Below are 115343 nucleotides of genomic sequence, written 5' to 3'. Positions count from 1 at the left end.
CACGCTCTCCCCGCTGTGGCCGGGGTAGGCGTTGCGGCGCATCCGGACCTGGCTGGAGACGATCGCCTGGGCGGCCGCGGACCAGGCCACGACCGCGTTGCAGTCGGCGAAGGTCGTCGGAGTCACCGGCAGCACGACGGGCGTTCCATGCGTCTTCACGACGACGGTCCCGGTGCCCTGGAACTGCATCACGAAGAGGGCGCCTCCGGGGATGCCGTGCCCCTCGATCCTGCGCACTTCGCGCTGGAGGCTCTCGTCGAAGGCGAGGACGTTCTCCGCGGAGACGCAGATCGCGTCGCCCTGGAGCTCGATGGGGTGCAGATAGGTGGCCTCCTCCGCGAGGAAGACCTGGCCGCGGCCGGTGCAGCGCATCAGCTGCAACTCCTGGCCGGTGGCGTTGCCCACGACGCGGCCGGCGAAACCGGCGCCCTTGTAGCTGAACTCGACCTTGCCCTGGTAGAGCACCATGCTGCCCTGCCGGGCGAGCACGGGCTGATCGCCGCCGGCGCCGAGATCGACGCGGATCAGCTTCTTGTTCTGGAGCGTCCAGCGCTGCCCGGTGGGTGCTTCGCGGTACTTCTCCAGCGCGGCGGCCACACCGGGCGCTCCGGCCTGCTGCGGGATGCCCTGAGGCGCGCCGTACGGGGAGGGAGCGGCGGGCGGCTGGGCGTAGCCGGGCGGCGAGGACGGCGTCTGGGGCTGCTCGCCGTAACCGGGCGGCAGGCTCGCGCCACCGGGGCCCGGCACCTGCCCGTACTGGGGTGGCTGCTGCCCGTACGGTGCGGGGGCCGGCGGCGGCACCGTGCCCGGTGGTGTGCTCAGCGGCGCGATGATGGTCGGCGCCGCGTGCACGGGAGGCGCGGCCGGGGCGGGAGCCGGCGGAGGTGTGGGACTCTGCGGCGGCGCGAAGTGCTGCGGGGCGGGGGCCGGCGCGGGTGCGGCGGGCCCGGACGGGGCTCCGAAGGCGGGCGGCGCGGCGGCCTGTGCGGGCGGCGCGAAACCGGGTGCCTCGGCCGACTGCGGCTGCGCGGTGGGTTCCTCCTCCGCGACCTCACCGCCGAAGTTCTTCAGCAGCGCGTCCAGGCCACCGTCGAAGCCCTGTCCGACGGCCGCGAAGCGCCACACGTCCTTCAGGTAGAAGTCGCCCAGCATCACCGCGCGCTCGGTGGAGAACTCGCCACCGTGGAACGAGTACCGGGCGACCTCCTCACCACCGGCGACGATGCGGATGTACCCGGGCGCCACCTGCGACATCTGGCCCGGACCGTCGAGGGTCGCGGTGAAGGAGAGCCTGTGGACGGTGGCGGGGATCTTGTCGAGCGTGACGCGGAAGGACTCCGAGTCACCGGCCTGGGCGCCGAGCAGCTGGACGGACTCCTCGGGCGTCTTGGGCTGGTTGAAGAAGACGAAGTACCGGTCGTCGGACAACCGCTCCTCGGCGTCGAGGCCGAAGCAACTGATGTCGAAGGTCAGTCCGGGGCCGGTGATCTGCACGCCGACGTACAGATCGGTGCCCGCGGTGAGGTCGCTGATCTTGGCCTTGTGGCCGCGTTGGAATTCCCTGGCCATGCGTAACGACCGTCCCCCATCCCGATGGTGATTGCGTCGCGTCAGGCTAACTGCAAACGCCGGGGCCGGATGAGGTCGGTACAGCCCTGGTACAGAACCGGATCAGGGGCCGTCACTCACCGCGCGCGGGCGGCAGATGCGGCAGGCGGTCCGCCGCGACCACCCCTTCGAGGTAGCCGCGCGCACGCTCGGTGCGCGGGTACGCCTCCAGAAGCCGCCAGAAACGGGGGCCGTGGCCGGGAACCAGCAAATGCGCGAGCTCGTGGACGAGCACGTAGTCGACGACGTACTCGGGCATGCCCTGCAACCGGTGCGAAAGGCGGATGCTGCCTTCCGTGGGGGTGCAGGAGCCCCATCGGGTGTTCTGATTGGTGACCCAGCGCACCGACGCGGGGCGGGCCTTGCCGTCGAGGTACTGCTCCGAGAGCCGCTCGGCGCGCTCGGCCAGCTCCGCGTCGCCGAGGACCCGCTTGCTCTCCTGCGCCGCGAGCTTGTCGAGCATCACGGTCACCCAGCGCTGTTCCTCGGCCTCCGACATGCGGGCCGGGATGAGCACCACGGTGCGGTCACCCTCGCGGTAGGCGGAGACCGTCCTGCGGCGCCGGGCACTTCTGCGCACCTCTACCGCGCTCACCCCCGGACCGCCTGGCGGCGGGCTGGTCGTGCTGCGCTGTGTATTCGTGGCACGGTGCAGAGGGTCGGCGGGCACGCCCCGACGTTACCCGTTGAGCAGGGTGGAAGTCCCGCCTCCAGGACTGTTCGGTGTGCTCCCACGCCCCCTCCCGCTTGACTTGTACGACTATCGCCCACTGCCTGTGGACAACCTTCGGCACGCTTTCGGCCAAGCGGGCATGCTGGCCATCGGTCGACGCGATCGGCGCGGCTGACGCAGCCGACGCGGGTGGCGTCGCCGGGGCACAGACAGCACTGCCGACACAGCCGGTACAGGTAGCGCACAAGACACCTATGGCACAGCTCGGGGGAACAGCCATGCATCCGATCCTGAAGCCCGCACTGCGGCGCGGCTGGCACGACCTCAACACGGTGCAGTTCGGCCTGACGCCGGCGCACGCCGTGGTGCTCGGCCCGGTCGACACGGCCACGGGCAGCTTCCTCACCCTGCTCGACGGGACGCGCGGGCTTCCGCTGCTGCGCGAGGAAGCCCACCGGATGGACTTGCCCGACGGGCATGTCGACGCGCTTCTGGAGCGGCTGACCGAAGCGGGACTGCTCGACGACGCCACGGGCGGCGGCCCGGCCGCGGACGCGCTTCGCAAACAGACGCGGGTGATGGACCGGCTCCGCCCCGACCACGCCGCCCTGACGGTGACCACACCCGGACCTGCCGAGGCGATGCGGAGACTGGCGGCCCGGCACAGCATGCGGGTGCAGGTCAGAGGCGCCGGACGGGTCGGCGCGGTCGTGGCCTCGGTCCTCGCCGCCGCGGGCGTGGGCCATGTCGACGTACGGGACGGCGGTTGTGTCGAGCCGTGGGACGTGGCGCCGGGCGGCCACACGGTCGAGGCGGTGGGCGAGCGCCGCGACGTGTCGGCGCGACAGTTGGTGCGCGCCGCCGCGCCGTCCCGGCCTCCGCGCCCGGACCGGCGCAGGACGCAGGACGGCCCGGCCGACGGGGAGCAGAGGGAACCCGCGCTCTCCCTCGTGATCATCGCCCCACGTGACGGGCTCGCGATCCACTCCCCCGATCCGTCCGCAGCCGAGGACCTGGTCGCGGCGGGCATCCCCCATCTGTACGCGGGCGTGGCCGAAGCCACAGGGATCGTGGGCCCGCTGGTCCTGCCCGGCGGCACCGGCTGCGCGCACTGCCTGCTCCTGGGGCGCGTGGAGCGCGATCCGACGTGGCCGCGACTGCTCGCACAGTGGCGCTCGGGGCACGCGGCCCGCCAGATCCAGGCATGTGACCTGGGCCTGGCCACCGCGGTCGCGGGTCTCGTCGCGGCCCATGCGCTGGCCTTCCTGGACGGGGAGTTGCCGTCGACGACAGGAGCACGCTGGGAGACGGCGGCTCCGGGCCTCGACTGGCACGCCCGGCCGGTCTGGCCACATCCGCAGTGCCCGTGCGGTGCGGGTGAGGGAGGTAACGGGCAGGAGGCCCCCGCGGAGGTGGAGCCGCACGACACAATGGCGGGGTAAGCAATGGCTGACGGCGTCATGACGCCTGGGCACGCGCGGCACGGCTGTCCGGCACTTGGAGGGGTGTATGTCTGATCTTCCCCGGAAGGCGGTTACCCGTACCGCCAAGCTGGCCGCACTACCAATCGGCTTCGCCGGTCGCGCGACCTGGGGCATCGGCAAGCGCATCGGTGGTAAGTCCGCCGAGATCGTCGGGCGCGAGCTGCAGCAGCGCACGGCCGACCAGTTGTTCAAGGTCCTCGGCGAGCTGAAGGGCGGGGCGATGAAGTTCGGGCAGGCGATGTCCGTCTTCGAGTCCGCCCTGCCGGAGGAGGTCGCCGGCCCGTACCGAGCCGCCCTGACGAAACTCCAGGAGGCCGCGCCCCCGATGCCGACGCGCACCGTGCACGCGGTCCTCGAGGAGCGCCTCGGCACGCAGTGGCAGGAGCTGTTCCAGGAGTTCGAGGAGAAGCCGTCGGCCGCGGCGTCGATAGGCCAGGTGCACCGCGCCGTGTGGCACGACGGGCGCGAGGTCGCCGTGAAGGTCCAGTACCCGGGCGCCGGTGAGGCGCTCCTCTCCGACCTCGGCCAACTGAGCCGCTTCGCCCGCCTGTTGGGGCCGCTCATCCCGGGCATGGACATCAAGCCACTGATCGCCGAGTTGCGTGACCGGGTGACCGAGGAGCTGGACTACGCGCTTGAGGCGCAGGCTCAGTGCGCCCACGCAGAGGAGTTCGACGACGACCCCGACGTAGTGATCCCGAACGTGGTGCACCAGCGCGAGCAGGTCCTGGTGACGGAGTGGATCGACGGCACACCCCTCGCCGAGATCATCAGCGGCGGAAGCCAGGAACAGCGGGACCGCGCGGGCCAGTTGCTGGCGCGCTTCCTGTTCTCGGGCCCGGCGCGCACCGGCCTGTTGCACGCGGATCCGCACCCGGGCAACTTCCGGCTGCTCCCCGACGGCGAGGGCAGCTGGCGCCTGGGCGTCCTGGACTTCGGCACCGTGGACCGGCTGCCGGGCGGACTGCCCACCCCGATCGGCGACTCCCTGCGGATGACGCTCGACGGCGATGCGACCGCGGTCTACGAGCTGCTGCGCGCGGAGGGCTTCATCAAGGAGTCGATCGAGCTCGAACCGGAGGCGGTACTCGACTACTTGCTGCCGATCATCGAGCCCGCCCAGGCCGACGAGTTCACGTTCACCCGCGCCTGGATGCGCAACCAGGCGGCGCGGATCGCCGATCTCCGCTCCCCCGCCCACCAGTTGGGCAAGCAGCTCAACCTGCCTCCCTCGTACCTTCTGATTCACCGGGTGACGCTCAGCACGATCGGGGTGCTGTGCCAGCTCGGCGCCACGGTGCGGCTGCGGGACGAACTGGAGGCGTGGGTACCCGGGTTCGTCACCGACGCGGAAGAGGAGCCCGACCGGGAATCGGCCGCGGAAGCCTGATCACCACCACTCGGAGTCGAGCCGGCCCTCGATGGCCCTGAGGTGCTCCCGGGCACAGGCCTCGCAGAAGTACCGGCGGACGCCGCCCTCCACGGAGTACGTCCAGGTCAGCGGAGTCCCCCGAGCGATCGCGCCGCACCGGGCGCAGACGACGTCCTGCCGGCCGGTGTACTGGTCGGCGTGCTGATCGGCCTGGTGCGCGGAGTCCCCGCCAGAAAGAGACATCTCGCGACGATAACCCCATGGACCGATGATCGTCAGGCGCAACGCACGGCGGGGGCCGGTCTCTTCCGGACCGGCCCCCGCGGGAGCAGCCGCTCGCTGTCGCGGCTCAGGTCGACGCGGGCGCCGATGGACTGTTACTGCATGACGGCCATGGCGAGCGCACGCCGGGCACGCAGCGAGGCGCGCTCGGCGCGCCGCTGCATCCGGCGGGCGACCACCAGGCGCATGGCCTGGCGCTCGGCATGGGCGTCTCGCAGCTGCTCGTGCATATGCGCACGTGCCAGGGCTTCTGGGATGAGTTGCATCTGACGGGTCCTGTTCTGACGCGAGTCGTTCGCATCGGACATGGGGAAGTCTGGGATCGCGGAGCCGGCGGGCTCGCTCGTGGACGGCTTCATCGGGGCCTGCTTCTTGGGGTCGTGCGTCAGGGGGCGGTCGATCGTTCCTCGGATGTTCATGCCGCAACCGGGTGCTTGCGCGGGCGGCCACGCGGCCGCTTCCGGGCGACGACAACGCCCTGGACGAACAGCTCGCCACCCCAGACGCCCCAGGGCTCACGCCGCTCCATGGCGCCGGCGAGGCAGGCCTCCATCAGCGGGCAGGTACGGCAGAGGGACTTGGCGTACTCGACGTCCGCCGGCGACTCCGCGAAGAAGACCTCGGGGTCGTAGGCACGGCAGGGGACGGGTACGCCGAGGTTCTCGATGGCGTCGTCGAGCGCGGTGAGCGCAGTCAGCGGGTTCAAGGTGGGGTCCTCCGTGGGCACGGGCGGGGGAAGAGGGTCCGAAGGCGGTACGGACGGGGCGTGCGCTTCGAGTTGCACGGTGTTGTCTTCCTCGTCTGGTCGTTCCGGCCGGTGGGCCGGGTGTCGGTGGTGCCGGGTTCTTTCGTCCCCGAGGCCCCTTCGTTCTGGTCCCTCGGAAGATCGCTGAGTCTTCCGGGAAAACAGAAGGGCCGCGGATCCCGGGTGGGGTTCCGCGGCCCTGAAGGCGCCGGCCTGATCGTCGATCAGGCTGGATCACTCCAGGGTTCGAGCCCACGGAAGGCCCACATCGTGTGATGCTGCGTCGTCTGCTTCCGGAATCCGGCACCGGCCGCGGCTGCGGCATAGGTCTGAGCCTGTGCCGTCGCTACTGCTTCCGGTGCCTTGGTCGGTCGCTCATTGCCCTCGCGAATGGGAAGACCCGCGAGAGACAGGACGGACTCCGGACGCATGGCGCTGACGCCAGACAGACCGGTGCCCAGGTTCGAGAAGCCGAGCAGGCAGGAAGCGACGACCGAGTGATCGGTCGTTTTGACGGTGCTGCGGGAGCTGGTGGTGATGCTGATCACTGGAATCGCCTCCTCTCGGCGTCTTGGGGACCGGCGCGAACCGGTCCGACGACTTGTAAGTACAGCACGGAACCAGGGCCTTCGAGAAGGCCGCTGCTTTCGTGCTTAAGAACCTATGGGGATTGCTGGGGCATGCGCAAACTATTTTTGCGACGAGTTCGCATCAGCCTTCCCCGTCAGCCTCATCGGGCTCCTCACCCAGCATCTGACCTGCGCAAATAGCCAGCACATCGGATCCGTGGGCGCGAAACTTCCGCACACCGACGCCCGGGATACGGGACAGCTCGCCCTCGTCCTCCGGTGCTGCCTCGGCGATCGCGATCAAGGTCTTGTCGGTGAAGACGCAGAACGGTGGCTGGCCGAGGCCGGCCGCCGTACGGGCGCGCCACTCGATGAGCCGCTCGTACAGCCCCTCGTCCATGTCGGAAGGACAGTCCTCGCAGCGCATCAGCTTCATCTCGACCGCCTCGAGTGTGCGCCCGCACATGCGGCAGCGCGCCACCTTTCTGGCGCCTCTGCGACGGGCCACGCTCAGCGGCGCGGCGGCGTCCGGCCGTGTTCCGTGCTCGACGCCGCCGCGGCCCGGGACCGCGCTCCGCCCGGCCGAGCCGGTGGAGCCCGGTCGCAGGCCGTCGAGGAAACGGCTCGGTCTGCGGTTGGGGCGCCCGCCGGGCGAGCGGGACAGCGCCCAGGACAGACCCAGGTGGTAGCGGGCTCGGGTCACGCCGACGTACAGCAGCCGGCGCTCCTCCTCGATCTGCTCGTCGGTCTTGGCGTACGTGATCGGCATCATGCCCTCGGCGAGACCGACCAGGAAGACGACGTCCCATTCGAGGCCCTTCGCCGCGTGCAGCGAGGCGAGCGTGACGCCTTCCACGGTCGGGGCATGCTGCGCGTTCGTCCGCGCGTCCAGCTCGGCCACGAAGTCGGACAGGGTGGCCGCGGGCTCGGCCCGCGCGCAGTCCTCGGCCAGCCGGGCGAGGGCCGCGAGGGATTCCCAGCGGTCCCGGACGGCGCCCGAGCCCGCGGGGGGTTCTGTCGTCCAACCCTCGCCGGACAGGACCGCCCTGACCTGGGAGGGCAGATCGACGGCCTCGTCGAGCTCCGCGTCGTTCTTCCCGAAGCGGGCTGCCGCGCGCAGCGAACGGCTTGCCTTGCGCACCTCGTCACGCTCGAAGAACCGCTCCGCCCCGCGCAGCTGGTAGGGGACTCCGGCATCGGCCAGTGCCTGTTCGTAGATGCCCGACTGGCTGTTCGTCCGGAACAGGATCGCGATCTCGCCCGCGGAGATGCCGGAGGCGATCAGCTCGTGGATGCGCCGTGCCGTTCCCTCGGCCTCGGCGGGCTCGTCGACGTACTCGGCGTAGACCGGCTCGGGTCCGGCCTCCCGCTGCGAGATCAGCTCCAGACGGTGCTCGGCGGCCCGGCCCCTGGCTCTGGCGAGGACCCCGTTGGCGAGGTGGACGACCTGCGGCGACGAGCGGTAGTCACGGACGAGTTTGACGACGGTGGCCCCGGGGTGGCGGGTGCGGAAGTTGAGCAGGTGGTCGGGGGTGGCCCCGGTGAAGGAGTAGATCGTCTGGCTGGCGTCGCCGACGACGCAGAGGTTGTCGCGGTCGCCGAGCCACAGGTCGAGCAGTCGCTGCTGGAGGGGGCTGACGTCCTGGTACTCGTCGACGACGAAGTGCTGGTACTGGGCCCTGATCTGGTCGGCGATGTCGTGCCGGTCCTGGAGGATGCCGACGGTCAGCAGCAGGACGTCCTCGAAGTCGATGACGGAGCGGTCCCGCTTCAGCGCCTCGTAGTGGGCGTAGATCTGGGCGATCTCGGCCGGGTGCCGGACGGTTTCCCGCCCGGACTTGTGCGCTGCGGCCACGTAGTCCGAAGGGACGGTCTGGGTGACCTTGGACCACTCGATCTCCGCGGTCACGTCCCGCAGCTCACCGCGGTCGAGGCGCAGTCGGCAGGCAGTCGCGGCGTCGGAGACGAGCTGGATCTTGCGGTCGACGAGCCGGGGCAGCTCACCGCCGACTGCTTTCGGCCAGAAGAACTGGAGCTGACGCAGGGCCGCCGAGTGGAAGGTACGGGCCTGGACGCCGCCCGCGCCGAGCTGTCGGAGCCGGCCGCGCATCTCGCCCGCGGCGCGGTTGGTGAAGGTGACGGCGAGCACGCTGGCGGGCTGGAGGATCCCGGCGCGGACGCCGTACGCGATGCGGTGGGTGAGCGCGCGCGTCTTGCCCGTGCCCGCGCCCGCGAGCACGCACACCGGACCGTGCAGGGCCGTCGCCACGGCGCGCTGCTCGGGGTCGAGCCCGTCGAGTACCGCGTCGGCCGATTCCGGGACCTGCGGGAACAGGGTGGAGTGCGTTGCTGCTGTCACCCCGCCATGCTGCCAGGTCGGCGGGGGCTGGTGCGTCGCGTTGTCCACAGGCGACCTGTGTTAGTCGTACCGGCCGCGGCCGACGTGCGGGAATGGGCGCCGCGCCCCATACGTTCGACTCATTGCGAACACGCATCCCCAGCCACGAAGGAGCGCGAGGAACATGCCGGGCACTGTGACGATGTACAGCACCACCTGGTGCGGCTACTGCCAGCGACTGAAGAAGCAGATGGCGCGCGAGGGCATCGAGTACACCGAGATCAACATCGAGCAGGACCCGGCTTCCGCGGCGTTCGTCGAGAAGGCGAACGGCGGGAACCAGACGGTCCCGACCGTTCTCTTCGACGACGGCTCGACGCTCACCAACCCCTCGTTGGCGCAGGTCAAGCAGAAGATCGGCGTCTGAGCGCGTTTCTCACAGCGCGTCGTTGGGCTTCGGCAGGGGCTTGCCGTACCAGAGCTCGATCAAGCGGGCCGCAATCGAGATCCCGTAGGGAGGCATGACCTCCCCGGTCTCGAAGGCGGCCCGCAGGTCTTCGCGGGAGAACCAGCGCGCCTCGTGGATCTCGTCCCCGTCGACGTTGATCTCCGTCGAGGTGGCGTGCGCCATGAAGCCGAGCATCAGGCTGGAGGGGAAGGGCCAGGGCTGGCTGGCGACGTACTCGACCTCGCCGACCAGAACGCCCGCCTCCTCGAAGACCTCGCGGCGCACCGACTGCTCGATGGACTCACCGGGCTCCACGAAGCCCGCGAGCGTCGAGAAGCGGCCTTCCGGCCAGTGCACCTGGCGGCCCAGCAGGATGCGGTCCTGCTCGTCCATGACAGCCATGATCACTGCCGGGTCGGTGCGCGGGTAGTGCTCGGCGCCACAGGCCTGGCAGCGTCGGATGTGGCCCGCGGCGGCGATGACGGTGCGCTCGCCGCAGCGGGAGCAGAAGCGGTGCAGTCGCTGCCAGTTCTCCAGGGCGACGGCGTGCACCATGAGGCCGGCGTCCCGCTGCGAGAGCAGGAGACCCGCCTCGCGCAGCCCGGCGGGGCGCGCGGACTGGTCCATGCGCCCGGGGAGCGTGTCCTTCTGGAGGGCGAAGTAGCTCACGCCTTCCTCGTCCGTGCCCAGGAAGTAGCGGTGGGCCTCGGTGAGGGGCGCTTCGAAGGACGGCGTCATGACCAGTTCCGTCGCGCCGTCCGGTGTCTCGTCGATGAGCACCTGGCCGCCGGAGACCACGAAGACGCGGGTCGTGGGGTGGCTCCACGCGGCGGCGAGCCATGCCTCGTCGAGGCGATGGTGCGCGGCACGGTCGATTCCGCTCGGCGCGGCGAGCGAGAGCGGCCGGTTGGCGGCGTGGTCGGCGGTGCGGTCGGTCCAGGTGGTCACAGGTGCTTCCAACTCCCCCGGTGGAAAGGGTGGTTCGACGGGCGGTTCAGCAGGATGTACGGCGGGAGGGGGCGGGACTTGTTCACTGTGCGTCCGTCCAGTTCTCCGCGAGGTCGCCCCACAGGTAGGCGGTGGTTTCGACGCCCTTCATGAGGAGGTCGAGCTCGACCTTCTCGTTCGGGGCGTGCCAGCCGTCGGAGGGGACGGAGATGCCCAGGAAGAGCACAGGTGCCTCCAGGACGTCCTGGAGGTCGGCGGCCGGTCCCGAGCCGCCTTCGCGCGTGAAGCGGATCTTCTGCTCGAAGGCGCGGCCCATCGCGCGCACGACGGACTGGAGCGCCGGGTGGTCGAGCGGCGTGAGGCACGGCCGGGTGGCGGCGCCGAAGGTGATCGTATGGCTGATCCCCGCGGGCAGCTGCTCCGCGACCCAGGCGGTGACGGCCTTCTCGATGTGGTCGGGGTCCTGCCCGGCGACCAGCCGGAAGGACAGTTTGAGTCGCGCGGAGGACGGCACGATCGTCTTGCCGCCCGGGCCCTGGTATCCGCCACCGATGCCGTTGACCTCGGCGGTGGACCGGGCCCAGATGCGCTCCAGAGTGCTGTGTCCCGCCTCTCCGTACGTGGCGTGGGACTTGGCCGTGCGCAGCCACTGCGCCTCGTCGAAGGGCAACTCCGCGAAGAGTGCGCGCTCCCGGTCCGTGAGTTCGATGATGCCGTCGTAGAAGCCGGGCACAGCCACGCGCGCGTGCTCGTCGTGCAAGGCGGCGACGAGGCGGGCGGCGGCGGTCGCCGGGTTCGGGACGGCGCCGCCGAACGAGCCGGAGTGAATGTCCTGATCGGGTCCGCGCAGCTCGATCTCGCAGTCGGCGAGGCCGCGCATCCCCGTGCACACGGTGGGGGTCTCCTCGGACCACATGCCGGTGTCGGAGACGATCACGGCGTCCGCGGCGAGGCGCTGCTTCCGGTCCTCCACGAGCGCGCGGAAGTGCGGTGAGCCCGACTCCTCCTCGCCTTCGATCAACAGCTTGAGGTTGACGGCGGGGGCGGTGCGTCCTGTCACGGCGAGGTGGGCGCGCACTCCGAGTGTGTGGAAGAACACCTGCCCCTTGTCGTCGGCCGCTCCGCGCGCGTGGAGCCGGTTTCCGATGACGACGGGCTCGAAGGGCTCGGTGTCCCAGCCGTCCTCGCGGGCGGCGGGCTGTACGTCGTGGTGTCCGTAGACGAGGACCGTGGGGGCCTGCGGGTCGCCGGAGGGCCACTCCGCGAAGACGGCGGGAGCGCCGGGCGTCTGCCACACCTCGGTGGTGGGGAAGCCGGTCGCGGCCAGCTGTGCGGCGAGCCAGTCGGCGCTGCGCCGCACGTCGGGCGCGTGGGCGGGCTGGGCGGACACGGAGGGGATCCGCAGCCACGCGGTGAGGTCGTCGAGGAACGCCGCACGGTGGTCCTCGATGTACGCGCGGACGGTGCTGACGGCGCTGTCAACGGGCTTGCTCATGCTCACGAGCCTAGTCCCCCACCGGAGCGTGCTCGTCCGGCGGCTCCTCCGCGGAGTCGCCCGGGACCTGCGGCTCCTCGGTGAGGAGCCTCTCCAGCTCGGCACGGCCGGGCAGCCGCCGCGGGCGGACCGTCTCCCCGCTGCGTACGTACACGAAGGCGGCGCTCACCGCCTCCGGGGGGACGCCCTGCTGCTCGGCCCAGGCGAGCCGGTAGACGGCGAGCTGGAGCGGGTCGCCGCTCTGCTGGTGGCCGGTCTTCCAGTCGACGATCTCGTACGCCACCTCGTCGCCGTCCCCCATTTTGTAGACGGCGTCGATGCGACCGCGCACGACGCGGCCCGCGACGGCCAGCTGGAAGGGCAGCTCGATCCTGTAGGGGGTGCGGTGCGCGTACGGGGTGCGCTCGAAGGCTTCCTTGAGCGCCTCCAGGTCCTGCTCGTCGGCGATCTCCGCGTCGCTGCCCGGCAGCTCCTCCGGGTCGATCATGGGCAATCGCAGTTCTTCGAAGCGGGATTCGACCCAGGCGTGGAAGCGGGTGCCCCGGCGCGCCGCAGGCTGGGGCGGGCGTGGCATGGGGCGGGCCAGCTCCTGGGCGAGGCCGTCGGGGTCGGCGGCCAGGCGCAGTACCTGGGACGCGGTCAGCGAGTGCGGCACGGGCACGTCGCGCACCCCGGCGCGGGCGCGCAGCAGCTCGCCGGTGAGGGCGTCGAGGTCGCGGTCCCAGGAGTCGATGGTGCGGGCCTCCTCCGCGGTGAGCACCGTCTCGGGGGCGGGCGCGGGGTGCGGGACGGCGGGCGCCGTCTGCGTGCCCTGCGGCTCCGGCACGCGCGCGTGGGACAGCGGCTCGGGCTCCGGCGCGGGGTGCGGCAGCGCGGGGCGCTCGGTGGGCAGGTCCTCCCAGTCACCCGGGAGGTCGCTCCCGAACTCCTCGTCCTCGACGGCACCGTGATCCGGAAGGGCCTCGTACGCCCCGTACGGCTCGTCGGGAAGGTCGTCGTCGGGCGGGGGCGGCCAGTCGGGGTCCTCGAAAGGCTGCTCACGATGGGCGGCGGGGTGGGTCTGCGTGTGCGCGCGGGCCTCCGCGGGATGCGCGGCGCGCTCCAGGTGGGCGAGGACCGTGTCGGCAGCCGCGCGGCGGCGGGCCATGGACGTCTCGTCGAGCGGCAGGGGCCAGGCGTGCTCGGCCGCAGCCTCCTGAAGGGCCGGGTTCTCCTCGTCCTCCGCCGGCTCGTCCGCCCAGACCTCGATCTCGCCGTGGCCGGCAGCGCAGTGCTCGTACAGCGCCTGAAGGAAGTCGGACGGTCCGCGTCGCTTCTTCTGGGAAGGGCCCCACCAATGGCCGGAGCCCAGCAGCAGCGTGCGGGGGCGGGTGAACGTGACGTAGCCCAGACGCAGTTCCTCGGTGTGCTGGTGGTCCTTCATGTCGGCGTGGAAGGCCTTCATGCTCTTGGCGTCCCACGCCTCGATGTCGGGCAGGATCGCGGCGTCGCCGCGCAGCTCGTGCGGCAGGGCCTTGCCCTGGGCCGTCCACTTCTCGCGTCCCTGGGCGCTCGGGAACGTGCCGTTGACGAGTCCGGGCACGGCGACGACGTCCCACTCGAGGCCCTTGGACTTGTGGGCGGTGAGCACCTTCACGGTGTTCTCGCCGCCCGGGAGCGCGTTGTCGAGGCCCTTCTCGTACTGGGCCGCGGTGCGCAGGAAGCCGAGGAAGGCGAGCAGGGACGCGGAACTCTCGTTGGCCGCGAAGGAGGCGGCTATGTCGAGGAAGTTGGAGAGCGTCTCGCGGCGCCGGGCCGCCAGCGCATGCGGGGACGCGGAGAGTTCGACCTCCAGCCCGGTGACGGCCAGCACACGGTGCAGGACGTCCATGAGCGGGTCGGACAGTGAGCGGCGCAGGTCGCGCAGTTCGGCGGCGAGCCGGGCGAAACGCACGCGCGCGTCCGGCGAGAAGGGCAGCCCGTCGTCGTCCCCGTCGGCCTCCGCCGAGGTCTCCAGGAAGGTGTCGAGCGCGTCCGCGAGCGATATCACCTCGGCCGGGTCGACGCCTTCGACGGCCTCGGCCAGGCGGCGGTCCGGGTCGTCCTCGTCGCCGCCGCGCGCGTGGGCGACCAGGAGGCGGGCCCGGCGTCCCAGAAGGGCGAGGTCACGCGCGCCGATACGCCACCTGGGGCCGGTCAGCAGCCGCACCAGAGAGGCATTGGCCCCGGGGTCCTGGAGCACCTCGCAGACAGCGACGAGGTCGGCGACCTCGGGAAGGTGCAGCAGCCCTGACAGGCCGACCACTTCGACCGGGATGTCGCGGGCGACGAGGGCCCCCTGGATCTCGGCGAAGTCGGTCGCGGTGCGGCACAGGACGGCGATCTCGCCGGGCGCCTTCCCCGTGGCGACGAGGTGACCGATGGAGTCCGCGAGCCAGTCGATCTCCTCGCTGTGGGTCTTCAGAAGGGCACATCGCACGATGCCGTCCCGCTCGGCTCCCGGGGCGGGCCGCAGGGCCTCCACGCCCGCGTGCATCGCGCGCAGCGGCTCCGCCATCCCGTTGGCCAGGTCGAGGAGGCGGCCGCCACTGCGCCGGTTCTCGCTGAGCGCGAAGCGGGTGGCCGGGCGGCCGTCTGCGTACGCGAAGTGGCGCGGGAAGTCGTCGAGGTTGGCGACCGATGCGCCGCGCCATCCGTAGATCGCCTGGCAGGGGTCGCCCACGGCCGTCACGGCGTGCCCGGTCTCTCCGCCGAACAGGCCCGCCAGCAGGATCCGCTGGGCCACCGAGGTGTCCTGGTACTCGTCGAGCAGGACGACGCGGAACTCGTCCCGCAGGATCTCGCCGACCTCGGGCCGGGTGTCGGCCAGCGTGGCCGACAGGGCGATCTGGTCGCCGAAGTCCAGGACGTCGCGGGCCCGCTTGGCCTCCCTGTAGCGGCCCACGAGTTCCGTGAGCTCCAGTCGGGCGGCGGCGGCTTCGGGGACCTTGCGCAGATCCGCGTTGCTGAGCTTGACGCCTTCGAGGGAGCGCTGCAGGTCACGGTCGTACGCGCGCAGTCGCGCCGGTGGTACGAGGTGCTCGGCCAGCTCCGCGTCGAGGGCGAGCAGATCGCTGACCAGGTCGGCGAAGGAGCGGGTGAGGGCGGGGTACGGGCCGGGCGCCTCGCGCAGCACGCGCGCGGCGAGCTGGAAGCGGGTGGCGTCGGCGAGCAGCCGCGTCGTGGGTTCGAGACCGATGCGCAGCCCGTGGTCGGTCAGGAGCCGGCCGGCGAAGGCGTGGTACGTGGAGATCACGGGCTCGCCGGGCGGATTGTCCGGGTCGATGCTGTCGGGGTCGGTGACGCCCGCTCTGACGAGAGCCTTGCGGACGCGCTCGGCCAGCTCACCCGCGGCCTTGTTGGTGAACGTGAGGCCGAGGACCTGCTCGGGCGCGACCTGCCCGGTGCCCACGAGCCAGACCACGCGTGCGGCCATCACCGTCGTCTTGCCGGAACCGGCTCCGGCCACGATCACCTGCGGGGCGGGCGGCGCGATGATGCAGGCCGTCTGCTCCGGGGTGAACGGGATGCCCAGCAGCTCCTTGAGCTGCTCGGGGTCGGTGAGGCGTGTGGTCACCTCACCGAGGCTAACCGGCACCACTGACAGCGCCGGCCCGTTCCGGCTCGGCGGAGGCGCACGTCACTCCACGACGTGGTGCCCCTCGGGTCGCGCGCTGCACGAGGCGCGGAAGGCGCAGTGCGTGCAGTGCTGGCCCGTGGTCGGTGCGAAGCGCTCGTCGAGGACCTTGCCCGCGGCCGTGGCGAGGAGGTCGCCGACCCACTCCCCTTCGAGGGGTTCCTGCGCCTGCACCTTGGGGAAGGTCTCGCCGCCGTCCTTCTTGGGGGCTCCTTGGCGCAGCTGGACCAGCTCGGCGCCGCCCGGGTGGGGCCGTGCGCCGTCGAAGGGCTCGTCCACGGCGCCCTCGCGCACGGCCAGCTGATAGACAGCGAGCTGCGGGTGGCGGGCCACGTCGGCCGCGCTGGGAGCCTGCTTGCCGGTCTTGAAGTCGACCACATAGGCGCGGCCTTCGGTGTCGCGCTCGACGCGGTCCATGGAGCCGCGGATGCGGACTTCGTAGGAGCCTGCTTCGAGGGTCACGTCGAAGGCGTGCTCGCTGGCGACGGGGGTGCGGCCGGTGCGGTCCGTGACGTGCCACTGAAGGAAGCGTTCGAGCGCCACGCGCGCGTGCTCCTTCTCCTGCGCCGACTTCCAGGGCGCGTCGAAGGCGAGGGCGTCCCACACGGAGTCGAGACGCTCCATGAGGACGGCGAGATCGGCCGGGGTGCGCCCGGACGCGACCTCGTCGGCCAGGACGTGCACGACGTTGCCGAACCCCTGGGCCGCGGTGGCGGGGGCGTCGGCCTTCACCTCACGGCCCAGGAACCATTGCAGCGCACATGTGTTGGCGAGCTGGTCGAGGGCGCTTCCCGAGAGCACGACGGGCTTGTCGCGGTCCCGCAGCGGGATCTTGCTCTCCGTGGTCTCGTACATGCCCCACCAGCGGTAGGGGTGGGCGGACGGTACGAGCGGCCTGCCGTCGTCGTCGCCGAGTGCGGCGAGGCGGGCCAGGCGCCGGGCCGCGGCCTCTCGCAGGGCGTCGGAGACACGGGGGTCGACCGTGGTGGCCCGCAGCTCCGCTACGAGAGCCGCCACGGCCAGCGGACGACGCGGCCGGCCGGTGATGTCCTTGGGCTCGATGCCGAGTTCGGTGAGGAACCGCGACGGCTGGTCGCCGTCGTCCGCCGGAGCCTTCACCGCGGTGACGACGAGCCGCTCCCGCGCGCGCGTGGCGGCCACGTAGAACAGGCGTCGCTCCTCGGCCAGCAGCGCGCCGGGGGTGAGCGGCTCGGCGAGGCCGTCGCGTCCGATGCGGTCGGCTTCCAGGAGGGAGCCCCGGCGGCGGAGATCCGGCCACAAGCCTTCCTGCACACCGGCGACGACGACCACGCGCCACTCCAGGCCCTTGGAGCGGTGCGCGGTCATCAGACGCACGGCGTCGGGGCGTACGGCCCGCCCGGCGAGGGTGTCGGCGGCGATGTCCTGTGCTTCCAGTTCCTCGAGGAAGTTGCGGGCACCGCGGCCTCCGGTGCGCTCCTCCGCGCGGGAGGCGATGGCGAACAGGGCGCACACCGCGTCCAGGTCACGGTCCGCGTTGCGGCCTGCCGCGCCACCGCGCCGGGCGGCGCGCTCCAGGCGCTGCGGCCACGGGGTGCCGTTCCACAGCTCCCAGAGGGCTTCCTCCGCGGTGCCTCCGTCGGCGAGCTTCTGACGGGTGGTCGCCAGGAGGGCGCCGAGACGCTGTGCACCGCGCGCGTAGGCGGGATCGTGCAGGGCGAGACGCTCGGGCTCGGCGAGGGCGCGGGCGAGCAGTTCGTCGGAGGGCGGGGGCAGATGGTTGCCCGCGGTGCGCTCCTCCTCGCGCAGGGCGCGTCCGAGGCGGCGCAGGTCGGCGGCGTCCATGCCGGCCAGTGGTGAGGTCAGAAGGGTGAGAGCCGTCTCCGTGTCGAAGCGGGACGCGGCCTCGGTGTTGTCGTCCGCGTCCCCCTCCACGGGGCTCTGCGCCACCGCTTTCAGGGCGGTGAGCAGCGGCGCGACGGCGGGCTCGTGGCGCAGGGGCAGGTCGTCGCCGTCGATGTCCAGGGGGACGCCTGCCGCCGTGAGCGCGCGGCGCACCGCCGGGATGCTGCGGGCGCCCGCACGCAGCAGGACGGCCATGTCGCTCCATGGGACCCCGTCCTCCAGGTGGGCCCGGCGCAGGATGTCCGCGACGTTGTCGAGCTCGGCGCCGGACGTCGGGTACGTGTAGACCTCGGCCCGGCCTCCGTCACGGGTGGGCGTGAGCGCGCGGTGGGCCCGTACCTTCTCGGCGGGCAGGCGGGTGAGGGGCATCCGCTGGGTGACACGGCGCGTGGCTTCCAGGAGGTCGCTTCCGGAGCGCCGCGACGTGGTGAGGACCTCGACCGGCGCGGGCGTGCCGCCCGCGCGCGGGAAGTCGTGCGGGAAGTCCAGGATGCCGTTCACATCGGCGCCGCGGAACGTGTAGATCGACTGGTCCGGGTCGCCGAACGCGACCAGGGTGCGGCCGCCGCCCGCCAGCGCGTGCAACAGCCGGACCTGCGCCGGGTCGGTGTCCTGGTACTCGTCGACGAACACGGCGTCGTACTGCGCGGCGAGCTGGTCGGCGATCTCCTGACGGTGGGCGAGGAGCACGGCACGGTGCACCAGTTCCGCGTAGTCGAGCACGCCCTGCATGTCGAGGACGTCCAGGTACTCGGCGAGGAACGTGGCGGCCGCGCGCCAGTCGGGGCGCCCGATGCGGCGGGCGAAGGCATCCAGGGCGGCAGGGCCCAGGCCCAGCTCGCGGCTGCGGGCGAGGACCGCGCGCACCTCGTCGGCGAAGCCCCTCGTGGTGAGGCAGGCACGCAGCTCGTCGGGCCAGCGCACATGCGCGAGCCCGGCCTGTTCCAGGTCGATCTGGCCGGCGAGCAGCTCGCGTACGGCGACGTCCTGCTCGGGGCCCGACAGAAGGCGGAGGGGCTCCACGAAGAGTTCCGCGTCCTGGTGCGCGCGGACCAGCGCGTAACAGTACGAGTGGAAAGTCGTCGCCTGCGGGGTGCGCGCGGCTCCTATGCGCAGCGCCATGCGGTCACGCAGTTCGACGGCGGCCTTGCGGCTGAAGGTGAGCACAAGGATGCGCTCGGGTGCGGTGCCCTTGGCGATGCGTGCCGCCACCGCTTCCACCAGGGTCGTCGTCTTGCCCGTCCCCGGGCCGGCCAGGACGAGCAGCGGGCCGTGGGTGTGGTCAACCACCGCGCGCTGGGCTGCGTCCAGACGAGGAGGGGCCGCGGGAACCGCCGGGGTGCGCACCAGCCGATACGCACCCGGGATCGCCTGTCGAACCTGGTGGTGCGACAGGGGCCGGGTGGACGAAGAGGAGCTCACGTGGATCGCTGGTCCTGGTGGGTGTGCAGGTGAGGGAGGTGCCGTCCGCGTGCAGCGGCGGCCAGGGGGGTGAAGGAGGTGTCTGTCATCGACGGTGCCGACGACGCTACGCCGTCGAGTGTGGCGGAAGCCGAGCTTCCGGCGCCTCCCTCACGTCCCTCCCGGCCCAGGTGTGCCCAGTCTCACGACCGGGCACAGCCGTGGCGAACCGCCCCGAGCACGCCTTTTCCCTCGTACGGATCACCAGTGCCTCACCCGCGCGCGGGATGGCCGAAGCTGTCAATTGTGAGCTTCCGTACACGCCCGGCCGTCCCATCGCGCCCGCTTCATGTCCAGGCGCGGCAGGTGGCCCTCGGAGGCGCGGGAGGCGTCGCGCAGCGGCGTGCTCTCCTCCCTGTAGTGAGCCAGCGCACTCAGCTCGTGCCCCGGGAGCAGCGATCCGTCCGCCCGCACCACGCGCCACCACGGCACGGCGCCCCCGTAGAGGGACATCACACGTCCCACTTGGCGCGGCCCGCCCGTCTCCAGCCACTCGGCGACGTCCCCGTAGGTCAGGACCCGACCGGCCGGGATCAGCTCGGCGACCTCGAGGACGCGCTCGGCGTACTCCGGCAGTTCACCTGCCCGCTCACTCTCCTCGCTCATCCGGCCCATCCTGCCGCACGGCACCGACAACACCGCGAGACCGGCGAGAATGCGCCTGCCGACAACTTCGCGTTCCTCGAATGCACCCTGATACCCCCCTATGGCGATGGGACATGCCACCATCGTGCGGGCGGTGACTGGTGATACGAGATCAAGAAGAGACGACGGAGCAGCAGAGCGTGCACCCCGACAAGGCGGAGGGCACCTCTGTGACACCGGCGCGCCCTGAGAAAGCGGCCGGGCAGGCCGCCGAGACGAAGCACGAGCAGCCTCTGCACGATCCCGACTGTGTCGACGCGGACATGCACGCGGAGCGCGTCGAGGGTGACGAACCGTTGCTCCCCGCGCGCGTGCACCGCCCCTCCGACCTGATGCGCCTGCTCGTCGGCGTGCTCGCGATCGCCGTCCTGCTGGCCATCGCCGCGTTCGCGCACGCCACGACCTCGGGCTTCGCCCAGGACATCAACAAGGGCACCGGGCAGGCTCCTGACCTGCTGACCAAGTTCGCGGGTCTCGCCTCCAGCATCGCCATCCTGCTCGTACCGGTCGCGTTCGCCATCGAGCGGCTCATCAAGCGCGACGGACTGCGGATCGCCGACGGCGTGCTCGCGGCGGTCCTCGCACATGGGGTGACGCTCGCGACCGATCTCTGGGTCGCCAAGGCCGCGCCGCAGTCCATCCAGGACGCGCTCACCAAGGTGTCGCCCGGCGACATCCACGCGCTCACCGACCCGGTGCACGGCTACCTGGCGCCCGTCATCGCCTACATGACAGCTGTCGGTATGTCCCGGCGACCACGATGGCGCGTCGTGCTGTGGGTGGTGCTGCTGCTCGACGCGTTCGCGATGCTGGTCACCGGTTACACCACACCGTTCTCGATCATCCTGACGATCCTCATCGGATGGACCGTCGCCTACGGGACGCTCTACGCGGTCGGCTCGCCCAATGTGCGGCCCACAGGGCAGACGCTCCTCGCCGGCCTGCGGCACGTCGGTTTCCACCCCGTCAGCGCCTCCCGGGAAGAGGCCCATGAGGGCGCCACGGAGAACGGTGACAGAGGGCGGCGCTACTTCGTCACCCTGGAGGACGGTCCACCGCTGGACGTCACCGTCGTCGACCGTGAACAACAGGCACAAGGTTTCTTCTACCGCGTATGGCGACGTCTGACGCTGCGCGGCATCACCCAGCGCCGTAGCCTCCAGTCGCTGCGCCAGGCCCTGGAGCAGGAGGCCCTGCTCGCCTACGCGGCGATCTCCGCCGGGGCGAACGCGCCGAAGCTGATCGCCACCTCCGAGCTGGGCCCCGACGCCGTGATCCTCGTGTACGAGCACCTCGGCGGCCGGACCCTGGACTCACTGCCCGACGGAGAGATCACCGACGGGCTGCTGCGCGACACCTGGCACCAGGTACAGGCACTGCAGTCCCGGAGGATCGCGCACCGGCGGCTGGCCGGCGACGCCCTTCTGGTGGATCGTTCCGGCACGGTGATCCTCACGGATCTGCGCGGCGGCGAGATCGCCGCGAGCGACCTGGTCCTGCGCATGGACATCGCCCAGATGCTCACCACGCTGGGCCTGCGGGTCGGCGCCGAGCGGGCAGTGGCCTCCGCCGTCGGTGTCCTCGGCCCCGACGCCGTCGCGGACTGTCTGCCGCTGCTCCAGCCCATCGCGCTCACCCGCTCCACCAGGGCGACGCTGCGCAAGCTCGGACGTGAGCGTGCCCAGCGCGAGCGCGAGGCCGTCCTGGAGGCTTCCAGCAAGGCCAAGCAGGCGCGGCTGGAAGAGATCGCCGAGGTCGACAGCGACGGCAAGAAGTCCGTACGCGCCGAGAAGAAGTCCGAGAAGGCCGAGCGGCAGGCCGAGAAGCGCGCCCTGGACGTGGCCCTGGAGGAGGCGCGCGAGGAGGACCTGCTCACCCAGATCCGCCACCAGGTGCTCCGCATCCGCCCCCAGGCACCCGTCGAACCGGCCCGCCTGGAGCGCATCCGGCCCCGCACACTGATCAGTTTCATCGCGGGAGCGATCGGCGCCTACTTCCTGTTGTCGCAGCTCACCCACATCGACTTCGCCGCGATCGTCGGCGAGGCCGAGTGGGGCTGGGTCGGCCTCGCGGTGCTGTTCTCCGCACTCAGCTACGTAGCCGCGGCGATGAGCCTGCTGGGCTTCGTACCCGAGCGTGTGCCCTTCACGCGGACCGTCTCCGCACAGGTCGCCGGGTCGTTCGTGAAGATCGTGGCCCCGGCGGCGGTCGGCGGCGTGGCGCTCAACACCCGTTTCCTGCAGCGCGCGGGCGTCCGCCCCGGGCTCGCGGTCGCCAGTGTCGGTGCCTCGCAGTTGTTCGGCATGGGCAGCCACATCCTGTTGCTGCTGACGTTCGGTTACCTGACAGGGACCGAGAAAACGCCCTCCTTGTCGCCGTCCCGCACCGTCATCGCCGGTCTGCTGACCGTCGCCGTGCTCGTCCTTGTCATGACGTCGATCCCCTTCCTGCGGAAGTTCGTCGTCACGCGCGTGCGGTCACTGTTCGCCGGTGTCGTACCGCGCATGCTCGATGTGCTCCAGCGCCCCCGGAAGCTGCTCACCGGCATCGGCGGCATGTTGCTGCTGACGGCCTGCTTCGTGATGTGCCTGGACGCCTCGATCCGAGCTTTCGGCGACAACACGACGAGCCTGAGTCTGGCCAGCGTCGCCGTGGTCTTCCTGGCCGGTAACGCGCTGGGGTCCGCCGCGCCGACCCCCGGTGGAGTGGGCGCCGTCGAGGCGACACTGACAGTGGGCCTGATCGCGGTCGGCCTGCCCAAGGAAGTAGCCGCTCCGGCAGTGCTGCTGTACCGCCTGCTCACCTTGTGGCTGCCCGTGCTGCCCGGTTGGCTGTTCTTCAACCACCTCACGCGCAAGGGCGCCCTGTAGGCACCGCGGCCCGCCGCTGCTGGACAAGGCCGCCTGAACCGACCTCACCCGCACAGCCCGCACCCCGAGCGCCCCGCACGAGGCCGCCGCAGGATGGACGCATGCCCACCCCGCCCCGGTCCCGCGCCGCAGCCCTGGCCGTCACCGCCGTTCTGCTGTTCACCTCGCTCACGGCCTGCGGCGCGTCCAAGGACAGCGTGGATCTGCCCTCCCAGACGCTGAACTGGAAGGACTGCCCCGCACCGGCGGAATCGGAGGGCGGCGGTGACGCGCCGTCCCCGCTGCCCGGGGGCGCCGCATGGCAGTGCGCCACCATGAAGGCGCCCCTCGACTGGTCCGACGCCAAGGGTCGGACGATCGACCTGGCGCTGATCCGCGCGAAGGCGAGCGGTGACAAGGACCGGCGCATCGGCTCGCTCGTTTTCAACTTCGGCGGCCCGGGCGGCTCGGGCGTCACCAGCCTGCCCGCGTTCGGCGCCGACTACGCGCGCCTGCGCACCCGCTACGACCTCGTCAGCTTCGATCCGCGCGGAGTGGGCCGCAGCGCCGGCGTCCGGTGCGAGGACGACGAGCAGCTCGACGAATACTTCCAACAGGACTCGACACCCGACGACGCGGCAGAACAGAAGAAGCTCACCTCCGCCGTCAAGTCGTTCAACGGCGCCTGCGAGGAGAACTCCGGCAAGACACTCCCCCATGTCCGCACCACCGACGCCGCCCGCGACATGGACCTGATGCGCCACGTCCTGGGCGACGACAAGCTGCACTACTTCGGCATCTCCTACGGCACCGAACTCGGCGGTGTCTACGCTCACTTGTTCCCCAAGAAGGTGGGTCGTGCCGTGTTCGACGGTGTGGTCGACCCCACGCAGAACCCGGAGCAGAGCTCACTCGGCCAGGCCGAAGGGTTCCAGCTCGCCCTCGACAACTACGCGAAGGACTGCACCTCCAAAGCCGAGGGCTGTCCGGTCGGCGACACTCCGCAGGACGTCAAGGACAAGATCGCCAAGCTGCTCGACGAGCTCGACGAGAAGCCGATCCCGGGCGTCTTCCCGCGCGACCTCACACAGACGGCCGCGACCAACGGGATCGCCCAGTCCCTGTACTCACAGGACTTCTGGCAGTACCTCACCGAGGGTCTCCAGCAGGCGTACGACGGCGACGGCAAGGTCCTCATGCTGCTGTCCGACTCGATGAACGGGCGCAACGAGGACGGCAGGTACAGCAACACCCAGGCCGCCAACATCGCCATCAACTGCGCCGACGCCAAGCCGCGTTACTCGGCGAGGGACATCGAGGCGAAGCTGCCGGAGTTCCGTGCCGCGTCCCCCTTGTTCGGCGACTACCTGGCCTGGGGCATGCTCGGCTGCACCGGCTGGGCCGTCGACGGCGCCGCGGACCATCCGGACGTCAGCGCTCCCGGCGCCCCGCCGATCCTCGTCGTCGGCAACACCGGCGACCCCGCGACCCCGTACGAGGGCGCGCGGAAGATGGTGGGCGCGCTGGGCGACGGCGTCGGTGTCGAGCTGACGTACAAGGGGCAGGGGCACGGCGCGTACGACAGCGACAGCACGTGTGTGCAGAACGCTGTGAACAGCTACCTTCTCGACGGACGGACCCCGAAAGAGGGAACGGTTTGTTCGTGATCTCGGAGTTGTCCACAGGCCGGAACGGATATCGGCACCTCCTCCTACGATGGCCTGACTGTCTCCCGAACGGGGGCGGTTGAGGGGGAGGTGCCATGGCACCGAAGGCTTCGCGTGCTCGCTCAGGCGCACGCACACGTGCGGGAACAGGGGTCCGCACACTCGCGCTGACGGTGGCCGTCGTGCTCGCGACCGGTCTGGCCACGGGCTGCAGCGGTTCGGGGGGAGGCGATGGGGGCGATCCGAAACCGTCGTCGGACGGCGCCTCGCGATCCGCCGCCGCCGGCAAGCCGCGCACGGCCGCGCCGCCCCGGCTCCCTTCCTCCCTCACGACCCAGCGTCTCGACTGGGGCCGGTGCCGGGCGTCCGCGAGCGCGCCCGCGCCCGGATCCGACTGGCAGTGCGCGACACTCAAGGCCCCGCTCGATTACGCGAAGCCGGACGGGCCGACCATCGGCCTCGCGCTCATCCGCGCCCGGGCCCGGGGCGACGGGGACGACCGGATCGGCTCCCTGCTGTTCAACTTCGGCGGTCCGGGCAGCTCCGGTGTCGCCCTGCTGCCGGCCTTCGCCCCGCAGTACGCGAAGTTGCGCGAGCGCTACGACCTGGTGGGCTTCGACCCGCGGGGGGTCTCGGCGAGCGAGGGCGTGCGCTGTCGCAGCGACAAGGACACACAGGCCGCGGAAGCCCTGGACCTCACGCCCGACACCGCGGCGGAGGAGAACGCCTACCTCAAGGACGCCACCGATTTCGGCAAGGGCTGCGAGAAGGCGGGTGAGCTGCTCAGCCATCTGTCGACCATCGAGGCGGCCCGTGACCTGGACCTGACGCGGCAAGCCCTCGGGGACGACGAGTTGCACTACATGGGCGTCTCCTACGGCACCGAACTCGGTGGGATCTACGCCCACTTGTTCCCCGCCAAGGCCGGCAAACTCGTTCTGGACGGGGTGATCGACCCGACGGCCGGGCGAGTCGGACAGGCCGAGAACCAGGCGCGTGGATTCCAGCGTGCCCTCGACAACTACTTCCGGTCCCGCGGCAAGGATCCGAAAGAGGGCTCGCGCGAGATCGTGGCGCTCCTGCAGCGGCTCGACAGGCGGCCGCTGCACACGGCGGGCGGCCGCGAGCTGAACGAGTCGCTCGCCACGACAGCCATGGCGGTCACCTTGTACAGCAAGGACAGTTGGCCTGCCCTGACGAGGAGCCTGCGTGACGCGGAGAAGGGCGACGGCACAGCGTTGCTGGCGCTCGCGGACGCCTACAACGACCGTGACGCGCGCGGGCATTACGGGACCGCGAGCCACTCGCAGCGTGCGATCTCCTGCCTCGACGACAGGGCGCGACCCACGACGGCACAGACGAAGGCGCGGCTGGCGAAGTTCCGTGCGGTCTCACCCGTCTTCGGGCCGTACATGGGCTGGGACACCGCGGGCTGGTGTCACGACTGGCCCGTGCCGGGGCAATGGGACGACCCGGACGTGAGCGCCCCGGGAGCGGCGCCGGTGCTGGTGGTGGGCAACACCGGTGATCCGGCGACTCCCTACGAGGGCGCGCGGCGCATGGCCGACGAACTGGGCAAGGGCGTCGGTGTCGAGCTGACCTGGAAGGGTGAAGGGCACGGGGCCTACGGCTCCGGCAGTTCCTGCGTCGACTCGACGGTCAACGCCTATCTGCTGGAGGGACGAATACCGCGCGACGGCAAGGTGTGCTCCTGACCGTGGACGGCTCCGGCGCGCAGCGGGTCCCCGACATGCCGGACGGGCCCCGCGCGCAGTGCGCGAGGCCCGTCCGGGAAGGTCACGGCCGAGTGATGGCTCAGTAGACCGGCTTGTCGGGCTCGATCTGGTGGACCCAGCCGATGACGCCGCCGCCGACGTGCACGGCGTCCGCGAAGCCCGCGGACTTCAGCACGGCGAGGACTTCCGCACTGCGGACACCCGTCTTGCAATGCAAGACGATCTTCTTGTCCTGCGGCAGGCCCTCCAGGGCGGTGCCCATGAGGAACTCGTTCTTGGGGATCAGCTTGGCGCCCGGGATGGAGACGATCTCGTACTCGTTCGGCTCGCGGACGTCGATGATCTCGATGCTCTCGCCCTCGTCGATCCACTCCTTGAGCTGCTTGGGAGTGATCGTCGCACCGGCCGCGGCTTCCTGCGCCTCCTCGGACACGACGCCGCAGAAGGCCTCGTAGTCGATGAGCTCGGTGACGGTCGGGTTCTCGCCGCAGACCGCGCAGTCGGGGTCCTTGCGGACCTTGACCTGCCGGTACTGCATCTCGAGAGCGTCGTAGATCATGAGGCGGCCGACCAGCGGGTCGCCGACACCGGCCAGGACCTTGATCGCCTCGGTCACCTGGATGGAGCCGATGGACGCGCACAGCACGCCCAGGACACCGCCCTCGGCGCAGGAGGGGACCATGCCGGGGGGCGGGGGCTCCGGGTAGAGGCAGCGGTAGCACGGCCCGTGCTCGGACCAGAAGACCGAGGCCTGGCCGTCGAAGCGGTAGATGGAACCCCACACGTAGGGCTTGTTGAGCAGGACGCACGCGTCGTTGACGAGGTAGCGCGTCGCAAAGTTGTCCGTGCCGTCGACGATCAGGTCGTACTGGCTGAAGATGTCCATCACGTTCTCGGCTTCGAGCCGCTCTTCGTGCAGGATCACGTTCACGTACGGGTTGATGCCGAGGACCGAGTCCTTCGCGGACGCCGCCTTGGACCGGCCGATGTCGGCCTGGCTGTGGATGATCTGACGCTGCAGGTTCGACTCGTCGACCTCGTCGAACTCCACGATGCCGAGCGTGCCCACGCCGGCCGCGGCCAGGTACATCAGGGCCGGCGACCCGAGGCCGCCGGCGCCCACACAGAGCACCTTGGCGTTCTTCAGCCGCTTCTGCCCGTCCATCCCGACATCCGGGATGATCAGGTGGCGGGAGTACCTGCGGACCTCGTCTACGGTGAGCTCAGCAGCTGGCTCGACCAGGGGTGGCAGCGACACGGGGACTCCGTTGGTCGGTTTCTACGTACGGTTGTTCTGCCTGCAACACTGCCACGCCCCCCTTCATTCCGAGACACCCGGTCCGATACGCGAGACGATCTCGTCCCAGTAGCCGGGCATCGACTCCCAGGGGTCCGTCGCACCGCCACGGTCCGTGTGATCCGTGAAGTAGATCGTGCCCGCGCCCTGCCAGCGCGCGATGCGCAGCGCCTCCTCGAGGTGGCCGCGCGGCATGCCGTGGACGAAGTGACAGAACCGCTCGGGCGGATAGTCGGCGGTCCACTCCGCGACCTGGGACCAGCGGTAGTCGCTCCAGGGACCGGAGAACGTGACCAATTGGTCGGCGGTCTCGGCGAATCCGGGATACGGGTGGGTGCCGTGGCCGAGCACGATGTACGCGTCGTCGACGAGCGCGCGCAGCGTCATGACGGTGCGCCGGACCTCGGCAAGCGCGGTCCGCTCCGTGGGACAGCGGTCGAGGCTGAAGCCGTCGACCTGGTACCAGTCGAGGAAGCGGTGGGCGTCCGAGACGAGTTCCCCGAAGGAGCGGGCGCCGTAGGTCATGTCGAGGTGGCCGAGGACGCGCACGCCCGCGTTGCGGAGGCGGCCCGCCGCCTCCAGGCAGTGTGGGTCGGGGCGGGCGCCCGGGCCGTCGGCGACGTTCAGGACGACCCAGTGCAACGGGGTCTCGGGCCGGGTGAGTTCGGCCCACTCGGCGGGAGCGACGAGGGGGTGCGCGAAGCCGGGGATGCCGAAGCCGAGGCGTACGTCGGTGCTCGACAGGCCGGTCGCGGTCGGAGTCAGATACGGCATGCCGCCTCCATCCAGATGTCGGCGAGGGACTCTTCGAGGTTGATGCGGGGACGCCAGCCGAGCCGGTCGCGGGCCGTGCGCACATCGGCCTGCTGCCAGCTGCCGCAGCCGTCGGGGTACGGGTACGCGGCGGCCACCGGCCCCTGCAACCCGTGGTCCGATTCGGAGCGGGGGTGGCCGACGGATTGCCGGAGCGCGACGGGCGGTGCGTCGAGTTCGTGGAGGGCGCCGCCGAACCCGGCCACCCTGGCGAGCACGGCGGCGGCGTCGCGCAGGCGGACGGCACGGCCGGAGCCGATGTTGATGACGCCCTGCGCGGCGGAGAGCGACGCGGCGTGCACGGCGCGCGCCACATCGCGTACGTCGATGAAGTCGCGCTGCGCGCCGAGGCCGCCGAGCTTGAGCTCGCCGTCGCCGGCCTGCATCGCGCGGCGCATGGCCTCGGCGAGCCGGCCGAGCGGGGATCCGGCGGGGGTGGCGGGTCCTGCGGGCGAGAAGACGCGCAGGACGACGGCGTCGAGGCCGGAGCCCAGGACGAGTTCGGTGGCGGCCAGTTTGCTGACGCCGTACGGGCCGCCGGGCCGGGGCACCGCATCCTCGGCGGTGGACGAGCCCGGCTGTGACGGGCCGTACTCGGCGCCGCAGCCGATCTGCACGAGGCGGGCGCCGCAGCCGCTGCGGCGCAGGGCCTCGCAGATGGTGGCGACGGCGACGGTGTTGTGCCGGGTGAGGTCGCGGGCGCCCCCACGGATGGCGCCGGCGCAGTTGATGACGACGCCGGGGTGGACGGCGTCCAGGAAGCGGGTGAGCGCGCCCGGGCTGCCGGTGGCGAGGTCGAAGCGGACGTCGGCGTCGTCGCCCCGGCCGAGCGCGGTGAGCTGCACGGCGGGGTCTGCCAGGAGTCTGTCGGCGACGAAGCGGCCGAGGTACCCGTTGGCTCCGATCAGCAGAACCCTCATCGGACGCCTCCCGGCTTCCGCGCTCCGCGCGCTGCGCGTCGTGCGCGCGAACCGTGGGGGTCGCACTGCCCGTGAGGTCCGGAGTATCCGGCGTATCCGGCGCCTCCGGGAGGAGGGGTGGTCATCTGGCGTTCTCCTTATGAATGGTGCCGTGAGTCGTCGGGTGTGCCCGCGGTGTCGGCCCCGCGGGAGGGAGGTCTTGCTGGTCATGCGGCAGGGGGTGCGGTGTGCTCGGCAGGAGGCTCCGCGATGGTCATGGCGCACCCTCTGCCGTCCGGTCGACGCCGGCGTGGGCGGAGGCCCGGGTCAGCGTGCGGAAGGCGTGGACGAGCAGCGCCAGCGCCGCGACACCGCAGGCGGCACCGGGTACGACGCCCGCGCCCAGGGCGCTGACGGCCGCCTCGACCGGCGCGCCGAGGACGTCGCAGCCGGGCAACCGCGCGGCGAAGACGGAGGCGACGGCCAAGGCTTCGGCACCGGCGGCGGCGCCGAGCACGACGGCGGGTGCGTGGGGGTGGCCATGCACAGCGAGGAGGCGGGCGAGCAGCAGCAGAACCCCCAGGGCTCCAGCTCCGGCGTGGTCGGCGCTCTGGTCGAGCAGTGCTCCGGTCAGGCCGAGCAGCGCGGCCAGGGCGAGAGCGAACAGGGCGACAGTGCTGAGGAGCAACGGCCGCGCGGAGGCGGCGAACTCGGCGAGTCCGCGGCTGGTGGCGAGTCGGCGGCGGGCCCCGGAGGTGTAGAGCCGGGCGCACCAGACCGCGGGTGCCACGGCGACGGTGAGGGCGAGGAGCGGTGCGGTCGCCGGGGGCCATGCCTCGTCGGGGCCGCCGGTCAGCGCCGCGTTCAGCAGGCCGTCGCCGAGAAGGGCGTAGGCGAGCAGCCACCAGACGCAGAGTCGGGTGGTGGGGGTGGCCGGGACGGTCCCGGCGCGCAGGGGCCCGCGTCGCAGGGTGGTCCGCAAGGTGGCGGCGACGGCCAGTGCGCCGCCGACGCCGATCGCCAACCGTGTGGCGCCGGAGGTGACGTGCACGGCGGGCAGGATCAGCGCGCAGACGGCGCCCGGAAGGAGGGCGAGCACGGCCCACGCACCGCGCACGCCGGTGGTGGTGGGTGCCGGGGCGACAGCGGGGGCGAGCGGTTCGTCCTGCCTGCCGTCGCGCGGGACGCGTGCGTACATCTCCTCGGCGAGCGAGAACACGTCCTTGTGGCGGAAGCGGGCGGCGGCCCGGTCGGTCACGCCGTGGGCCTCGAGCCCGGCGGCGATCTCCAGGGGGTCGACGGCGCGCTCGCACAGTTCGCGATGCCGGTGCATCAGGACCTTGACGGGGTCGGCGCCCGAGCGGCGCTGGGGGACCCCGGAGCGGCGGAGACGTTGGTCCACACCGGGCCTTGGGCCGCCCGCCGGCTCGGGAGTCGAGGAGGCTTCCAGGGCCGCACGGGCCTCCAGGGCCGCCCGGGTCGCAGGGGCCTCCAGGGCCTGGGCGGACTCCGTGCCCCAGGCCGGGGCGCTCAGGGGGACGCGCGGCGTGTCCGTTCCGACACCGGAGCCGTCGGCAGAGCCCATGCCGGAGCCGGCATCGGGGCCGGGCCTCGCAGTCTCGTACCGGTTCATGTCTCACCCTCCCTGCCGCCCTGCGTCACTCCGGCCAACTGCTCCCGCTCGCCGCCGACGCCGCCCGCGGCGCCCGTCTCCGTCGCGGCGGCCAACGCCCAGCTCGGGGTTCCCGTGCCACCGGTCCGTCCGGCGAGCCACGATCCGCCGACGTCACTCGTGGTCGCGGCTGTCCATCGCCCCGGCACATGGGCTTCGAGCGGGTGCGCGAACGGCAAGGGCTCACCGGAGCCGTCCACGGCGTCGCGGCGCACCGGGCAGTGCGAGACGATCTCCAGGTAAATGCTGTGAAATGCCGCGACGTTCTGCTCGACGGTGAAGAGCTCCAGGGCTCGCGCCCGGGCGGCCGCGCCGAGCCGTTCCCTGCGTTCGGAGTCGCGCAGCAGGGTCACGCACGCCTCGGCGAGCGCCCGTGGGTTGCGCGGCGGCACGACGAGGCCGGTGCCGCCGATGACCTCGACGACCGCGCCCACGTCGGTGGAGACAGTGGCGCGTCCGCAGAACATGGCCTCGACCAGGCTGATCGGGAAACCCTCGACGACACTGGAGAGGACGACCACGGCGCCGGCGCCGTAGACGTCGGCGAGGTCGGGTGCTTCGGGGCCGCCGAGCTCCTCGAAGGAGACCGGGTTCTCGCCGACGGCGTGGATCCCCGCGGCCTCGTCGGGGAAGAGCTGCGCGGCCAGAGCCTTGCAGTGACCGAGATATGTCTCGGCCTCGCGATCCACCGGCCGGTCCACCGACCGGTCCACCAACCGGTCTGCCGGGCGCCCCTGATCGACGCCGCGCGGGGCTTGCCCGGCCGGCATCGCCCCCACGATCCGCAGCCGCGCCTTCGGTTCCTCGCGACGGATCTCCGCGAACGCGTGCAGCAAGGAGATGAGGTCCTTGGAGGGGTCGATACGCCCGACCCAGACGAGTGTGCCCGGCTCCCCCGGCTCCTCGCGCTCGCCGACCTCCGCGAAGCGCGCGGCCTCCATGCCGGGGTGGACGGTACGCAGCTTGGCCCGGTCGGCGCCGCACCGTTCCTGCCAGCGCCGGGCGTGCGCGTTGCCCGGGGTGATCACGGCCGCCTGCCGGTAGACCTCGGCGGCGAGCAGCGCGTGGAAGGCGCCGCGCAGCGCGCGCACCGGCGTGCTCAACTCCGCGTCGCCCGCGGCGATGTAGCGGGCCCTGAGCTGGACCCCGTACTCCGTGACGAGCAGCGGGACGCCGAAGAACCGCTTGGCAATGAGGCCGGGCAGCGCGGCCGCCCCGCTCGATGTCGCATGGCACAGGTCGACGGAGCCGAGGCCGCCGCCCTCGACCCCGGCGGGGACGTCCTCGTACCAGTCGAGGGAGAGGGGGCGCAGTGCGCGCTCCAGGTATCCGGCGACGGCGAGCAGGTCGCGTACCCGGGCGGCGCGGGCGGCGGGCTGAGCGCCGGGCGCACGACAGGCGCGCTCCAGGATGCGTACAGCCGCCTCCGAGCGGAGAGCGCCCCCCAAGGCGCCTTCGTCGCGCGCGAGTTCGGCGAGGCCGTACAGCGCCCTGGCGAAACGGTCCGCCTCGCCGGTCGAACCGTCGACATCACGCGGCGCACCAGACTCGCCTGAGCTCCGGAAACCGACAGACCCGCCCGCACCGCTCGCACGATCCCGGCCCCGCGCGCCGCTCGCGCGATCCCGCTCCCCCGCACCGCTCGCGCTACGCACGCCGCCCGGCTCGCCGCCGGAGCCACGGACTATCGCTGTCGCGAGCTGCTCGTACAGGGAGGCGAATCGGCGCCGGGCCCGCCGGCCCAACGCGCCGCCGCGTGCGCCGTCGTCGCTTCCCGAACTCCCGTCCCAGATCGGCGCGGTGCGCACCTGAGTGACGTGCGGGGGCAGTTCGAGCCGGCCGGCCTCTTCCTGCTCCTGGCTGCGGCTGAGCGCGTAGAGGTCGAACTCGTGCTGCGCGAGCCCGCGCACGAGCCGGTCGCACCAGAGTCGGGCCTCACCGTTCGCATACGGATAGCCGCCCTCTGTCAACAGTCCGACGCGCACGAGTACACCCCCGCTCTCCCATGTGGGGAGCCGCCCTTGACCCGGCGGCTCGCAGCGGGACGAACGTATGCGGACATGCCGGTGGGGGGGGGGGGGGGGGGGGGGGGGGGGGGGGCGGGGGAGGGGGGGGGGGGGGGGGGGGGGGGGGGAAGAGGGGGGGGGGGGGGGGGGGGGGGCCCTTCCCCCCCCCCCCCCACCAGAAGGGGTGAACGGCCGTGACTTTCCCGTGCGCGCGACGTTCTGTCGCGCTAAGAGATCGAACCGCTACACAAAGCTACGGAGTGTCAACCCTTGGGAAAGACCCAGGGGTTGGGCTTGCAGGTGATGCCCTCGGAGCTCAGGAATTTGGTCTGCTGCTGCATGACGGGCGCCAGCGCGCCGTTCTGCGAACAGGTCACGTGGTTGTGGCCGAGCCGGTGGCCGACCTCGTGGTTGATGAGCATCTGCCGGTAGGGGTAGATGGCCTCGTCGTGGAGTACGTCGTCGTACGTCTTCGAGCCCTGCGCCCACCGATAGGCGTTGATCATCACTCGCTCGGTGGCGGCGGAGTCGCACGACACGTTGTCCTCGGTCGTGTCGAGTCCCGACTTGGCGCACCAGGTGGCGGTGGTCCCCGGGCTGGCGAGCGTGATCACGAACTGCGGTGTGCCCTTGGAGATCCGCTCGAAGGTGCGGGCGCCGTCATGGGCCCAACTCCGGTCGTCGTTCAGGGTTTTCTGTACCGCCTGCGCGAACAGTTCGCCGTCGAGTCCGAGCCCCTTCTCGACGTCGATGCGGTAGCGGAACTTCTCGCCGTGCCCCGGCGCCTTCTCGAACCCGGGGATCGCCCGGAAGTCCCCCGACCCCTTCAGATTCGCGGCCAGCGGGTACTTCTTGCTCATCTTCTGCGCGTACGTCGCCGGGGCGGCCTGTGCCGTCTTCGACGGGGCGGCCCGGTCGTCCGAGCGCGAGGCCGAGCCGTCCTGGACGCGGGCCCCGTCGGCGGCCTGCGCGTGCGCGTCATCCGCCGAGCCGCCGTCGTGGCCGGTGACCTGTCCGGCGACGACCACGGCGAGCACGGTGGTGACGGCCGCGGCGGCGATACCGGTGACGGTGAGGCCCTTGCCCCGCTTCTCCCGAGTGGCGTCGGGCACCGCCGGGGCCGGGCTCGCCGTCCGCGGCTCGACCGGAGGCGCGGGGGCCGGTACGGGGCCGGACGTCGACACTGATGCGGGCGTCGATGCGGATGCGGGATCCTCGTCGTGCCAGTCCGTCACAGCCGCGTACGGATCCCGGTGAGCACCCTTCTTGCCCTGGTGAGGGACCTTGTTCTCGTCCCGGCGGGGGTTCTTCCCACCGGAGCCGTCTTCGCCTCGGTCGCCCTTGCCGAGGTCACCGTGACCGAGAGCACCGTCACCGAGGACACCGTCACCGGGGTCGCCGTTGCCGAGGTCCACCTGGCCGAGGTCGCCCTTGTCGAAGGCCCCCTTGTCGAAGGCGTCGACATACTCCTGCCGGGGTCTCGGCCGCGGCACCAGCGCGGGACCGGCAGGTGCCGTGAACCCGTGCCCCGTGCTCTCGCGCCCCGAGGGTGCGCCCCAGCCGCCGCCCGACTCCCGCTGCTCGGGGTGGCCGCCGCGGACGCGCGGCGCTCCGGGCCCCGCCGGTGTGTGCGCGGCGGACGCCTCGCCCGGCGTCCTGCGCCGACGCCCCGTGCCCGGCCGTGCCTGGCCGGACACCGCGGGCGCTGTGGGTGCCGCGGGCGCTGTGGGTGCCGCGGGCGCTGTGGGTGCCGCGGGCGCTTCAGGTATGTCGGCGGTATCGCCGTTGGCTGCCGGTCCTCGGCGGCTGTGCCGTCCCACTCGCCGCCTCAGCTCCCCTGCTCAGTAGTGCTTTCGATCGTGCTTCCGGCCGTACGACCGGAGCCGCGTCCGCTCATGGTCGCGGAAGTCGTTCCGCTCATGATCTCAGGGGCGCTCCCGGTGGCCGCCGCCGGTCCCCCGAGAGCGCGCTGCCCGTTCAACGCCTCGATGTCGGCGACAAGTTCCCGGAAGGCCGTCGCCACTCGCTCCGGGTATTCCATCATCGCGACGTGCCCCGCGTCCGGCAGCGTGAGGAGGCGCGAGTCCCGGAAGGTGCGCGCCGCGCGCGCCGCCATCCGGTAGGAGACCAGCAGATCGCGCCCTCCATAGACGAGCAGCGTCGGCGCGAGCACCCGCTCGGCCTGGCGCCACAGCCCGTGCTGACCGCCGAGCGTGTAGGCGTTCACCACGCCGCGCGCGGAGCGGGCCATGGCGTCCCAGAAGTACGGGAGTTGCAGTCGGCGCTCCATCTCCTCGACGGCGGCGCGGAAACCCTCGGGGGTGACCCGGCCCGGATCGCCGTAGCAGAGGCCGGTGACGCCGCGTACTCGCTGCTCCGGCGTCCACTCCTTCGTCAGGCGTGTGAAGAGCGCGGCGATGCCGGGCACCGCGAGCAGTCCGGTCGGCAGCGCTGTGCGCTGCACCCGCAGCTCGGGCAGGGCGGGCGACACCAGCGTCAACGTCCGTACGAGGTCGGGCCGGACGGCGGCGACGCGCGTGCTGACCGCGCCGCCCAGCGAGTTCCCGAAGAGGTGGACGGGCCCGCGGCCGCGTGCGTCGAGAAAACGGATGACCGCGCGCGCGTGCCCGGTCACCGAGTAGTCGCCGTCGTCCGGCGGCGGCGAGTCGCCGAAGCCGGGCAGGTCGACGGCCTCGCCGTCCACGCTCTCTTCGAGCAGCGACATCAGCGCCGACCAGTTCTGCGAGGAGCCGCCGAGCCCGTGGACGTACAGCGCGGGCGGCAGCCCCTCCCGCGTGCCCGGCCGCGACCGGACCGACAGCGTGCGTCCGGGAAGTCCGACCGAGCGGAGACGCTCCCCCTCCGCGACCTTGACGGTGCCCGGCTTGGGCACCGCGGCGGCGATGACTGGAGGCACACGCGGCGCATCGGTCGAAGACATGCGGCTTATGTTACGAGACGATCACGCAGTGGTTCATGTGTTCGCCGTCACAGACAGCGCACAGCTCTACCCAAAGCTCAAAGGCGGAGCTCACGGGTCCACGCACCCAGGAGTTTTTTCGCCGGGAGATCACATCGCGCCCTGATCGCGTGTCTCCTACGCTCGATTAAGGGCACCCGCCCACACACGAAACAGGTGAGCAAGGGAGCCATTCATGACAGTCGACCCCAGCGATCCCGAGACGTTCGAGGCGAGCGACCCCCAGGAGATCGACCTGGAGGCCCCGGAGGCGGACGCCGCCGAGCAGCTCACGGAGGTCTCCCCCGGTCAGGACGACGTGCCCGTGGAGGTGGCCGACCCGGACGGGGCCGACGCGGCGGACCGGGCGGAACAGGCGAGGGTCGTCGAGATCGACGAGGACGACTACCGGTGACGGCGACGACTTTCCCGACGGGCGCGGCAGTATGCGCCGCTTTGCGTACGTAGGGGCGCCGCGTGCGGCTTTCCCAGTCGTCCGGTCCGTGAAATTCTGCGCTCGCACCGCGCACATCACGGTTACCCAAAAGTACGATGACGGCGCGGCGCACACCGCGCACAGACGATTTTGGGAGGCGGCGTGACAGCCATCGAGCAGACGGAGGCAGCGCGCCCCAAGGGCACGCGCCTGCCGCGCCGGGCCCGACGCAACCAGCTCCTGGGCGCGGCCCAGGAAGTTTTTGTCGCGCAGGGGTACCACGCGGCCGCGATGGACGACATCGCCGAACGGGCCGGGGTCAGCAAGCCGGTGCTCTACCAGCACTTCCCGGGCAAGCTCGACCTCTACCTGGCCCTGCTCGACCAGCACTGCGAATCACTGTTGCAGTCGGTCCGCACGGCCCTCGCTTCCACGACGGACAACAAGCAGCGCGTCGCGGCGACCATGGACGCCTACTTCGCGTACGTGCAGGACGACGGCGGCGCGTTCCGGCTGGTCTTCGAGTCGGACCTGACGAACGAGCCGGCGGTGCGCGAGCGGGTCGACCGGGTCAGCCTGCAGTGCGCCGAGGCCATCTCCGACGTGATCGCCGAGGACACGGGCCTGTCGAAGGACGAGTCGATGCTGCTGGCCGTGGGCCTGGGCGGCGTCTCTCAGGTGGTCGCGCGGTACTGGCTCTCCAGCGCGAGCCCGGTCGAGCGTGACAAGGCCGTCCAGTTGTTGACGTCACTGGCCTGGCGGGGCATCGCGGGGTTCCCCCTGCATGGCGCGGACCAGCACTGAGCGCCTCTGAACCGGCCTCCGCGTACTGCTCCCGTCCCGTTGTTCGCTCTTGGCGTGCAACCGGGGCACCAGGCGCCCCACCTCAGCGGGCTAGTGTTTGCTGCGTACGGCGCGCGGTCGTCCGCGCACATCACGGATCGTCGGAGGGACAAGGCCGTGGAGGTCAAGATCGGCGTGCTGCACACGCCCCGCGAGATCGTTCTGGAGAGCGGCCAGTCCGCCGAGGAGGTCGAGAGCGCGGTGTCCGAGGCGTTGTCCGGCAAGGCGCAGCTGCTCTCCCTGACGGATGAGAAGGGCCGCAAGGTGCTGGTGCCGGCGGAGCGCCTCGCCTATGTGGAGATCGGCGAGCCATCGGTGCGCAAGGTGGGCTTCGGCCCGCTGTAGCCAGTACCAGGAGCGCCAGAGGCGCCAGAAGTAAGTGGAAGGGCCTGACGGCACCATGCCGTCAGGCCCTTCCGGCGTTCACAAGGTGAGCACAGCGAATGCACACAGGGAGGGTTGTGTTCCGGGGGGCGGGGGTACACCGGCTAGTACCGATTTGCACCAACTGGCCGCGCGGGAGGGACCCTCACCATGCTTCTTGAATCTCTCGGCTCCGCACTGCTCGGCCTGGCCCTCGCATGGGCTGCAGGCTTGCGTATGCCGCACCGTCTTCCGTCGCGCACCCTTGTGCTGCCGACCGGAATCGCGGGCGCTCTCTTCGGGGCGTTCGTCACCCACAGCGCGCTGGGCGCGGGCCACGTGCTCGCCACGCTCCTCGGCGCCCTCGTCCTCTCCGCGGCCCTGCTGTCGCTGTTGCTCCGCCCCACCCGGGGCCGAGCGCACCGCTTGAGCCCCAACGCCTGAGCCCTGAGCCGGGCCCGATGACGTAGGTCCCGCGACGAGGTGCGCCCGGCCGCGGCGATCGGCCACAGCAGTCGGCCGGTCACCGCGGTCACCAGGCCGCAGAAGTAGGTCTAGGCAGCGAGTCCCAGGGCCGCCATGCGCTTCGTGTGGGCCTCGGTGATCCGCGAGAACATCCTGCCCACCTCGGCCAGGTCGAAGCCGTCGGCCACGCCTCCGACCAGCATCGTCGACAGGGCGTCGCGGTCCGCGACCACCCGCTGCGACTGCGACAGGGCCTCGCCCATCAGCCGTCGCGCCCACAGGGCGAGCCGGCCGCCCACGCGCGGCTCCGCGTCGATCGCCGCCCGCACCTTCTCCACGGCGAACGAGGCGTGCCCCGTGTCGTCGAGCACGGCGAGCACCAGGGAGCGGGTGTCGGAGTCGAGGCGGGCCGCGACCTCCCGGTAGAAGTCACTGGCGATCGAGTCGCCGACGTACGCCTTGACCAGGCCCTCCAGCCAGTCCGACGGGGCGGTCTGCTTGTGGAAGCCGTCGAGGGCGCCGACGAACGGGTCCATCGCCTCGGTGGGCTCCGCGCCGATCTCCGAGAGGCGGTTGCGCAACTGCTCGAAGTGGTGGAACTCGGCGGATGCCATCTTGGCCAGCTCCGCCTTGTCCCCCAGCGTCGGCGCCAGCTTCGCGTCCTCGGCCAGCCGCTCGAACGCTGCCAGCTCCCCGTACGCGAGGGCGCCGAGCAGGTCGACGACGGCGGCGCGGTAGTTCACGTCCGCGGATGCGGTGGCCCAGTCCTGGGCGGCGATACCGGTGAGGCCGGTGGTCGCTTCGTTGGACGGTGTGGCGTTGTCAGGCGTCTCCATGAGGCGCACAATAGCCCGCTCGCCGCCACCCGGAAGTCCCTGGTCAAGGAGTGTGACAACGACTACGTGACCAATTCGGCCATCGCACATGCGGGTTTCCGGGGTATGGTGGTAAAGAGCCCGCCGAGTGCAAGCCCAAGTCATGGTGTTTGCGCGTACTTGCGACGGGCCGCACGAATGAGGATGCCCGGTCGGAGGCCCGATCGGCTCCGACCCGACAGCCCTCCAGCTGGTCCGTCACGCGACGTACGGCACGAGGAGGGGCCCTCAGCGGTACGAGCGCTCGAGCGTCGGCAGTGGTCCCGCGTCACCCGGTCCACCCGCACCCGCGGATCGAGACCGGCGTAACACCGGCACGGTCACGACCCCCGCGTTCGCCTCGCACCGCACCTCACAGAAGAGGCAGCACCCTGACTACGCAGACTTCCACTTTCCGGCAGCTCGGCATTCTCCCCGAGACCGCCGAGGCCCTCGAGGCCGTCGGCATCATCACCGCCTTCCCCATCCAGGAGATGACGCTCCCCGTAGCCCTTTCCGGCTCGGACGTCATCGGCCAGGCCAAGACCGGCACGGGCAAGACCCTCGGTTTCGGTCTGCCGATCCTGGAGCGCGTCACCGTCCCCGCGGACGTCGAGGCGGGCCGGGCCAAGCCCGAGCAGCTCACCGACGCCCCGCAGGCGCTCGTCGTCGTCCCCACCCGCGAGCTGTGCACGCAGGTGACCAATGACCTCCTGACCGCCGGCAAGGTCCGCAATGTGCGCGTCCTCGCCATATACGGCGGCCGTGCCTACGAGCCCCAGGTCGAGGCGCTCAAGAAGGGCGTCGACGTGATCGTCGGCACCCCGGGCCGCCTTCTCGACCTCGCGGGCCAGAAGAAGCTCGACCTCTCGCACGTGAAGGTGCTCGTCCTCGACGAGGCCGACGAGATGCTCGACCTGGGCTTCCTGCCCGACGTCGAGAAGATCATCAACCATCTTCCGGCGAAGCGTCAGACGATGTTGTTCTCGGCGACCATGCCGGGCGCCGTCATCGGCCTCGCGCGCCGCTACATGTCGCAGCCCACGCACATCAGCGCCACCTCGCCCGACGACGAGGGCGCGACCGTGCGCAACACCACGCAGCACGTCTTCCGTGCGCACAACATGGACAAGCCCGAGATGGTCTCGCGCATCCTGCAGGCCGACGGCCGCGGACTCACGATGATCTTCTGCCGGACGAAGCGGACCGCCGCCGACATCGCGGAGCAGCTGCAAAAGCGCGGCTTCGCCTCCGGCGCCGTCCACGGCGACCTGGGGCAGGGCGCGCGTGAGCAGGCGCTGCGCGCGTTCCGCAACGGCAAGGTGGACGTGCTCGTCTGCACGGACGTCGCCGCGCGCGGTATCGACGTCGACGACGTCACGCACGTCATCAACTACCAGACGCCGGAGGACGAGAAGACGTACCTCCACCGCATCGGCCGGACCGGCCGCGCGGGCAAGAAGGGCATCGCGGTCACGCTGGTCGACTGGGACGACATCCCGCGCTGGCAGCTGATCAACAAGGCGCTCGACCTGAAGTTCAACGACCCGGTCGAGACGTACTCCTCCTCGCCGCACCTGTACGAGCAGCTCAACATCCCGGCCGGCACCAAGGGGGTGCTGCCGCGCGCGGAGCGCACGCGTGCCGGGCTCGGCGCCGAGGAGATCGAGGACCTGGGCGAGACCGGCGGCCGTGGCGCGTCGCCGCGCGGCCGTGGTGGCCGCCCTTCGCAGGACCGGGACCGCGACCGTGGCCGCCCCTCCCAGGACCGCGACCGTGGCCGGGACCGGGACCGCGGGCACGACCAGGAGCGGGAGCAGGACCGTACCGCGCGTACGCCGCGTCGCCGTCGTCGCACCCGTAATGGCGAGCCGGTCGCCGCGGAGACCACGGCCACGACCGCCGCGACGACCATGCCCGGTACGCCGGTCACGCCCGCCGTGGAGGACGCCTCCGAGCCGCGGACGCCGCGTCGTCGGCGCCGTACGCGCGGTGCGGCGCAGGCCGCGCCTGCCGCGCAGGTCGCTCCGGCCGCCGAAGCCGTCGCCGCGTCGGTCAGGTCGGCCGAGACCGTCCTGGCACCGGTCAACGAGTCGGCCGTCGAGGCGACGCCCGCGGTAGAGGCTCCGGCCGCTCCGCGTCGGCGTACGCGCAAGAAGGCCGAGGCCGTCGTCGAGTCGGTCGAGGCCGTCGTGCCGGTGACCGAGAGCGTCGAGGACGAGGCCCCCGCGAAGCCGCGTCGGCGTACGCGCAAGAAGGCGGAGGCCGTTGAAGCGGTCGAGGCCGTCGCACCGGTCGCGGAGAGCGTCGAGGCGGAAGCCCCGGCAAGGCCGCGTCGTACGCGCAAGAAGGCGGAGGTCGCCGTCGACACGGCGGAGGCCGTCGAGGCGAAGCCGGCCCGGACGCGCAAGAAGGCTGTCGCGCCTGTGGAGACCGCCGCGAACACCGTCGCGGACACCGCCGTCGCCACGGCCGAGACGTCCGAGACCAAGCCGAAGCGCACCCGTAAGAAGGCTGTCGCCCCGGTCGAGACGGCCGCGGAAGCCGCCGTCGACACCGCCGAGACGAAGCCGAAGCGCACGCGCAAGAAGGCCGTCGCCCCGGTGGAGACCGCTGCGGTAGCCGCCGTGGACACGGCCGAGGGCGTCGAGGCCAAGCCGAAGCGGACCCGTAAGAAGGCCGCCGCTCCGGTCGAGGCCGCTGTCGACACGGCCGAGGTCGCTGAGGTCAAGCCGAAGCGCACCCGTAAGAAGGCCGTCGCCCCGGTCGAGACCGCCGCGGAAGCCGCCGTCGACACCGCCGAGACGAAGCCGAAGCGCACGCGCAAGAAGGCCGTCGCCCCGGTCGAGGCCGCTGTCGACACGGCCGAGGTCGCTGAGGTCAAGCCCAAGCGCACCCGCAAGAAGGCCGTGGCCAAGGCCCCCGAGGCCTGATTCTCGCTGCGCTGAGAGGCCCGGGTCCCGCATTGCGGGGCCCGGGCCTTCGCCGTGGCCCCCTCGGGCGCCGGGTCACCGGGCCGCGTAGCCTCGGCGCATGAGCAGGCCCCCGACCTTCACCCCACCGCCCGGCACTCGTGCCGAAGTCCTGCGTACCGCCAGAGGCGATTTCGCCGCGCTCGTCGGTGAGCCGGAGTCCGGCCCCGTGCGGGGCACCGCGCTGTTGTTGCCGGGGTTCACCGGGAGCAAGGAGGACTTCATCGCGCTGCACGGGCCGTTGAGCGCGGCCGGGTACCGCAGCGTCGCCGTCGACGGGCGCGGGCAGTACGAGACGTCGGGCCCCCGGGACGACGAACGCCCCTACGCGCAGAAGGAGTTGGCGCGGGATGTGCTGGCGCAGGCCGCGGTGCTCGGCCCGGCGAAAGTGCATCTGCTCGGGCACTCGCTCGGCGGGCTTGTCGCGCGCGCGGCGGTCATCGCGGACCCGGCCCCCTTCGCCTCGCTGACGCTGATGGCCTCGGGCCCTGCGGCGGTCGCCCCTCTTCAGCAGCAGCGCGTCGCCATGCTTCGGGACGCGCTCGGCGCGTTCGAGATGGCGCAGGTGTGGGAGGCCATGCAGGCGCTGGAGGCAGCCGAGGACGTCGTGGACGTGCGGGGCGAGGAGGAAGCGCTGCGGCAGCGCTGGCTGAGCAACAGCCCGGCTCAACTCATCGCCACCGGGAGGCAGTTGTGCGGTGAGCCCGACCGGGTCGACGAGCTGGCCGCGGTCGCGCCGCCGGTGCACGTCCTCTCCGGGGAGCGGGACGAGGCGTGGCCCGTGCCGTGGCTCGACGAGATGGCGCGGCGCCTGGCGGCCGAGCGCACGGTGATCGCCGGCGCGGAGCACTCCCCCAACACCGACCGCCCCGACGAGACCGCCGCGGCGCTCATCGCCTTCTGGGACCGGCACCCGGCAGCCTGACCCGGCCCGGTCCGGTCCGGCCGCTGGACCCGTACTGGACCGACACTGGACCCGTACTGGACCGGCACTGAGCCCGCGCTGGAACCACCCTCGCGCCAGAACTGCCCGTTGCTAGAACTGCCCCTGCAAATGCGCCCAGAACCCGTCCCGCAGCGCCCGCCGCAGGTCGGACTGGCCGCGCAATGAGTACTGGAGCACGCGTTCCGCCTCGATCAGGAGCTCCTGGTCGACCGGCCCCGGCAGATAGGGGTGGCCGGGCAGCAGCTCGGCGTACGCCTCGCGCCCGCGCTCCCCGAGCCACTGCGCCGCGATCCGCGCCCCGGCGAAACGAACCTGCTCGCGGGTGGGGCGCGGCGCGTCCGTGTTCTCGTACGACGTGATGGCGCGGCGGGACACGTACGGCTTGAAGAATTCGAGGTCGAGGGTGCGCTGGCTGTCGACCTCCCAGAGGAGCGGCTCCGCCTGGTTGGGGCCGTCGGGGGTCTCGATGCCCCACAGGTGGACCCGGGCGCCGTAGCCCTGGGCCGCCTCGACGGCGGAGACCAGGTCCTCGTCGCCGCCGAGCAGGGCCGCGTCGCTGATGGCGCGGTGCCGGGCGAGGGACTCCAGGTCGCTGCGGATCAGGGAGTCGACGCCCTTCTGCTGGTTGTTCGCGTTGAGGTTGCCCAGGCGGACCTTGACGTCGGGCAGCGCGGCGATCGACTGCTGCTCGGCGGTGTGGATGCGGCGGCGCGCACCGTCGTACCAGTAGACGCGCAGCAGCCTGCTGTCCGCGAAGATCGTGCGGGCCCTGTCGATCAGCGCGTCGATGAGCCCTTCGGCGTCCAGGTCGAAGGAGCGGCGGTCCTCGGTGCCCGTGACGAGACGCCCCGCCGCGGCGTACAGGTACCCGGCGTCCACGAAGATCGCGTGCGTCGACGGCGTCTTGGCGACCTCGGCGAGCATCCGTCTGAGCAGGTCGTTGGTGACGTCGAGGCGGTCCCCGACAGCCGCGAGGGGGCTCTCCGCGTTGGTTTCGTTCATCGCCGCTCATTGTCCTGGTCGTCACGCCCCGTGCACAACCGGCCCCGCTACCCGCAAGTAATTAGCTTCTCGAAAAATTTCTTTAGCGTAGGGAATGTTTGCTGGGGGCAACTCGTTGTCCCCTACAGAACGCGGGGCACTCTAGTCACGCAATCCACTCTTAACGGTCGGGCAACCGCCTGGCCGTACAGCTGGTCGAGACTGGGGTTCCGGTCCCGACCAGCACCAGTAGTTCTCCTTCAGGAGGATCACCAGACGAAGGGAGAAGCCCTTGCGCTTCGAAATCATGCGACTCGACGACGTCGACGGCACCGCCGTGGACACCACCGTTGTGGACGCCGCCTCCGTCAACCGGATCGTTCAGCAGGCCGCCGCCATAGGGCAGCGCCTCTACATCCGCCCGGCCGAGTCGTCCGCCTCGTAACGGCGTAGCGACTCACACACTTCGAGGCCCCCGTACGCACGACGCGTACGGGGGCCTCATGTGTTCTCCGGGTCGCCGGGCCGGGGGCGGCACCGACCGGTGTCAGCTGTTCTGGATCACCTGGGTCACGCCGTTGATGATCTGCTGCACGGCGATCGCCGAGAGCATCATGCCCGCGAGCCGGGTCACCAGGACCACGCCGCCGTCCTTGATGATCCGGATGATCACCAGTGAGTAGCGCATCACGAGCCACAGGACCACGTGGATGGCGAGGATCGCCGTCCAGACGGAGAGCTGCGTGGTGACCGAGTGCGCCTTCTGGACCGCCAGGATCACGGAGACGATCGCGCCGGGCCCGGCGAGCAGGGGCATGCCGAGCGGGACGAGGGCGACGTTCACGTCCTTCGTCTGCTGGGGCTCGTCCGTCTTGCCGGTGAGCAGGTCGAGCGCGATCAGCAGGAGCAGCAGGCCGCCCGCGATCATCAGGGCCGGGACCGAGACGTGCAGGTAGTCGAGGATCTGATGGCCCAGGACGCCGAAGACGGCGATGACGCCGAAGGCGACGCACACCGCCTGGAAGGCCATGCGCTTCTGGACCTTGGCGGGGCGGCCCGCGGTTAGGGCGAGGAAGATCGGGGTGATTCCGGGGGGATCCATGATCACAAAAAGCGTGAGAAAAAGGGATCCGAAAACGGCGACGTCGAACACAGTGAGGGCTTGCCTTGCGGGAGTTGAGCGCGAGGGATCGCGCGAGCTGAGCGGGAGGAGGGGTCGTGCGGCGCGTACGAGGTGCGCAGGGCGCGCGGGGTGTACGGGGTGCGCCGGGCCTGCGAAGTGCGCGGACGGTCAGTCGAGGCGTCCGCCGGCGCCCGGCACCGGGAAGGCTCCCGTGGCGCGGCGCGTGATCTCCCCGTAGACCTCGGGGTCGGTCGTGTACTCGCCGAGCACACAGGTCTTGCGGCTGCCGTGGTAGTCCGACGAGCCGGTGGTGAGCAGGCCGAGATCGGCGGCCAGGCCGCGCAGCCGGTCCCGGGTCGCCGGGTCGTGGTCCATGTGGTCGACCTCGATGCCGTCGAGGCCGGCCGCGGCCAGCTCCGCGATGGCCGACTCGGGGACGGTCCTGCCGCGCTTGGCGGCGGCCGGGTGCGCGAAGACGGTGACCCCGCCGGCGGCCTTGACCAGGCGGATCGCCTCGAAGGGGTCGGTCTCGTGCTTCGCCACGTACGCGCGGGCGCCGTCGGCGAGCCACTCGGACGTGAAGGCGTCGGAGACGGTGGGCACGACGCCGAGCTCGACGAGCGCGGAGGCGATGTGCGGGCGGCCGACCGATCCGTCCCCGGCGATCCGGGCGACCTGGTCCCAGGTGACGGGGGCGCCGAGCTCGTTCAGCTTGGCGATCATGCCCTTGGCGCGCGGCACCCGGTCGTCGCGGACCAGCTCGCGCTCGGCGAGCAGATCGGGCTCCTCGGGGTCGAAGAGGTACGCCAGCATGTGCATGCTCACGCCGTCGAGGCGGCAGGAGAGTTCGGCGCCGGTGACGAGGGTCAGCCCTGCCGAGGGTCCGGAGAGCCCGGCGAGCGCGTCGAGCGCCTCGGCGTGGCCGCGGGTGGAGTCGTGGTCGGTGAGCGCCACGACGTCCAGACCTGCCGCGGCGGCGTTGCGCACCAGCTCGGCGGGGGTGTCCGTGCCGTCGGATGCGGTGGAGTGGGTGTGCAGGTCGATGCGCACAGCTGCGTACTCCAAGCTCGAACGGTCAGGACACGGCCCCCAGCCGGGCATCGACGTGACATCGGCACGGCGATCGACGGAAGGGGACGCTCAAAGGATAACGGGGATTTCGAACACCCCGGGTCACCACCGAAACCGGCCCCAACCCCTTACCAACCCCTTACTCGCACCGCCCGCCGCCTCGTCCCGCGCCCGCTCGGCCACTCACGCTGCACCGCGCCTATCGCCGCCCGCCGCCGCACTCCGCGCCCGCTCCGGTCGCTCACGCCGCACCGCCGGGAGCCCTCACCGCCGCGTGTCCCCCCGCTCGAAGATGCGCGGCGACAGCGCCCCGCACGGCAGCAGGTCCACTTCGGCGCCGGCGTCGCGCAGGTCCGTCAGTACCAGCTCGTCGTACATCAGGAGCCCGGACTGCTCGGGCCACACGATCGCCCACAGCCACAGCCCGCGCGCCTCGCCCGCGAAGACCGCGCGGTCGTCGGGGGCCCCGCTGACCAGCCACATCGGGGTGGGCCGGCCCGCGGCGAGGAGTTTGGCCTGCGGCGGCCCCGCCACGTCCATGTAGGGGCCGGGGTCCGGGCCGTCGACGCCCGCGTACCGGGCGCCGAGTCCGACGCCGAGCTCTTCCGCGACGAGCACCAGCTCGCCGATGCCGCCGAGGGGGCCGGGGCCCGAGCAGGCGACGGCGGTGGCCCGGCCGCCGGTGCGGTCGTCCCCCGCGTTGGCCACACCGGTGAACAGCCAGCCGACGGGCAGCGGCCACGGCATCCAGACGGGCACCTGGGCGCGGCGCACCACGACGCCGAGGGCCTCGACGCTGGGCGGGATCACGGGCTGCAGCGGGTGGACCGCCCCGTGCGCATCGCATTGCCAGGAATCGGCAAACAGGCCGGGAGCCCTGACCCGGCCACCACACTTCGGGCAACTGGGTTCGCCCCTCATAAAACCCCACGGTCCTCCCCGTCCCGCGCCGCGTCAAGGACGATCACCCGTCCGGCGGGGAGGAGGCCGGACCGGGCGCCCCGTCCGGCGGGACGGACAGATACAGGAACAGAGGAAGAGGGAGATGCGGCCGCAGAACCACAGCAGATATAGATGTAGCTTGCATTAATTAGCCCGGCTAACTTAATATGTGCATAGGCCAACGATCCGTCGCTACAAGGAGTCGGCATGAGCCACAGCAGTACAGGAGGTCCCGTCGAAGGGGACGCGCTCGACGCGGGCGCGACCAGCCTCCTGCGTCAGCCGAAGGCGGTCTGGGCGACGGCCGGGGCATCCGTCGTCGCCTTCATGGGCATCGGGCTCGTCGACCCGATCCTGCCGTCGATCGCCAAGGGCCTGGAGGCGACGCCGAGCCAGGTCTCCCTGCTCTTCACCTCCTACTTCCTCATCACCGCCGTCGCGATGCTGGTGACCGGGTTCGTCTCCAGCCGGATCGGCGGCAAGAAGACCCTGCTCGCGGGCCTCGCGCTCGTCGTGATCTTCGCCGCGCTGGCCGGTACCTCGGGCTCGGTCGGCGAACTCGTCGGCTTCCGCGCGGGCTGGGGGCTCGGCAACGCGCTCTTCGTGTCGACGGCCCTCGCCGTCATCGTCGGCGCCGCGGCCGGTGGCAGCGCCGCCGCGATCCTGCTCTACGAGTCCGCGCTCGGCCTGGGCATGGCGTGCGGGCCGCTGGTCGGCGCCCTGCTCGGCAACGCGAGCTGGCGCTACCCGTTCTTCGGCACCGCCGCCCTGATGGCCGTCGGGTTCCTCTGCATCACGGCGCTGCTGAAGGAGCAGCCCAGGCCCGCGCGGAAGACCTCGGTCCTCGACCCGCTCAAGGCGCTCGGCCACGGTGGTCTCGCGTCGGCGGCGATCTCGGCGTTCTTCTACAACTACACGTTCTTCACCGTGCTGGCCTTCACGCCGTTCGTGCTGAACATGACCCCGTACAAGTCCGGCGCCGTCTTCTTCGCCTGGGGCGTGCTGCTCGCACTGTTCTCGGTGATCGTCGCGCCGCGCATGCAGGCCCGGTTCGGCTCGCTGCAGGTGCTCGGCGGTTCGCTGGTCCTGCTCGCCGTGGACGTCCTCGTCCTCGGCTACGGCAACCACACCGCGGCCGTCGTCTGCACGATCCTGTCCGGCGCCTTCATCGGCGTGAACAACACGGTCTACACCGAGCTCGCGCTCGGCGTCTCCGACGCGCCGCGGCCCGTGGCCAGCGCCGGTTACAACTTCGTGCGGTGGTTCGCCGCCGCGGCCGCCCCGTTCTTCGCGCCGAAGATCGAGGAGTGGAGCAACATCCACGTCCCGTTCGTGGTCGCCGCGGTCACGGCGGTGCTCGGCGCGGTCGTCGTAGGGGTGCGCAGGAACGCGCTCGCCCATGAGGCCGAGGAGCTGGAGCCGAAGCACGCCAACGAGGACAGCGTGACCGTCTTCGCCGACTAGAACGGCCGGTGCCCGGAGCGGATGACGCCGGCACGGCCAGCGCCCGGCACGGACGCCGCCCGGAACAGGCAGCCTGAACTCAGTTTCAGTTTCAGTCTCAGTCGAGCGGTACGGACCTGCGCAGCGGATCGCGCAGGTCCGTGCCGCTGCTCAGCCACTTCTCCTGGAGCGCGGCCGCGCCGTGCACCCGCTTCCACGCCGCCTCGTTCTGCGTCATCGGCAGCAGCGGCAGGAACCGTACGGGGTCGAGCGGCTCGTCCAGGTCCAGGTCCTCGACCAGGCCGCCCGGCTCCGCCACGAGCACCGAGGTGAAGGGGGCTCCTGGCCACAGCGGCTCCCCCACGTCCAGCGAGGCGCCCGGCGCCACCACGACACCCTCGACCTGCGGCGACGCCGCCAGTACGGCCAGCGGGCGCAGCACCTTGTCCGTGTCGGCGAGACCGGCGCGGACCGTCAGGACCAGCTCCGCGCGCGGGCCCTTGACCGGGTCGGCGAGAGCCGCGGTCGGGTCGGCCATCGGGGACGCGGACATGCCGAGGGTCGCGTACCGGACGAGCCCCGCGTCACCGGCACCGCCGTCGCCGTCGGTGCCGGCGCGGGTGCCGGTGAAGCGCAGCACCTCGATCCGGTCCGTGCCGAGGAACGTGACCGCCGCGCGCGCGTCCGGCGCGCCCAGGGCCGTGGTCAGCCGGGCTTCCACCAACGCAAGAACTTCTGCCATCCCGCGAGCATAGAACTCGCATGCAATGGGTAAAGACGGGGCTTGCTTCTTCAGTCGGCTGATAGTCTTGGCCGCTGGTCGGGATGGTGCGCGGTGCGTACCCGCCGAAGGCTCTCGGAGCCGTCGCGGACCCGACCCACACATGTCCCTCACGGGGGACCGGCCGGAGGAGGTGGGGCTGTCATGGATCGAAGTCGACCGTGCAGTATCACCCGTTCTTCCGGCCTCTAGGCCTGCACGCCACACCTCAGTCAGCAGAATCCATCTGCTTCCCGGGCTGCCCGCGTACGCCGGAAGAGCGCTTCGTCACCGCCTGATCTCAACGATCTTCCTGATCGCATCAGTAAGCGAAGCCGCCCAGCGTCGGTGCGGTGCTCCCCGCTTTGTGGACGTGCAGCGTGTCCGGTTGGCCAGGACGTCCTCATTCCGGGTAGTGCCGATTTTCCGGCCGCCGCGACGGCTCCCGCCCGCGAAGGAGCCTGCCCATGTCGATGATTCGCGACCTGCGTGCCGCCGTCCGTCCCTCGCTGCGCAAGAGCGTGGCCCCGTACGGCAATGAGACGCGTAACTCCTACGACTCGACCCGCGACCCGTCGGCCGTCTCCGCGGTAGTCGACTGCGCGGTCTACCGCGACGGCGCCCGCGCCGACTCCCCCCAGTGCCTCACGCCCCGCGAGGCCCGCCTCCAGGTCCGCCGCGACGGAGGCTTCGCCTGGATCGGCCTGCACGAGCCGACCGAGGCCGAATTCGCCGGTATCGCCGCCGAGTTCGGGCTGCACCCGCTCGCCGTGGAGGACGCGGTCCACGCGCACCAGCGGCCCAAGCTGGAGCGGTACGACGACACGCTCTTCGCCGTCTTCAAGACGATCCACTACGTCGAGCACGCCGAACTCACCGCCACCAGCGAGGTCGTGGAGTCCGGTGAGGTGATGTGCTTCACCGGGCGGGACTTCTTCATCACCGTGCGGCACGGCGGGCAGGGCTCGCTGCGGGCACTGCGCCACCGCCTCCAGGACGACCCCGAACTGCTCGCCAAGGGGCCGAGCGCCGTGCTGCACGCCATCGCCGACCACGTCGTCGACGGCTACCTCGCGGTCGCCGACGCGATGCAGGACGACATCGACGAGGTCGAGACCGAGGTCTTCTCGCAGGCCGGCAAAGGCGCGCCGCGCGGCTCCGACGCCGGTCGCATCTACCAACTCAAGCGCGAGGTACTGGAGTTCAAGCGCGCTGTCGCCCCGTTGCGCCGCCCGCTGCAACTGCTGAGCGAGCGGCCGATGCGGCTGATCGACCCGGACATCCAGAAGTACTTCCGGGACGTCGCCGACCATCTGGAGCGCGTACAGGAGCAGGTCATCGGCTTCGACGAACTCCTCAACTCGATCCTCCAGGCCAATCTCGCGCAGGCCTCCGTCGCCCAGAACGAGGACATGCGCAAGATCACCTCGTGGGCCGCGATCGTCGCCGTCCCGACCATGGTGTGCGGCGTGTACGGCATGAACTTCGAGCACATGCCCGAACTGCACTGGCGGTACGGCTATCCGCTCGTCCTCAGCGTCACCGTCGCCGCCTGTTTCGCGATCCACCGGACACTCAAGCGCAACGGCTGGCTCTGAGCCCCCGAGGCGGCCCTCGCTAGGCTGGCCGCATGACGACTGCTGAACTGCTCGACGCCGCCCTCGTCGAGGAGGCCACCAAGAAGTCCGGGCTCATCTGGGTCCGCGGCGCCTCGGGCCCCGAGCGGGCGCTGTGGCACGTGTGGCACGAGGGCGCGGCGCTCGTGGTCGGCGACGGGCCGGGCGAGCAGCCGCTGCCCGACCTCGTCGACGGCGGCCCGGCCACGGTCACCGTACGCAGCAAGGACAAGGGCGGGCGGCTCGTCGGCTGGCAGGCGCAGGTCGTGCTGCTCGGCCCCGGCACGGAGGCGTGGGAGGCGGCCGTCGCCGAGCTGAAGGGCAAGCGGCTGAACGCGCCCGACGCGGAGACGATGCCGCTGCGCTGGGAGCGGGAGTGCCGGGTGGTGCGGCTCGAACCGGCGCGCGGCGCGGCCGTGTTGCCCGCCTCGGAGGAGTCGCTCGCCGCCCCGCCGCTGCCCTCGCCCGCCACCACGCGCAACGCGGTGCCCGCGGGGCTGCCTCGCCTTCTCGGCCGCCGCAAGAAGCGCTGAGCGGAAGAAGCGCAGGGAGCGCCGCGCGCTTCGGGTCAGGACTCCGGGAGGGCCTGCCCGTAGTCCACCGTCTCCGTCGACTCCGGCTCCGTGAGGGGGAAGTCGCGCCCCCAGTCCGTGAGTCGCAGGGTGCCCGCGCCCGCGGCCCGCTCCAGGCGCAGGGGGTACGCCGTGCCCTCCAGGGAGACGTCGAGCGTGCCGCCGGCCCCTTCGTCGCCGGTCAGCTGGATCGTGCGGGTGCCGTCGGAGGTGCCGTGCTCGCCCTTGTCCAGGGCGCCGTGCAGCGTGAGCAGCCCGTCGAGCAGCACGTCCTTGTCCGTGAACGTGCTGAGCCGCCGGTACGCCGGGTCGCCCGTCGGCACCTTCACGTACTTGCCGTCGAGCTTCTCCGCCGCCGCGCCGTCCCCCGCACCGCCCTTGGCGTCGGCGTCGTTCGAGTGCGTCCAGAAGTCGGCGCCCGCCTTGAGGTACAGATGCTTGTCGACCCGCAGCAGCCGGAACGTACTGCCGCCCGTGGTCACCGACCCCGTGCCCCCGTCGCCCTTCAGCCGCATGTCGAGCTTGTACGTCCGGCCGCCGCTGACCACCGTGCCGGCCAGATGTACGGTGTCCGCGCTCCGCGCCGCCTTGACCGTACGGCTCTGGATCTTGGCGGGGTCCAGCTTTCCGACCCCGTTGGTGCCCGCGTCGGGATCGTCCCCGCCGCAACCCGCGAGCCCGGCCGCGAGCCCCGTGCACAGCGCGCCGACCAGAAGCGTCCTGCGAGTACGGCGGTCCAGGGCAAGTGCGGTCACGGGCGGAGCTACCTCTCGTACGGCATCTGGGCAGACGGCAGCGTACCTGTGCCATCTGCGGTTACCTGTACTGGTCCGAGGGACCGCAGGCGCAAAGCGTGCGGGACGGGCACCGGATACCCTGACCCACGGATTACTCGTATATCAGGATGGACCAGTACGAAAGGGTGGTACGAGGAACCATGGCAGCAGTGGCCCCGCGGGTCTTCGTCTCCCACCTCGCCGGTATCGCCGTCTTCGATCCGAACGGGGACCAGGTCGGGCGCGTGCGGGACCTCGTCGCCATGCTCCGCGTGGACCGGCGGCCCCCGCGCCTCCTCGGGCTCGTCGTCGAACTCTCCACCCGCCGCCGCATCTTCCTGCCCATGACCCGGGTCACCGGCATCGAGTCGGGCCAGGTCATCACGACGGGCGTGCTCAACGTCCGCCGCTTCGAACAGCGCCCCACCGAGCGTCTCGTCCTCGGCGAGATGCTCGACCGGCGTGTCCGGCTCGTGGAGTCCGGCGAGGAGGTGACCGTCCTGGACGTCTCCATCCAGCAGCTGCCCGCCCGGCGGGACTGGGAGATCGACAAGGTCTACGTACGCAAGGGCAAGGGCGGCACCTTCCGGCGCAAGGGAGAGGCGCTGACCGTCGACTGGTCCGCCGTCGACGGGTTCTCCCTGGAGGAGCACGGGCAGGGCGCCGAGAACCTGCTGGCCACCTTCGAGCAGCTGCGCCCGGCCGACCTCGCCAACGTGCTGCACCACCTCTCCCCCAAGCGCCGCGCCGAGGTCGCCGCCGCCCTCACCAACGAGCGCCTCGCCGACGTCCTCGAAGAGCTGCCCGAGGACGACCAGATCGAGATCCTCGGCAAGCTCAAGGAGGAGCGCGCCGCCGACGTGCTGGAGGAGATGGACCCGGACGACGCCGCGGATCTGCTGGGCGAGTTGCCGGAGGCCGACAAGGAGCGTCTGCTCGCCCTCATGCGGCCCAGCGACGCGGCCGACGTGCGGCGCCTGATGGCGTACGAGGAGAAGACCGCGGGCGGCCTGATGACGACCGAGCCGATCGTGCTGCGCCCGGACTCGACCGTCGCCGACGCGCTCGCCCGCGTCCGCAACCCCGACCTGTCGCCCGCGCTCGCCGCCCAGGTCTACGTGTGCCGGCCGCCGGACGAGACCCCGACCGGCAAGTACCTCGGCACCATCCACTTCCAGCGGCTGCTCCGCGACCCCCCGTACACGATGGTCAGTGCCATCCTCGACGAGGATCTCCAGGCCCTCTCGCCGAGCGCGCAGCTCCCCGAGATCGCCGGGTTCTTCGCCACGTACGACATGGTGGCGGCGCCCGTCGTCGACGAGGGCGGCTCGCTGCTCGGCGCCGTCACCGTCGACGACGTACTGGACCACATGCTGCCCGACGACTGGCGCGAGCAGGAGTTCCATCTCGCGGGGGACGTGAACCATGGCGACTGACGAACGCGACCCGCGGGCCGTGGCCGACACCCCGCGCCGCCCCCGCATCCGGCTCGACCAGCCGCTGCCGCAGCGGCGCAAGATCCTGCCGGACTACGACCCGGAGGCGTTCGGGCGGCTGTCCGAGCGCATCGCGCGGTTCCTGGGGACGGGCCGGTTCATCGTCTGGATGACGGTCATCATCATCGCGTGGGTCGCGTGGAACGTGTCCGCGCCGGCCTCCCTGCGCTTCGACCACTACCCGTTCATCTTCCTGACCCTGATGCTCTCCCTCCAGGCGTCGTACGCCGCTCCGCTGATCCTGCTCGCGCAGAACCGGCAGGACGACCGTGACCGCGTCAACCTCGAACAGGACCGCAAGCAGAACGAGCGGTCGATCGCCGACACCGAGTATCTGAGCCGCGAGGTGGCGGCCCTGCGGATCGGTCTGGGCGAGGTCGCCACCCGCGACTGGATCCGCTCCGAACTGCAGGACGTCCTCAAGGAACTGGAGGAGCAGCAGCGGACCGCCGCGTTCCCGGCGGACACCGAGCGCGGACGTGACGTAGACGACCGCTGACGGGCTTTCCGTGCCCCGGTTACCGCGCCGTACTATCGGTCGCATGGCTATGGAAGACGCGGTGCGCGAGGCGCTCGCGACAGTGAACGACCCCGAGATCCAGCGGCCCATCACCGAACTGGGGATGGTCAAATCGGTGGACATCGGTGCGGACGGAGCCGTCGCGGTCGCCGTGTACCTGACCGTTTCCGGCTGCCCGATGCGCTCCACGATCGAGAACAACGTGAAGGAGGCGGTCGGCCGCGTCGACGGTGTCACGCACGTCGACGTCGAGCTCGACGTGATGAGCGACGAGCAGCGCAAGGAGCTCGCGAGCGCGCTGCGCGGCGGGACCGCCGAGCGCGAGGTCCCCTTCGCCAAGCCCGGCTCGCTGACCCGCGTGTACGCGGTGGCCTCCGGCAAGGGCGGCGTCGGCAAGTCCTCCGTGACCGTGAACCTGGCGGCCGCGCTCGCCGCCGACGGCCTGAAGGTCGGCGTCGTCGACGCGGACATCTACGGCCACAGCGTCCCGCGCATGCTCGGCGCCGACGGCAAGCCCACCCAGGTCGAGAACATGATCATGCCGCCGTCGGCGCACGGCGTGAAGGTCATCTCCATCGGCATGTTCACGCCGGGCAACGCCCCGGTGGTGTGGCGCGGCCCGATGCTCCACCGCGCCCTCCAGCAGTTCCTCGCGGACGTCTACTGGGGCGACCTGGACGTGCTCCTGCTCGACCTGCCGCCGGGCACCGGTGACATCGCCATCTCCGTCGCCCAGCTGGTGCCGAACGCGGAGATCCTCGTCGTGACGACGCCTCAGCAGGCCGCCGCCGAGGTCGCCGAGCGGGCCGGCTCCATCGCGGTGCAGACCCACCAGAAGATCGTCGGCGTGGTCGAGAACATGTCGGGCCTGCCCTGCCCGCACTGCGGCGAGATGGTCGACGTGTTCGGCACCGGCGGCGGCCGGTCGGTCGCCGAGGGGCTGACGAGGACGACGGGCACGAACGTCCCGGTCCTCGGCTCCATCCCGATCGACGTGCGCCTGCGCGAGGGCGGCGACAACGGCAAGCCGGTGGTGCTGAGCGACCCCGACTCCCCCGCCGGTTCGGCGCTGCGCGCCATCGCGTCCAAGCTGGGCGAGCGCCAGCGCGGCCTGTCGGGCATGTCCCTCGGCATCACGCCGCGCAACAAGTTCTGAGCACTCTGAGCACGCATGCGAGAAGCGGGGCGCACCGGATTCGGTGCGGCCCGCTTCTGCGTATCCGTCAGGCGAGCGCCGCGATGTCCTTGACCACGGAGAAGGCGAGCCCGTACGCGCTCATGCCCCGTCCGTACGCGCCCAGGTGCGCCCCGGCCTGCGTGGACCCGGCCAGCACCCACCCGTACTCGGACTCGCGGTAGTGGAACGGCGTCGGCGCCCCGTCCACCGGCAGCGACAGCGACGCCCAGTCATCGGAGTCGAGGTCGTCGGCGAGTACCCAGGCCGTCTCGGTCTGCTGGTCCAGCCAGTCGTCGCGCAGGGTGTGGTCCATCTGGCCCGGCCAGGTGTACGAGAGCAGTCCGACCCCGGCGAGCCAGGCCGCCGAGGAGACGGACGTGGCGTCCAGGACACCCGTGCCGTCGGCGCTGCGCCGTACGGGGTTCGCGGCGACGGTCACCACGACCGCGAACCGCTCGGTGGCCTCTCCCTGCAGGGTTCCTTCGCTGCGTACCGAGGGCTCGTCACCGTGCCCGATCGAACCGTGCTCGACGGACCCGTCCGCCGTGGTGCCGACCTTCATCAGCCAGCGCGGTCCCGTAAAGGCCTCGTCGAGGCCGTACCACGGGAAGGGCGCCAGCAGGTAGCCGTCGACCGTTCGCCGGGCCGCGGGGGCCTTCTCGGCCCCCTCGGTGTCCGGCGCCTGCGCGCCCACCCGACTCGTCGTCTCCATGTACCCGGCCGCCTCCTCGCTCTCGTACGGACCGGAGCGGCCCGCCCCCCTCGGGCGTTCTCACGTTCGGTCCGCGCAACAACAAGGCAGGATGCCACACCGGGCCCGGGAGGCCCGGTTCCAGGAGGTCCGGTTCAGGTCGCGTCGGCGTCGAACGGCGGGCGGGCGTCGGCAGCCGGCTGCTCGGGTCGCTTCTCCATGTCGGGACGCTTGCGCATGTCCACGCTGCCGCCGGAGCCCGTACCCGAGCCGGCGGCCGTCGTCGTGGCGGCGGAGTCCTCCAGCTCACCGACGGTGTGCACCGCGTCGGTGATGTCGGCCATCTCCTTCTTCAGGTCGAAGCCGTTGCGGATCTCCTTGAGCCCCAGCTCGTCGCTGTCCAGCTGCTTGCGGATGAACGTCTTGGGGTTCAGGTCCTCGAACTCGAAGTCCTTGAACTCCGGGCCCAGTTCACTGCGGATGTCTTCCTTCGCGCTGTCCGAGAACTCGCGGATCTTGCGTATGGTGCGCGAGACGTCCTGGATGAGCTTCGGGAGCTTGTCGGGGCCGAAGACCAGTACGGCCAGCACGACGAGCGTCACGACCTCCAGTGGGCCAATGTCGTTGAACACCTTGCACTCCTAGCGTGTCCTCGGCCCGCGGCGGTCTTCAGTAGCAGGTCTTCGGCAGGGTCCGGCATCGGACCGGGTCCACGGTACCCGGCGATGCTGTCCGTCCGGTAGCCACTGGGCCACCTCCAGGATCACGGAAGCTGTCCCCGGGCCTTCGGGTACACCGCGGCCCGGGCGGTCAGTTTCCGTCGGCCGAGCCGAGGACGAGGGTCACCTGCCGTTCCTTTCCGTCCCGTTCGACCGTGAGGTCCAGTCCGTCCTTCGGGCGGTGGGCGCGGATCTTGACGATCAGCTCCTCGCCGGAGTGCACCCGCACGCCGTCGACCTCGGTGATCACGTCGCCGGGTTCGATGCCCGCCTTGTCGCCTGGGCCGCCCGGGGAGACCGCGGAACCGCCGTCGTTGCCCTTCGTGCCGACGCGGGCGCCGTCGCCCGAGTAGTCCATGTCGAGCGTGACGCCGATCACCGGGTGCGTGGCCTTGCCGGTGTTGATGAGCTCCTCGGCGACGCGCTTGGCCTGGTTGATCGGGATGGCGAAGCCGAGGCCGATCGAGCCCGACTGGCCGCCGTCCAGCTCCGAGCCGCTGTCCGCGGAACGGATGGCGCTGTTGATGCCGATGACCCGTGCCTTCGAGTCGACGAGCGGACCGCCGGAGTTGCCCGGGTTTATGGGGGCGTCGGTCTGTAGCGCGTCCACGTAGCTGACGTCGTTGCCGTCGCCCTTCTCGCCGCCCGCCGTGATGGGCCGGTCCTTGGCGCTGATGATGCCCGAGGTGACCGTGTTGGCCAGGTCGAAGGGGGCGCCGATGGCCACGACGGGGTCGCCGACCTGCACGTTCGTCGAGTTGCCGAGGGGCAGCGGCTTCAGTCCGTGGACGCCGGAGACCTTGATGACAGCGAGGTCGTAGCCGCTGTCATGACCGACGACGTCCGCGTCGGCGCTCTCGCCGCCCGCGAAGGTGACCGATATCCGGCCCTTGGAGCCGGCCGGGTCGACGACGTGGTTGTTGGTGAGGATGTGGCCGCGGTCGTCGAGGACGAACCCGGTGCCGGTGCCCTGCTCCGACGAGCCCTCCGTGTGGATCGTGACGACACCGGGCAGCGCGCTGGCCGCGATGCCGGCGACGCTGTCGGGGGCGCGGTGCGCGGATTCGGCCCCGGCCTGCGGGAACGCGACGTCCCTCCCGCCGTTGCGCTCGAGGTAGGAGCCCAGGGCTCCTCCTACGACACCGGCCACCAGGGCGATCACCGCCGCCCCGAGCGCCACCGTCCGCCGCGACCGCCCTCGGCGGGGCCCTGCCACCGCCCCGGACGCGGGCGCGGCCCACGGGTCGTACCGCTGCCAGGGCCCGGCGGGGGCGGGGGCCTGGAGGGGGCCCGGGGCTCCGGGCAGGGGCGGGGCCGAGGACACGGGCGCGGGCGCGGGGAAGGTCTGGCCCTGCGCGCCCTGCGGGGCCGGCTGATGCGGGTGTGCCGGGACGAACGCACCGGTCTCCGGGTACGGCTGACCGGGCTGATACGCCTGCTCCGGGCCGACGTGCGGCGGCGGCCCCGCTTGCTGGGGCACATCAGGGACGCCCGGGTAGACCTGCTCGGGGGCTGCGTGCGGGATCTGGGCCGCGCCGGGGCTACCCGGGTAGACCTGCTCGGGGGCGACGTGCGGGGGCGGCGCGGCGTGCGGAGGCGGCGCGGCATGCGGAGGCGGCGCGGCATGCGGGGACGGCGCGGCATGCGGGGACGGCGCGGCATGCGGGGGCAGGGCAACATGCGGGGGCGGCTCTGACGGCTGGGCCTCGCCGGGGCTGCCCGTGTAGGTCTGCTCGGGGCCGGTGTGCGGGGACAACCCTGACGGCTGAGCCGCACCGGGACCCCCCGGATAGACCTGCTCAGGGCCCATACCTGCCGGCTGCTGAGCCGCGCCGGGGCTCAGCGGGAACGTCTGCTGCGGGTTGCCGCCCGGCGGGATCTCCGTGCCGTGAGCCGGGGTGGCCGCAGGGTGCTGTACGGGCGGCGCGAGCGCCCACGGTCCGGGCTCACCGTACGGAGGCGTGCTGTAGGGGTCCGGGTCGTGCAACGGGCGGGGTGCGTCCCCCGCCGGGTCCGGCCGGTACGCGTCCGGTACGGCATCGGCCGGGGGCGCGGCGCTGTCGGCAGCCGGGTCAACCCCGGGAACCCCGGGAACAGCCGAAGGCACAACCGCGTCCGCCGGGAACGCAGGACTGCCGATAGCCACACCGCCCCCAGGAACAGCCGAAGGCACATCCGCGTCCGCCGAGGGAGCCGGGCTCTCGGTGTCCTCGGCGCCGGCCGCCTCTTCCGGAACGGCCGCACCCGGGGCCCCCACGCCTGCGCCGGCGGGGTCGGGCGCCGCTTCTTCGCCGGAGGCCGGCGCAGGCGCGGGCGCGGGCAGATGCCAGTCACCGTCGTCGGCGACGCCCCCCGTGTTCGGTCGGGGGCGGCTCCACCACTTGGCCTTTGTGGGCTTGCCCTCGTCCATGTCCCGCCGCTCTCCCCACACCTGGCCCCTGGCACCACGCCGAGGGCTTCTACCGCGCTCACTCCGGATCAGCGTCCGGCGCGCGGCCTCACCTGGATTCAACCAGGTTCGGCGGCCCGGGCGCAGGGGGCGTCAGCGGACCGAGGACGACCGGGAGGAGAGCGTCGGCGCGGCCGCGGAGGCCGTGGCCGACCCGTCCGGTGCCGCCTTGAACACGGTCGCCTCTGATGCCGGTATCGGCTCCAGGGCCACCGCGACGGTCGGCGACGGGGCCGGTGCCAGCGGTCGTATCAGGGGCGACATGCGCGCGGCCCCGGACAGCAGCGGAGTGGCGAAGGGGTAGCTCGCGCTCTCCGTGTGCCCGCCGCCCGGCAGCAGCGGCGCGCTCGCTCGGGTCGACGAGACCGGCGCCGCGAGGGCGCCGCCGCGCTGACCGAGCAGCGGGGAGAGCGACCTGCGCCGCTGTGCTTCGGTCGTCGACGCGGCGGATGTCTGGCTGCGCAGCGGCGTGACGTTGCTGCCGGAGCCGCCTCCGCGTGCGTCGGAACTGTCGAGCGGGGCACCGGCCGTGACTCCGCCGAGCGCGATCGCGGCCAGCGAGACCGCTCCGGCCGCGGCGAACGCGAAGCGGCGCCCGCGTGAGGCCCGGTCGGCGTCGTGCCGGTCGGGCCGGCCCAGCTCGTGGATGCGGAAGCCGCGCTGCGTACCGGGGAGCACGGAGCCGTGCGCGCCGGACGGCGCGTAGCCGAAGGGCTCGGGGTCTACGGCGAAGACGCCTCCCCCGAGTCCCGGTCCGCTGCCGAAGGCGCGTCCCGTGACGAAGCCTCCTCCCCCGAACGGTGGGGAGCCACCGTCGCTGTCACCTCCGGCGGGCAGGCCCTGGAGGCGGGCGAGGAAACTCTCGGAGGGCGGCGGCGGGGCCACCTCGGCGAAGACGCTCTTGAGGCGGCGCTGTGCGTCGGCCTCGGCCTTGCATTTGGGACAGGTCGCCAGGTGCGCGAGGCCGCGCTCGCGGGCATCGTGATCCAGCTCGCCGTCGACGAGTGCGGCCAGCCGGTCTCCCAGGTGCTGGTCGGCCGCGGTCTGCTGACGCTCGGCAGGATTGAGACGTGATCCACTCACGCGGTCGCGCCCCCTCCTCCTAGGACGGGGGTCCCCCCTGTGGTCGCGAACGTGCGGCGCTCGGCGCGGGCCTCGGGAGAGCGGTGCTGCAACGCCTTGCGCAGCTGCGAGCGGCCGCGGTGGATTCGGCTGCGGACCGTGCCCAGCTTCACGCCCAGGGTGGCGGCGATCTCCTCGTACGAGAGGCCCTCGATGTCGCAGAGGACGACGGCGGCGCGGAACTCGGGCGCCAGCGTGTCCAGCGCCTGCTGGACGTCGGCGTCGAAGTGCGCGTCGTTGAAGAGCTGCTGTGGCGAGGGCTCACGGCTGGGCAGGCGCTCGGCGGCGTCGTCCCCCAGCGCGTCGAAGCGGATGCGCTGCTTGCGGCGGACCATGTCCAGGAACAGGTTGGTGGTGATGCGGTGCAGCCAGCCCTCGAACGTGCCGGGCGTGTACGTCGACAGGGAGCGGAAGACACGGACGAAGACCTCTTGCGTGAGGTCCTCGGCGTCGTGCTGGTTCCCGGTGAGGCGGTAGGCGAGGCGATAGACCCGGCCACTGTGCGTGCTGACGATCTCCTCCCAGGTGGGCGGAGTCCACGCCTGCGATTCCGCGTCAGCGGCAAAGGTCGCGGTCTGCTGCGCGGAGTCAACGGTGCGGAATCGGTCAGCGGTGTCGGTCACGGATTTCGGCTCACCTGCCGACCTGAGAAAGCGCCGCAGCAGCCCTCCCCGATCCCCAGGCGCAGCCGCACCTCCCCTGTCGGCTCTGGTGGTGTCCAGTGGAGCCCCTACCATAGCCACCTCGCCCGTTAGCTCCGGATAAGCGTTTTTACTCAGATTTGCCGGTCGACTCTCGGCCGCCCGTTCTGTCGCTGTCGCCATCGCGTCGACCCCCGCTTCTGCCCGCTCTTTCCCCCTGCACCTTCAAACGCCCGGTCCCATCTGCGAGTTCCCGGCGCCAACGGATAAAGTCACGCGCAGGCAAGCACAGGCATGCACAGGGACAACGGGGACAGGAGAGGGCCATTACCGGCAACCGGCAGACGAGCTGGGCGTTCGCCGACGCCTTTGTCGCCGAGGACGACGCCGTGCGCTGGGCCCGTGACCGGGCCCGGGAGGCAGGGTTGCGCTCGGTGTCCCCCGGCGCGGGCGCCGCGCTGCGGATGCTCGCTGCCACGGTGGAGGCGAAGGCGGTCGCCGAGATCGGGACGGGCACGGGGGTGTCCGGAATCCACCTGTTGCACGGAATGCGCCCCGACGGCGTCCTGACCACGGTCGATCCCGAGCCGGAGCAGCAGCAGTTCGCCCGGCAGGCGTTCCGTGCGGCGGGATTCGCCAGCAACCGGGCCCGGTTCATCCCGGGGCGCGCCCTCGACGTGCTTCCCCGGCTCGCGGACAGCGGGTACGACCTCGTCTTCTGCGACGGTGATCGCATGGAGAGCCTGGACTATCTCGCTGAATCGTTGCGTCTGCTGCGGCCCGGCGGGCTGGTCTGCTTCGAGGGCGTCTTCGCCGACGGGCGGACCGTGGACTCGGGTCCGCAGCCGGTGGAAGTGGTGCGGCTGCGGGAGCTGCTGCGGGCGGTGCGGGAGAGCCCCGAGCTGGTGTCGTCCCTGCTGCCGGTCGGGGACGGACTGCTCTGCGCCGTGAAGCGCTGACGCCCCGCCGGCCGCCCCGCACCACAGGAATGTATCCGGACATACGACTACCCCGGCACCGAATATGTGCCGGGGTAGTCGAAAAGGTATGGTCGCTTCCGCGTCAGCCGACGACCTTCTTCAGGGCGTCGCCGAGGGCATCGGCCTCGTCCGGCGTCAGCTCTACCACGAGCCGACCGCCGCCTTCGAGCGGAACGCGCATGACGATGCCCCGCCCCTCCTTTGTCACCTCGAGCGGGCCGTCACCCGTCCGCGGCTTCATGGCCGCCATGCTCGTTCCCCTTCCTGAAACCAGCTCATCGTCATCAGCCGACGGCCCTCTGGACGGGCACACGTCACCGGCATCGAACACCTTGCTTCCAGGCCATTATCCCGCATCACGGGACCCGATGACCAACATCAGTCGGCATCGCTTGCGCAACGCGCTCGCGCAAAACCACTCAATTCGGCGATGTGACTGCGATACTGCGCCGCTCTCGTGTCCTTTCCGAGGAGAAATTGTTTGACGCAGGTCACACGCCGGGGGTGCACCGTACGCCGTGATCTCCGTCATGCTGTGCACGGACGACTGAGCAACCGCATAGCTGGAGGAGCGTCATGGCCGACACCGTGCTCTACGAGGTGAGCGACGGGCTCGCGACGATCACGCTGAACCGCCCCGAGGCGATGAACGCGATGAACACCGAGGCCAAGGTCGCTCTCCGCGACGCGGTGCAGGCAGCCGCCGCGGACGTGGCGGTACGGGCCGTGCTGCTGACGGCGGCCGGGGACCGGGCCTTCTGCGTCGGGCAGGACCTCAAGGAGCACGTGGGGACCCTCACGGCGGACCGTAAGGCCGGCGAGGGCCGGACCATGAGCACGGTGCGGGAGCACTACAACCCGATCGTGCGTGCGCTGACCGGGATGAAGAAGCCGGTGGTCGCCGCGGTCAACGGCGTGGCGGCCGGCGCGGGCCTCGGATTCGCGCTCTGCGCGGACTACCGGATCGTGGCGGACACGGCGTCGTTCAACACGTCGTTCGCCGGGGTCGCCCTGACCGCCGACTCCGGTGTCTCGTGGACACTGCCGCGGCTTGTCGGGCCGGGCCGCGCGCTCGACCTGCTGCTGTTCCCGCGCACCATCTCGGCGCACGAGGCGTACGAGATCGGGGCCGTGCACCGGATCGTGCCCGCCGACGAACTGGCCGACACGGCCCGCGCGCTGGCGCTGATGCTCGCCTCCGGCCCGACGGTCGCGTACGCCGCGCTCAAGGAGTCCGTCGCCTTCGCCTCGGACCACTCCCTGGACGAGTCCCTCGACAAGGAGGACGAGCTGCAGGCGCGGGCCGGTGGGTCCGAGGACCACCTCATCGCCGTGCAGGCCTTCATCGCGAAGGAGAAGCCGAACTACCTGGGGCGCTGAGCCGGGCTCAGGCCGGCGTGCGGGCCACGCAGTCCGCCAGGTGGTCGTCGACCAGCCCGCACGCCTGCATCAGCGCGTACGCCGTCGTCGGGCCGACGAAGCGCAGGCCGCGCTTCTTGAGGGTCTTGGAGAGGGCCGTCGACTCGTCGGTGATCGCCGGTACGTCGCTCAGCGTCCTCGGTGCCGGGCGGGCGGCCGGGTCCGGGGCGTGGGACCAGATCAGCTCGTCGAGTTCGCCGGGTGACCAGTCCGCGAGCACGCGCGCGTTGGCGAGCGTGGCGTCGACCTTGGCCCGGTTGCGGATGATGCCGGGGTCGGCGAGGAGGCGCTCGCGGTCGGCGTCCGTGTAGGCCGCCACCTCCGCGATCTTGAAGTGGTCGAACGCGGCGCGGAACGTCTCGCGGCGGCGCAGAATCGTGATCCAGGACAGACCCGACTGGAAGGCCTCAAGGGACAGGCGCTCGAACAGCGCGTCGTCGCCGCGGACCGGGCGGCCCCACTCCTCGTCGTGGTACGCGACGTAGTCGGCGGTCGACAGGCCCCAGGGGCAGCGCAGCCGGCCGTCGGGCCCCGGGACGGCGCCACTCTGCGGTGTGCTCACCGGTGGCCCTCCCCGGTCTCGCTCCCGTACCCGCCGGGCGGCGCGAAGCCCGCGTCCGGGCCCCGGTCGGCGGGGCGCCGGGCCTGCGCGTGGGCCGTGGCGAGGTCGGACTCCAGCTCCGCGATGCGGGCGTCGCGCTCGGCGAGCTCCGCCCCGAGCCGGTTCAGCGCGTCGTCGACCTCCGCCATGCGGTAGCCGCGCACCGCTGTGGGCAGGCGCAGCTCCTCGACGTCGGCGCGGGCCAGCGGGCGGTCCGGGGGCAGCGGGTCCGCGTAGAACTGGGGCGGCTCCTCGCGCAGCGCGCCGCCGTCGCCCCCGCCGAGGACCGCGAGCGTCACCGCCGCGACCACCACGACGAGCGCGGCGACCAGAAACAAGAACATGACCATCGCTGCCGTCCCCTGGCTCTACCGGGCCGGTACCTGCGTACACGGGCGTCCCGAAACCGTCAGGCTCCGATCGTGCCATGCCGCACCGACAGTTAAGGTCGCAGGCGACCGTTGCAGTGGGATCCAGAGGAGAGTCACAGGGATGCTCAGGCTGGGCCGGCGCGAGTTCGACGCGCACGAGCCGGTGATCATGGCGATCGTGAACCGGACCCCGGACTCCTTCTACGACCAGGGCGCCACGTTCCAGGACGAGCCGGCGCTCGCGCGGGTCGAGCAGGCGGTGGCCGAGGGCGCCGCGATCGTCGACATCGGCGGGGTGAAGGCCGGTCCCGGCGAGGAGGTCGACGCCGAGGAGGAGGCGCGCAGGACCGTCGGGTTCGTCGCCGAGGTGCGCCGCCGCTTCCCCGACGTGATCATCAGCGTGGACACGTGGCGGCACGAGGTCGGCGAGGCCGTGTGCGAGGCGGGCGCGGATCTGCTCAACGACGCGTGGGGCGGCGTCGACCCCAGACTCGCGGAGGTCGCGGCGCGCCACAAGGTGGGCATCGTCTGCACGCACGCGGGCGGGGCCGAGCCGCGGACGCGGCCGCATCGGGCGACGTACGACGACGTGATGGCCGACATCCTGGCCGTGACGGTCGGGTACGCGGAGCGGGCGGTCGCGCTCGGGGTGGAGCGCGAGTCGGTGCTGATCGATCCGGGGCACGACTTCGGGAAGAACACGCGCCACTCCCTGGAGGCGACGCGGCGGCTCCCGGAGATGGTGGACACGGGCTGGCCGGTGCTGGTCTCCCTGTCCAACAAGGACTTCGTGGGCGAGACGCTCGACAAGCCGGTCAAGGAGCGGGTCATCGGGACGCTGGCGACGACGGCGGTGTCGGCGTGGCTGGGGGCGCAGGTCTACCGGGTGCACGAGGTCGCCGAGACCCGGCAGGTCCTCGACATGGTGGCGTCCATCGCGGGGCACCGGCCCCCGGCGGTCGCCCGCCGGGGACTCGCGTAAGCGGCCCGCTGGAGAAGGTCAGTTACCGGTCTCCTTGGTGACCAGACTGATCGCCTCCTCCACGTCGTCCGTGACGTGGAAGAGGAGCAGATCGACCTCGCTCGCCTTGCCCTGGGCGATCACCGTGTTCCTCAGCCAGTCGATCAGGCCGCTCCAGTACTGCGTACCGAAGAGGACGATCGGGAAGCGGGTCACCTTGGTGGTCTGGACGAGGGTGAGCGCCTCGAAGAGCTCGTCCAGGGTGCCGAGGCCGCCGGGCAGGACGACGAAGCCCTGGGCGTACTTCACGAACATGGTCTTCCGTACGAAGAAGTAGCGGAAGTTCAGCCCCAGATCGACGTACGGGTTGAGGCCCTGCTCGAACGGCAGCTCGATGCCGAGGCCGACCGAGATGCCCTTGGCCTCCACCGCGCCCTGGTTCGCGGCCTGCATGGCGCCCGGCCCGCCCCCCGTGATGACCGCGAAACCGGCCTCCACGAGGGCCTTGCCGATCTCGACGCCCGCCGCGTACTCCGGTGAGTCCACCGAGGTGCGCGCGGAGCCGAACACGCTGATCGCGGGCGGCAGTTCGGCGAGGGTGCCGAAGCCCTCGATGAACTCCGACTGGATGCGCAGGACCCGCCAGGGGTCGGTGTGCACCCAGCCCGATGGCCCCTCCGTGTCGAGCAGACGCTGGTCACTCGTCCCGGGCTGCACCTGCTCGCGGCGACGGATCACCGGCCCCGTCCGCTGCTCCTTGGGATGCTGCTTGCCCTCCGGGTTGCTCATGTCCGCTCCCTCCATGCGCAGGTATCGCGCGCTTGCGTAGAGCAAGGGTAGGTCTACGCGGGTTACATGCGAGGGACCTCGGAGTGTCAGGCGGTGAGCCATGCGGCCAGGCGCTTCTCCGCCTCCAGGATGAGCGCCGTGTCGACCCGCTCGTCGATCTTGTGGGCGAAGATCGAGTTGCCGGGCCCGTAGTTCACCGCGGGGACGCCGAGCGCGCTGAAGCGGGAGACGTCCGTCCAGCCGAACTTGGGGCGCGCCTCGCCGCCCACGGCGGCCAGGAAGGCGGCGGCAGCGGGGTGGTCGAGGCCGGGCCGGGCGCCGCCCGTGTGGTCGTCCACGACGAACTCCTCGATCGGGCAGCCGGCGAAGAAGTCGCGGACGAACTGTTCGGCGTCGGCCATCGACCGGTCCGGCGCGTAACGGAAGTTGACCGTGACGGCGCAGGTGTCGGGGATGACGTTCGTGGCGACGAAGCCCTCGACGCGGACGGCGTTGAGGCCCTCGTGGAACTCCAGGCCGTCGACGACCGGCTTGCGCGGCTCGTAGGCGGCCAGCTTCTCCAGGATCGGGGAGGCCGCGTGAATGGCGTTCTTTCCCATCCACGCGCGCGCGGAGTGGGCCCTTTCGCCCTTCACCTTCAGGATGACGCGGAGCGTGCCCTGGCAGCCGCCCTCGACCAGTCCCTCGGTCCCCTCCAGGAGGATCGCGAAGTCGCCGGCCAGCCACTCGGGGTGGGCGTCGGCCACGTGCCCGAGACCGTTGAGGTGCGCGGCGACCTCTTCGTTGTCGTAGAAGACGAAGGTGAGGTCGCGGTTGGGCTCCGTGACCGTCTGCGCGATCCGCAGCTGGACCGCGACGCCCGACTTCATGTCGCTCGTCCCGCAGCCCCAGAGGGTGCCGTCCGCGTCCAGGCGCGAGGGCACGTTGTCCGCGATCGGGACCGTGTCGATGTGCCCGGCGAGGATGACGCGCTCGGCGCGGCCCAGATCGGTGCGTGCCACCACGTTGTTGCCGTAGCGGTCCACCGTGAGGTGCGGCAGGGGGCGCAGGGCCGCCTCGACGGCGTCGGCGAGCTCCTTCTCGCTGCCGCTGGGCGAGGGGAAGTCGACCAGCTGGGCGGTGAGAAGGGCGGCGTCCTGCGTGAGGTCGAGAGAGGTGCGGTCCATGCCGTCGAGCCTATCGCCCGGGCCTCGACGGGCCCGTGGTGCCTCGGGCCGTCCACTGCCTTGGACGCGTGCCGGGCTGTTCGCGGCTGCCGCTGACCGTGGCCGCGCAGCGGGTGCAGCGCAGCGGCTATCCGCAGGCGTACGCGAAGCACGAGCCGGACGCCGTGCTGCTCTCCGCCTCGCCGACCGGACGCGCCGCGGCCTCGCTGACCTGCGAGGGGCGGCCGGTCGCCGGCGCGCGGCCGGGCGATGCGACCCGGGTGGAGGCCGCGCTCGTACGGGACTTCGGGCGGGACGTGGCGCCCGCCGCGGGGCGTGACGCGCGCTCCGTACGGGTGCCCGTGGCCGCGACGGTCGCGTCGGCGCGGGGCGGTGGGCGGCAGCGCGGCTGGGAGCCGGCGCAGTGGGCGGCGGCCAACTCGTCCGTGTTGCGCATCGATCGGGTGTCCTATGCGGGCCACGAGTGGATCGCCGGGGACGCGGGGCACGATGGCACGAGGCGTCGGTCCGCGGCAGCGCGGGGGCCGCTCCGACGGCGGCGTCGCCCGTCGACGAGGTCCGAACCGTCACCGGTCAGTAGTGCGGGCGATCACTCGATAGGGGCACGCCGATCATGCCCGGGGGACGGTGGGCGGGGCTCTTCGGGTGGAGCGCGGGCCGATCCGGGTTTCCCTTGGAAGCAGCGGGGTGTAAGGGTTCTTCAGCGGCGCGGGATCCAAGGGGTTTGCCCGTTTTTATCCAGAACCGATTATGCGACGCATTGCCAACCCTTTGCGTTTCCGACCCGCAACCTTCATGGGCCCTGGGGCTGTTGTCACGACGTCCGCTCGCCGAACGGCAGCCGGACGACAAAAGTTCTCTCCCGTCTGAAGGAGCACCATGTCCCTCCCCCTGACCCGCCGGATCGCCCGCGTCGCGCTGCTCGTAGCGGCGGGAGCGGCGCCCGTGGTCGGTGCGGCCGGCTCCGTGAGCGCTGCCGAACTCCCGGCCACGCCCGACCTCGGCGGTGTGACCGCGCTGGACGGCGCGAACCTGGGCAACACCGTCGACGGCACGTCCCGGAACGTCAGCGGCCTCGCGGGCGAGACCGGCAGCAAGGCCGTGAAGAAGGCCGTCCCGGCCGCCGGCAAGACGGTGGGCAAGGCCGCCAAGACCGCCACCCCGGCGGCGCAGAAGGCCGCTGGCGACCTGGCCGGCAGCGCCGGTGACGTGGTCGGCAAGACGGCCGGTACGGCGACGGAGGGTGGCCTCCCGGCCGCCGACAAGCTGCCCGCCGACTCACTGACCAAGAGCGGCCTCCCGGTCACCGGCGGTCTCTCCACCGACTCCCTGCCGGTCAAGCAGCTGCCGCTCGGCTGATCACCCGGTGATGCGAACGGGGGTGGGGGGGGGGGGGGGGGGTTCCCCCCCCCCCCCCCCCCCCCCCCCCCCCCCCCCCGCTGCCGCCCGTCCAGTCGGCCGTCAGGACATGGCGGCCGTCAGGACACGCCGGCCGTCAGGAGAGGCGGGTCGCCGCCGCCTTGATCCGCTCGTCCGTGGCGGTCAGCGCGACACGGACGAACTCCCGGCCCGCCGCACCGTAGAAGTCGCCGGGCGCGACCAGGATGCCGAGCTCCGCGAGGTGGGCCACCGTGTCCCAGCAGGACTCGCCGCGGGTCGCCCACAGGTAGAGGCTCGCCTCGCTGTGCTCGATGCGGAAGCCGTGCGCGAGGAGCGCCTCGCGCAGCAGCTCACGGCGGGCCGCGTAACGGGCGCGCTGCTCGCGGACGTGGCTCTCGTCGCCGAGCGCCGCGACGACCGCCGCCTGCGTCGGCGCCGACGTCATCATGCCGCCGTGCTTGCGGATCTGGAGCAGATCGCCGAGGACCGAGGCGTCACCGGCGAGGAACGCCGCCCGGTAGCCCGCCAGGTTCGAGCGCTTGGAGAGCGAGTGCACCGAGACCAGGCCCTCGACCGAGCCGCCGTTGACGTCCGGGTGCAGGACCGAGACCGGGTCGGCCTCCCAGCCCAGCTCGATGTAGCACTCGTCCGAGAAGATCAGGATGCCGTGCTCGCGGGCCCAGGCCACGATGCGGGTCAGCTCGTCCTTGGACAGCACCCGGCCGGTCGGGTTCGACGGGGAGTTGAGCCAGAGCAGCTTGATGCCCGCCGGGTCGAGCTCGGTCGGGTCGTCGTAGGCCACGTGGTCCGCGCGGGCCAGACGGGCGCCCACCTCGTACGTGGGGTACGCGAGACGCGGGTAGGCCACCTTGTCGCCCGGGCCGAGGCCCAGTTGGGTCGGCAGCCAGGCCACGAGCTCCTTGGAGCCGACCACGGGCAGCACGTTGGGGTGGCCGAGGCCGCGGGCGCCGAGGCGGCTTCCGCACCAGGCCACGAGCGCGTCGCGCAGCTCCGGGGTGCCCCACACCGTCGGGTAGCCGGGCGAGTCGGCGGCGTCGGTGAGCGCCTTCTGGATCAGCTCGGGCACCGGGTCGACGGGCGTCCCCACGGAGAGGTCGACGAGGCCGTCCGGGTGCGCCGCGGCCGTCTTCTTGTACGGCTCCAGCTTGTCCCACGGGAAGGCGGGGAGGCGGTCGACAGGGGCGGGGACTGCGGACACCTGGTCAGCTCACTTCTCTTGCGTAGGGCCCTCGTGAGGGGGGAAACACCTCGGTCCCGTACGGCAGTCGAAAGCCGTACGGGACCGGGGCAGCGCCTGTGCGTACCGCTGTGCGCAGTTACTGGTTCTGCGGCGGCAGCGCGGCGATGAACGGGTGGTCCTTCTCGATGAGGCCCATCTTCGAGGCACCACCGGGCGAACCGAGCTCGTCGAAGAACTCGACATTCGCCTTGTAGTAGTCCTTCCACTCCTCCGGAGTGTCGTCCTCGTAGAAGATCGCCTCGACCGGGCAGACCGGCTCACAGGCACCACAGTCGACGCATTCGTCCGGGTGGATGTACAAGGACCGGGAGCCCTCGTAGATGCAGTCGACCGGGCACTCCTCGATGCACGCCTTGTCCTTGACGTCGACACAAGGCTGCGCGATGACGTAGGTCACGCTGTCGTTCCTCCTCGATAGGGCGCTGGCGGGCCTCCGCAGGCTCCGCCGCCTGGCGCGCGGGAGCGCGGCGTCGTCGATGCCCGCCTCTAGTATCTCCGTTCCGGGGCATGATCCGAACAGGAGGGGTGGACCGAGCTGTGGAATTCACTGCGAGCGGACGGCTCGAGCTTCGCTTGACCCCCGCTGACGTGGGCAAACGCGTATCGGTGCGGCGGGTGGGTGAAGACGGGCCCGCGGGTCGGAAGTTCACCGATACGGTCGGAGTTCTCACATCGTGGAACGACGGTGTGCTGCTCATCACACGGCGGACCGGGGAGCGGGTGGCCGTCGACGCGTCCACGCTGGTCGCGGGGAAGGTCGTGCCCGCCGAACCGGCGAGGCGCCGGGGGCCCTCCGCCACGTACCCGGAGCTGGCGCGCGTCGCCTCGCGCGGGTGGCAGCCGGTCGAGAGCGAACGGCTCGGCGACTGGGAGCTCAGAGCGGCTCAGGGATTCACCCGGCGGGCCAACTCCGTGCTGCCGGTGGGAGATCCGGGCGTGCCGCTGGACGACGCGCTGGAGCGTGTGCGGGACTGGTACGCGGATCGTGGGCTGCCCGCCTACGCGCAGACCGCGACCGGGGCCGCGGGGACGCAGGAGTTGCTCTGCGCCGAGCTGGAGGCGCGCGGCTGGGCGCGCGAGGTCAGCGCCGAGCTGCGGATCGCGCCGCTCGCGCCCCTCGGGGACGCTCCCGACGGACGGCCGGTGCTGCTGAGCCGCGAGCCGGGGGCGGCGTGGCTGGGGCGGTACCAGCGCAAGGGGGCGAGCGAGGTCGCGTTGCGGGTGCTGTGCGCCGGTCCGTCCGTGTGGTTCGCGACGGTGCCCGGCGAGGGTGACGTGCCCGCGGCGATCGGGCGGTGCGTGGTGGACGGGCGGTGGGCCGGGTTCGCCGCCGTCGAGGTCGATCCCGCGTACCGGCGCCAGGGGCTGGCGTCGGCGGTGATGACGGCGCTCGCGCGCCGCGCGCTGGACGAGGGCGCCTCGGCGGCCTGGCTCCAGGTCGAGGCCGACAACGCCGGGGCGTGTGCGCTGTACGACCGGCTGGGTTTCGCCACGCACCACGCGTATCACCACTACCGTGCTCCGGAGCGGGGCGCCCGGTGACCCGCTCTCGATCGCGCTATCGATCGGTCTGAGAGGGCACGAGGCTCGTATGTCCCCCCACTTGTCCCCCCGTTCCGCGGAGCTCAGGCGCCGGTTCGCCGAGGAGGCGCGGTCCGAGCGGCCCGATCTCGCACAGCTCTGTCTGCTGCTGGCGGCGCAGGCCGACAGCGCGCTCGACGAGGCCGGTATGGACGCCGCCCAGATCGAACTGGACGACCTGGCCGGACAGTTGCCGTTCCGGCCTGGCGGGCCGCGCTCCTGGGCCACCGCGCTCGCCGAACTGCTCGGTTCGCGGCTCGGGTTCCACGGGGTGGCGGCCGACTACCAGCGTCTGGAGTCGTCGCTGCTCCACGAGGTCCTGCGGCGCAGGCGCGGGCTGCCGATCCTGTTGTCGGTGGTGTGGATGGAGGTGGCGCGGCGGGCCGGGGCCCCGGTGTACGGGGTGGCGTTGCCGGGGCACTTCGTCGTCGGCTTCGGCGACCCCGGGGAGCAGGTCCTCGCCGATCCGTTCGGCGCGGGGCGGGTGCTGACGGGGCCGGACGCCGAGCTCCTGGTGGCCGGGGCGACGGGCGCGCCGATGGAGCCGTCGATGCTGCGGCCCGTCGATCCGCTGACGCTCGTGCTGCGGATCCTGAACAACATCCGCGCGTGGGCGGCGACCAGGCCCGAGCGTTCGGAGGTGGCGCTGTGGGCGATCGAGCTGTCGCTGCTGCTGCCCTCGCATCCGGCGCGGCTGCGGTACGAGCGGGCGCAGTTGCTGGTGGGCCGGGGCGACTACGTCACCGGGGCCGTGGAGCTGGAGGCGTACGCGGAGGTCGTCGGCGCGGTGGACAGCGCCGCCGCGGAACAGGTCCTCGGGCAGGCCAGGGCGGCTCGCGCGATGTTGAACTGAGACGGCCGAGTCCCGCACGACAGCTGCCGTGCGGGACTCGGAACGTGCGTGCCGGACCCTAGCTGGGGTCCGTCTCGATCGTCGCGGTGCGCTCGGCAGGTGTCTTGCCCAGCAGGGCCTTGCCCATCGCCGCGGCGACGTCGGTGGGCTGGACCGGCGTCTTCTTGCCGTTGCCCCGGGTGATGAGGACGCCGTCGAAGACGTTGCCGTAGAGCGCCTTGAGGGCCGGCAGGTCGTACGTCTCGACGAGCTTGCCGTCGACCGCCTTCATCCCGAGGATCTTCGGCAGCGACTTGTCCGGGCCGAACGGGATGGAGGCGCTGCCCGCCTTGATCGTGACGAGACCGGACATCGCGGGCTCGGCGAACTGGCGCATCTTCCGGTCGACCTCGGCGTCCGGGACCGTCGGCTGCCGGGTCACCGTCGGCACCTGGACCGGCGCGGACGCGCCCGTCTCGACCTGCGCCTGGTACGCCTGCTCGACGGCGGTGGTCGACTTGTCGACGTCGATGCCCTTGCCCGTCTTGCCGTAGACGGCGACGGCCTTGCCCGGCACGAACTTGATCGTGCCGTCGCCGGACGCGGCGGCACCGCCCGCGGCCTGCTCAAGGGCCGCGTGCAGCTTCTCCTCGTCGACCGGCATCACCGGGTCGACGACGCGGTGGTTGCCGAAGAGCGAGCCGATGACGGAGACCGGGTTGTAGTCGCTGCCCGCCGCGGCGGAGACGGTGGCCGCGCTGTCCAGGGAGAGGCCCGCCTGGTCCGGCTTGAGGGCGACCGTCCTGCCGTCGACCTGGAGCTTCAGGTCCTGGCCCGTGCGCTTGCCGAGGGCCTCGTCGAGTTTGGCGGTGGCCTCGTCGCGGGTCCCGCCGCCGATGTCGACGCCGAGGACGGTGGTGCCCTTGGGCACGTCGGAGTGGTTCATCAACAGGCCCGCACCGTAGGCGACTCCGGCCACGCCGATGACGCCCGCGCCGAGCAGGACCAGCTTGCTGCGGCCCTTCTTCTTCTTGGCGGAGGCCGCCGGGGCGCTCTGCACCGGGTCGGGCAGCTTGGGCGGGGTGTGCGGCGTCGGGGCCGGGGCGCCGGGCGCGAACGGTGAGCCGGGGCCCTTGCCGCTCTGCGGGACGACCGGCATGCCGCTGGTGAGCGTGTCGCCCGAGACATGGCCGGGCGACTCGGGCGCCGGCTTCTGGGGCGTGAGGATCGCGGTGTCGTCGCTCATCCGCGGCGGGTTCGGAGCGCCCGGGGCGGGGCGGACCTGCGGGTCGGCCGCGAGCGGCGGCACCATCGGGCCGTCGCCGGTGACGGGCCCCGTCGTCGGCCCGGAGGGACCGCCGGCGCGGGGAGCGCCGGGGCCCGGAGTCCCCGGGCTGCCGAGGTTGCCGGCGTTGCCTGTGTTCCCGGGGTGACCGGTGTTCCCGCTGTTCCCGCCGTTCCCGGCGAAGTAGGGCAGATCGCCCCGGTCGTCGCGGTTGCGGGCGGGGGGCGCCGAGCCGTCGCCGAGCGGCCCCGCCGCCAGGACGCCGGTCACGTCGAAGCCGCCGGACGTACCGGACGTACCGGAGGGAGCCCCGGTGCCGGGGGCGCCCGGGGTGCCGTCCGCGGCCGGGCCCGACGCCGCCGCACCGGCACCGTTCGCCGCGGCGCCCCGGCCGGCCGCGCCCTTGCGCGGCGCGAACCAGTCGCTGGTCTTCTCCTCGCGGGCCGCCTTGGCCTCGGCGGCGTCGCCGCTGCCGGGGCCCTGTTCGGCGGCGGGACCGGCGCCGTTGCCGCCGTCCGCGCCACCGGCGTACCCGGCGAGGGCGGACGGGTGGCCCGTGGCGGGGCCCGGCTCGGGGGCGCCGGCCGGCGGCTCGGCACCGGCCTGCGGCCCGCCGTCGACATCGCTCATCGGCGTACGCATCACGACCGGCGGGATCGGACGCGAGCCGGGGATGTTGATCCGGATCCGCGTCGTCAGCGTGGTCTCGGTCCTGGGACTGTCCGGGGTGCCCTGGTCACGCGGGGGCACCTGGCCCAGCGGGTCGGCGTCGCCGGACGCCGCGCCCTGCGCGGACGTACCGTACGGAGGCGTCCCCGACGGGTAGGCGGCAGCGCCGCGCCCCTGGGGCCCGGAGGACGAACTGTCAGTTTCACGACTCAAAGCAGGTTCTCCCGGTTGGCTCCGCCGCCCGTCTCGACCTCACGCGGGCTGCTCGGCGGCGCGCACCACCATACTGGCCGCGGCCGCACGTCACCGAGTGACGGACAGTGAATCCCCTACGGGGCACGGCGCATGGTGGCCGCAAGTGCGACGTCACTTCCCAAGTCGGGCGGCGGACGCGGGTGGTTGCCGCGAAAGTCCAAGGGTGGCGCACATCACAGCCACGACCATGCCGCCGAGAAGGAAGAGGTAGGAGCCGAGTCCCGCGCCGAACAGGAAGTCGCCCTCGGGGCGGCTCGCCGTGAGCAGGATGACCGCGACGATCCAGCCCGCCGCGGGCGCCACGGCCCCGGACCTGCCCCCGGTCAGCCGCACCCCGCCGTGGAAGAGACCGGCCGCGCCGAGCAGGGCGAGCAGCAATCCGGCCGGGAACCAGCCGCCTTGGAGCAGCGCGCCCGCGGCGCCGACGAGGGCGCCGAGCACGAACAGGACGAGGAGGACCGCGGCCCGGCCGGGTGTGAGCGCCATGCTGAAGGGGAGGTCCACCTGGGGCGCCGCGGCCTTGCTGCTCCCGGTTCCGCGGGTCTTGCCACTGCTCGTCACGCGCGCTCTCCCTCGATACCGTCGGCACCTTCGATGCTCTCGATGCCCTCGAACAGGTCTTTCTCGTACGCCGATCCGGGCTCGCCCCGCACCAACTCGTAGTACTCGGTGTCGAAGAGGGGCTGCGCGAGCCCGTTCGAAAGGGCGAACACCCCGAAATCACCGGCCGCCTCGGCGACGGCGACCTGCGTCGCGTGCGCGGCCATCGCGGCCGACTTCCGCCCGGCGTGGGGGCGTCCGTCGATCTCGGCGGTGACCCGGGCGTCGTCGACGACGCCCGGGACGTCGGAGACGGCGGCGGTGACGGTGAAGGGCATGCGGTCCAGTTCGGCCGCGAGCCTGCGGAACCGTTCCTCGACGATCGTGCGGGGCGCACGGTTCCAGTAGATCTTGGAGACCGTGTGCGGATCTCCGAGGTCGCGGCGGAACGCCGGCTCGGCGGCGAGATCGGCGGCGCGCATGGCCACGCGGTGCGCCTGGATGTGGTCGGGGTGGCCGTAGCCGCCGTCCGGGTCATAGGTGACGAGGACCTGCGGCCGGACCTCGCGGACCACGGCGACCAGGTGCGCCGCCGCCTCGTCGAGGTCGGCCGACCAGAAGGCGCCCGGGCGCTCGTTCTGCTCGGCGCCCATCATCCCGGAGTCGCGGTAGCGCCCGGGGCCGCCGAGGAAGCGGTGGTCGGTGACGCCCAGCTCCTTCATGGCGGCGGCCAGTTCACCGATGCGGTGCGGGCCGAGAATATTCTCCCGATCCGGTGCGAGATGGGCCAGTTCGTCCGGAATGACCTCTCCCTCTTCGCCGAGGGTGCAGGTCACGAGCGTGACGTGGGCGCCGTCGGCGGCGTACCTGGCCATCGTGGCGCCGTTGTTGATCGACTCGTCGTCGGGGTGCGCGTGCACGAGGAGCAGACGCCGACCGGGCAGTTCCGTCATGCCCCCAGCCTAGGACCCGCACTCCTTCCGCCAGAACTCGATGCCACTGGAACGTGCTGGAACGTGATGGCGTCAGAACTTGATGCCGTCAGAACTTGATGCCGCCGATCATGCCCGCCACGTTCGTCGTCAGTTCCTGGATCGTGGGGGCGACGGAGGAGCTCGCCAGATAGAAGCCGAGGAGCACGCAGACCACCGCGTGTCCGGCCTTCAGCCCCGACTTCTTGACCAGGATGAAGACGATGATCGCGAACAGCACCACGGCCGAGATCGAGAGTGCCACAGCGGTCCCTCCTCCAAAGTGATCGGAACGCTGACGGATACCCCCTGTTGGATACCCACACAGCGCTACTGATCATAACTATCCGTCGCTCCGCATGAGTCGCGGTGAGGGGGCACCGGGGGCGGGCGGGAGCGCGTGGGGGCGCATGGTCCACTCGCGGCCGAGGACCTGTCTTCACTTTCCCGCCGTCGCCCGGAGGGCGGGGCAGGCGGGAAGGTGAAGACAGGTCCTAGGCTTCGGGGATGACCACAGAGAGCGGCGCCGGCGCCGGACCCGGCAGCGGGAACGAGACGTACTCCTTTCCTCGTCAGCACGCGCGTACCCAGCGCTTCACGGCCGGATCGCCGCGTGCCTTCACGGTGGCGCCGGACGGTGAGCGGGTCGTCTTCCTCCGTTCCTCCTCCGGCGTCGACCGGGCGAACGCACTGTGGGTCCTGGATGTGACGAGCGGTCAGGAACGGCCGGCCGCCGAGCCGTCGGTGCTGCTCGGCGGCGCCTCGGAGCGGCTCTCGGCCGAGGAGCGGGCCCGGCGTGAGCGCAGCCGCGAGGGCGGCGCCGGCATCGTGTCGTACGCGACGGACGGCGCGGCCGAGCTGGCGGCGTTCGCCCTGTCGGGGCGGCTCTTCACGGCGGAGCTGCGGGCGGGCACGGCCCGTGAACTCCCGGTGCGCGGGCCGGTCCTCGACCCGCGCCCGGCCCCCGACGGCCGGCACATCGCGTACGTGGCGCGGGGCGCGCTGCGGGTCGTCGGCGCGGAGGGCGAGGACGACCGGACGCTGGCCACGCCCGAGTCGGAGACGGTGACGTACGGGCTCGCGGAGTTCATCGCGGCCGAGGAGATGTCCAGGTACCGCGGTTACTGGTGGTCGCCCGAATCGGACCGGCTGCTCGTGGCCCGCGCCGACGACGCGGACGTGCGGCGCTGGTGGATCGCCGATCCGGCGCACCCGGACCGCGAGCCGACCCGCAACGCCTACCCGGCGGCCGGTACGCCCAACGCGGAGGTGCGGCTGTTCGCGTACGGCCTCGACGGCAGCCGCACGGAGATCAACTGGAACCGGTCGGCCTACCCGTACCTGGCCCGCGTCCACTGGTCGGCGGGCGGCGCCCCGCTGATCCTCGTACAGGCGCGTGACCAGCTCAGCGCGTTGTACCTGGCGGTGAACCCGAACGACGGTTCGACGCGGATGGTGCACGCCGACGAGGACGACCAGTGGCTGGAGCTGTTCCCCGGCGCGCCGTGCTGGTCGCCGAGCGGGCAGCTGGTGCGGATCGCCGACGAGGGCGGCGCGCGGGTCCTCGCGGTCGGCGAACGCCTGCTGACGGGGGCGCAGTTGCATGTGCGGGCCGTGCTCGACGTCGGCGACGGCGATGTGCTGGTCTCGGCGTCGGCGGGCGCCACCGCGGCGGCCCCGGAGACCGGCGAGATCCACGTCTACCGCGTCAACGAGCTGGGCGTGGAGCGCGTCTCGACCGAGCCCGGTGTGCACACGGCCGTCCGCTCCGGCGGCGTCACCGTGCTGGTCTCGGCGACCCTCGGCTCCCCCGGCGCGCGGGTGCGCGTGGAGCGCGACGGCAAGCGGATCGCCGAGATCGCCTCGCACGCGGAGCGCCCCCTGCTCTCCCCGCGCGTGACGCTGACGGAGGCGGACTCCATCCCGTGCGCCGTCCTGCTCCCGTCGTCGTACGCGGAAGGGGACGGCCCGCTGCCGGTCCTGCTCGACCCGTACGGCGGCCCGCACGGGCAGCGCGTCGTGGCGGCGCACAACGCGCATCTGACCTCGCAGTGGTTCGCCGACCAGGGCTTCGCGGTGATCGTCGCGGACGGCCGGGGCGCGCCCGGCGTCTCGCCCGGCCGTGAGAAGTCGATCCGCGGTGACTTCACGCTGACGCTCGACGACCAGGTGACCGCCCTGCACGCGCTGGCCGGCCGCTTCCCCCTCGACCTGTCCAAGGTGGCGATGCGCGGCTGGAGTTACGGCGGCTACCTCTCCGCGCTGGCCGTGCTGAAGCGGCCCGACGTCTTCCACGCGGGTGTCGCGGGGGCTCCGGTGACCGACTGGCGGCTGTACGACACGCACTACACGGAGCGGTACCTGGGCGATCCCGGCGCGGCCCCGGACACGTACGCGGCGAACTCGCTGGTGACGGACGACGGGCTGTCGAACGCGGCCGGGCAGCACCGGCCGCTGCTCATCGTGCACGGGCTCGCCGACGACAACGTGGTCGTCGCCCATGCCCTGCGGCTGAGTTCGGCGCTGCTGGCGGACGGGCGCCCCCACGAGGTGCTGCCGCTGTCCGGGGTGACCCACATGACGCCGCAGGAGCAGGTCGCGGAGAATCTGCTGCTGCTCCAGGTCGACTTCCTGAAGCGGTCGCTTGGCCTGGCCTGAATGACGACCGGGCCGGAGCGACATGGTGCGCTCCGGCCCGGTCAACGGCACCCGCACGGCCGTACGTCGTTCATCGTGCCGCGTGTGTGTGGCGGCGCTGGGTCCGCGGGATTGCACGTGTGTAAAGGCGTCGCCGCGACGGCAGGACGGCCTACTGCTCGGTCGGTACGACCTGCTTCTCCTCGGCGAAGTGGCAGGCGGAGGGGTGCCGGGCCGGTCCGCTGTCGCCGAGGCGGAACTCGGCGGGGACGGCGAGGAGCGGTACCTCGTCGGCGCAGCGCTGCCGGGCCTTCCAGCAGCGGGTGCGGAAGCGGCAGCCGGAGGGCGGGTTGGCTGGTGAGGGCACGTCCCCGGTCAGGATGATCCGCTCGCGGTGCTCGCGCGCCGCCGGGTCGGGCACGGGCACGGCCGACAGGAGCGCCTGCGTGTAGGGGTGGGTCGGGTGTTCGTAGATCTCCTCGTCGGAGCCGATCTCCACGATGCGGCCCAGGTACATCACGCCGACCCGGTCGGAGATGTGGCGCACGATCGAGAGGTCGTGGGCGATGAAGACGTAGGAGAGGTCGAACTCGTTCTGGAGCCGGTCGAGCAGGTTGATCACCTGGGCCTGCACCGACACGTCGAGCGCGGAGACCGGTTCGTCCGCGACGATGATCTCGGGGCGCAGCGCGAGGCCGCGTGCGATGCCGATGCGCTGGCGCTGGCCGCCGGAGAACTGGTGCGGGTAGCGGTTGATGTACTCGGGGTTGAGGCCGACCACGTCGAGCAGGTCCTGGACCCGCTTCCTGCGGTCGCCCTTCGGCGCGACCTCGGGGTGGATCTCGTACGGCTCCCCGATGATGTCGCCGACGGTCATCCGGGGGTTGAGGGAGGTGTACGGGTCCTGGAACACCATCTGGATGTTGCGGCGCACGGCTTTCAGGGCGCGGCCGGAGAGCCGGGTGATGTCCTCGCCCTTGTACTTGATGACGCCGGCCGTCGGGCGCTCCAGGTTGACCAGCATCTTGGCGACGGTGGACTTGCCGCAGCCGGACTCCCCGACGATGCCGAGCGTCTCGCCGTGCCCGAGTTCGAAGTCGACGCCGTCGACGGCCTTGACCGCGCCGACCTGCTTCTTGATGAGGATGCCCTGGGTGAGGGGGTAGTGCTTGACCAGCCCCCGTACCTCAAGGAGGGGTTCGTGCCCGGAGGCCGAGCCGTTCTTCGCGTACTCCGACTCGGCCTGCGCCTTGTGGAGGAGGTGTTCGGCGATCAGGCCCTCGCGTTTGAGGTCGCCCTTGCTGACGTGCGAGCCGCCCTCAGCGTGAGGCATCGATCGTCTCCTTCCAGAAGTGGCAGGCGCTGCGGCGCTCGTCGGAGACCACGTACAGCGGCGGGACATCCGTGCGGCACACGTCCTGGGCCATCGGGCAGCGCGGGTGGAAGGCGCAGCCCGGCGGGATGTGCATGAGGTTCGGTGGCAGGCCCTTGATGGCGAAGAGTTCCTGCCCCTTCTGGTCCAGGCGCGGGATCGATTCCAGCAGGCCCTTGGTGTACGGGTGCGCGGGCGCCTTGTAGATCTCGTGGACGGGGGCGTGCTCGACGATGCGGCCCGCGTACATCACGGCGATCTTGTCGGCGACGTCGGCGACGACGCCCAGGTCGTGGGTGATGAGGATGAGCCCCATGTTGAGTTCGCGCTGCAACTCGGCGAGCAGGTCCATGACCTGGGCCTGCACGGTCACGTCGAGGGCGGTGGTCGGCTCGTCGGCGATGATCAGGTCGGGTTCCAGGGCGAGCGCCATCGCGATCATGATGCGCTGGCGCATGCCGCCGGAGAACTGGTGCGGGTACTGGCCGACCCGCTCCTTCGCCGCCGGGATGCGGACCCGCTCCATCAGCTCGATGGCCTTGGCCTTGGCGTCCTTGCGGGACATGCCCCGGTGGACGGTGAAGAGTTCGCCGATCTGCTCGCCGACGGAGAGCACCGGGTTGAGGGAGCTGAGCGCGTCCTGGAAGATCATCGCCATCTCGGCGCCGCGGACCTTCCTGCGCTCCTCCTCCTTGAGCTTCAGCAGGTCCCGGCCCTTGAAGAGGACCTCGCCGCCGGTGATCTTCCCGGGCGGGACGTCGAGGATGCCCATGATCGCCTGGGCGGTGACCGACTTGCCCGAGCCCGACTCGCCGAGCACGGCGAGCGTCTCCCCCGCGTCGACGGTGTAGTCGACGCCGTTCACGGCCTTGGCGACACCGTCCCGGGTGCGGAACTCGACGTGCAGATCGCGTACTTCGAGCAACGGCATGGGCGCTACCTCAGCTTCGGGTCGAGGGCGTCGCGCACCGCGTCGCCGAGCATGATGAACGCGAGGACCGTCAGGGCGAGCGCGCCGGCCGGCCACAGCAGCATGTGCGGGGCGTTGCGGATGTAGCCGGAGGCGGCCGAGATGTCGATGCCCCAGCTGACGGCGGGCGGCTTCAGGCCGACACCGAGGTACGAGAGGGTCGCCTCCAGGGCGATGTACGTACCGAGGGCGATGGTCGCGACGACGATGACCGGGGCGACGGCGTTCGGGGTGATGTGGCGCAGCAGCATCCGGGGGTTGGAGGCGCCGAGCGCGCGGGCCGCCTGCACGTAGTCGTGCTGCTTGGCGGTGATGACGGAGCCGCGGGCGATGCGGGAGATCTGCGGCCAGCCGAGCAGCACCATGAAGCCGATCACCGGCCAGACGGTGTTGCTGGTGACGACCGACAGCAGGACGAGGCCGCCGAGGATGACGGGGATCGCGAAGAAGATGTCGGTGATGCGGGAGAGGATCGCGTCCCAGAAGCCACCGAAGAACCCGGCCAGGCCGCCCAGGACCGAGCCGAGCAGGGAGACGCCGATCGTGGCGCAGACACCGACGGTGATGGAGTTGCGGGCGCCGTACACGGTGCGGGTGTAGACGTCGCAGCCCTGGCCGTCGAAGCCGAAGGGGTGGCCGGGCTGGGAGCTCTGCTGGCGTTTGGACAGGTCGCAGGAGAGCGGGTTGCCGGAGGCGATCAGCTGCGGCCAGATCGAGATGAGCACCAAGAAGAGGATGACCAGCGCCGAGATGATGAAGACGGGGTTGCGCCGCAGGTCGCGCCAGGCGTCGGACCACAGGCTGCGGGGTCTTCCGGTGGGGTCACCGGGGCCGAGCGCCGGGCCCTCGATGAGCGCGCCCTCGCTGGTGGCGAGGTCCATCGCGCCGCCCATGCCGGTCGCCGCGATGGCTCCGTCCTCGGGCGCGCGGTTGCCCGAGGACCAGGAGGAGGGCTCTGGCGCTTGCGGTTCAGGCATAGCGGATCCTCGGGTCGAGTACGGCGTACAGGAGGTCGACGATCAGGTTCACCGCGAGGAAGACCAGCACGAGGATCGTCACGAAACCGACGACGGTCTGGGTGTTCTGCCGCAGGATGCCCTGGTAGAGCTGGAAGCCGACGCCGTGGATGTTGAAGATGCGCTCGGTGACGATGGCGCCGCCCATCAGCGCGCCGACGTCGGCGCCGATGAAGGTGACGACGGGGATCAGGGAGTTGCGCAGCAGGTGCCGGGTGATGACGCGGCGCCTGGGCAGGCCCTTGGCGATGGCGGTGCGGACGTAGTCGGCCCGTTTGTTCTCGGCGATGGAGGTCCGCGTCAGCCGGGTCACGTAGGCGAGGGAGACCGAGGCGAGGACGAGGCCCGGCACGATCAGTTCGCCGAACGTGGCCTCCGTGGAGACCGCCGGGTTGATCCAGCCCCACTCGACGCCGAGCAGCAGTTGCAGCAGTAGACCGGTGACGAACGTCGGGACGGAGATGACGACGAGGGTCAGCAGCAGCACGCCGGTGTCGATGGGGCGGCCGCGCCTGAGGCCGGTGATGACGCCCAGCGTGATGCCGACGATGATCTCGAAGAGGATCGCCACGATGGTGAGGCGGATGGTGACCGGAAACGCGGTCGACATCAGTTCGGTGACCTTCTGGCCGTTGAACGCGGTGCCGAAGTCGCCGGTGAAGACGTTCCCCATGTACGTCAGGTATTGCTGCCACACCGGTTTGTCGAGGCCGAACTCCTTCGAGAGCTGGGCTTTGGTGGCGGGGTCGCAGGCCTTGTCGCCGCAGAGTCCCGCGATGGGGTCGCCCATCACGTTGACCATGAGGAAGATCAGCAGAGTGGCCCCGATGAAGACCGGGATCATCTGCAACAGCCGCCGGATCACATACCGTCCCATTGAGGGCTCCGTCCCTGGCGTCCGTCTGTCAGTTGACCTTGATCTCGTTGTAGACGGGGACGCTGAACGGGTTCAGCGCGACGTTCGAGACCTTGTCCGAGTAGCCGGCGCTGCCGTTCTGGTACCAGAGCGGGATGGCCGCCATGTTGTCCCGGACGACCTCCTGGGCCTGCTGGAACGTCTTGACCGCCTGCGCCTGGTCGGCTTCGCCGTTCGCCTTGTCGACCAGGGAGTCGAACTTCTTGTCGGACCAGTGGCCGTCGTTGGAGGAGGCGTTGGTGTAGTACAGCGGCTGGAGGAAGTTCTGGATGAGCGGGTAGTCCATCTGCCAGCCGGCGCGGAAGGGGCCCGTCATCTTCTTTTGGGTGATCTTGTTGCGGAAGTCGGCGAAGGTGCCGGTGGGGCTGCCGACGCAGGCCCGGTCGTTGTCGAGGGCGTTGTTGATGGAGTTGCAGACGGCGTCGACCCACTCCTTGTGGCTGCCGGTGTCGGCGTTGTAGCCGATCTTCACCTGGCCGCCGGGGATGCCGCCGCCCTCCTTGACCAGCTTCTTCGCCTCGTCCGGCTTGTAGTCGCAGAACTCGCCGCAGAGCCCGCTCTTGTAGCCGCCGTCCTTGCCGAGCACCGGGGAGGTCCAGTCGGTGGCCGGGGTGCGGGTCTTCTCGAAGATCGACTCGGTGATCTGCTTGCGGTTGATCGCCATGGACAGACCCTTGCGGACCTTGTCGCTGTCCGACTTGTTCCAGTCGGAGTCGTAGAACGGGAAGGCGAGGGTCTGGATGATGCCGGCCGGGGTGTTGATGTACCGGCCGTTCAGGTCGCTGTCCGCGTTGCTGAGCTGGGAGGCGGGCACGTCGTCGACGAGGTCGAGGTTGCCGGCGGTGAGGTCGGTGTAGGCGGTGTTGTTGTCCGTGTAGACCTTGAGGTCGACGCCGCCGTTCTCCGCCTTGTCGGCACCGGGGTACTTGTCCCACTTGCGCAGGGACATCTGGGAGCCCTTCTGGTACGACTCCACGGTGTACGGGCCGTTGCCGACCGGCTTGCTCACATAGCTGTCGTGGTCGTCGAAGAACACCTTGGGCAGCGGCGCGAAGGCGGCGTAGCCGAGGGTGTCGGGCCAGGTCGAGAACTTCTGGTTCAGTTTGACCGTGAAGGTGCGGTCGCCGGTGACCTTGAGCCCGGAGAGGGTGTCGGCGGACTGGCTGCCGGAGTCCGGGTGCACCTTGTCGTAGCCGTCGATCTGCCCGAAGAAGTACGCGTTCTTCTGGTTGTTCTTCAGGCTCGCGCCGTAGTTCCAGGCGTCGACGAAGGACTTCGCGGTGACCTTCTCGCCGTTGGAGAACGTCCAGCCGTCCTTGACCGTGATCGTGAAGTTCGTCTGGTCGGACGTCTCGATCTTCTCCGCCAGCATGTCCTTGGCGGCGCCCGTCTTGGGGTCGTACCGCTTCAGGCCGCGGAAGATCATGTCCAGGACCTTGCCGCCCTGCACCTCATTGGTGTTCGCGGGCTCCAGCGGGTTCTGCGGATCGCCCCAGGAGGACCGGACGACGCCGGAGCCGTCACCACCGCCACCACCGCCACCGCTGTCGCCGCCGCCACAGCCCGTCGCGGCCATGGCTACGACGACCGCACCAGCGGCCCACTTGGCGTGCGTGGCTCCACGCATGGAGTGCCTCCTCATACCGGCTCGTACTGATCACGTGTCACGTACGCCTAAATATCGGGGCAATACCGGCATCACGCACTCCGGGGGCGGCCTTACGGGAAAACTCCTCGCGGCGCCCGCGCGTCCCGCGCGATGATCGGCCGATGCCTGACCGCGCCTACACCGACACCCGCCTCGCCGCCCTCTACGACGCCCTGAACCCGTGGGGCCCCGGCGACGACTTCTGCCTGGACCTCGTGCGCGGGGCCGGCTCCGTGCTCGACGTGGGGTGCGGGACGGGGGCGCTGCTGATCCGCGCCCGGGAGGAGGGGCACCGGGGGCGGCTGTGCGGGCTCGACCCGGCGGCGGGGATGCTGGCCGTCGCGCGGCGCCGGGCGGATGTGGAGTGGGTCCAGGGCACGCTGTCCGCCCCGGCCCGCCCCGAAGGCCCGTTCGACCTCGTCGTGATGACGGGGCACGCGTTCCAGGTCCTGGTGGACGACGCCGAGATCCGTACGTCGCTGGAGGCGGTGCGGCGGGTGCTCGCGCCGGGAGGACGGTTCGTCTTCGAGACGCGCAACCCCGCGGCGCGGGCGTGGCAGGGGTGGACCGCGGCGCGGGCCGTTCAGGTGGCGGGGGTGCGGGTGGCGCACGAGGTCGTGACCGGCTTCGACGGACGGACGGTCACGTTCGATACGACGTTCAGCGGGCCGGGGCGGGAAGCGGCCGTGGTCAGCCGCAGCACGCTGCGCTTCGTGCCACCGGACGAGCTGGACGCCTTCCTGGAGGGCGCGGGGCTGGAGTCGGAGGAGCGCTACGGCGACTGGGACCGCTCCCCGCTGACGGCCTCCAGCCCGGAGATCATCAGTGTGTGCGGGGCGGCGGACTGACCTCGGCCCGGCACCGGGGCCGCAGCGGAGCCGTATGCCCCAGGGGCGCGGGGAAGTGCGCGACCAGCCACGACGCGACGTGAGGACGACACTCCGCCCCACCGGCCGGACCCGGCCCCCCGGGAACGACCGTGGCCCGGCCCGGTGACATCACCGGGCCGGGCCACACTCACTCACTCACCGCTCGACGGGCGCGGTACGCGTCAGGACGCGTCCTTCTCCAGAGCCACCAGCGCCGGGTCGAGGACGATGTCCTCCGCGCGGGCCTCGATGGACGGCTCCTCCGGGAAGTGGCAGGCCGTCAGGTGCCCGGCCTTGCTGCCCGTGATCTGGACCAGCGGCGGCTCCTCCGTCGCGCACTTGTCCTGGGCCTTCCAGCACCGGGTGCGGAAGCGGCAGCCGGACGGCGGCGAGATCGGCGAGGGAACGTCACCCTGGAGGCGGATCCGCTCCTTCTTGTTCACGTCGATGTCCGCCTCCGGCACGGCCGACATCAGCGCGTGCGTGTACGGGTGACGGGGACGGTTGTAGAGCGAGTCGCGGTCCGCGATCTCCACGATCTTGCCGAGGTACATCACCGCGACGCGCTGCGAGAAGTGCCGCACGATCGCCAGGTCGTGCGCGATGAAGACGAACGCGATGCCCATCTCCCGCTGCACCTTCTGCAGCAGGTTCACGACCTGGGCCTGGATGGAGACGTCGAGCGCCGAGACCGGCTCGTCCGCGACGATCAGCTTCGGCTCGAGCGCCACCGCGCGGGCGACGCCGATGCGCTGGCGCTGACCGCCGGAGAACTCGTGCGGGAAACGGTTGTAGTGCTCCGGGCTGAGACCGACGATCTCCAGGAGCTCGCGGACCCGCTTCTCCCGGCCGCCGGGCGGGTTGATCCCGTTGATCTCCATCGGGCCGGAGATGATCGTGCCGACCGTCTGGCGCGGGTTCAGCGACGCGTACGGGTCCTGGAAGATCATCTGGATCTCGGACCTGACGGGCGCCAGCTGCCTGCGACTCGCGTGGCTGATGTCCTGGCCGTTGTAGGTGACGGTGCCCTGCGTGGGCTCGTACAGACGGGTCAGGAGACGGCCCGTCGTCGACTTGCCGCAGCCGGACTCGCCGACCAGGCCCAGGGCCTCGCCCGGGTAGACCTCGAAGTCGACGCCGTCGACGGCCTTGACCGCGCCGACGGTGCGCCGGATCGGGAAGCCGCCCTTGATCGGGAAGTGCTTGTGCAGGTTCTCGACCTTCAGCAGCGGGGCGGTGTCACCGTCACGCTGCCCGGGGATCGCGTCGGCGACCGCCGTGGTGCTGTTTTCTTTGTCGCTCATGGTTCTGCCCCAGTCGCCGGTCTCTGCTCAGCCCAGCCGGGGCTGAATCGTCTCGATGAACACCTGCTGCTTCTGCTCCGCCGTCAGGTGGCAGGCGGAGCCCCGCCCGGCCGGGAGTACCGGCCGCTCGCCCGAGCAGCGGTCCCCGGACACCTTGTCGGTGAAGGTGCACCGCGGGTGGAACGGGCAGCCCGAGGGCGGGTTGAGCAGCGACGGCGGCGATCCGGGGATCGGCAGCAGCGGCTGGTCGACGTCGGACGAGAGCCGCGGCATCGAGCTCAGCAGGCCCCAGGTGTAGGGGTGCTCGGGTGACTTGAGCACCTCGCGGGTGGAGCCCCGCTCGACGGCCCGGCCCGCGTACATCACGAGGATGTCGTCGGCCATGTTCGCGACCACACCCAGGTCGTGGGTGATCATGATGATCGCGGAGCCGAACTCCTGCTGCAGGTCCTTGAGCAGGTCGAGGATCTGCGCCTGCACCGTCACGTCGAGCGCGGTGGTCGGCTCGTCCGCGATGAGCAGCTCGGGGTTGCAGGCCAGCGACATGGCGATCATGGCGCGCTGGCGCATACCGCCGGAGAACTGGTGCGGGTAGTCGTCGACGCGCTGCTTCGGCTGCGGGATGCCGACCTTGCCGAGCATCTCGATGGCCCGGTTACGGGCCTCCTTCTTGCTGGCGCCGGTGTGCTTGCTGTACGGCTCGGCGATCTGCCGGCCCACCGTGTAGTACGGCGAGAGCGCGGTCAGCGAGTCCTGGAAGATCATCGCCATCTTGTTGCCGCGGAGCTTCTCCAGCTCGTGCTCGGTGGCGGTGAGCAGCTCCTTGCCGTCGAGGAGGATCTCGCCCTCGATGGTGGTGGTCAGCGGGTTGTGCAGGCCCAGCACGGACAGGTTGGTGACCGACTTGCCGGAGCCCGACTCACCGACGATACCGAGCGTCTTGCCGCGCTCGAGCTCGAAGGAGAGGCCGTCCACCGCCTTGACGGCGCCGTCCTCGGTGGAGAACTGCACCCGCAGGTCGCGTACCGACAGGAACGCCTCGGAGCCGGACGGGGCCGGGGCGTCCTCGGTCTTGGTGAGTGTGGTCACGGGGTTCTCCTAGGACAGTCGCACGCGCGGGTCGATCACGGCGTACAGCGCGTCCACGACGATGTTGCAGATGATGATGAAGGCGGCGCTGATGATCATGACACCCATGAGCACCGGCAGGTCCTTCAGGATGACCGAGTCACGCGCCAGGCGGCCGAACCCGGCCAGGCCGAAGGTGAGTTCGGTGACCATGCCGCCACTGAGCAGGGCGCCGATGTCCATACCCAGGATCGTGATGATCGGGATGATCGATCCGCGCCACGCGTACCGGTAGAAGACGTAGCGGCTGCTCATGCCCTTGGCCTTGGCCGCGCGTACGTGCTCTTCCTGCAGCTGCTCGATCATCGAGGAGCGGGACATACGGGTGTAGTTGGCCGTGAAGATCGTCGCCATGACGAGCCAGGGGATCAGCAGGCCCATGAACCAGCCGGCCGGGTCCTCGGTGATCGGCACGTACTTGGGCTTGTCCAGCCAGCCGGTGCTGTAGACGAAGATGCCGAGCACGATCGGGCCGAGGAAGTAGATCTGGAACGAGCTGAGCACCAGCGAGCCGCCGCTGAAGGTCTTGTCGAGCCAGGTGCCGCGGTAGCGGGCGGCCATGAGACCGGCGCCGAGACCGACGAACAGGAAGACGATGAGGCCGCCGAAGGTGAGCGAGAGCGTCAGCGGGAGGCGGTCCATGATGGTGTCCCACACCATCTGGTTGTTGCGGAACGAGACGCCGAAGCACGGCGCGTCGCAGTGGCCCACCCCGAAGTCCCGCCCGGCGAAGATGCCGGAGAGGAAGTGCCAGTACTGCACCGGCACCGGGTCATTGAGCCCGAGGTTCTTGTGGATGATCGCCAGCGCGTCCGGGGTGCAGTTCTTGCCGCACGCGAGCATCGCCGGGTCCTGTGGGATGGCGAAGTACATGAAGAACGTGAAGGCGCTGATCAGCAGGAGGATGAGTGCTGCGCCAGACGTCCGGCGTATGAGAAATCGAAGCATCGCAAAACTGCTCTCAGGACGGCGGCGGTGGGAGGCCAGGAGGGGATCCGGCGGCCCGGGGGCGAGGGCTCCGCCGCGCCCTCACCCCCGGGATCTGCCTTGTGGTGCTTACTTCTTGAGGTAGATCGTGGTCGGGTCGGTGTAGCTGACCACCTGGCCGTAGCGCAGGCCGCCCACGTTCGAACCGGCGATCTGGAACACCTTGGTGTAGTAGATCGGAGCAGCCGGGTTGATGTTCTTGGAGATGTACTTCGAGAGCTTCGCGTACTCGGTGGCGCGCTGGTCGGCGTCCGCGATCTTCTGGATGCGGCCGAGCTCCTCGTTCACGTGCTTGTCGTTCGTGTGCGAGTAGTTGGACGCGCCGTCCTGGATCTGCGCACCGTCGAAGGAGGGCGGGAAGACGGTGTTGCCGTCGGCCCAGTCCTGGCCCCAGCCGGTCATGTAGAGGTCAAAGCCGTTCTTGACCTTGCCCATCTGCTCGTACCACGTGGCCTGGTCGACTTCCTTCTTCTGGATGTCGAGGCCGATCTTCTTCAGGCTGTTGATGATCAGGTTGGCCTGGGTGGTACGGACCGGGGTGTTGGCGTACGCGTAGACGAGCTTCTTGCCCTCGGCGCCCGCCTCCTTGATCAGCTTCTTCGCCTTGGCGATGTCGCCGTTCGGCTTCTTGACCCGGTTGAACGGGTCGTACGTCTTGTCGTAGCCCGGGGTGGTGGGCGACATCAGCGACGTGGCGGCGTCACCGCCGTAGGCACCACCGTCGGCGCGGGCGGCCGAGGTGGCCGGGATCGCGAGGGCGATGGCATCGCGGATCTTCTTGTCCTTGATGCGGTCCATGTTGAAGTTCAGCTGCCACACGTACGGGGCGTAGCCCTGGATCGTGCGCTTCATCACGGCCTTGTCGGTCGTGATCTTCTGCAGCTGGGTGGCGTCGACCTGGCCGGTGAACATGATGGCGTTCTTGGCCTCGCCGCGGTCGGCCAGGATCGTCTTCGTCTGGTCGGCCTTGTCGTGGTTGAACTCGATGTTCCAGCCGTCGACGTACTGGTGACGCATCGGGTCCGTCTTCTCGTCCCACTTGTCGTTGCGCACGAGGGAGAGCGACTTGCCCGACTTGTAGGACGCGACCTTGTACGGACCGGTGGCGACCGGCGACTGGTCGTACTTCTGCTTCGTGTCCGTCTTCTCGGGCACGACGGAGTAGGCGGCCATGGCGAGCGCCTGCGGCACGTCGGTGTGCGGCTCGAGGAAGTGGAACGTGATGGTCTTGGCGTCCGGCGTGGCCAGGACGGAGTCCGGCAGGTGCTTGCCCTTGTACGGGCCCTTGTAGGCCTCGCGGTACTTGGTGCCCGCGCCCGACAGCCACTGCTGGATGTAGGTCGGACCGTCCGTCAGGAACGGGTCGTAGAGCCGCTCGATGGAGTGACGGATGTCGGCCGACGTGATGACGTGGCCGTTCTGGTCCTTGACGCCGTCCTTCAGGGTGAAGGTCCAGGTCTTGCCGCCGTCCGCCATCTTGCCCGGGTCGGTGGCGAGGTCACCGACGACCGTCTGGCTGCCGTCGGCGCCCTCTGTGTACGTGGTCAGACCACGGTAGAGGAGCTTGGCGAGCATGCCGGCGTCGGAGACGTAGATCTGGCCCGGGTCCAGGTGCGAGAAGTCCGCCTCCTGGTAGACCGACACGGTGCCGCCCTTCTTGGCACCGGCGACGGCCTTGGCCGGGCCCACCGAGTCCTGGGCGGTGCCCATGGTCACCGGCTTGGCCTGCGCCTTGGCGTCCTCCTGGGACTTGCCGGCGGGCTTGTTGTCGCTCTTGCTGCCGCTGCTGCAGCCGGTCAGAGCGAGGGCGCCGACGGCTGCCGCGGCGACCGTTGCCTGCGCCGTGCGCGATCGAAGGATGCTCATGGAGTTGAATCCACCTGCCTGTGAGTAGTGATCCTTTGGTGCTGCCTGGCGCATCCGGTTGATCGCCCCGGCGCCCGGGTGGCAGCTTCCCCGTCGGTGACGCTGGATCAGCGCCCGGTCTTGGGATCGAAGGCGTCCCGGACCGAGTCACCGAGGAGGTTGAACGCCACGACGAAGACGACCATGGCGATACCCGGGAAGAACATGTAGGTCGGGTCCTGCTCGTAGATGTTCGCGGCGGTGGCGAACATCAACCCCCAGTCGGGAGTGGGGTCTTGATAGCCCACGCCGACGAAGGAGAGGAAGGCGACCGAGAGGATGGTGCTGGGGAGCAGGTACGTGCCCTGCACGATGATCGGCGTGACCAGGTTGGGCAGCAGCTCCTTGCGGATGATCCGCCAGGGCGAGGCGCCCGCGACCTTCGCGGCCTCGACGAACTCCCGCTCGCGCAGCGAGAGGGTGACAGCGCGGATCAGTCGCGCCAGGCTCATCCAGGTGAGCAGCCACATCACGCCGGTGATGGCGAGGAAGCGGATGTACGTCGGCGTCTCCTCGTCGGGCGCGACGAACACCGTGACGATGACGGGCATGACCGCCACCATGAACAGCTGGTTGGGCAGCGCCAGCATGAAGTCGATGAGGCGGCCCAGCCAGTAGTCGATCTTGCCGCCGAAGTAACCGGCGGTCAGACCGACGATGATGCCGATGAACACCATGCCGATGGTGGCCAGCAGAGCGGTGCCCAGCGATGTCCGCATGCCGTACAGCAGGTACGCGAAGACATCGCGCCCGTAGTTCGGGTCGATGCCGAACCAGTGCTCGGGCGACATACCGCCGTTGGGGCCGGCCGGCAGGTTGAACTCGTTGAGGAGCGTCGGGTCGTCCTGGCCGTAGAACGTGTACGGGTCCTTGCCGTACAGCTTCGTGATGACCGGCGCGAGCGCGGCTATCAGGAAGAAGATCAACACGACAAACGCGGCGACGACGCCCGTCTTGTCACGCTTGAACCGGCGCCACATCAGCTGTCCGGGGCTGCGCCCCTCCAGCTTCTTGGGCTCCTTCGCGTCACCCTTCGGCGCGCTCTCTGCGTCCAAGGCGGAAGAGGTCTCGGCGCCCTCAATCTCGATTGGACTCGTCATGATTCGTCCATTTCACAGGTGTTGGAGGTCGTCGGCCGGGTAACCGGAAGATCCGACGGCCGTCGCACGGCGTACGTCATTCGAAGCGCGCGATGGGAACAACGACTGGGGTGAACCCACCCCTGAGGAACCCTGGCCCGCGGTCGGCCTCGGCCGGTCCGTGGACCGAGTCGTCAAGAGCGTTCGCGACGCTGGATCGTTACCTCGTCCACCACGGGGACGGGACGGGACGTGCCCGCGGGACCTACACCTGTCATCGGGGACGACGCGACCCATATGGCGCTTGTGGCACCTCGCATGGGTTCCTCCTCATGAGTCCACTTTGTTCACTACAAGTGGGGGCACATGTCACCTGGCCGACACCCCTGACGGCGAAGGTGCAGTGCCCCAGTGTGCTCGCGAGTCGGCGCTCCCCACAGCGCGTGACCCATTGACCCGAGCTCTACGCCGTCAACTATTAGCCACGCGGCCCGCGCCGACCACACTCTTTTGGTCTCGGTTCGATCACACCTGATGCGTACATTGCCCAAAATCCGGACAAACAGATCTGAGATAGAGGGACACGAAACGGACGTGTTACATATCTATCGACCATTGGTGCCCGCATAGCGGACACCGAGGTGGACTTAATCACTTGCGCCCGGGCGGATTTTGACTCTTTGTTGGGCGAGACCTGACGTTCGCCGCTGTCAATCCGCGTAGACAGGGGCAGATTAGCGGCAACGGGAAGGGCCCGGCACCCCTTCCGGGGTACCGGGCCCTTCCCGTCGACTACAGACGCGTCAGCCGTGCTTGGCGCGCGAGGCGGAGCGACCGCGCTCCTTCTGGTCCAGGACGACCTTGCGGATGCGGACGGCCTCCGGGGTCACCTCGACGCACTCGTCGTCGCGGCAGAACTCCAGGGACTGCTCCAGGGAGAGCTTGCGCGGCGGGACGATCGCCTCGAACGAGTCGGCCGAGGAGGAGCGCATGTTGGTGAGCTTCTTCTCCTTGGTGATGTTCACGTCCATGTCGTCGGCGCGCGAGTTCTCGCCGACGATCATGCCCTCGTACACCTCGGTGCCGGGGTCGGTGAAGAGCACGCCGCGCTCCTGGAGGTTCGTCATCGCGAACCCGGTGACGGCGCCGGCGCGGTCCGCGACGAGCGAGCCGTTGTTACGGGTCTTCAGCTCGCCGAACCACGGCTCGTGGCCCTCGTGGATGGAGTGGGCGATACCGGTGCCGCGGGTGCTCGTCAGGAACTCCGTACGGAAGCCGATCAGGCCACGGGACGGAACGACGAACTCCATGCGAACCCAGCCGGAGCCGTGGTTCGACATGTTGTCCATCCGGCCCTTGCGGACGCCCATGAGCTGCGTGACGGCGCCCATGTGCTCCTCGGGGACGTCGACCGTGAGGCGCTCGACGGGCTCGTGCGTCTTGCCGTCGACCTCCTTGGTGACGACCTGCGGCTTGCCGATGGTCAGCTCGAAGCCCTCGCGGCGCATCTGCTCGACCAGGATCGCCAGGGCCAGCTCACCGCGGCCCTGCACCTCCCAGGCGTCCGGGCGCTCGGTGTCCAGGACCCGGAGCGAGACGTTGCCGACGAGCTCCTTGTCGAGGCGGTCCTTGACCTGGCGGGCGGTGACCTTGCGGTCCTTGACCGCGGACTTCGCGGCCGCGCCCTTGCCCGTGCCACCACGGCCGACCAGCGGCGAGGTGTTCGTACCGATGGTCATGGAGATGGCCGGCTGGTCCACCGTGATCAGCGGCAGCGCGATCGGGTTCTCCGGGTCGGCGAGGGTCTCGCCGATCATGATGTCCGGGATACCGGCGACGGCGCAGATGTCACCGGGGCCCGCCATCTCGGCCGGCTTGCGGGTGAGCGCCTCGGTCATCATCAGCTCGGTGATGCGCACGTTCTGGATCGTGCCGTCGCGCTTGATCCAGGCCACGGTCTGGCCCTTGCGCAGCTCGCCCTGCTCGACGCGGAGCAGCGCGATACGGCCGAGGAAGTTGTCGGCGTCCAGGTTCGTGACGTGCGCCTGGAGCGGGGCCGCCTCGTCGAACGTCGGGGCCGGGACGTGCGCCAGGATCGTGGAGAAGAACGGCTCCAGGTTGGTGGAGTCCGCCGGGACGGTGCCGTCGGCCGGCTTGGTCAGCGACGCGACGCCGTCACGGCCGCACGCGTAGACGATCGGGAACTCGATCTGGTCCTCGTCGGCGTCCAGGTCGAGGAAGAGGTCGTACGTCTCGTTGACGACCTCGTCGATGCGCGAGTCGGGACGGTCCGTCTTGTTGATGCAGAGGATGACGGGCAGCCGCTGCTGGAGCGCCTTGCGCAGCACGAAGCGGGTCTGCGGGAGCGGCCCCTCGGAGGCGTCCACGAGCAGGACCACCGCGTCGACCATCGACAGACCGCGCTCGACCTCGCCACCGAAGTCGGCGTGGCCCGGGGTGTCGATGATGTTGATCGTGATGACGTCGCCGCCATCCTTCGGGTGGTACTTCACCGCCGTGTTCTTGGCGAGGATCGTGATGCCCTTCTCACGCTCCAGGTCATTCGAGTCCATCATGCGATCGTCGAGGGACTCGGCGGCGTGCGCGGCGAACGAGCCGGCCTGCTTGAGCATGGCGTCGACGATGGTCGTCTTGCCGTGGTCGACGTGGGCGACGATAGCGACGTTTCGGATGTCGTGGCGCGTGGCCATATTGCGGCGTACTCCCGGAGTGAGTGGACGGCTGCGCGTACATCAGTGATACGCGCGCCCTGCCGGGCTGGACACGCCACGGCCTCACCCCATGGTACGTGGCTTGACGAGTGGGGACGCTTCCGGCCCTGTCGGGGAGGGACCGAAGCGGGGGTGGGGCCGGGAAAACTGCAGGTCAATGGGTACAACGAAGCTTGCCCGCAGGAGAGTCCCGCGGGCAAGGGAGTTGAGCTTGATCTGAGCTGGGCGATCGTGTGGGGGGTTATTTCTCCGAGGGCCCCGACTTCGCCGGCCCACCGGACTTCCGCGCGGACCCGGTCCTCCCCGCGGGGCCGGAGGCGCCGCTCTTGAGGTAGCCGATGTCCTCGTACTCCGGCTCCTGGAAACCGAAGGCGCCGGCGTTGGCGAGGTGGGAGCGGGCCGCGACCAGCTCGGGGCGCTGATAGAGAGGAATCGATCCTGCGGCGGCCCAGATCTGGGCGTCCGCCTGCTTCACCAGGGCGCGCTCCTCGTCGGCGTCGAGCTCGCCGATGGCCTGGTCGAAGAGCTGGTCGATGTGGTCGGTACCGACCCGTGTGTAGTTCTGCTCGACGGTGAGCGAGCCGTCGGCGGCCGGGACCGGCTTGGCGTAGATGGGGCGGGCGTCGGTGGCCGGATAGGCGGAGGCGGGCCACGAGTAGAGCGCGAGGTCGTACTCGCCGGACGCGATGTGGTCCTTGAAGTAACTGTCGTCGTCGACCTTCATCACGTCCGTGCGGACGCCGATCTTCTGCAGCATCCGCGTGATCCGGTCCGCTACGGCGCGCAGCTGCTCGGAGCCGGGGCCCGCGGGGAGCACGAAGCGCAGCGTGAGCGGCTGGCCGTCCTTGGCGAGCGCGCCCGCGGCGCCGCCGCCCGGTGCGGCGGTCCCCTTGGGGGCGTACGCGCCCGGGGCGCCGCCCGGCTTCGCGTACCGTGCGGTGCTCTTCCCGAGGCTCTCGGCGTTGTGCTCGCCGCTCTTGTGGTGCTTGCCCGGGTGCTTCTTCTTCGCCTTGTCGCTGTCGCTGTCGCTGTCGCCGTCGCGCAGCTTCACGGCGTGGGCCTGGTGCAGGAGTGCGGCGTGCTGGGCCGCGGCGACCGGGCCCGGGCCGAACAGCGGCGCGCGGCCGGCCGGCTTGCCGTCGTCGCCGTCGTGCGAGCCCGCGGCGCTGTCCGCCTTGCCGCCCGCCGTCTTCGGCTTCTTCTTCTCCTCGACCGGTCCGCCGGGCACCCAGCCCGCCTCGGCGAGCAGCGCCTGCGCCTCGGCGGTGTCCTGGTCGCCGAGCGCGTTGCTGTTGTCGGCGTACGCGGCCTGTCCGGCCAGGGCGAGGTGGTTGTCGACGGTGGTCACCGGCAGGCCGAGCGGCTTGAGAGCCACCTCGGCGAGCTCGGTCCGGTCGAGGGCGCGGGCCACGGCGCGGCGCACGCGCTCGTCGGCGAGCGGGCCCGAGGCGCCGTTCAACGCGAGCTGGGTGTAGGCCGGTTCGAGCGATTTGCGGACCTCGTAGCCGTCCAGGTTCGCCTGCTCCTTGGCGTACTTCTTGACGGCCTTGCGCATCTTCTTGCGGGCGGTGATCTCCTCGTCCGCCGCCTGCGCGTCCTCGCCGTGCGCGAGCGCCCAGGAGCGCAGTGCCCCGCCCGGGGTGAGGGCGGCGCCCGGGCCGTGGGTGAGCGGGCCCGAGGAGCCCTTGTCGCGGGCGGCGTGGGCGATGCGGTCGGCGCCGCCCGCGTCGAGGCCGGCCAGGTCGAGGCGGCCGGCGGCGAGAGCGGCGGTCCGCTTGCTCTGCGGCACGGCGGTGAGGACGAGCTTGTCGAGCTTGGCGGGGCGGCCCCACCACCGCGGGTTGCGGTCGAGGGTGACCTTGTCGGCGCCCCCGTCGACCGAGTCGAGGGCGAAGGGGCCCGCGGTGACCTTGAGCTTGCGGCGCGCGCCCTCGTTGAAGCTGTCCGGCGTCCCCGTGACGTCCTTGGGGTACAGCGGCGAGAACAGGGCGCGCCAGTCCGCGTACGGCTTGGAGAACGTGACCCGGACCTCCAGGTCGTCGGCGCCGCGCTCGACCTTCTCGATCCGGTCGTAGCCCGCGTTGTGCGCGGTCCAGTACGCGTTGTCCTTGCCGGACAGGGCACGCCACTGCGCGGCGAAGTCGGGGGCGCCGATCTCGCGGCCGTCGCTCCAGACGGCCTGCTGGTTCAGCTTGTACAGCACGACCTGCTTGGGCTCGGCCTCGATGACCTCGGCCTTCTCCAGGTAGTCGGCGTCGCGCTGCGGGCGGCCCTGCGCGTCGAGCCGGAACATCGAGGGCAGCACGGCGCCCGCGATCCGGCCGGTCGCCTGGTCGGCGTCGGCCTGGAAGGCGTTCAGGGTCTGCGGCATGGCGTCGATCGCCCAGCGCAGAGTGCCGCCGTCCTTGATCCGGTCACGGGCGGCGGGCGCGATGTCCTGACCCGCGGAGGGGGTACTCGCGTCGTCGTCGGAGGCGCATCCCGTGAGGGCGGTCACGGCGAGCGCGCCGCTCACGAGGAACGCGGCCGAGCGGGTGGCAGCGCCTGGGCGCCTGGGGTGGGAGTGCATCTCGGCGTCTACCTCCGGTGCGGGCCGGTTGATCACGTTTGGCCGTATATGTCGTTGATCACATCTATCGGGCCACTGAAGAGGGTGAGGTGGCCGCGTCACGGGCGACACGGCGGCGCTTCCCGCAAAGGCCACTCGGGCGGCTTAATCGGGGCCGAGGACGCAGGCGCGCTCCGGGCGCCCTTCGGGGGAGGGCGAGAAGTCCCGCCCTAGAGGTACGGGGGTCGCCTTTGGGGCGCGGCGGGGGCGCACAACCGGGGGCGCACGAACAAGCGCCGCGGGCAATCCGCCCCGGTCCCTTCACAAACGGCAATGTGACGCGCAACACTCGCAGGCGCATGAACAACTCCGCCGCACCAGCGGAAGCGAGGCAAGTCATGTCCCTGAACGACGACCTGACGGTCATTCAGCGCTGCGTCGACGATCTCGCCCGGGCCGTGGGGCGGCTGCAACCTCAGCTCGGCGGCCCCGACCTGCGCCGGGTCCGCGCCGACACCGACCACCTGCGCGAGAGCGTGGCCCTGCTGCGCGCCTCGGCGACGGCGCCGGGCGCCCCGCCCCTCCCGCAGGGCCTCGTGCCGATGTCCGACATCCCGTACGACAGCTCCCTGTGGACCGACTCCGACGACGAGGGGCTCGGCGCACGCAACAGGCACGCCCCCTGACGCAGCCAACCCGTCCCTTCGAGCGGAGGTCTCGTTGGCCACCGGCACGGAACCCACCAGCACCGAAGCCCATACCAAGAGCGGCACCGGCGTCCGCGGCCGGACACGTGCCGCGATCGCCGCGCCCCATCTGCGCACCGACCGCTGGTGGCTGGCCCCGGCCGCGACCGCCGCGGGCCTCCTCGCCTTCGTCGTCTACTCGACGTGGCGGGCCTTCGCCAACGCCGACTACTACGCGGCCCCGTACGTCTCCCCGTTCTACTCGCCGTGCGTCGCCGAGAACTGCGCACCCATGCGGCACGGCCCCAACTGGGAGATCTTCGGCGGCTGGTGGGGCCTGTCCCCCGCCCTGCTCATCCTGATCTTCCCGCTCGGCTTCCGGCTCACCTGCTACTACTACCGCAAGGCCTACTACCGCGGCTTCTGGGCGTCGCCGCCGGCCTGCGCGGTGGCAGAACCGCACAAGAAGTACAGCGGAGAGACCCGGTTCCCGCTCATCCTGCAGAACATCCACCGGTACTTCTTCTACACGGCCCTGCTCGTCGCCTGCATCCTCACCTACGACACCGTCCTCGCCTTCCGCGACGAGCACTACGCGTGGGGCCACATGGGCCTCGGCACCCTGGTGTTCCTGCTGAACATCGCGTTGATCTGGGCGTACACGATCTCCTGCCACTCCTGTCGGCACATCGTCGGCGGCCGCCTCAAACACTTCTCGAAGCACCCCGTGCGCTACCGCCTGTGGGGCTGGGTCGGCAAACTGAACAACCGTCACATGCTGCTCGCCTGGGCCTCGTTGGTGAGCGTCGCGCTCGCCGACTTCTACGTGTACCTGGTCGCGTCCGGCGCCTTCGACGATCCGCGGTTCTTCTAATGGTGGGGGCTCAACGATGAGTGTGGTCGAGCGGCAGCAGTGGGATGTTGTCGTGGTGGGCGCGGGCGGAGCCGGGCTGCGCGCCGCGATCGAGGCGCGCGAGCAGGGCGCCCGTACCGCGGTCATCTGCAAATCCCTGTTCGGCAAGGCCCATACGGTGATGGCGGAGGGCGGCATCGCCGCCGCCATGGGCAACGTGAACTCCGGGGACAACTGGCAGGTCCACTTCCGCGACACGATGCGCGGCGGCAAGTTCCTCAACCAGTGGCGGATGGCGGAGCTGCACGCCAAAGAAGCTCCCGACCGCGTATGGGAGTTGGAGACCTGGGGCGCCCTCTTCGACCGCACCGGGGACGGCCGGATCTCGCAGCGCAACTTCGGCGGGCACGAATACCCGCGGCTCGCCCACGTCGGCGACCGTACGGGCCTCGAACTGATCCGCACCCTCCAGCAGAAGATCGTCCAGCTCCAGCAGCAGGACAAGGCGGAGTTCGGCGACTACGAGGCCAGGCTGAAGGTCTTCCAGGAGTGCACCGTCACGCGCGTGCTCAAGGACGACGACGGCAGCCGGGTCTCCGGCGCCTTCTGCTACGAACGCGACAGCGGGCGCTTCTTCGTGCTGGAAGCACCCAGCGTGGTCCTGGCCACCGGTGGCATCGGCAAGTCCTTCAAAGTGACGTCGAACTCCTGGGAGTACACCGGCGACGGCCACGCGCTGGCCCTGCTGGCGGGCGCGCCCCTGCTCAACATGGAGTTCGTCCAGTTCCACCCGACCGGCATGGTCTGGCCGCCCTCCGTCAAAGGCATCCTCGTCACCGAGTCGGTCCGCGGCGACGGCGGCGTCCTCAGGAACTCCGACGGAAAACGCTTCATGTTCGACTACATCCCGGACGTCTTCAAAGAGAAGTACGCCGAGTCGGAGGCCGAGGGCGACCGCTGGTACGAGGACCCGGACAAGAACCGCCGCCCGCCCGAGCTGCTGCCCCGCGACGAAGTGGCCCGCGCCATCAACTCCGAGGTGAAGGCGGGCCGCGGCTCCCCGCACGGCGGCGTCTTCCTCGACGTCTCGACACGGATGCCCGCCGAGGTCATCCGGCGCCGCCTGCCGTCCATGTACCACCAGTTCAAGGAGCTGGCCGACGTCGACATCACCGCGGAGGCCATGGAGGTCGGCCCCACCTGCCACTACGTGATGGGCGGCATCGCCGTCGACTCGGACACGGCTGCCGCCCGCGGCGTCCCCGGCCTCTACGCGGCCGGTGAAGTCGCCGGCGGCATGCACGGCTCCAACCGGCTCGGCGGCAACTCCCTCTCCGACCTGCTCGTCTTCGGCCGACGCGCCGGCCTGCACGCCGCCGCCCACGCCCAGAGCCTCACGGACCGCCCGGCCGTCGCCGACCTCCAGCTCGACACCGCGGCCGCCGAGGCCCTGCGCCCCTTCTCCGCCGAGACCCACGAGGACGGCACCGTCCCCGAGAACCCGTACACCCTGCACCAGGAGCTCCAGCAGACGATGAACGACCTCGTCGGCATCATCCGCCGCGAGGCCGAGATGGAGCAGGCCCTGCGCAAACTCGCCGAGCTGCGGGTACGCGCCCGCCGGGCGGGGGTCGAGGGGCACCGGCAGTTCAACCCGGGCTGGCACCTCGCCCTCGACCTGCGCAACATGCTGCTGGTCAGCGAGTGCGTCGCCCGCGCCGCCCTGGAGCGCCAGGAGTCGCGCGGCGGCCACACCCGCGAGGACCACCCGGCCATGGACCGGCGCTGGCGCCGCGCCAACCTGCTCTGCCAACTCCGCGACCCCACCGGCGGGTTGGCCGCCACCGACCCCGTGTGCGGCCAGATCGACCTCACCCGCGAGACCACCGAACCCATCCGCCCCGACCTGCTCGCCCTCTTCGAAAAAGAGGAGCTGGTCAAGTACCTGGCCGAAGAGGAGCTGTACGAGTGAGCGCGTATGAGGCCCGCTTCAAAGTGTGGCGCGGGGACACGGCGGGCGGCGGCCTGGAGAACTACGACGTCGAGGTGAACGACGGCGAAGTGGTCCTCGACATCATCCACCGGCTGCAAGCGACCCAGACCCCTGATCTGGCGGTCCGCTGGAACTGCAAAGCCGGCAAATGCGGCTCCTGCTCCGCCGAGGTCAATGGGCGGCCTCGGCTGCTGTGCATGACGCGGATGTCCGTCTTCGAACCGGACGACGTCATCACCGTGACGCCACTGCGGGCGTTCCCGGTGGTCCGGGACCTGGTGACCGACGTCGGATTCAACTACGCGAAGGCGCGCGAGGTCCCCGCGTTCGTGGCGCCCGCCGGGGTCGGGCCCGGCGAGTACCGGATGATGCAGGAGGACGTCGACCGGTCGCAGGAGTTCCGCAAGTGCATCGAGTGCTTCCTGTGCCAGGACACGTGCCATGTGGTGCGCGACCACGAGGAGAACAAAGCGGCGTTCGCCGGTCCGCGCTTTCTGATGCGGATCGCCGAGCTGGACATGCATCCTCTGGACGAGGCGGCCGAGAGCGGGCTCGACCGGAAGCGGGCCGCCCAGGAAGAGCACGGGCTCGGCTACTGCAACATCACCAAGTGCTGCACCGAGGTCTGTCCCGAAGGCATCAAGATCACGGACAACGCTCTGATTCCCCTTAAGGAGCGGGCCGTTGACCGTAAGTACGATCCCGTGGTGTGGCTGGGGAACAAGATCCGTCGGCGGTCGTCCTCGGGGTGAGGTTCGGTTCGGTTCGGTGGGGTGCGCCTGAAGGGAGGGGGGCCGTCCTGTGTGCGTTGGCGGCTTCCCGTTCGTTCCGATCGGTGTGTGCGTGGGTGCGGGGCCGCCCGGGGTATGTGCCGTGCTCGCCATCTTGATGGGCTCGCCTGCTGCTTCGGGTGGTGCTACCGCGTGTTGCTGTGCTGCGCGCGCACATACCCCGGGCGGCCCCTCCCGTCTCGTGTCCGTCTGATCGTCGGCGTGTGTTCGGGCGCGCTCGCGCCGGTTGGCTGATCGCCTCTGGGTTCGCCAGTCTCTCTCCCGCGGGTGCGATCTGTGGCGTTTCAAGCGGGCGCTCCGGGAACTCGGTGCGTGGGGCAGTGGGGTGGTGTCGTGGCCGTGGGTGCCGTGGGGGCGCCCCGGTCGCGGCACCTTCTCTCCGGACATACGCTCCCAAACGTGTCCCTGTCCCAGAGCCGTCCCCGCCCGGTACCGATCGCCGCGCGGACGGCAGCGGCCGCGCTCCTCGTGCTGCTCTGGCTGCTGCCCGCCACCTCCGCCCGCGCCGACGACCCGGTCACCCTTTCCCGCACCGGCCAGATCACCGACAAGGTGGACGCCCTCGGCGGTCGCGAGAACGCCGTCGCCACCGCGCTCGGCGATCTCGACGACGAACGCGGCATCCAGCTCTTCGTCACCTACGTACGGGACTTCTCCGGCCGTTCGGCGCAGGACTGGGCGGACGCCACCGCCGACAGGAACGGCCTCGGCCTCAACGACGTACTCCTCGCCGTCGCCACCCACGACCGGCAGTACGCGCTCTCGGTCGACCAGGACTCCCGGCTCACGGACGCGCAGATCCAGGACATCACGCGGGCCGGGATCGAGCCGGCGCTGCGCAAGAACGACTGGCCCGGCGCCGCGATCGGTGCCGCGCACGGTATCGACGCCGTCGTCGCCGGGCGGCCCGTGCCCACCCCGACCATCACTCCCGGCGCCGCCGACCCCGGCGCGAGCGGTGACAGCGGCGGCACGGGTACCGGCGATCTGGTGCTGCCCGTCATCGCCGTCGGCGCGGCGGGCGCCCTGGCCGCGTACTCGTACACCCGCCGCAAGCGGCGCATGAGTGGGCGCACCACGCCCGGCGGGGGTTCTGTGGGCTCGCAGGGCTGGGGGAACCCGCAGGTCACTCCGGTCGCCGAGCTCGACAAACAGGCCAGTCACCAGCTGGTGGAGACCGACGACGCCGTGCGCACCAGTACCGAGGAGCTCGGCTTCGCCACCGCCCAGTTCGGGGAGGAAGCCGTCAAACCGTTCCACGAGGCGCTGGCGTACGCGCAGACGGAGCTGACAGCGGCGTTCAAACTGCGCCAACAACTCGACGACGCGTTCCCCGAGGACGAGCCGACCAAGCGGCGCATGCTCGACGAGATCATCAGCCGCTGCACCGAGGCCGGGCGCCGGCTCGACCGGGTGTCCGGCGACTTCGACCGGCTGCGCTCCCTGGAGCAGACGGCGCCCGAGGCGCTCGCCCACGCCGAAGGGGCCTTCCGCGAGCTGACGGCGCACACCACACGCGCGCAGGAGACGCTGACCGCGCTCAGCACCCGGTACGCGCCCACCGCGCTGGCGTCGGTCGCGGGCCACGTCGAGCAGGCCAAGGACCGGCTCCTGTTCGCCACGGCCCAGCTCAACGAGGCCCGCCAGTGCGTCGACACCGGTGACAACGGCAAGGCCGCCGTCTTCCTGCGGGCCGCCGAGGGCGCCGTCGACCAGGCCGGCACCTTCGTGACCGCGATCGAGCGCCTGTCCGGTGAACTCGCCGAGGCACAGGACAAACTGCCGGCCGCGCTCACCGAGTCGGAGGCCGACCTCGCGGACGCCCGCGGTCTGCTGGAAGGCACCGCGCAGGGCGTCTCCACCGCCGATCTGCGCGGCCGCATCGCCCGCGCCGAGTCCGTCGTCGGCGACGTACGCGACGAGCTGGCCGCAGGCCCCTACGACCCGATCGACGCTCTGCGCCGCGTGGAGGAGGCGGACGCGGCGCTCGACGAGGCGCTCGCGGCGGCGCGGGAGCGCGAGGCGGGCACGACGCGGGCCCGTTCGCTCCTCGGGCAGGCCCTGCTCGCGGCCCGCAGCAGCACGGGTGCGGCGGCCGACTTCATCACGACGCACCGGGGCGCCGTCGGCAGCGAGGCCCGCACCCGGCTCACGGAGGCCCAGCGGCATCTGGCGAGCGCGCTCGGCGCCGAGGAGAGCGATCCGGCAGCGGCGCTCGGCGAGGCGCAGCAGGCCGACGCGCTGGCCCGGCAGGCGCAGTCGCTCGCCGAACGGGACGTGCACTCGTACGGCGATCCGTACGGGGGCGGCGGGCGCGGCGGCGGCGGTTCGGGCGGCGCGGTGCTCGGCGGGATCCTCCTCGGGCAGCTCCTCGGCGGCGCGGGGCGCGGCATGGGCGGGAGCCGGGGCATGGGGGGCGGCGGGTTCGGCGGCGGGCCCGGCAGTTTCGGTGGTGGCGGGACCCGCGGCAGGCGAGGGGGCGGCGGACGTTTCTGACCGGCACGCCGAACCATCCCCGACTTCAGACGGCACCATCCGCGCCTGCCCCGCAGGCCCACGTTCCGGAGGACCTGACCATGACGAAACAGACCATCTTCAGCCGGGTCGCCACCCTCGCGAAGGCGAACATCAACGCGCTGCTCGACAGCGCCGAGGACCCCCAGAAGATGCTCGACCAGCTCATCCGCGACTACACGAGCAACATCAGGGAGGCCGAGGAGGCCGTGTCGGCCACCATCGGCAATCTGCGGATGCTGGAGCAGGACCACAAGGAGGACGTGGACGCGGCCGCCGAGTGGGGCACGAAGGCGCTCGCCGCCAGCAAGAAGGCGGACGAGCTGCGGGCCGCGGGGACCGCGGCGGAGGCCGACACGTTCGACAACCTGGCGAAGGTCGCCCTGGGGCGGCAGTTGCAGGCCGAGAAGGAGGCCAGGGACGCCGAGCCGACGATCTCCGCGCAGACCGTCGTGGTCGACAAGCTGAAGGCCGGCCTCGACCAGATGAAGACGAAGCTGACCGAACTACAGTCGAAGCGTGATCAGTTGGTGGCACGCGCCAAGACCGCGCAGGCGCAGAACCAGATGATGGACGCGGCCAAGAACATCAACGTCCTCGACCCGACCAGCGAGTTGAGCCGCTTCGAGGAGAAGGTCCGCCGCGAGGAGGCCAAAGCGATCGGCAAGCAGGAGCTGGCCGACTCCTCGCTGGACGCCCAGTTCGAGCAGCTGGACTCGCTCGGCGACGACGCCGAGATCGAGGCGCGGCTCGCCGCGCTGAAGGGCGCCTGAGTCGGGCGCTGCTCTCAGAACAGGCTGAGCAGCACCTCCGTCGGGTCGACGGGCCCCGAGTTCCCGTCCGGCAGCGCGAGTTCGAACCACACCGTCTTGCCGCGCGGGGTGCGGCGTGAGCCCCAGGCGGCGCTGAGCAGGCCGACCAGCTGGAGGCCGCGGCCCCCCTCGTCGGTGTCGCGGGCGCGGCGGCGGCGCGGCTGCACGAGCCCGGCGTCCCACACCTCGCACACCAGCGTGCGGTCGAGCAGCAGCCGGAGCCTAATGTCGCCCTCGCCGTAGCGCAGGGCGTTGGTGACCAGCTCGCTGACGAGCAGCTCGGTGGTGTCCACGAGCGCTTCGAGTTCCCAGGCGAGCAGTTGCTCCCGGGCGAGCTCGCGGGCCCGGCCGACGGACTTCGGCTCGCGCGGCAGCGTCCAGTCGCCGACGCTGTCGCTGGGCAGCCCCTCGATGCGGGCCATGAGGAGGGCGATGTCGTCCTCGCCGTGGTGGGTGTCGAGGGTGTTGAGGACGTGGTCGCAGACGTCCTCCAGGGCCGGCGCCGGATCGTCGAGCACGGCGCGGAACGCGGAGAGCCCCTCGTCCAGGGGGTGGTCGCGGGATTCGACGAGGCCGTCCGTGTAGAGGGCGAGGAGCGAGCCCTCCGGCAGCTCGACCTCGACCTCCTCGAACGGTTCGCCGCCCACGCCGAGCGGCATCCCCGGCGGCACGTCGAGCATGAGGGCGCCGTCGCCCGGCTCGACGAGCACGGGCGGCAGGTGCCCGGCGTTGGCGAAGGTGCAGCGGCGGGTGACGGCGTCGTAGACCGCGTAGACGCAGGTGGCGAGGTAGACCTCGGACAGGTCGGCGTCGGAGGGCTTGTTGCGGGCCGAGCGGGTCGCCTGCTGGACGCCGCCGGGCGTGCCGAGCCCGCGCGCGATCTCGTCCAACGCGCTCAGCACCTCGGCCGGTTCGAGGTCGAGCAGCGCCAACGTCCTGACCGCCGTACGGAGTTCACCCATGGCGACGGCGGCGCGCAGGCCGCGCCCCATGACGTCGCCGATGACCAACGCGGTGCGGTGGCCCGGCAGTTCGATGACGTCGAACCAGTCGCCGCCGACCTCGGTCGCCGCGTTGCCCGGCAGGTAGCGGCAGGCGATGTCGAGGCCGGACGCCTCGGGGTTGTCGGGCGGCAGAAGGGAGCGTTGCAGTATCAGGGCGCGCTCGTGCTCGCGGCGGTACAGGCGCGCGTTGTCGATACAGACCGCGGCGCGTGCGGCCAGCTCGACCGCGAGCGCCCGGTCCCGCTCGTTGAACGGTTCGCTGCCCTTCGTGCGTGAGAACTGCACGAGCCCGACGACCGTGTCGTGCGCGACCATGGGCACCGCGAGCGTGGACTGGACGAGGCCGCCCGGTTCGGCGGGCAGCAATTGGGGCCGGGCCGTGCGCAGGGCGTCCGCGGGCGCCGAGTTGAACGGGAAGCGGTGCACCGCGCCCACGCTGACCGGCGCCTCGCCGCCCAGGTCGAGGAAGGGCACGTCGGCGACGGCGCTGGCGGCGGCGACCCGGCGCAGCTCGGCGCTGCCGTCGGCGAGGCTGTGGCTGCTCAGCGCCGACTCGTCGTTCGCCAGCAGCCCCTGGTACAGGTCGACGGAGGCCAGGTCGCAGAAGCCCGGGACGACCACGTCGAGGAGTTCGCGGGAGGTCGTCTCCAGGTCCAGGGAGTTGCCGATGCGGGCGCCCGCCTCGTTCAGCAGCGCCAGGTTGCGGCGGGCGTGCGCGGCCTCGCGGGCGGCGGCGTGGCGCCTGGTGACATCGGTGGAGAGCCCGGCGATGCCGATGGGCCGGCCGGAACCGCTGTGCACGCGGTAGAGGTTGATGGACCAGTGGCGGCGCTCCGGCGAGTTCGGGACGGTCCCCACCAGCTGCATGTCGGTGACGGCCTCACCGGTCTCCAGGACCCGGCGCAGCGCGCCCTGCACCCGGTCGGCCTCGTGGCGCGGCAGGTAGTCGTGGACGGTGCGGCCGCGGTGTTCGTCGGCCTTGCCGCCGAAGACCGAGGTGAACGTGCGGTTGGTCCGGCGCACCTTGAGATCCGTGTCGAAGAGCAGGAAGCCGAACGGAGATTGGCCGAAAATCGCCTGCGAGGCGGCGAGGTCCGTCTCGATGCGCCGCAGGGTCCGTACGTCCACGACGATGCAGACCGCGGCGCGCTCGCCGGTCTCGGTCGTCGTCGGCATCACATAGACCTCGGCGCTGCCGGTCGGCCGGTCCGCCGAGGCTTCCTCCGCGTCGTCCGCGTCCTCCGTGGGGGGCGTCCGGAACGGGACGCTGCCCGTCCATTCGCGGCCGTCCAGGATCTCCGCCATCTTGCGGTAGCCGCGCTCGCGGAGATCGGCGGGGACGAACGCCTCGATCGGGTCCTTGCCCACGGCGTCCTCGGGCGCGACACCGAAGATCTGCGCGGCGCGCAGGCTCCACTGGTCGATCAGCCCGTCGGGCCCGATGGAGAAGGAGGCCACCTTGATGTAGTCGTAGATCGAACCGGGCGGGCTCGACTGCCAGACGTCGGCCGCACCCGCGCCCTGACCGCCCCGCGGCGTGCGGTCCGCATCCCGCGCCGACGCCGTGTCCGAGAGGCCCTCGGACATCTTGGCCTTCGCTGGTATCTCGCTCACGCGAACCGTCCCCTCCAGCTCACCACGTCCGGCACCGGTCACCGGGGCGGCTGCCCGCAGTATCCAGCACTACGGGGCCGCGCAACACGGTGTTCACGATCACACCACGCTCCCGACGCTTTTTGGCCCGTCGGGGCCGACTGTTTCCGTACCCAGGGTGGAGGTGCGCCCACACACGACGCCACGCACCCACTCCTGCGATCTTCGTTCAGCTTCGTCTAACCGGGCAGAGCGAGCTCGAACCACACCGTTTTACCGCCTGTCCGGGGGTCACCCGGTCTGGTACCCCAGCGCCGGGAGACGTCCGCGACCAGTTGCAGGCCCCGGCCGCCCTCGTCGTCGGGGGTGGCGGCGCGGGCGCGGGGCGGGTCGGGGAGCGGGTCGGAGACCTCCACGAGGAGGGCGCGGCGGGCGCCGCCCGGCCCCGACGGGCGGCACAGGCGTACCCCGATCGGGCCCGACGCGTGCCGCAGGGAATTGGTGACCAACTCGCTGACCAGCAGCGTCGTGAGGTCGCCGAGGTCAGGGGCGAGCCCCCAGTCGGCGAGCTGCGCGCGGACCGCCGCGCGGGCCCTGCGGACCGCCGTCGGATCCGCGGGAAAAGCCCACTCGGCGTAGTCACCTTCGGTGTGGAGCACGCCGATCACTTCCCTGGCCCGCGAGAGCTTCGTCCGGTTTCAGAGGGTTAATTGGCATATACCCGTGCGGAGCCTGGTGCTATCGCGTCAGAGGGTGCGTGGTGGTACGGACGGCGTACGCGTTGACTCCACCGGCGCGCGGAAAAACGGCCGTGCGCCGGTCCGGATCACTCCGCGTCGTGTGCGAGCGTCGCCTTCACCGCGGGCACGTCCTGGTCCAGCCAGTCGACCGACCAGATCTCGTCCGGCGTCAGCCAGCGCAGCTCGTCGTGGTCCTGGAGCGGGACGGGCGGCCCGGAGAGGAGGCGGGTGCGCCACACCCGCAGCACATAGCCGGGCTTGAGGGGCCATTCGCCCGGCACCCGGTCGACGGGGTCGGCCGCGACCCCCAGCTCCTCGCGCAGCTCGCGCACAAGGGCGCGCTCGAGGGCCTCGCCCGGCTCCACCTTGCCGCCGGGCAGTTCCCAGCGTCCGGCGAGCTCGGGGGGCGCACTCCGTCGCGCGGCCAGGAGGCGTCCCGCGTCGTCGTACAGCGCGGCGGCGACCACCACGACCGGTTCGGGGGAAAGGGGTGCAGACGGCATACGCCGGAGCCTACGGCTCCGTCAGCGCGCCGCCCCGTTCTGCCCCGGTCCCGGGCTCTGGGCGAGACGCTCGACCCAGTACAGCTGCTTGTGGCCGCGGCCGTCGAGGCTGTCGGCTGTGCGCTGCGCCTCGGCCCTGGTGGCGTACCTGCCGACGCGGTAGCGGTTGCCGTTGTCGTCCTGGCGTATGACAAGCCACGGAAGTGTGGTCGAGCTGTCGTTCATCGCGCCCCTCCACTCCCCGACTCCGGCTCGCACGATGTCCCGCCCCCTAAGGAATCTGAGGAAACCCCAATCCGCATATGCCCGAGCCTACGCCTGACCTTTACGGAGCGGATACGAATTAGCACAAAGAGATACGCAACAAGCCATGCGAGGGCCCGGCGCGCACCCGATGAAGGGGCGCATCCGCATAGATGCGCCCCCTGTCCCCCCGCGGTGCCGTCTCAGCCCACGCGCACCGTCGGCATCGGCATCGGCATCAGGACGGCCTCCCCGGCCGGCCGCTTCGTGCAGGCGTCCCCGCACTCCGCGTCCAGGGAGCAGCACAGCGAGCAGATCGGTCCGGCCTGTACGGGACAGTCCGCGATGTCCGGGAGTTCGTACGCGGTGTCGCAGACGCCGCACGTGTGCGTCGCGGTGACGTCCGCCACGTCGACGTCTGGGCCGTTCACCGGGTTCGGGCGCGCCAGGTAGTACTTGCCCTTCGTCGCCCACGCGATCAGCGGGCACAGGACCAGCGCGAGGCCGGCGGCGATGAACGTCGAGAACGCCTCCGCGTACGCCCCGAAGAGACCGAAGAAGGCCAGGATCGAGACCACGGAAGCGATCACCATGGACCCGAACCCGGCCGGGTTCACGGCGTACAGATACGCGCGCTTGAACTCGATGTACTTCGGGCTCCACCCCACCCGCTTGTTGATGACGAGGTCGGCGGCGACGGCCGCGATCCAGGCGATGCCCACGTTCGAGTAGAAGCCGAGCAGCTTGTTGAGCGCGGCGAACATGTTCATCTCCATCAGCGTCAGCGCGATGGCGAGGTTGAGGAAGATGTACCAGACCCGGCCCGGATGCCGGTGGGTCACCCGGGAGAAGAAGTTCGACCACGACAGCGAGCCGCTGTAGGCGTTCGTGACGTTGATCTTGATTTGTGACACGACGACGAAGAGCGCGGCGGCCGGCAGCGCGACCGAGCCGAGCCACGGCTTCAACGCCTCCACCTGCGGGGCGATCGGTTCGAGCGCATGCGTCTCACCCACGGCCGCCAGCGCCACGAAGGCGAGGAGCGCCCCGCCGAGCTGCTTGGCGGCCCCGATGATCACCCAACCGGGTCCCGCGGCGAGAACGGCCAGATTCCATCGCTTCCTGTTCGCCTCCGTCTTGGCCGGCATGAAGCGCAGGTAGTCCGCCTGCTCGCCGATCTGCGCGATGAGGGAGAGCGCCACGCCGGTGCCGAGCCCGAAACCGAGCCAGTCGAAGCCGCTGCCCGCGCCCTCGGTGCCGCCGAAGTGCGTGAAGTCGGAGAACGAACCGGGCGAGTGGAAGGCCAGGACGACGAAGGGGAGCACGAGCCCGATCAGCCAGACCGGCTGCGTCCACGCCTGCACCTTGGCCAGCGCGCCCATCCCGCGGAAGACGATCGGGATGACGATGAGCGTCGTCAGCAAGTACCCGACGGGCAGCGGAAGTCCGACGACCTCGTGCATGGCCTGCGCCATGATCGAACCTTCGAGCGCGAAGAAGATGAACGTGAACGAGGCGTAGATCAGCGAGGTCAGCGTCGAGCCGAAGTAGCCGAAGCCCGCCCCCCGCGTGATGAGGTCCATGTCCAGCCCGTACTTGGCGCAGGCCCGGGCGATCGGGATGCCGGTCAGGAAGATGATCGTCGCCGCGCAGAGGATCGAGGCGAGCCCGCTGGTGAAGCCGTACGTGAACACGATCGACGCCCCGATCGCGAAGTCCGCGAGGTAGGCGATGCCGCCGAGCGCCGTGGAGGCGACCATCGTCGGCGACCAGCGCCGGTAGGAGTGGGGGGCGTAGCGCAGCGAGAAGTCCTCGCGGGACTCGTCGGCGGCCAGCTTGGCGTAACTGCGCTTGGGCGCATGGCTGTCGGGCGGTCCGGGGACCACCGGATCGGCGGTGGGCAGAGCGGTATCGGTCATCGTCGGCTTCCCGTTCGTCCATCCGTCAGCGGATACCGGTCGGCCCGGTACTGCTGGTACGGAGAGGGAAGTTAGGAGCCGTGCATGACAAGTCGGTGCGGCGCGGCATTGCCCCCGGGTTACAGGGCCCGGGCCCCGGTTAACTCGCGATCACGCGCCCCGGACGGTCCGTCCCGGGTATCGGTCGCTCCGATCACTTCACTGGGAGGTGATAGGCGATGCGGTAGCGGTCGGCCGGCACCACGACATCGGCCGTCTCCACCGGTCTGCCCGAGGCGAAGAACGTCCGGTGGATGACGAGGACGACATGGCCCGGCACGCCGCCGAGCGCGCTCAGCTCCTCGGCGAGACCGGGGCGGGCGGCGACCTCCTCCGTCACGTTGTCCACGATCACGTCGATCGCGGCCATGCGCTCGACGACACCGCAGCCGCCGAGCGGGCCCTCCTCGGGGAGCATCACCGGCGTGCGCCCCGTGACGGCCAGCGGCTCCCACGACGTCGCCAGCATCACGGCCTCGCCCGCGTCCCGGTACACGTATCTCGTACACATCACGCGGTCGCCGGCGCGGATGCCCAGGCGCTCGGCGACGGCGGCGTCGGCCTCGACCTGCTCGCTGCGGGAATCCCAGGTGCCGCGCGCCGCCGGGTCGGACTGCTCCTGCCGGAACGGCGTGGAGCCACTCCCCGCCCGGTATCCGGAGCGGGCCACGCGCCGCGGCACGGGCCGCTCGCGCACATACGTCCCGGAACCGGAGCGTCCCTCGACGAGACCCTCGGCCATGAGGACCTTGCGGGCTTCCAGCGCGACCGTGTCCGAGACCCCGTACTCCTCGCGGATCCGGGCCTGGGAGGGAAGACGGGTGAGCGGCGGCAGCGAGCCGTTGACGATCTTCCTGCGCAGGTCTCCCGCGACGCGCAGGTACGCCGGCTGCTCACCGAATGTCACTAGCTCATCCCCTCGGAACCCATGGATTGACAGACAGCAACAGCGTGGCAACCGTGGGTTGAACCATGCAAGCAAAGGCCACGGAATCACTCGAAGTGATGACATGCAGCCTCGGAGGGCTTTACGCAGCGACTTTCTCCAGGTAGTGGATGTTTCACACACCAAAACGTGGGTCGAGTACGCGTACGGGTCAGCCGGCCGTCCCCGTCTTCAGCCCGGCTCCACACAGCGGAACGACGGCGGTACGGGCGTTCAGCACCGCGGCGACGGGGCCCCCGTCGCGGGTGGCGGCCCAGCAGGCGACCCCGGTCGACTCGACGTAGAGGCCGCGCGAGGCCAGGTCGAGTTGGGCATGCCGGATCTGGTCCTCCGTCACGGTGTGGAAGGCCCCGCCGGACTCGCGTACGGCCCGCAGGATCTGCCGGGCGCGAGGGGGCCGGGGGATCGCGATGCCCTCGGCGAACGTCGGAGCCACCGGAACACCGCCGTCGATGAGATCCTCCGCCCCGGCCCGCCAGGCCGCGGCCAGCGGCGCGACCGCGGCGGCCTGCACGGCGTGCAGCGCGGGCCGCCGGTCGATCAGCCCGGCGGTGTGCAGTTCGGCGACGGCGAGCACGGCGCCGAGCAGCAGCGTGCCGTTGCCGACCGGCAGGACGAGGGCGTCGGGGAGGCGGCCGCCGAGGTCCTCCCAGAGTTCGTGGACGTACGTCTTCGTGCCGTGCAGGAAGTAGGGGTTGTGGACATGGCTGGCGTAGAAGACACCACGCTCGTCCGCGGCCGCGCGGGCCACCCGCGCCGTCTCCTCACGATCCCCGGCGACGACTTCCAGCCGCGCCCCGTGCGCACGGATCTGCTCCGACTTCTTCGCGCTCGTTCCCTCGGGAACGTATACGGTGCACGGCAGTTGGGCCCGGGCGCAGTACGCGGCGACGGCGGTCCCGGCATTGCCGCTGCTGTCGGCGATGACCCGGTCGGGGCCGAGCCGGGTGGCGAGGGCGGCGAGCATGACGGCCCCGCGGTCCTTGAAGGACAGGGTCGGCATGAGGAAATCCAGCTTGGCCGAGACGTTCTCGGTGAGCCGCACAACGGGGGTACGCCCTTCCCCGAGCGTGCACTCCGGCTCCGGGAGCGGCAGGCACTCGGCATACCGCCAGAGCGAGTTCACGCGCCCGGCCAGGGACTTCAAAGGGGCGGGCGTGGGCGAGTAGTCAAGGTCGAGCGGCCCCCGGCAAACGGGACAACACCAGTCGAGCGCCCCAGCGGGAACACGGGTCCCGTCGAGGGGGCAGTAACAGTCGGAAAGGACGGCCATCCCCGCACCCTAGTCACCCCCCACCAATTCCTTGGTGATCAGCCAAGTACGGGCCGGACCGTACAACGAGCGAGCCCAGGCACCCGAGCACGCCCGCCCCTCGGCCACGTACGGGAAGGAAAGGGGCCAACCGGAGCGGACGGCGAACCGCAGAGGTGACCCGGCGATCAGACGGACACGAGACGGGAGGGGCCGACCGGGGTATGTGCGCGCGCAGCACAGCAACACGCGGTAACACCACCCGAAGCAACCGGCGAGCCCATCAAGATGGCGAGCACGCACATACCCCGGTCGGCCCCGCACCCACCCACACACCGATCGGAACGAACGGAAACCCGCGAACGCACCCCAAGCGGCCACCCTCCCTTCAGGCGCACCGCACGCCCCACTGACCCCACACCCACCACCCGGCCACACAATTCGCCCGCCCCGCCTACACCCCGGCGCGCATGCGACCCCCCACCGCTCTCACCCCGCACCCTCGACCCGTGACCCCCGCGACCCGCCTCCTCACCGCCCTCACCCTCACAGCTCCCCTCCTCCTCCCCACCACAGCAACCGCGACAACACCCCCACCCCCAAACCCAACCCAAGCCACCCCACCCTGCAACACCCCCACCTGGACCCTCTCGACCCACACCCCCCTCCCACCCGACAACCCGTTCCACGCCTACACGGCCAACGGATACCTCGGCCTCCGTGTCCCACCCCCCGGCACCGGCTACGCCACCCCCGGCACCCCCGAGGCGAAAACGGGCTGGCCCCTCTACACGCACCCGTACGACGGCACCTTCGTCTCCGGCCTCTACGCCCGCGGCCCCGCCAACACCGCCCACCGCCAGGCCCTCGCCGCCCTCCCCACGTGGACCGGCCTGAACGTGACCGCGAACGGCGAGACGTACGGCCCGAACAGCCGCACGACGGCCTACCGCCAGAGCCTCGACCTGCGATGCGGCACCATCCGTACGGACGTCACGTGGCTGCACAGGAACGGCCGCCGCACGGATCTGACGTACGAGGTGCTCACGGACCGGGCCCGCCCGCACGTCGGAGCCGTGCGACTACGCGTGACGCCGCACTGGACGGGCAAGGTCGAGGTCGTCGACGTGATCGACGGCCGCGGTGCCCGCCGCCTCACCCCGACGGGCTCGGGCCCGGCGGGCAAACGCACGGCGACGGTGGGGTTCCGGACGGACGGAACACGCACGGCGGGCACAGTGGCGACCACGCTCCGCGCACCGGGCCGCACCCACCCAGCACCCGCAACGAGAACCGCACCCCACCTGACGACACACCAGTCCGCGGATTTCGGCGTGAGCGCGGGCACCAGCTACGACGTCACGAAGTACGTGGGCGTAGACACCGCCCTCACATCCCGCACCCCCCGCGCGGACGCCATCACCGCCTCCCAACGCGCGGCAGCGGCAGGCTGGACGAGGCTGAAGCGTGAACACACCCGGGCGTGGCGGGAGTTGTGGAACGCGGACATCGAGATCCCGGCCCACCCCACCCTGCAGAAACAGGTACGCGCCGCTCAGTACGGCCTGCTGGCCTCCCTCCGCCGCGGCGGAGCCGACAGCATCCCGCCGACCGGGCTGAGCAGCGACAGTTACGCGGGCATGGTGTTCTGGGACGCGGAGACGTGGATGTTCCCGTCACTCCTGGCCACACGCCCCGACCTGGCCGCGCCCGTACTGGAGTACCGGTACCGGACACGCGGGGCGGCGGCGGACAACGCGCGCAAGACGTCCGTGGGTGGCCTCATGTACCCGTGGACGAGCGCGAGTGCGGGGAAGTTGTGGAGCGAGTGCCAGAGCTGGCTCCCGCCGCACTGTGTCACCCAGAACCACCTCCAGGGTGACATCGCGCTGGCGGCGTGGCAGTACTACCAGGCGACGGGGGACCGCACGTGGCTGCGGGGGAAGGGGTGGCCGCTGCTCAAGGGTCTGGCGCGCTATTGGACGTCACGGGTGACGGAGAACGCCGGGAGAGACGGAACCTCCTACTCCATCAAGGACGTCGCGGGCCCGGACGAGTACAGCAACGGCGTGGACGACGGGGTCTACACGAACGCCGTCGCCGCGATGTCACTGCGCGCGGCGGCCCGGGCGGCGCGCCTGGTCGGCGAGGACCCCGACCCGGCCTGGACGCGGATCGCGGCGGGCCTGCGTATCCCGTACGACGCGCGGCGCAAGGTCTTTCTCCAGTACGCGGGGTACAAGCTCGGCGACGGCGCGTCCGACATCAAGCAGGCCGACGCCGTGCTGCTGCTGTATCCGCTGGACTGGCGGCCGATGCCGGAGGGCGCGGCGGCCGCGACGCTTGACTATTACGCGGCGCACACCGACCGTGACGGCCCGGCGATGACGGACTCGGTGCACGCGGTCGCGGCGGCGGCGATCGGGGAGCCGGGCTGTTCGACGTACACCTTTCTGGAACGGGCTTCGCGGCCGTTCTTCCGGGGGCCGTTCGGTACGTTCTCGGAGTCGCGGGGCGCGAAGGCGGGCGCCGGGGACGCGTTGGCGGGTTCACCGGCGCAGGACTTCCTCACCGGTAAGGGCGGCTTCCTCCAGGTGTTCACGCACGGCTTGACGGGGCTCAGGCTCCGGGACGACGACACCGTGCGACTGGACCCGATGCTGCCGCCGCAGCTCTCAACGGGGGTCACGGTGAGGGGACTTCAGTGGCGCGGCCGCTCGTACGACGTGGCGATCGGCGCCGAGCGGACGGGGGTGCGGCTCACGTCCGGGGCGCCGTTCATGGTGGAGACGCCGACGGG

Annotated in this window: 96 protein-coding genes (2 of these 96 only partly in view); 34 read left to right on the top strand and 62 right to left on the bottom strand. The window is 71.1% G+C overall.

All coding sequences use genetic code 11. From position 1 onward, the window contains the following. Together ACZ45E_RS14465 and ACZ45E_RS14460 are read right to left on the bottom strand one after the other, a co-directional pair. Positions 1-1569, bottom strand: partial view of a TerD family protein gene (locus ACZ45E_RS14465; RefSeq protein ID WP_468220556.1) — the 5' portion only. The gene continues 60 nt to the left of window position 1, outside the view; 1569 of the gene's 1629 nt are visible here — the first part of the coding sequence; the start codon lies at positions 1567-1569; the stop codon falls past the left edge of the window. A gap of 112 nt (positions 1570-1681) precedes the next feature. Beyond that, entirely contained in the window at positions 1682-2278 is a 597-nt protein-coding gene (locus ACZ45E_RS14460) for a M48 metallopeptidase family protein (RefSeq protein ID WP_468220554.1), read from the bottom strand. A gap of 281 nt (positions 2279-2559) precedes the next feature. On the opposite strand from ACZ45E_RS14460, the gene ACZ45E_RS14455 reads away from it, so the two are divergent. After that, on the top strand, positions 2560-3723 hold the full coding sequence (locus tag ACZ45E_RS14455) for a TOMM precursor leader peptide-binding protein (protein ID WP_468220552.1): 1164 nt from the start codon (positions 2560-2562) through the stop codon (positions 3721-3723). Between the two features lie 67 nt (positions 3724-3790). Beyond that, the gene (locus ACZ45E_RS14450; protein WP_468220550.1) at positions 3791-5155 is read left to right on the top strand and encodes an ABC1 kinase family protein; all 1365 of its coding nucleotides are present in this window, start codon (positions 3791-3793) and stop codon (positions 5153-5155) included. Here the strand turns inward: ACZ45E_RS14450 and ACZ45E_RS14445 are convergent, their stop codons facing one another. The 5 genes from ACZ45E_RS14445 to ACZ45E_RS14425 form a co-directional block, all read right to left on the bottom strand. Then, complete coding sequence (locus ACZ45E_RS14445; protein WP_468220547.1) at positions 5156-5380, bottom strand: hypothetical protein; 225 nt, start codon at positions 5378-5380, stop codon at positions 5156-5158. It abuts the gene before it with no gap. A gap of 134 nt (positions 5381-5514) precedes the next feature. Then, the gene (locus ACZ45E_RS14440) at positions 5515-5838 is read right to left on the bottom strand and encodes a hypothetical protein (RefSeq protein ID WP_468220545.1); all 324 of its coding nucleotides are present in this window, start codon (positions 5836-5838) and stop codon (positions 5515-5517) included. Then, complete coding sequence (locus tag ACZ45E_RS14435; protein WP_468220543.1) at positions 5835-6203, bottom strand: WhiB family transcriptional regulator; 369 nt, start codon at positions 6201-6203, stop codon at positions 5835-5837. The genes ACZ45E_RS14440 and ACZ45E_RS14435 overlap by 4 nt, the downstream gene beginning before the upstream one ends. Positions 6204-6388: 185 nt before the next feature. After that, positions 6389-6712, bottom strand: coding sequence for a hypothetical protein (locus ACZ45E_RS14430; RefSeq protein WP_468220542.1), 324 nt, complete (start codon positions 6710-6712; stop codon positions 6389-6391). Between the two features lie 163 nt (positions 6713-6875). Continuing rightward, positions 6876-9092, bottom strand: coding sequence for an ATP-dependent DNA helicase UvrD2 (locus ACZ45E_RS14425; protein ID WP_468220540.1), 2217 nt, complete (start codon positions 9090-9092; stop codon positions 6876-6878). A 163-nt stretch (positions 9093-9255) separates the two neighbouring features. Between ACZ45E_RS14425 and ACZ45E_RS14420 the strand changes: the two genes are divergently transcribed. Continuing rightward, the gene (locus tag ACZ45E_RS14420; protein ID WP_324771166.1) at positions 9256-9498 is read left to right on the top strand and encodes a mycoredoxin; all 243 of its coding nucleotides are present in this window, start codon (positions 9256-9258) and stop codon (positions 9496-9498) included. Between the two features lie 9 nt (positions 9499-9507). Here the strand turns inward: ACZ45E_RS14420 and nudC are convergent, their stop codons facing one another. From nudC to ACZ45E_RS14395, 5 genes are all read right to left on the bottom strand, one after another. After that, positions 9508-10467 carry an NAD(+) diphosphatase gene (nudC, locus tag ACZ45E_RS14415; protein WP_468220538.1) on the bottom strand — a complete coding sequence of 320 codons (960 nt, stop codon included), beginning with the start codon at positions 10465-10467 and terminating at the stop codon, positions 9508-9510. A gap of 82 nt (positions 10468-10549) precedes the next feature. After that, positions 10550-11962 carry a dipeptidase gene (locus ACZ45E_RS14410; RefSeq protein WP_468220536.1) on the bottom strand — a complete coding sequence of 471 codons (1413 nt, stop codon included), beginning with the start codon at positions 11960-11962 and terminating at the stop codon, positions 10550-10552. 10 nt (positions 11963-11972) lie between these two features. After that, positions 11973-15557, bottom strand: coding sequence for a UvrD-helicase domain-containing protein (locus ACZ45E_RS14405; protein ID WP_468220533.1), 3585 nt, complete (start codon positions 15555-15557; stop codon positions 11973-11975). Between the two features lie 63 nt (positions 15558-15620). After that, positions 15621-18923 carry an ATP-dependent helicase gene (locus ACZ45E_RS14400; RefSeq protein ID WP_468220531.1) on the bottom strand — a complete coding sequence of 1101 codons (3303 nt, stop codon included), beginning with the start codon at positions 18921-18923 and terminating at the stop codon, positions 15621-15623. 279 nt (positions 18924-19202) lie between these two features. Beyond that, positions 19203-19568, bottom strand: coding sequence for an MGMT family protein (locus ACZ45E_RS14395; RefSeq protein ID WP_468220530.1), 366 nt, complete (start codon positions 19566-19568; stop codon positions 19203-19205). Between the two features lie 140 nt (positions 19569-19708). Here ACZ45E_RS14395 and ACZ45E_RS14390 point away from each other — a divergent pair, with 140 nt between their 5' ends. From ACZ45E_RS14390 to ACZ45E_RS14380, 3 genes are all read left to right on the top strand, one after another. Then, on the top strand, positions 19709-22477 hold the full coding sequence (locus tag ACZ45E_RS14390) for a lysylphosphatidylglycerol synthase transmembrane domain-containing protein (RefSeq protein WP_468220527.1): 2769 nt from the start codon (positions 19709-19711) through the stop codon (positions 22475-22477). A gap of 101 nt (positions 22478-22578) precedes the next feature. After that, complete coding sequence (locus ACZ45E_RS14385) at positions 22579-24123, top strand: alpha/beta hydrolase (RefSeq protein WP_468220525.1); 1545 nt, start codon at positions 22579-22581, stop codon at positions 24121-24123. A gap of 95 nt (positions 24124-24218) precedes the next feature. Next, a complete protein-coding gene (locus ACZ45E_RS14380; protein WP_468220524.1) occupies positions 24219-25838 on the top strand; it encodes an alpha/beta hydrolase in 1620 nt (539 codons plus the stop codon). 100 nt (positions 25839-25938) lie between these two features. Here ACZ45E_RS14380 and moeZ read toward each other — a convergent pair whose 3' ends face one another. The 7 genes from moeZ to ACZ45E_RS14345 all read right to left on the bottom strand — a co-directional run bounded on the left by moeZ (position 25939) and on the right by ACZ45E_RS14345 (position 35487). After that, the gene (gene moeZ, locus ACZ45E_RS14375; protein ID WP_468220522.1) at positions 25939-27117 is read right to left on the bottom strand and encodes an adenylyltransferase/sulfurtransferase MoeZ; all 1179 of its coding nucleotides are present in this window, start codon (positions 27115-27117) and stop codon (positions 25939-25941) included. A gap of 63 nt (positions 27118-27180) precedes the next feature. Further along, on the bottom strand, positions 27181-27930 hold the full coding sequence (locus tag ACZ45E_RS14370; protein WP_468220520.1) for a spherulation-specific family 4 protein: 750 nt from the start codon (positions 27928-27930) through the stop codon (positions 27181-27183). Beyond that, the gene (locus tag ACZ45E_RS14365) at positions 27918-28889 is read right to left on the bottom strand and encodes an NAD-dependent epimerase/dehydratase family protein (RefSeq protein ID WP_468220517.1); all 972 of its coding nucleotides are present in this window, start codon (positions 28887-28889) and stop codon (positions 27918-27920) included. Before ACZ45E_RS14365 ends, ACZ45E_RS14370 begins: the two co-directional genes overlap by 13 nt. Positions 28890-29142: 253 nt before the next feature. Further along, the gene (locus tag ACZ45E_RS14360; protein WP_468220515.1) at positions 29143-30501 is read right to left on the bottom strand and encodes a hypothetical protein; all 1359 of its coding nucleotides are present in this window, start codon (positions 30499-30501) and stop codon (positions 29143-29145) included. Further along, positions 30498-32525: a DUF3492 domain-containing protein gene (locus ACZ45E_RS14355; RefSeq protein ID WP_468220513.1), complete on the bottom strand. Its 2028-nt coding sequence runs from the start codon at positions 32523-32525 to the stop codon at positions 30498-30500. The genes ACZ45E_RS14360 and ACZ45E_RS14355 overlap by 4 nt, the downstream gene beginning before the upstream one ends. Positions 32526-32809: 284 nt before the next feature. Then, positions 32810-34243, bottom strand: coding sequence for a DUF3152 domain-containing protein (locus tag ACZ45E_RS14350; protein ID WP_468220510.1), 1434 nt, complete (start codon positions 34241-34243; stop codon positions 32810-32812). Between the two features lie 131 nt (positions 34244-34374). Beyond that, on the bottom strand, positions 34375-35487 hold the full coding sequence (locus tag ACZ45E_RS14345) for an alpha/beta fold hydrolase (RefSeq protein WP_468220508.1): 1113 nt from the start codon (positions 35485-35487) through the stop codon (positions 34375-34377). 214 nt (positions 35488-35701) lie between these two features. Here ACZ45E_RS14345 and ACZ45E_RS14340 point away from each other — a divergent pair, with 214 nt between their 5' ends. The 4 genes from ACZ45E_RS14340 (at position 35702) to ACZ45E_RS14325 (ending at position 37591) form a co-directional block, all read left to right on the top strand. Continuing rightward, a complete protein-coding gene (locus ACZ45E_RS14340; RefSeq protein ID WP_468220506.1) occupies positions 35702-35920 on the top strand; it encodes a hypothetical protein in 219 nt (72 codons plus the stop codon). 183 nt (positions 35921-36103) lie between these two features. Continuing rightward, a complete protein-coding gene (locus tag ACZ45E_RS14335) occupies positions 36104-36745 on the top strand; it encodes a TetR/AcrR family transcriptional regulator (protein ID WP_356492286.1) in 642 nt (213 codons plus the stop codon). Between the two features lie 156 nt (positions 36746-36901). Further along, entirely contained in the window at positions 36902-37129 is a 228-nt protein-coding gene (locus ACZ45E_RS14330; protein WP_399058959.1) for a DUF3107 domain-containing protein, read from the top strand. 189 nt (positions 37130-37318) lie between these two features. Beyond that, positions 37319-37591: a hypothetical protein gene (locus tag ACZ45E_RS14325; RefSeq protein WP_468220503.1), complete on the top strand. Its 273-nt coding sequence runs from the start codon at positions 37319-37321 to the stop codon at positions 37589-37591. A 110-nt stretch (positions 37592-37701) separates the two neighbouring features. On the opposite strand, the gene ACZ45E_RS14320 is transcribed toward ACZ45E_RS14325, so the two are convergent. After that, positions 37702-38448, bottom strand: a complete 747-nt coding sequence (locus ACZ45E_RS14320) for a ferritin-like fold-containing protein (RefSeq protein WP_468220501.1) — start codon at positions 38446-38448, stop codon at positions 37702-37704. A gap of 512 nt (positions 38449-38960) precedes the next feature. Here ACZ45E_RS14320 and ACZ45E_RS14315 point away from each other — a divergent pair. Both ACZ45E_RS14315 and ACZ45E_RS14310 read left to right on the top strand, forming a co-directional pair. Next, positions 38961-41399, top strand: coding sequence for a DEAD/DEAH box helicase (locus ACZ45E_RS14315; protein WP_468220500.1), 2439 nt, complete (start codon positions 38961-38963; stop codon positions 41397-41399). 100 nt (positions 41400-41499) lie between these two features. After that, a complete protein-coding gene (locus tag ACZ45E_RS14310) occupies positions 41500-42363 on the top strand; it encodes an alpha/beta fold hydrolase (protein WP_468220498.1) in 864 nt (287 codons plus the stop codon). Positions 42364-42474: 111 nt separating this feature from the next. On the opposite strand, the gene ACZ45E_RS14305 is transcribed toward ACZ45E_RS14310, so the two are convergent. Then, positions 42475-43386 carry an NYN domain-containing protein gene (locus ACZ45E_RS14305; protein WP_468220496.1) on the bottom strand — a complete coding sequence of 304 codons (912 nt, stop codon included), beginning with the start codon at positions 43384-43386 and terminating at the stop codon, positions 42475-42477. A 271-nt stretch (positions 43387-43657) separates the two neighbouring features. Between ACZ45E_RS14305 and ACZ45E_RS14300 the strand changes: the two genes are divergently transcribed. Further along, positions 43658-43810: a hypothetical protein gene (locus ACZ45E_RS14300; protein WP_181512666.1), complete on the top strand. Its 153-nt coding sequence runs from the start codon at positions 43658-43660 to the stop codon at positions 43808-43810. 102 nt (positions 43811-43912) lie between these two features. Here ACZ45E_RS14300 and ACZ45E_RS14295 read toward each other — a convergent pair whose 3' ends face one another. The 3 genes from ACZ45E_RS14295 to ACZ45E_RS14285 form a co-directional block, all read right to left on the bottom strand. After that, a complete protein-coding gene (locus tag ACZ45E_RS14295; protein WP_468220494.1) occupies positions 43913-44518 on the bottom strand; it encodes a MarC family protein in 606 nt (201 codons plus the stop codon). 138 nt (positions 44519-44656) lie between these two features. After that, positions 44657-45538 (bottom strand): PHP domain-containing protein, encoded by an 882-nt coding sequence (locus tag ACZ45E_RS14290; RefSeq protein WP_468220779.1) that lies wholly within the window; start codon positions 45536-45538, stop codon positions 44657-44659. A gap of 285 nt (positions 45539-45823) precedes the next feature. Then, complete coding sequence (locus ACZ45E_RS14285; protein WP_468220491.1) at positions 45824-46480, bottom strand: DUF6758 family protein; 657 nt, start codon at positions 46478-46480, stop codon at positions 45824-45826. 228 nt (positions 46481-46708) lie between these two features. Here ACZ45E_RS14285 and ACZ45E_RS14280 point away from each other — a divergent pair, with 228 nt between their 5' ends. Then, entirely contained in the window at positions 46709-47965 is a 1257-nt protein-coding gene (locus tag ACZ45E_RS14280) for an MFS transporter (protein ID WP_468220489.1), read from the top strand. Between the two features lie 97 nt (positions 47966-48062). Here ACZ45E_RS14280 and ACZ45E_RS14275 read toward each other — a convergent pair whose 3' ends face one another. Continuing rightward, positions 48063-48686 carry a suppressor of fused domain protein gene (locus ACZ45E_RS14275; protein WP_468220488.1) on the bottom strand — a complete coding sequence of 208 codons (624 nt, stop codon included), beginning with the start codon at positions 48684-48686 and terminating at the stop codon, positions 48063-48065. Positions 48687-49171: 485 nt separating this feature from the next. Here ACZ45E_RS14275 and ACZ45E_RS14270 point away from each other — a divergent pair, with 485 nt between their 5' ends. Then, on the top strand, positions 49172-50302 hold the full coding sequence (locus tag ACZ45E_RS14270; RefSeq protein WP_468220487.1) for a magnesium and cobalt transport protein CorA: 1131 nt from the start codon (positions 49172-49174) through the stop codon (positions 50300-50302). 32 nt (positions 50303-50334) lie between these two features. Beyond that, on the top strand, positions 50335-50853 hold the full coding sequence (locus tag ACZ45E_RS14265) for a hypothetical protein (RefSeq protein WP_468220484.1): 519 nt from the start codon (positions 50335-50337) through the stop codon (positions 50851-50853). 35 nt (positions 50854-50888) lie between these two features. Here the strand turns inward: ACZ45E_RS14265 and ACZ45E_RS14260 are convergent, their stop codons facing one another. Beyond that, positions 50889-51647: a hypothetical protein gene (locus ACZ45E_RS14260; RefSeq protein ID WP_468220482.1), complete on the bottom strand. Its 759-nt coding sequence runs from the start codon at positions 51645-51647 to the stop codon at positions 50889-50891. Between the two features lie 182 nt (positions 51648-51829). On the opposite strand from ACZ45E_RS14260, the gene ACZ45E_RS14255 reads away from it, so the two are divergent. Genes ACZ45E_RS14255 through ACZ45E_RS14245 form a run of 3 tightly spaced genes read left to right on the top strand, consistent with a single transcriptional unit; the run spans position 51830 to position 54840 of the window. Then, positions 51830-53104, top strand: a complete 1275-nt coding sequence (locus ACZ45E_RS14255; RefSeq protein WP_468220480.1) for a magnesium transporter MgtE N-terminal domain-containing protein — start codon at positions 51830-51832, stop codon at positions 53102-53104. After that, on the top strand, positions 53094-53663 hold the full coding sequence (locus ACZ45E_RS14250) for a DUF1003 domain-containing protein (RefSeq protein WP_468220478.1): 570 nt from the start codon (positions 53094-53096) through the stop codon (positions 53661-53663). The genes ACZ45E_RS14255 and ACZ45E_RS14250 overlap by 11 nt, the downstream gene beginning before the upstream one ends. A 43-nt stretch (positions 53664-53706) precedes the next feature. Then, positions 53707-54840: an Mrp/NBP35 family ATP-binding protein gene (locus tag ACZ45E_RS14245; protein ID WP_468220476.1), complete on the top strand. Its 1134-nt coding sequence runs from the start codon at positions 53707-53709 to the stop codon at positions 54838-54840. Between the two features lie 67 nt (positions 54841-54907). Here ACZ45E_RS14245 and ACZ45E_RS14240 read toward each other — a convergent pair whose 3' ends face one another. The 5 genes from ACZ45E_RS14240 to sigE form a co-directional block, all read right to left on the bottom strand. Next, the gene (locus tag ACZ45E_RS14240; RefSeq protein WP_468220474.1) at positions 54908-55573 is read right to left on the bottom strand and encodes a hypothetical protein; all 666 of its coding nucleotides are present in this window, start codon (positions 55571-55573) and stop codon (positions 54908-54910) included. Between the two features lie 134 nt (positions 55574-55707). Next, the gene (locus ACZ45E_RS14235) at positions 55708-56184 is read right to left on the bottom strand and encodes a sec-independent translocase (RefSeq protein ID WP_468220473.1); all 477 of its coding nucleotides are present in this window, start codon (positions 56182-56184) and stop codon (positions 55708-55710) included. A gap of 178 nt (positions 56185-56362) precedes the next feature. After that, on the bottom strand, positions 56363-58081 hold the full coding sequence (locus ACZ45E_RS14230; RefSeq protein WP_468220776.1) for a S1C family serine protease: 1719 nt from the start codon (positions 58079-58081) through the stop codon (positions 56363-56365). A 732-nt stretch (positions 58082-58813) separates the two neighbouring features. After that, on the bottom strand, positions 58814-59803 hold the full coding sequence (locus ACZ45E_RS14225; protein ID WP_468220470.1) for an anti-sigma factor family protein: 990 nt from the start codon (positions 59801-59803) through the stop codon (positions 58814-58816). Further along, positions 59800-60579, bottom strand: a complete 780-nt coding sequence (gene sigE / locus ACZ45E_RS14220) for an RNA polymerase sigma factor SigE (RefSeq protein WP_468220468.1) — start codon at positions 60577-60579, stop codon at positions 59800-59802. Before sigE ends, ACZ45E_RS14225 begins: the two co-directional genes overlap by 4 nt. Positions 60580-60749: 170 nt before the next feature. Between sigE and ACZ45E_RS14215 the strand changes: the two genes are divergently transcribed. After that, positions 60750-61442, top strand: a complete 693-nt coding sequence (locus ACZ45E_RS14215) for an O-methyltransferase (protein WP_468220774.1) — start codon at positions 60750-60752, stop codon at positions 61440-61442. A gap of 103 nt (positions 61443-61545) precedes the next feature. On the opposite strand, the gene ACZ45E_RS14210 is transcribed toward ACZ45E_RS14215, so the two are convergent. Next, positions 61546-61713 (bottom strand): DUF3117 domain-containing protein, encoded by a 168-nt coding sequence (locus ACZ45E_RS14210; protein ID WP_003966491.1) that lies wholly within the window; start codon positions 61711-61713, stop codon positions 61546-61548. A gap of 326 nt (positions 61714-62039) precedes the next feature. Between ACZ45E_RS14210 and chcB the strand changes: the two genes are divergently transcribed. Then, the gene (chcB, locus tag ACZ45E_RS14205; RefSeq protein ID WP_468220466.1) at positions 62040-62843 is read left to right on the top strand and encodes a 2-cyclohexenylcarbonyl CoA isomerase; all 804 of its coding nucleotides are present in this window, start codon (positions 62040-62042) and stop codon (positions 62841-62843) included. Positions 62844-62850: 7 nt separating this feature from the next. Here the strand turns inward: chcB and ACZ45E_RS14200 are convergent, their stop codons facing one another. Together ACZ45E_RS14200 and ACZ45E_RS14195 are read right to left on the bottom strand one after the other, a co-directional pair. Beyond that, complete coding sequence (locus ACZ45E_RS14200; protein ID WP_468220464.1) at positions 62851-63444, bottom strand: DNA-3-methyladenine glycosylase I; 594 nt, start codon at positions 63442-63444, stop codon at positions 62851-62853. Beyond that, positions 63441-63833 carry a DivIVA domain-containing protein gene (locus ACZ45E_RS14195; RefSeq protein ID WP_468220462.1) on the bottom strand — a complete coding sequence of 131 codons (393 nt, stop codon included), beginning with the start codon at positions 63831-63833 and terminating at the stop codon, positions 63441-63443. The genes ACZ45E_RS14200 and ACZ45E_RS14195 overlap by 4 nt, the downstream gene beginning before the upstream one ends. A 142-nt stretch (positions 63834-63975) precedes the next feature. Between ACZ45E_RS14195 and folP the strand changes: the two genes are divergently transcribed. Beyond that, positions 63976-64836 carry a dihydropteroate synthase gene (folP, locus tag ACZ45E_RS14190; protein WP_468220459.1) on the top strand — a complete coding sequence of 287 codons (861 nt, stop codon included), beginning with the start codon at positions 63976-63978 and terminating at the stop codon, positions 64834-64836. Positions 64837-64854: 18 nt separating this feature from the next. Here the strand turns inward: folP and ACZ45E_RS14185 are convergent, their stop codons facing one another. From ACZ45E_RS14185 to ACZ45E_RS14175, 3 genes are all read right to left on the bottom strand, one after another. Beyond that, on the bottom strand, positions 64855-65604 hold the full coding sequence (locus ACZ45E_RS14185; RefSeq protein WP_468220457.1) for an LOG family protein: 750 nt from the start codon (positions 65602-65604) through the stop codon (positions 64855-64857). A gap of 86 nt (positions 65605-65690) precedes the next feature. Continuing rightward, complete coding sequence (gene dapE, locus ACZ45E_RS14180; protein ID WP_468220455.1) at positions 65691-66770, bottom strand: succinyl-diaminopimelate desuccinylase; 1080 nt, start codon at positions 66768-66770, stop codon at positions 65691-65693. Between the two features lie 127 nt (positions 66771-66897). Continuing rightward, positions 66898-67206 carry a hypothetical protein gene (locus tag ACZ45E_RS14175; protein ID WP_468220453.1) on the bottom strand — a complete coding sequence of 103 codons (309 nt, stop codon included), beginning with the start codon at positions 67204-67206 and terminating at the stop codon, positions 66898-66900. 443 nt (positions 67207-67649) lie between these two features. Here ACZ45E_RS14175 and ACZ45E_RS14170 point away from each other — a divergent pair, with 443 nt between their 5' ends. Beyond that, entirely contained in the window at positions 67650-68129 is a 480-nt protein-coding gene (locus ACZ45E_RS14170; protein ID WP_468220452.1) for an ATP-binding protein, read from the top strand. A gap of 136 nt (positions 68130-68265) precedes the next feature. On the opposite strand, the gene ACZ45E_RS14165 is transcribed toward ACZ45E_RS14170, so the two are convergent. Further along, the gene (locus ACZ45E_RS14165; RefSeq protein ID WP_468220451.1) at positions 68266-69369 is read right to left on the bottom strand and encodes a bifunctional succinyldiaminopimelate transaminase/glutamate-prephenate aminotransferase; all 1104 of its coding nucleotides are present in this window, start codon (positions 69367-69369) and stop codon (positions 68266-68268) included. A gap of 118 nt (positions 69370-69487) precedes the next feature. Beyond that, on the bottom strand, positions 69488-69808 hold the full coding sequence (fdxA, locus tag ACZ45E_RS14160; RefSeq protein ID WP_111666449.1) for a ferredoxin: 321 nt from the start codon (positions 69806-69808) through the stop codon (positions 69488-69490). Positions 69809-69948: 140 nt separating this feature from the next. Between fdxA and ACZ45E_RS14155 the strand changes: the two genes are divergently transcribed. Both ACZ45E_RS14155 and ACZ45E_RS14150 read left to right on the top strand, forming a co-directional pair. Then, positions 69949-70953 carry a GNAT family N-acetyltransferase gene (locus ACZ45E_RS14155; protein ID WP_468220449.1) on the top strand — a complete coding sequence of 335 codons (1005 nt, stop codon included), beginning with the start codon at positions 69949-69951 and terminating at the stop codon, positions 70951-70953. A gap of 49 nt (positions 70954-71002) precedes the next feature. After that, the gene (locus ACZ45E_RS14150; RefSeq protein WP_468220447.1) at positions 71003-71845 is read left to right on the top strand and encodes a transglutaminase-like and tetratricopeptide repeat-containing protein; all 843 of its coding nucleotides are present in this window, start codon (positions 71003-71005) and stop codon (positions 71843-71845) included. Between the two features lie 58 nt (positions 71846-71903). Here the strand turns inward: ACZ45E_RS14150 and ACZ45E_RS14145 are convergent, their stop codons facing one another. The 4 genes from ACZ45E_RS14145 to ACZ45E_RS14130 all read right to left on the bottom strand — a co-directional run bounded on the left by ACZ45E_RS14145 (position 71904) and on the right by ACZ45E_RS14130 (position 75809). After that, complete coding sequence (locus ACZ45E_RS14145) at positions 71904-73991, bottom strand: hypothetical protein (RefSeq protein ID WP_468220445.1); 2088 nt, start codon at positions 73989-73991, stop codon at positions 71904-71906. Between the two features lie 153 nt (positions 73992-74144). Further along, positions 74145-74519 carry a DUF6113 family protein gene (locus ACZ45E_RS14140; RefSeq protein WP_468220773.1) on the bottom strand — a complete coding sequence of 125 codons (375 nt, stop codon included), beginning with the start codon at positions 74517-74519 and terminating at the stop codon, positions 74145-74147. 71 nt (positions 74520-74590) lie between these two features. Further along, complete coding sequence (gene mshB / locus ACZ45E_RS14135; protein ID WP_468220444.1) at positions 74591-75526, bottom strand: N-acetyl-1-D-myo-inositol-2-amino-2-deoxy-alpha-D-glucopyranoside deacetylase; 936 nt, start codon at positions 75524-75526, stop codon at positions 74591-74593. A gap of 88 nt (positions 75527-75614) precedes the next feature. Continuing rightward, complete coding sequence (locus ACZ45E_RS14130; protein WP_468220442.1) at positions 75615-75809, bottom strand: hypothetical protein; 195 nt, start codon at positions 75807-75809, stop codon at positions 75615-75617. Between the two features lie 242 nt (positions 75810-76051). Between ACZ45E_RS14130 and ACZ45E_RS14125 the strand changes: the two genes are divergently transcribed. Continuing rightward, on the top strand, positions 76052-78202 hold the full coding sequence (locus tag ACZ45E_RS14125; RefSeq protein ID WP_468220440.1) for a S9 family peptidase: 2151 nt from the start codon (positions 76052-76054) through the stop codon (positions 78200-78202). A 151-nt stretch (positions 78203-78353) separates the two neighbouring features. On the opposite strand, the gene ACZ45E_RS14120 is transcribed toward ACZ45E_RS14125, so the two are convergent. The 5 genes from ACZ45E_RS14120 to ACZ45E_RS14100 are packed head-to-tail and all read right to left on the bottom strand — an operon-like array spanning position 78354 to position 84082. Continuing rightward, positions 78354-79514: an ABC transporter ATP-binding protein gene (locus ACZ45E_RS14120; protein ID WP_468220437.1), complete on the bottom strand. Its 1161-nt coding sequence runs from the start codon at positions 79512-79514 to the stop codon at positions 78354-78356. Next, positions 79501-80484, bottom strand: coding sequence for an ABC transporter ATP-binding protein (locus ACZ45E_RS14115; protein ID WP_468220435.1), 984 nt, complete (start codon positions 80482-80484; stop codon positions 79501-79503). The genes ACZ45E_RS14120 and ACZ45E_RS14115 overlap by 14 nt, the downstream gene beginning before the upstream one ends. Positions 80485-80489: 5 nt before the next feature. Then, positions 80490-81500 carry an ABC transporter permease gene (locus ACZ45E_RS14110; protein WP_468220433.1) on the bottom strand — a complete coding sequence of 337 codons (1011 nt, stop codon included), beginning with the start codon at positions 81498-81500 and terminating at the stop codon, positions 80490-80492. Next, entirely contained in the window at positions 81493-82416 is a 924-nt protein-coding gene (locus ACZ45E_RS14105; protein WP_468220431.1) for an ABC transporter permease, read from the bottom strand. The genes ACZ45E_RS14110 and ACZ45E_RS14105 overlap by 8 nt, the downstream gene beginning before the upstream one ends. A gap of 28 nt (positions 82417-82444) precedes the next feature. After that, a complete protein-coding gene (locus tag ACZ45E_RS14100; RefSeq protein WP_468220429.1) occupies positions 82445-84082 on the bottom strand; it encodes a peptide ABC transporter substrate-binding protein in 1638 nt (545 codons plus the stop codon). 143 nt (positions 84083-84225) lie between these two features. Between ACZ45E_RS14100 and ACZ45E_RS14095 the strand changes: the two genes are divergently transcribed. Next, a complete protein-coding gene (locus tag ACZ45E_RS14095; protein ID WP_468220427.1) occupies positions 84226-84951 on the top strand; it encodes a class I SAM-dependent methyltransferase in 726 nt (241 codons plus the stop codon). Positions 84952-85154: 203 nt separating this feature from the next. On the opposite strand, the gene ACZ45E_RS14090 is transcribed toward ACZ45E_RS14095, so the two are convergent. The 7 genes from ACZ45E_RS14090 to ACZ45E_RS14060 form a co-directional block, all read right to left on the bottom strand. Beyond that, positions 85155-86276: an ABC transporter ATP-binding protein gene (locus tag ACZ45E_RS14090; RefSeq protein WP_468220424.1), complete on the bottom strand. Its 1122-nt coding sequence runs from the start codon at positions 86274-86276 to the stop codon at positions 85155-85157. Between the two features lie 27 nt (positions 86277-86303). Further along, entirely contained in the window at positions 86304-87365 is a 1062-nt protein-coding gene (locus ACZ45E_RS14085; protein WP_468220422.1) for an ABC transporter ATP-binding protein, read from the bottom strand. 9 nt (positions 87366-87374) lie between these two features. Beyond that, complete coding sequence (locus ACZ45E_RS14080) at positions 87375-88352, bottom strand: ABC transporter permease (protein WP_468220420.1); 978 nt, start codon at positions 88350-88352, stop codon at positions 87375-87377. 108 nt (positions 88353-88460) lie between these two features. Beyond that, on the bottom strand, positions 88461-90257 hold the full coding sequence (locus ACZ45E_RS14075; RefSeq protein ID WP_468220418.1) for an ABC transporter substrate-binding protein: 1797 nt from the start codon (positions 90255-90257) through the stop codon (positions 88461-88463). Between the two features lie 107 nt (positions 90258-90364). After that, positions 90365-91396, bottom strand: coding sequence for an ABC transporter permease (locus tag ACZ45E_RS14070; protein WP_468220415.1), 1032 nt, complete (start codon positions 91394-91396; stop codon positions 90365-90367). Positions 91397-92178: 782 nt separating this feature from the next. Then, positions 92179-94086 carry a translational GTPase TypA gene (typA, locus tag ACZ45E_RS14065; protein WP_468220413.1) on the bottom strand — a complete coding sequence of 636 codons (1908 nt, stop codon included), beginning with the start codon at positions 94084-94086 and terminating at the stop codon, positions 92179-92181. Between the two features lie 262 nt (positions 94087-94348). Beyond that, positions 94349-96676, bottom strand: coding sequence for an ABC transporter family substrate-binding protein (locus ACZ45E_RS14060; RefSeq protein ID WP_468220410.1), 2328 nt, complete (start codon positions 96674-96676; stop codon positions 94349-94351). A gap of 377 nt (positions 96677-97053) precedes the next feature. On the opposite strand from ACZ45E_RS14060, the gene ACZ45E_RS14055 reads away from it, so the two are divergent. The 6 genes from ACZ45E_RS14055 to ACZ45E_RS14030 all read left to right on the top strand — a co-directional run bounded on the left by ACZ45E_RS14055 (position 97054) and on the right by ACZ45E_RS14030 (position 104265). Continuing rightward, entirely contained in the window at positions 97054-97341 is a 288-nt protein-coding gene (locus ACZ45E_RS14055) for a hypothetical protein (RefSeq protein WP_468220409.1), read from the top strand. Between the two features lie 34 nt (positions 97342-97375). Next, positions 97376-98215 carry a hypothetical protein gene (locus ACZ45E_RS14050; protein ID WP_468220407.1) on the top strand — a complete coding sequence of 280 codons (840 nt, stop codon included), beginning with the start codon at positions 97376-97378 and terminating at the stop codon, positions 98213-98215. 16 nt (positions 98216-98231) lie between these two features. Further along, entirely contained in the window at positions 98232-100166 is a 1935-nt protein-coding gene (locus ACZ45E_RS14045) for a fumarate reductase/succinate dehydrogenase flavoprotein subunit (RefSeq protein ID WP_468220405.1), read from the top strand. Then, the gene (locus tag ACZ45E_RS14040; RefSeq protein WP_468220402.1) at positions 100163-100939 is read left to right on the top strand and encodes a succinate dehydrogenase/fumarate reductase iron-sulfur subunit; all 777 of its coding nucleotides are present in this window, start codon (positions 100163-100165) and stop codon (positions 100937-100939) included. The genes ACZ45E_RS14045 and ACZ45E_RS14040 overlap by 4 nt, the downstream gene beginning before the upstream one ends. Before the next feature lie 444 nt (positions 100940-101383). Continuing rightward, the gene (locus tag ACZ45E_RS14035) at positions 101384-103474 is read left to right on the top strand and encodes a TPM domain-containing protein (RefSeq protein ID WP_468220771.1); all 2091 of its coding nucleotides are present in this window, start codon (positions 101384-101386) and stop codon (positions 103472-103474) included. A gap of 80 nt (positions 103475-103554) precedes the next feature. After that, positions 103555-104265, top strand: a complete 711-nt coding sequence (locus ACZ45E_RS14030) for a PspA/IM30 family protein (RefSeq protein ID WP_468220401.1) — start codon at positions 103555-103557, stop codon at positions 104263-104265. 14 nt (positions 104266-104279) lie between these two features. On the opposite strand, the gene ACZ45E_RS14025 is transcribed toward ACZ45E_RS14030, so the two are convergent. The 7 genes from ACZ45E_RS14025 to ACZ45E_RS13995 form a co-directional block, all read right to left on the bottom strand. After that, on the bottom strand, positions 104280-106922 hold the full coding sequence (locus tag ACZ45E_RS14025; RefSeq protein WP_468220399.1) for a SpoIIE family protein phosphatase: 2643 nt from the start codon (positions 106920-106922) through the stop codon (positions 104280-104282). Positions 106923-107140: 218 nt separating this feature from the next. Continuing rightward, positions 107141-107569: an ATP-binding protein gene (locus tag ACZ45E_RS14020; protein ID WP_468220396.1), complete on the bottom strand. Its 429-nt coding sequence runs from the start codon at positions 107567-107569 to the stop codon at positions 107141-107143. A gap of 158 nt (positions 107570-107727) precedes the next feature. After that, entirely contained in the window at positions 107728-108144 is a 417-nt protein-coding gene (locus ACZ45E_RS14015) for a (deoxy)nucleoside triphosphate pyrophosphohydrolase (protein ID WP_468220394.1), read from the bottom strand. A gap of 21 nt (positions 108145-108165) precedes the next feature. Next, entirely contained in the window at positions 108166-108369 is a 204-nt protein-coding gene (locus ACZ45E_RS14010; RefSeq protein WP_468220392.1) for an SPOR domain-containing protein, read from the bottom strand. Positions 108370-108590: 221 nt separating this feature from the next. Then, positions 108591-110306 carry a purine-cytosine permease family protein gene (locus ACZ45E_RS14005; protein ID WP_468220389.1) on the bottom strand — a complete coding sequence of 572 codons (1716 nt, stop codon included), beginning with the start codon at positions 110304-110306 and terminating at the stop codon, positions 108591-108593. A 193-nt stretch (positions 110307-110499) separates the two neighbouring features. Next, positions 110500-111252 (bottom strand): GntR family transcriptional regulator, encoded by a 753-nt coding sequence (locus ACZ45E_RS14000; RefSeq protein ID WP_468220387.1) that lies wholly within the window; start codon positions 111250-111252, stop codon positions 110500-110502. Positions 111253-111442: 190 nt separating this feature from the next. Continuing rightward, positions 111443-112564 (bottom strand): threonine synthase, encoded by a 1122-nt coding sequence (locus ACZ45E_RS13995; RefSeq protein ID WP_468220385.1) that lies wholly within the window; start codon positions 112562-112564, stop codon positions 111443-111445. A 449-nt stretch (positions 112565-113013) separates the two neighbouring features. On the opposite strand from ACZ45E_RS13995, the gene ACZ45E_RS13990 reads away from it, so the two are divergent. After that, positions 113014-115343, top strand: the 5' portion of a protein-coding gene (locus ACZ45E_RS13990) for a discoidin domain-containing protein (protein WP_468220382.1). Its footprint extends 376 nt past the window's final position; the window shows 2330 of its 2706 coding nt (coding positions 1-2330); the start codon lies at positions 113014-113016; its stop codon lies off the right edge, out of view.

This window comes from Streptomyces sp. NPDC030991 (assembly GCF_055571235.1).
Note: the sequence above shows the minus strand (reverse complement) of the source record. Positions and strands in the feature narration are given on the sequence as shown.

Coding starts and splice junctions, on each gene's coding strand:
- ACZ45E_RS14110 (WP_468220433.1), bottom strand. CDS start 81,500: ATGCCTGAACCGCAAGCGCCAGAGCCCTCCTCCTGGTCCTCGGGCAAC.
- ACZ45E_RS14280 (WP_468220489.1), top strand. CDS start 46,709: ATGAGCCACAGCAGTACAGGAGGTCCCGTCGAAGGGGACGCGCTCGAC.
- ACZ45E_RS14120 (WP_468220437.1), bottom strand. CDS start 79,514: ATGCCTCACGCTGAGGGCGGCTCGCACGTCAGCAAGGGCGACCTCAAA.
- ACZ45E_RS14250 (WP_468220478.1), top strand. CDS start 53,094: ATGGCGACTGACGAACGCGACCCGCGGGCCGTGGCCGACACCCCGCGC.
- ACZ45E_RS14385 (WP_468220525.1), top strand. CDS start 22,579: ATGCCCACCCCGCCCCGGTCCCGCGCCGCAGCCCTGGCCGTCACCGCC.
- ACZ45E_RS14195 (WP_468220462.1), bottom strand. CDS start 63,833: ATGGTCATGTTCTTGTTTCTGGTCGCCGCGCTCGTCGTGGTGGTCGCG.
- ACZ45E_RS14030 (WP_468220401.1), top strand. CDS start 103,555: ATGACGAAACAGACCATCTTCAGCCGGGTCGCCACCCTCGCGAAGGCG.
- ACZ45E_RS14395 (WP_468220530.1), bottom strand. CDS start 19,568: ATGAGCGAGGAGAGTGAGCGGGCAGGTGAACTGCCGGAGTACGCCGAG.
- ACZ45E_RS14420 (WP_324771166.1), top strand. CDS start 9,256: ATGCCGGGCACTGTGACGATGTACAGCACCACCTGGTGCGGCTACTGC.
- ACZ45E_RS14015 (WP_468220394.1), bottom strand. CDS start 108,144: ATGCCGTCTGCACCCCTTTCCCCCGAACCGGTCGTGGTGGTCGCCGCC.
- ACZ45E_RS13995 (WP_468220385.1), bottom strand. CDS start 112,564: ATGGCCGTCCTTTCCGACTGTTACTGCCCCCTCGACGGGACCCGTGTT.
- ACZ45E_RS14305 (WP_468220496.1), bottom strand. CDS start 43,386: ATGAACGAAACCAACGCGGAGAGCCCCCTCGCGGCTGTCGGGGACCGC.
- ACZ45E_RS14445 (WP_468220547.1), bottom strand. CDS start 5,380: ATGTCTCTTTCTGGCGGGGACTCCGCGCACCAGGCCGATCAGCACGCC.
- ACZ45E_RS14005 (WP_468220389.1), bottom strand. CDS start 110,306: ATGACCGATACCGCTCTGCCCACCGCCGATCCGGTGGTCCCCGGACCG.
- ACZ45E_RS14410 (WP_468220536.1), bottom strand. CDS start 11,962: ATGAGCAAGCCCGTTGACAGCGCCGTCAGCACCGTCCGCGCGTACATC.
- ACZ45E_RS14325 (WP_468220503.1), top strand. CDS start 37,319: ATGCTTCTTGAATCTCTCGGCTCCGCACTGCTCGGCCTGGCCCTCGCA.
- ACZ45E_RS14175 (WP_468220453.1), bottom strand. CDS start 67,206: ATGCGCAACACGGACGAGTTGGCCGCCGCCCACTGCGCCGGCTCCCAG.
- ACZ45E_RS14210 (WP_003966491.1), bottom strand. CDS start 61,713: ATGGCGGCCATGAAGCCGCGGACGGGTGACGGCCCGCTCGAGGTGACA.
- folP (WP_468220459.1), top strand. CDS start 63,976: ATGCTCAGGCTGGGCCGGCGCGAGTTCGACGCGCACGAGCCGGTGATC.
- ACZ45E_RS14080 (WP_468220420.1), bottom strand. CDS start 88,352: ATGCTTCGATTTCTCATACGCCGGACGTCTGGCGCAGCACTCATCCTC.
- sigE (WP_468220468.1), bottom strand. CDS start 60,579: ATGGTAGGGGCTCCACTGGACACCACCAGAGCCGACAGGGGAGGTGCG.
- ACZ45E_RS14010 (WP_468220392.1), bottom strand. CDS start 108,369: ATGAACGACAGCTCGACCACACTTCCGTGGCTTGTCATACGCCAGGAC.
- ACZ45E_RS14285 (WP_468220491.1), bottom strand. CDS start 46,480: ATGAGGGGCGAACCCAGTTGCCCGAAGTGTGGTGGCCGGGTCAGGGCT.
- ACZ45E_RS14370 (WP_468220520.1), bottom strand. CDS start 27,930: ATGCCGTATCTGACTCCGACCGCGACCGGCCTGTCGAGCACCGACGTA.
- ACZ45E_RS14140 (WP_468220773.1), bottom strand. CDS start 74,519: ATGGCGCTCACACCCGGCCGGGCCGCGGTCCTCCTCGTCCTGTTCGTG.
- ACZ45E_RS14440 (WP_468220545.1), bottom strand. CDS start 5,838: ATGAACATCCGAGGAACGATCGACCGCCCCCTGACGCACGACCCCAAG.
- ACZ45E_RS14345 (WP_468220508.1), bottom strand. CDS start 35,487: ATGTCTTCGACCGATGCGCCGCGTGTGCCTCCAGTCATCGCCGCCGCG.
- ACZ45E_RS14315 (WP_468220500.1), top strand. CDS start 38,961: ATGACGCTCCCCGTAGCCCTTTCCGGCTCGGACGTCATCGGCCAGGCC.
- ACZ45E_RS14275 (WP_468220488.1), bottom strand. CDS start 48,686: ATGGCAGAAGTTCTTGCGTTGGTGGAAGCCCGGCTGACCACGGCCCTG.
- ACZ45E_RS14455 (WP_468220552.1), top strand. CDS start 2,560: ATGCATCCGATCCTGAAGCCCGCACTGCGGCGCGGCTGGCACGACCTC.
- ACZ45E_RS14150 (WP_468220447.1), top strand. CDS start 71,003: ATGTCCCCCCACTTGTCCCCCCGTTCCGCGGAGCTCAGGCGCCGGTTC.
- ACZ45E_RS14115 (WP_468220435.1), bottom strand. CDS start 80,484: ATGCCGTTGCTCGAAGTACGCGATCTGCACGTCGAGTTCCGCACCCGG.
- ACZ45E_RS14245 (WP_468220476.1), top strand. CDS start 53,707: ATGGCTATGGAAGACGCGGTGCGCGAGGCGCTCGCGACAGTGAACGAC.
- ACZ45E_RS14055 (WP_468220409.1), top strand. CDS start 97,054: ATGTCCCTGAACGACGACCTGACGGTCATTCAGCGCTGCGTCGACGAT.
- ACZ45E_RS14045 (WP_468220405.1), top strand. CDS start 98,232: ATGAGTGTGGTCGAGCGGCAGCAGTGGGATGTTGTCGTGGTGGGCGCG.
- ACZ45E_RS14450 (WP_468220550.1), top strand. CDS start 3,791: ATGTCTGATCTTCCCCGGAAGGCGGTTACCCGTACCGCCAAGCTGGCC.
- ACZ45E_RS14310 (WP_468220498.1), top strand. CDS start 41,500: ATGAGCAGGCCCCCGACCTTCACCCCACCGCCCGGCACTCGTGCCGAA.
- ACZ45E_RS14060 (WP_468220410.1), bottom strand. CDS start 96,676: ATGCACTCCCACCCCAGGCGCCCAGGCGCTGCCACCCGCTCGGCCGCG.
- chcB (WP_468220466.1), top strand. CDS start 62,040: ATGGCCGACACCGTGCTCTACGAGGTGAGCGACGGGCTCGCGACGATC.
- ACZ45E_RS14090 (WP_468220424.1), bottom strand. CDS start 86,276: ATGAGCGACAAAGAAAACAGCACCACGGCGGTCGCCGACGCGATCCCC.
- ACZ45E_RS14170 (WP_468220452.1), top strand. CDS start 67,650: ATGTCCCTCCCCCTGACCCGCCGGATCGCCCGCGTCGCGCTGCTCGTA.
- ACZ45E_RS14365 (WP_468220517.1), bottom strand. CDS start 28,889: ATGAGGGTTCTGCTGATCGGAGCCAACGGGTACCTCGGCCGCTTCGTC.
- ACZ45E_RS14380 (WP_468220524.1), top strand. CDS start 24,219: ATGGCACCGAAGGCTTCGCGTGCTCGCTCAGGCGCACGCACACGTGCG.
- ACZ45E_RS14240 (WP_468220474.1), bottom strand. CDS start 55,573: ATGGAGACGACGAGTCGGGTGGGCGCGCAGGCGCCGGACACCGAGGGG.
- ACZ45E_RS14340 (WP_468220506.1), top strand. CDS start 35,702: ATGACAGTCGACCCCAGCGATCCCGAGACGTTCGAGGCGAGCGACCCC.
- typA (WP_468220413.1), bottom strand. CDS start 94,086: ATGGCCACGCGCCACGACATCCGAAACGTCGCTATCGTCGCCCACGTC.
- ACZ45E_RS14270 (WP_468220487.1), top strand. CDS start 49,172: ATGTCGATGATTCGCGACCTGCGTGCCGCCGTCCGTCCCTCGCTGCGC.
- ACZ45E_RS14185 (WP_468220457.1), bottom strand. CDS start 65,604: ATGAGCAACCCGGAGGGCAAGCAGCATCCCAAGGAGCAGCGGACGGGG.
- ACZ45E_RS14105 (WP_468220431.1), bottom strand. CDS start 82,416: ATGGGACGGTATGTGATCCGGCGGCTGTTGCAGATGATCCCGGTCTTC.
- mshB (WP_468220444.1), bottom strand. CDS start 75,526: ATGACGGAACTGCCCGGTCGGCGTCTGCTCCTCGTGCACGCGCACCCC.
- ACZ45E_RS14095 (WP_468220427.1), top strand. CDS start 84,226: ATGCCTGACCGCGCCTACACCGACACCCGCCTCGCCGCCCTCTACGAC.
- ACZ45E_RS14360 (WP_468220515.1), bottom strand. CDS start 30,501: ATGAACCGGTACGAGACTGCGAGGCCCGGCCCCGATGCCGGCTCCGGC.
- ACZ45E_RS14255 (WP_468220480.1), top strand. CDS start 51,830: ATGGCAGCAGTGGCCCCGCGGGTCTTCGTCTCCCACCTCGCCGGTATC.
- ACZ45E_RS14125 (WP_468220440.1), top strand. CDS start 76,052: ATGACCACAGAGAGCGGCGCCGGCGCCGGACCCGGCAGCGGGAACGAG.
- ACZ45E_RS14075 (WP_468220418.1), bottom strand. CDS start 90,257: ATGAGCATCCTTCGATCGCGCACGGCGCAGGCAACGGTCGCCGCGGCA.
- dapE (WP_468220455.1), bottom strand. CDS start 66,770: ATGGACCGCACCTCTCTCGACCTCACGCAGGACGCCGCCCTTCTCACC.
- ACZ45E_RS14100 (WP_468220429.1), bottom strand. CDS start 84,082: ATGCGTGGAGCCACGCACGCCAAGTGGGCCGCTGGTGCGGTCGTCGTA.
- ACZ45E_RS14265 (WP_468220484.1), top strand. CDS start 50,335: ATGACGACTGCTGAACTGCTCGACGCCGCCCTCGTCGAGGAGGCCACC.
- ACZ45E_RS14070 (WP_468220415.1), bottom strand. CDS start 91,396: ATGACGAGTCCAATCGAGATTGAGGGCGCCGAGACCTCTTCCGCCTTG.
- ACZ45E_RS14230 (WP_468220776.1), bottom strand. CDS start 58,081: ATGGGCCCTGAGCAGGTCTATCCGGGGGGTCCCGGTGCGGCTCAGCCG.
- ACZ45E_RS14320 (WP_468220501.1), bottom strand. CDS start 38,448: ATGGAGACGCCTGACAACGCCACACCGTCCAACGAAGCGACCACCGGC.